Annotated in this window: 81 protein-coding genes (1 of these 81 only partly in view); 28 read left to right on the top strand and 53 right to left on the bottom strand. The window is 45.7% G+C overall.

Going from position 1 to position 115,343, the window contains the following annotated elements; all coding sequences use genetic code 11:
• Window positions 1-491, bottom strand: the 5' portion of a protein-coding gene (locus K6T99_06295; protein MCL6519425.1) for a PrsW family intramembrane metalloprotease. The gene continues 385 nt to the left of window position 1, outside the view; the window shows 491 of its 876 coding nt (coding positions 1-491); its start codon is at window positions 489-491; its stop codon lies beyond the left edge, outside the window.
• Window positions 492-703: 212 nt separating this feature from the next.
• Between K6T99_06295 and K6T99_06290 the strand changes: the two genes are divergently transcribed.
• A complete protein-coding gene (locus tag K6T99_06290) occupies window positions 704-1,024 on the top strand; it encodes a DUF5665 domain-containing protein (GenBank protein MCL6519424.1) in 321 nt (106 codons plus the stop codon).
• Window positions 1,025-1,049: 25 nt separating this feature from the next.
• Here the strand turns inward: K6T99_06290 and K6T99_06285 are convergent, their stop codons facing one another.
• The 12 genes from K6T99_06285 to lysA all read right to left on the bottom strand — a co-directional run bounded on the left by K6T99_06285 (window position 1,050) and on the right by lysA (window position 13,968).
• On the bottom strand, window positions 1,050-3,533 hold the full coding sequence (locus K6T99_06285) for an ABC transporter permease (GenBank protein MCL6519423.1): 2,484 nt from the start codon (window positions 3,531-3,533) through the stop codon (window positions 1,050-1,052).
• Window positions 3,527-4,186: an ABC transporter ATP-binding protein gene (locus K6T99_06280; GenBank protein ID MCL6519422.1), complete on the bottom strand. Its 660-nt coding sequence runs from the start codon at window positions 4,184-4,186 to the stop codon at window positions 3,527-3,529. The genes K6T99_06285 and K6T99_06280 overlap by 7 nt, the downstream gene beginning before the upstream one ends.
• A gap of 43 nt (window positions 4,187-4,229) precedes the next feature.
• A complete protein-coding gene (locus tag K6T99_06275; protein MCL6519421.1) occupies window positions 4,230-5,672 on the bottom strand; it encodes an efflux RND transporter periplasmic adaptor subunit in 1,443 nt (480 codons plus the stop codon).
• Between the two features lie 104 nt (window positions 5,673-5,776).
• A complete protein-coding gene (locus K6T99_06270; GenBank protein ID MCL6519420.1) occupies window positions 5,777-6,835 on the bottom strand; it encodes an iron chelate uptake ABC transporter family permease subunit in 1,059 nt (352 codons plus the stop codon).
• An 11-nt stretch (window positions 6,836-6,846) separates the two neighbouring features.
• Window positions 6,847-7,725, bottom strand: a complete 879-nt coding sequence (locus K6T99_06265; protein MCL6519419.1) for a helical backbone metal receptor — start codon at window positions 7,723-7,725, stop codon at window positions 6,847-6,849.
• A complete protein-coding gene (locus tag K6T99_06260) occupies window positions 7,722-8,447 on the bottom strand; it encodes an rRNA pseudouridine synthase (GenBank protein MCL6519418.1) in 726 nt (241 codons plus the stop codon). The genes K6T99_06265 and K6T99_06260 overlap by 4 nt, the downstream gene beginning before the upstream one ends.
• Window positions 8,386-9,600 (bottom strand): D-alanyl-D-alanine carboxypeptidase, encoded by a 1,215-nt coding sequence (locus tag K6T99_06255; GenBank protein ID MCL6519417.1) that lies wholly within the window; start codon window positions 9,598-9,600, stop codon window positions 8,386-8,388. The genes K6T99_06260 and K6T99_06255 overlap by 62 nt, the downstream gene beginning before the upstream one ends.
• The gene (scpB, locus tag K6T99_06250; GenBank protein ID MCL6519416.1) at window positions 9,587-10,150 is read right to left on the bottom strand and encodes an SMC-Scp complex subunit ScpB; all 564 of its coding nucleotides are present in this window, start codon (window positions 10,148-10,150) and stop codon (window positions 9,587-9,589) included. The genes K6T99_06255 and scpB overlap by 14 nt, the downstream gene beginning before the upstream one ends.
• 4 nt (window positions 10,151-10,154) lie before the next feature.
• On the bottom strand, window positions 10,155-10,910 hold the full coding sequence (locus tag K6T99_06245) for a segregation/condensation protein A (protein ID MCL6519415.1): 756 nt from the start codon (window positions 10,908-10,910) through the stop codon (window positions 10,155-10,157).
• 62 nt (window positions 10,911-10,972) lie between these two features.
• Window positions 10,973-11,986 carry a tryptophan--tRNA ligase gene (trpS, locus tag K6T99_06240; GenBank protein MCL6519414.1) on the bottom strand — a complete coding sequence of 338 codons (1,014 nt, stop codon included), beginning with the start codon at window positions 11,984-11,986 and terminating at the stop codon, window positions 10,973-10,975.
• A gap of 29 nt (window positions 11,987-12,015) precedes the next feature.
• The gene (locus K6T99_06235) at window positions 12,016-12,630 is read right to left on the bottom strand and encodes a site-2 protease family protein (GenBank protein MCL6519413.1); all 615 of its coding nucleotides are present in this window, start codon (window positions 12,628-12,630) and stop codon (window positions 12,016-12,018) included.
• 15 nt (window positions 12,631-12,645) lie between these two features.
• A complete protein-coding gene (gene lysA / locus K6T99_06230) occupies window positions 12,646-13,968 on the bottom strand; it encodes a diaminopimelate decarboxylase (GenBank protein MCL6519412.1) in 1,323 nt (440 codons plus the stop codon).
• Between the two features lie 85 nt (window positions 13,969-14,053).
• Between lysA and K6T99_06225 the strand changes: the two genes are divergently transcribed.
• Window positions 14,054-15,514 carry a sialate O-acetylesterase gene (locus K6T99_06225; protein ID MCL6519411.1) on the top strand — a complete coding sequence of 487 codons (1,461 nt, stop codon included), beginning with the start codon at window positions 14,054-14,056 and terminating at the stop codon, window positions 15,512-15,514.
• 100 nt (window positions 15,515-15,614) lie between these two features.
• Here the strand turns inward: K6T99_06225 and K6T99_06220 are convergent, their stop codons facing one another.
• The 5 genes from K6T99_06220 to greA all read right to left on the bottom strand — a co-directional run bounded on the left by K6T99_06220 (window position 15,615) and on the right by greA (window position 22,977).
• The gene (locus tag K6T99_06220; GenBank protein MCL6519410.1) at window positions 15,615-16,715 is read right to left on the bottom strand and encodes an amidohydrolase; all 1,101 of its coding nucleotides are present in this window, start codon (window positions 16,713-16,715) and stop codon (window positions 15,615-15,617) included.
• Entirely contained in the window at window positions 16,708-18,627 is a 1,920-nt protein-coding gene (locus K6T99_06215; GenBank protein ID MCL6519409.1) for a PQQ-like beta-propeller repeat protein, read from the bottom strand. The genes K6T99_06220 and K6T99_06215 overlap by 8 nt, the downstream gene beginning before the upstream one ends.
• A 9-nt stretch (window positions 18,628-18,636) precedes the next feature.
• Entirely contained in the window at window positions 18,637-20,649 is a 2,013-nt protein-coding gene (locus K6T99_06210) for a DUF2961 domain-containing protein (GenBank protein ID MCL6519408.1), read from the bottom strand.
• 242 nt (window positions 20,650-20,891) lie between these two features.
• Entirely contained in the window at window positions 20,892-22,376 is a 1,485-nt protein-coding gene (gene lysS / locus K6T99_06205) for a lysine--tRNA ligase (protein ID MCL6519407.1), read from the bottom strand.
• Between the two features lie 121 nt (window positions 22,377-22,497).
• Window positions 22,498-22,977 (bottom strand): transcription elongation factor GreA, encoded by a 480-nt coding sequence (gene greA / locus K6T99_06200; protein ID MCL6519406.1) that lies wholly within the window; start codon window positions 22,975-22,977, stop codon window positions 22,498-22,500.
• 292 nt (window positions 22,978-23,269) lie between these two features.
• Between greA and K6T99_06195 the strand changes: the two genes are divergently transcribed.
• A complete protein-coding gene (locus K6T99_06195) occupies window positions 23,270-24,547 on the top strand; it encodes an endo-1,4-beta-xylanase (GenBank protein MCL6519405.1) in 1,278 nt (425 codons plus the stop codon).
• A 395-nt stretch (window positions 24,548-24,942) separates the two neighbouring features.
• Here K6T99_06195 and K6T99_06190 read toward each other — a convergent pair whose 3' ends face one another.
• Together K6T99_06190 and K6T99_06185 are read right to left on the bottom strand one after the other, a co-directional pair.
• Window positions 24,943-28,410, bottom strand: a complete 3,468-nt coding sequence (locus K6T99_06190) for a hypothetical protein (GenBank protein MCL6519404.1) — start codon at window positions 28,408-28,410, stop codon at window positions 24,943-24,945.
• A 140-nt stretch (window positions 28,411-28,550) separates the two neighbouring features.
• A complete protein-coding gene (locus K6T99_06185) occupies window positions 28,551-29,852 on the bottom strand; it encodes a TrpB-like pyridoxal phosphate-dependent enzyme (GenBank protein MCL6519403.1) in 1,302 nt (433 codons plus the stop codon).
• Between the two features lie 208 nt (window positions 29,853-30,060).
• On the opposite strand from K6T99_06185, the gene K6T99_06180 reads away from it, so the two are divergent.
• Complete coding sequence (locus K6T99_06180; protein MCL6519402.1) at window positions 30,061-31,182, top strand: hypothetical protein; 1,122 nt, start codon at window positions 30,061-30,063, stop codon at window positions 31,180-31,182.
• 43 nt (window positions 31,183-31,225) lie between these two features.
• Window positions 31,226-34,345: a heparinase II/III family protein gene (locus K6T99_06175; protein ID MCL6519401.1), complete on the top strand. Its 3,120-nt coding sequence runs from the start codon at window positions 31,226-31,228 to the stop codon at window positions 34,343-34,345.
• 58 nt (window positions 34,346-34,403) lie between these two features.
• Here K6T99_06175 and K6T99_06170 read toward each other — a convergent pair whose 3' ends face one another.
• The 16 genes from K6T99_06170 to K6T99_06095 all read right to left on the bottom strand — a co-directional run bounded on the left by K6T99_06170 (window position 34,404) and on the right by K6T99_06095 (window position 55,917).
• Complete coding sequence (locus tag K6T99_06170; protein ID MCL6519400.1) at window positions 34,404-36,281, bottom strand: hypothetical protein; 1,878 nt, start codon at window positions 36,279-36,281, stop codon at window positions 34,404-34,406.
• Between the two features lie 191 nt (window positions 36,282-36,472).
• Window positions 36,473-37,153 (bottom strand): phosphoribosylglycinamide formyltransferase, encoded by a 681-nt coding sequence (gene purN / locus K6T99_06165; GenBank protein ID MCL6519399.1) that lies wholly within the window; start codon window positions 37,151-37,153, stop codon window positions 36,473-36,475.
• A gap of 50 nt (window positions 37,154-37,203) precedes the next feature.
• Window positions 37,204-38,238 (bottom strand): phosphoribosylformylglycinamidine cyclo-ligase, encoded by a 1,035-nt coding sequence (purM, locus tag K6T99_06160; GenBank protein MCL6519398.1) that lies wholly within the window; start codon window positions 38,236-38,238, stop codon window positions 37,204-37,206.
• Window positions 38,235-39,701: an amidophosphoribosyltransferase gene (gene purF / locus K6T99_06155; protein MCL6519397.1), complete on the bottom strand. Its 1,467-nt coding sequence runs from the start codon at window positions 39,699-39,701 to the stop codon at window positions 38,235-38,237. The genes purM and purF overlap by 4 nt, the downstream gene beginning before the upstream one ends.
• A 102-nt stretch (window positions 39,702-39,803) precedes the next feature.
• Window positions 39,804-41,093: an adenylosuccinate lyase gene (gene purB / locus K6T99_06150; GenBank protein ID MCL6519396.1), complete on the bottom strand. Its 1,290-nt coding sequence runs from the start codon at window positions 41,091-41,093 to the stop codon at window positions 39,804-39,806.
• 65 nt (window positions 41,094-41,158) lie between these two features.
• Window positions 41,159-41,614 (bottom strand): 5-(carboxyamino)imidazole ribonucleotide mutase, encoded by a 456-nt coding sequence (gene purE, locus K6T99_06145; GenBank protein ID MCL6519395.1) that lies wholly within the window; start codon window positions 41,612-41,614, stop codon window positions 41,159-41,161.
• Window positions 41,615-41,684: 70 nt separating this feature from the next.
• Entirely contained in the window at window positions 41,685-42,980 is a 1,296-nt protein-coding gene (gene purD / locus K6T99_06140) for a phosphoribosylamine--glycine ligase (protein ID MCL6519394.1), read from the bottom strand.
• Complete coding sequence (dnaB, locus tag K6T99_06135) at window positions 42,980-44,386, bottom strand: replicative DNA helicase (protein MCL6519393.1); 1,407 nt, start codon at window positions 44,384-44,386, stop codon at window positions 42,980-42,982. Before dnaB ends, purD begins: the two co-directional genes overlap by 1 nt.
• A gap of 42 nt (window positions 44,387-44,428) precedes the next feature.
• Window positions 44,429-44,884: a 50S ribosomal protein L9 gene (gene rplI / locus K6T99_06130; GenBank protein ID MCL6519392.1), complete on the bottom strand. Its 456-nt coding sequence runs from the start codon at window positions 44,882-44,884 to the stop codon at window positions 44,429-44,431.
• Between the two features lie 14 nt (window positions 44,885-44,898).
• Window positions 44,899-46,215 carry an MlaD family protein gene (locus K6T99_06125; GenBank protein MCL6519391.1) on the bottom strand — a complete coding sequence of 439 codons (1,317 nt, stop codon included), beginning with the start codon at window positions 46,213-46,215 and terminating at the stop codon, window positions 44,899-44,901.
• Window positions 46,216-46,249: 34 nt separating this feature from the next.
• Window positions 46,250-47,005, bottom strand: a complete 756-nt coding sequence (locus K6T99_06120) for an ABC transporter ATP-binding protein (protein MCL6519390.1) — start codon at window positions 47,003-47,005, stop codon at window positions 46,250-46,252.
• 7 nt (window positions 47,006-47,012) lie between these two features.
• A complete protein-coding gene (locus tag K6T99_06115; protein MCL6519389.1) occupies window positions 47,013-47,825 on the bottom strand; it encodes an ABC transporter permease in 813 nt (270 codons plus the stop codon).
• Window positions 47,826-48,391: 566 nt separating this feature from the next.
• On the bottom strand, window positions 48,392-49,894 hold the full coding sequence (locus K6T99_06110; protein MCL6519388.1) for a glutamine synthetase family protein: 1,503 nt from the start codon (window positions 49,892-49,894) through the stop codon (window positions 48,392-48,394).
• Window positions 49,895-50,043: 149 nt separating this feature from the next.
• Window positions 50,044-51,918, bottom strand: coding sequence for a family 20 glycosylhydrolase (locus K6T99_06105; GenBank protein MCL6519387.1), 1,875 nt, complete (start codon window positions 51,916-51,918; stop codon window positions 50,044-50,046).
• A gap of 139 nt (window positions 51,919-52,057) precedes the next feature.
• Entirely contained in the window at window positions 52,058-54,727 is a 2,670-nt protein-coding gene (locus K6T99_06100; protein ID MCL6519386.1) for a family 10 glycosylhydrolase, read from the bottom strand.
• Window positions 54,728-54,822: 95 nt separating this feature from the next.
• Window positions 54,823-55,917 carry an alcohol dehydrogenase catalytic domain-containing protein gene (locus tag K6T99_06095; protein MCL6519385.1) on the bottom strand — a complete coding sequence of 365 codons (1,095 nt, stop codon included), beginning with the start codon at window positions 55,915-55,917 and terminating at the stop codon, window positions 54,823-54,825.
• 269 nt (window positions 55,918-56,186) lie between these two features.
• On the opposite strand from K6T99_06095, the gene K6T99_06090 reads away from it, so the two are divergent.
• The 6 genes from K6T99_06090 (at window position 56,187) to K6T99_06065 (ending at window position 68,542) form a co-directional block, all read left to right on the top strand.
• Window positions 56,187-58,355, top strand: a complete 2,169-nt coding sequence (locus K6T99_06090) for a hypothetical protein (protein ID MCL6519384.1) — start codon at window positions 56,187-56,189, stop codon at window positions 58,353-58,355.
• Between the two features lie 1,177 nt (window positions 58,356-59,532).
• Window positions 59,533-61,326, top strand: coding sequence for a hypothetical protein (locus tag K6T99_06085; GenBank protein MCL6519383.1), 1,794 nt, complete (start codon window positions 59,533-59,535; stop codon window positions 61,324-61,326).
• 58 nt (window positions 61,327-61,384) lie between these two features.
• The gene (locus K6T99_06080; GenBank protein MCL6519382.1) at window positions 61,385-63,112 is read left to right on the top strand and encodes a hypothetical protein; all 1,728 of its coding nucleotides are present in this window, start codon (window positions 61,385-61,387) and stop codon (window positions 63,110-63,112) included.
• Window positions 63,113-63,155: 43 nt separating this feature from the next.
• Complete coding sequence (locus K6T99_06075; GenBank protein MCL6519381.1) at window positions 63,156-65,042, top strand: hypothetical protein; 1,887 nt, start codon at window positions 63,156-63,158, stop codon at window positions 65,040-65,042.
• A 36-nt stretch (window positions 65,043-65,078) separates the two neighbouring features.
• Window positions 65,079-67,178 carry a hypothetical protein gene (locus K6T99_06070; GenBank protein ID MCL6519380.1) on the top strand — a complete coding sequence of 700 codons (2,100 nt, stop codon included), beginning with the start codon at window positions 65,079-65,081 and terminating at the stop codon, window positions 67,176-67,178.
• Complete coding sequence (locus tag K6T99_06065) at window positions 67,175-68,542, top strand: hypothetical protein (protein ID MCL6519379.1); 1,368 nt, start codon at window positions 67,175-67,177, stop codon at window positions 68,540-68,542. The genes K6T99_06070 and K6T99_06065 overlap by 4 nt, the downstream gene beginning before the upstream one ends.
• Window positions 68,543-68,664: 122 nt before the next feature.
• Here K6T99_06065 and hypE read toward each other — a convergent pair whose 3' ends face one another.
• The 4 genes from hypE to hypF are packed head-to-tail and all read right to left on the bottom strand — an operon-like array spanning window position 68,665 to window position 73,233.
• Complete coding sequence (hypE, locus tag K6T99_06060) at window positions 68,665-69,678, bottom strand: hydrogenase expression/formation protein HypE (GenBank protein MCL6519378.1); 1,014 nt, start codon at window positions 69,676-69,678, stop codon at window positions 68,665-68,667.
• Entirely contained in the window at window positions 69,675-70,760 is a 1,086-nt protein-coding gene (gene hypD, locus K6T99_06055) for a hydrogenase formation protein HypD (GenBank protein ID MCL6519377.1), read from the bottom strand. The genes hypE and hypD overlap by 4 nt, the downstream gene beginning before the upstream one ends.
• On the bottom strand, window positions 70,757-70,969 hold the full coding sequence (locus K6T99_06050) for a HypC/HybG/HupF family hydrogenase formation chaperone (GenBank protein MCL6519376.1): 213 nt from the start codon (window positions 70,967-70,969) through the stop codon (window positions 70,757-70,759). Before K6T99_06050 ends, hypD begins: the two co-directional genes overlap by 4 nt.
• On the bottom strand, window positions 70,960-73,233 hold the full coding sequence (gene hypF / locus K6T99_06045; protein ID MCL6519375.1) for a carbamoyltransferase HypF: 2,274 nt from the start codon (window positions 73,231-73,233) through the stop codon (window positions 70,960-70,962). Before hypF ends, K6T99_06050 begins: the two co-directional genes overlap by 10 nt.
• A 194-nt stretch (window positions 73,234-73,427) precedes the next feature.
• Here hypF and K6T99_06040 point away from each other — a divergent pair, with 194 nt between their 5' ends.
• From K6T99_06040 to K6T99_06030, 3 genes are all read left to right on the top strand, one after another.
• Window positions 73,428-75,725 (top strand): PAS domain S-box protein, encoded by a 2,298-nt coding sequence (locus K6T99_06040; protein MCL6519374.1) that lies wholly within the window; start codon window positions 73,428-73,430, stop codon window positions 75,723-75,725.
• 144 nt (window positions 75,726-75,869) lie between these two features.
• Complete coding sequence (locus K6T99_06035; protein MCL6519373.1) at window positions 75,870-76,991, top strand: glycosyltransferase family 4 protein; 1,122 nt, start codon at window positions 75,870-75,872, stop codon at window positions 76,989-76,991.
• A complete protein-coding gene (locus tag K6T99_06030) occupies window positions 76,988-79,207 on the top strand; it encodes a hypothetical protein (protein ID MCL6519372.1) in 2,220 nt (739 codons plus the stop codon). Before K6T99_06035 ends, K6T99_06030 begins: the two co-directional genes overlap by 4 nt.
• Before the next feature lie 113 nt (window positions 79,208-79,320).
• Here the strand turns inward: K6T99_06030 and K6T99_06025 are convergent, their stop codons facing one another.
• Window positions 79,321-81,348: a heavy metal translocating P-type ATPase gene (locus tag K6T99_06025; protein MCL6519371.1), complete on the bottom strand. Its 2,028-nt coding sequence runs from the start codon at window positions 81,346-81,348 to the stop codon at window positions 79,321-79,323.
• A gap of 97 nt (window positions 81,349-81,445) precedes the next feature.
• Here K6T99_06025 and K6T99_06020 point away from each other — a divergent pair, with 97 nt between their 5' ends.
• Complete coding sequence (locus K6T99_06020) at window positions 81,446-82,972, top strand: endo-1,4-beta-xylanase (protein ID MCL6519370.1); 1,527 nt, start codon at window positions 81,446-81,448, stop codon at window positions 82,970-82,972.
• A gap of 342 nt (window positions 82,973-83,314) precedes the next feature.
• On the top strand, window positions 83,315-86,938 hold the full coding sequence (locus K6T99_06015) for a M6 family metalloprotease domain-containing protein (protein ID MCL6519369.1): 3,624 nt from the start codon (window positions 83,315-83,317) through the stop codon (window positions 86,936-86,938).
• A 135-nt stretch (window positions 86,939-87,073) separates the two neighbouring features.
• On the opposite strand, the gene ruvB is transcribed toward K6T99_06015, so the two are convergent.
• The 4 genes from ruvB to K6T99_05995 all read right to left on the bottom strand — a co-directional run bounded on the left by ruvB (window position 87,074) and on the right by K6T99_05995 (window position 90,241).
• Complete coding sequence (ruvB, locus tag K6T99_06010) at window positions 87,074-88,138, bottom strand: Holliday junction branch migration DNA helicase RuvB (protein MCL6519368.1); 1,065 nt, start codon at window positions 88,136-88,138, stop codon at window positions 87,074-87,076.
• An 8-nt stretch (window positions 88,139-88,146) separates the two neighbouring features.
• Entirely contained in the window at window positions 88,147-88,779 is a 633-nt protein-coding gene (locus tag K6T99_06005; GenBank protein MCL6519367.1) for a Holliday junction branch migration protein RuvA, read from the bottom strand.
• Window positions 88,780-88,792: 13 nt separating this feature from the next.
• A complete protein-coding gene (gene ruvC / locus K6T99_06000) occupies window positions 88,793-89,284 on the bottom strand; it encodes a crossover junction endodeoxyribonuclease RuvC (GenBank protein MCL6519366.1) in 492 nt (163 codons plus the stop codon).
• Window positions 89,285-89,428: 144 nt separating this feature from the next.
• The gene (locus tag K6T99_05995) at window positions 89,429-90,241 is read right to left on the bottom strand and encodes a hypothetical protein (GenBank protein ID MCL6519365.1); all 813 of its coding nucleotides are present in this window, start codon (window positions 90,239-90,241) and stop codon (window positions 89,429-89,431) included.
• Between the two features lie 398 nt (window positions 90,242-90,639).
• Between K6T99_05995 and K6T99_05990 the strand changes: the two genes are divergently transcribed.
• Window positions 90,640-94,104 carry a DNA polymerase III subunit alpha gene (locus K6T99_05990; protein MCL6519364.1) on the top strand — a complete coding sequence of 1,155 codons (3,465 nt, stop codon included), beginning with the start codon at window positions 90,640-90,642 and terminating at the stop codon, window positions 94,102-94,104.
• A 56-nt stretch (window positions 94,105-94,160) separates the two neighbouring features.
• Window positions 94,161-94,856: a 7-cyano-7-deazaguanine synthase QueC gene (gene queC, locus K6T99_05985; protein ID MCL6519363.1), complete on the top strand. Its 696-nt coding sequence runs from the start codon at window positions 94,161-94,163 to the stop codon at window positions 94,854-94,856.
• Here queC and K6T99_05980 read toward each other — a convergent pair.
• Window positions 94,853-96,244 (bottom strand): sodium:alanine symporter family protein, encoded by a 1,392-nt coding sequence (locus tag K6T99_05980; GenBank protein ID MCL6519362.1) that lies wholly within the window; start codon window positions 96,242-96,244, stop codon window positions 94,853-94,855. The genes queC and K6T99_05980 overlap by 4 nt on opposite strands.
• 256 nt (window positions 96,245-96,500) lie before the next feature.
• Between K6T99_05980 and K6T99_05975 the strand changes: the two genes are divergently transcribed.
• Window positions 96,501-97,193: a tetratricopeptide repeat protein gene (locus K6T99_05975; protein ID MCL6519361.1), complete on the top strand. Its 693-nt coding sequence runs from the start codon at window positions 96,501-96,503 to the stop codon at window positions 97,191-97,193.
• A gap of 56 nt (window positions 97,194-97,249) precedes the next feature.
• On the opposite strand, the gene K6T99_05970 is transcribed toward K6T99_05975, so the two are convergent.
• On the bottom strand, window positions 97,250-98,365 hold the full coding sequence (locus K6T99_05970; protein ID MCL6519360.1) for an alkaline phosphatase: 1,116 nt from the start codon (window positions 98,363-98,365) through the stop codon (window positions 97,250-97,252).
• Between the two features lie 122 nt (window positions 98,366-98,487).
• Here K6T99_05970 and K6T99_05965 point away from each other — a divergent pair, with 122 nt between their 5' ends.
• From K6T99_05965 to K6T99_05955, 3 genes are all read left to right on the top strand, one after another.
• Window positions 98,488-99,561, top strand: coding sequence for a hypothetical protein (locus K6T99_05965; GenBank protein ID MCL6519359.1), 1,074 nt, complete (start codon window positions 98,488-98,490; stop codon window positions 99,559-99,561).
• 185 nt (window positions 99,562-99,746) lie between these two features.
• Window positions 99,747-99,929, top strand: coding sequence for an Em GEA1 (EM1) (locus K6T99_05960; protein ID MCL6519358.1), 183 nt, complete (start codon window positions 99,747-99,749; stop codon window positions 99,927-99,929).
• Between the two features lie 117 nt (window positions 99,930-100,046).
• Window positions 100,047-100,223, top strand: coding sequence for an Em GEA1 (EM1) (locus K6T99_05955; protein ID MCL6519357.1), 177 nt, complete (start codon window positions 100,047-100,049; stop codon window positions 100,221-100,223).
• Window positions 100,224-100,345: 122 nt separating this feature from the next.
• Here K6T99_05955 and K6T99_05950 read toward each other — a convergent pair whose 3' ends face one another.
• Window positions 100,346-103,207, bottom strand: coding sequence for a DUF4981 domain-containing protein (locus tag K6T99_05950; protein ID MCL6519356.1), 2,862 nt, complete (start codon window positions 103,205-103,207; stop codon window positions 100,346-100,348).
• A gap of 227 nt (window positions 103,208-103,434) precedes the next feature.
• Between K6T99_05950 and rimI the strand changes: the two genes are divergently transcribed.
• The 6 genes from rimI to K6T99_05920 all read left to right on the top strand — a co-directional run bounded on the left by rimI (window position 103,435) and on the right by K6T99_05920 (window position 108,071).
• A complete protein-coding gene (rimI, locus tag K6T99_05945; protein MCL6519355.1) occupies window positions 103,435-103,968 on the top strand; it encodes a ribosomal protein S18-alanine N-acetyltransferase in 534 nt (177 codons plus the stop codon).
• Complete coding sequence (gene tsaD / locus K6T99_05940) at window positions 103,965-104,969, top strand: tRNA (adenosine(37)-N6)-threonylcarbamoyltransferase complex transferase subunit TsaD (GenBank protein MCL6519354.1); 1,005 nt, start codon at window positions 103,965-103,967, stop codon at window positions 104,967-104,969. The genes rimI and tsaD overlap by 4 nt, the downstream gene beginning before the upstream one ends.
• Window positions 104,965-105,654, top strand: a complete 690-nt coding sequence (gene nfi / locus K6T99_05935) for a deoxyribonuclease V (protein ID MCL6519353.1) — start codon at window positions 104,965-104,967, stop codon at window positions 105,652-105,654. Before tsaD ends, nfi begins: the two co-directional genes overlap by 5 nt.
• Window positions 105,655-105,700: 46 nt before the next feature.
• Complete coding sequence (locus K6T99_05930) at window positions 105,701-106,711, top strand: potassium channel protein (protein MCL6519352.1); 1,011 nt, start codon at window positions 105,701-105,703, stop codon at window positions 106,709-106,711.
• A 169-nt stretch (window positions 106,712-106,880) separates the two neighbouring features.
• Window positions 106,881-107,018: a DUF5679 domain-containing protein gene (locus K6T99_05925; GenBank protein MCL6519351.1), complete on the top strand. Its 138-nt coding sequence runs from the start codon at window positions 106,881-106,883 to the stop codon at window positions 107,016-107,018.
• Between the two features lie 114 nt (window positions 107,019-107,132).
• On the top strand, window positions 107,133-108,071 hold the full coding sequence (locus K6T99_05920; GenBank protein ID MCL6519350.1) for an NAD-dependent epimerase/dehydratase family protein: 939 nt from the start codon (window positions 107,133-107,135) through the stop codon (window positions 108,069-108,071).
• 123 nt (window positions 108,072-108,194) lie between these two features.
• Here K6T99_05920 and K6T99_05915 read toward each other — a convergent pair whose 3' ends face one another.
• The 5 genes from K6T99_05915 to topA form a co-directional block, all read right to left on the bottom strand.
• On the bottom strand, window positions 108,195-108,947 hold the full coding sequence (locus K6T99_05915; protein MCL6519349.1) for a PEP-CTERM sorting domain-containing protein: 753 nt from the start codon (window positions 108,945-108,947) through the stop codon (window positions 108,195-108,197).
• Window positions 108,948-109,355: 408 nt separating this feature from the next.
• Window positions 109,356-110,111: a ribonuclease H-like domain-containing protein gene (locus tag K6T99_05910; GenBank protein ID MCL6519348.1), complete on the bottom strand. Its 756-nt coding sequence runs from the start codon at window positions 110,109-110,111 to the stop codon at window positions 109,356-109,358.
• Between the two features lie 197 nt (window positions 110,112-110,308).
• Window positions 110,309-111,679 carry an FADH(2)-oxidizing methylenetetrahydrofolate--tRNA-(uracil(54)-C(5))-methyltransferase TrmFO gene (gene trmFO / locus K6T99_05905; GenBank protein ID MCL6519347.1) on the bottom strand — a complete coding sequence of 457 codons (1,371 nt, stop codon included), beginning with the start codon at window positions 111,677-111,679 and terminating at the stop codon, window positions 110,309-110,311.
• 54 nt (window positions 111,680-111,733) lie between these two features.
• Entirely contained in the window at window positions 111,734-112,747 is a 1,014-nt protein-coding gene (locus tag K6T99_05900; GenBank protein ID MCL6519346.1) for a Gfo/Idh/MocA family oxidoreductase, read from the bottom strand.
• A gap of 103 nt (window positions 112,748-112,850) precedes the next feature.
• Complete coding sequence (topA, locus tag K6T99_05895) at window positions 112,851-115,241, bottom strand: type I DNA topoisomerase (protein ID MCL6519345.1); 2,391 nt, start codon at window positions 115,239-115,241, stop codon at window positions 112,851-112,853.
• Window positions 115,242-115,343 lie beyond the last annotated feature (102 nt).

Below are 115,343 nucleotides of genomic sequence, written 5' to 3'. Positions count from 1 at the left end.
AAGGCATATCCTGCGCTTTCAAGTGAAGCAAAGCCCATTCCTGCTGCTGCACCAAGAATCAATCCGTCCATTTCTGAATCATGGCGCCGATGGCGAGCAATAGCCAGTACTCCAAGTATTTTTGCAAATTCTTCAATTAGACCAACTTTAAACGAAGAATAGAAATTGAGTTGCCGAATAAATAAAGGTTCCAATAGGGCAGCAGCAAAAATGCCAAGAATTCCGCCATAGAAGAAAGTAAGGCCCAGTGTTAGTATTGTTATCTGGCTTAACACGCGATGATTATAGAAGAAGGTAACATACGTAACAGGCATAATGAAGGTTCCAAGAAGCACAACGGCTGGCAAAAGTTTGAAATTTTTGGTTAGCGCAAGTATTGTAATGCCAACTCCGTATAGCGCCAGCCCTATGAGCATTACTTTCCACCATGGACTTGTACGCCAGTGTTGATACTCAGGTAGATAGACGAGTCGTCCTTGTTCTTCTTCCATTTTCTCCCAGTTCCTTTAATTACTGCTAATTACTGCGCTTTAATTTTTTAGCCACAGAATTGCTAGATTGGCTAACCTCGAGATTGTTTTGATGCACATGAGTCGAATGCTACAGATATCCTTTTGGAATTTTACCTTTAAATTGGGAATACTAAGTCAAGTCCCGACATAAAAAGCAAGATGAAATTGATACCTACAAGGGAAATCGGGTAATGTCTGGGCAAGATTTCAGAGACCTTTTGGATGAGATTAAACGGTTAGATGACAAAATTAGCTTGCTAATACGAGAGATTAACCGCCTAACTAATTTGATAGAGAAGCTTAAGTTACAGCAATACATTCAGTTTCTTCTAAACCCTCGAAGGATGGCGATGCTTAGTTTTGTTAATGGAGTACTCGGAGGCCTTGGTGGAGCCATAGGAGCGACATTGATATTAGCGTTAATTCTATGGATTCTCAGCCGCCTCGAAGTAGTTCCTTATATCGGCAAGTTTGTAGCGGATATTGTCCGAATAGTCCGCAAGCATCCATAGAAATAGGTTTTTTAATTAAATTATTTTAGCCGCTGACCTCTTTGGTTGCAGAGGCGAGGTCGAGAGTCATGAGGTAGCGTATTCCAGGGATTTGTGAAATTAAGACAGCGGCGAGAATCCCGACTAGGGTCCATGCATAGGTTCTGCTAAAGATTACAGTTTGCATATGGAAGGCTTCGCTAGTATATAATTTTACAAAGTAATCTGCCAATTGGCGACCAATTGGCAGGCCAATGATTGTTCCTGCAACCCATGTGCTTAAATTTTCAATTGTTACCATAGCCGCAATTTTCCAGCTCCCTACGCCTAGTGCCCTCATAGAAGCAAATTCCCTAGTACGTTCCAGGATGTTCATCGTTGTGGCGTTGAATATAATAATTGACGCAAGGGCAATTGCAAACATGAGCATTACATCTGTGAATATGTTTAGAGTTTTCATCATTTCATTAATCTCATACCTCATGTCCTTGAGGTTGGCAACAGAGGCTGCGTTTGGTAGGTCATAAAGCCGTCGTTGTATTGCAGAAACATATCGGTCGTCTGCCTTTATGAGTATTGCATTTATTGCGTGCAGAGGAAGCTCGAGTTCTTTTCCAAAAATGTGGCGGGTTTCGAAAATTGACATTATCGCGATGTTGCCAATCGGTTGGAACGATCGATTGACAACGGGAACTAATGTTTTAAAAGTTATCTCTTGCAACCCCCGGCTCCGGGAAAATACATCATTGCGAAATCTTGATACTTGCACCCCACCTTCTTCTGAAATTGGCAACTGGGGGGTGGTCTTCTTTGGAAGTGTAATGGTTACGTATTGGCCGGGTGTTAAATTTAATTTTATTGCAAGCAAGTCCCCGACGAGTATGCCTTTCTTTGGCACAGATATTCGCTTGCCTTCAAAAGATATGGGATTCAGCAGGCGGGTATTTGGATCAACCCCAAAGATGAGTCCGAACTTGTGATTGCCATTGTGTATGAATTTAACCGGTACTTGCAGAAATGGTTCTGCTCGCTCAACACCTTTCCACGTTCGAACTAAGCCCAGCGGAGACTCATTTTGTATAGTGACAAAACCGACTAGCAAGTTGTACTTTAGCAAGCGGTCAAAGTAGAAGCTTACCAGCGCTTTTGAAGAATCTATTAATCCCAAAGTCACAAGGATAAGTGTAATTGATGAAGCAACACCTAGAATCGTTGATATTGTGCGCTTTGGTCTTCTTAGGAGATTGCGTAATGGGAGGCGCCAGGTATAAGAAAGCTGCTTGAGGGCTGGTAGGAGGTTTTCAAAAATAGGTACTCTGCCCGCCATTGGAATTTCAGGGCGGATGGCCTCTGCAGGTGTCATTTGCGATGCCGTGAGGGCTGGAACTAGCCCAGCAAGCAAACTTACTATGATAGATATCAAAAATCCAATCATCATTACTTCGAAGCGCGGTTGGATATCAACATATGGTACGCTAAGCTGTGACACATCAAGGTTTGTAATATATTCGCCCATACGGTAGCCTAATAAGCTGCCAAATAATGAACCAAGAATGCCTATTAATAGCGAAAAAGCAACGTAATGCCTAAGCACAGCCTTTCTTGAGTATCCTGTTGCTCGCATAAACCCAATTTGTGGCCTTTGCGCGTAAACCATCCGGCTGAGCAGATTGTATATGCTAAGGCTTGCCATCCCAAGAAAGAGCACTGGGAAAAATATGGCTAGGTTGCGGAGAGCACGAAGGTCAAGGTTAAGCATTTCGTAGCTTGGTTGATTTTCCTTAGGAAGCGGTTCCTCGGCTCCATAAGGTCGGAGAACCTGCTCAACTTGCCGCATGATTTTGGACCTATTGGCACCTGGAAAAATTTTGACAGCCACTTGGTTTATAGTTCCAGAGCTTCCAAACAGACGGTCAACAATCTCCTTTCGTATAAACATTACTCCAAATTGTTCGGGCATCGGTATTGGATTGTCCCTGCTTCGAACGACGACAATATATTCAGGGCTCATAGCAATTCCAGATATGCGGAACTTTACTTTATCGTCATCCACAATCGGATAAATTACATCGCCAGGCTTGTACCCATGATATTTTGCAAACCCTGCTTCGAGCAGTAGTTCCCTCTTATTGCCAAGCGCGGGCATGTGGCCTCTGATGATTTTGAGAGTATTGACCGCTGGTTGACCTTTGTCTGGAATTGACACGATTCGCCCGATTACGCGCTTCGCAGATAGCTTTTGTTCTATTCCCAATTCTTCGATAAAACGTCCCTCTATGCGCATCACACCTGGAATGCGTTTAATTTGGTTAGTAATTTCTTGGGGCGCAGATTGAACATCAACAGTGAAGTCAGCCAGGTTTAGCTTTTCGTAGGAGAGATTATACGAGCGACCTAGGTTGTAGTACGAAAGGTATGTTGCATCGTAGAGGGCAATTCCTGAAGCGACCATAACCATAATTCCCAGAAAAAGCCACGGAGAGAAGCGTATGTCGCGAATTAGTTTTAAGGTGAGCTTGCTAATTACCATTTCAGTTCTTCTGGGTCCAAGGGATGTTCATTCACTTTGGTTTTGACTATCTCGCCACTTCTAAGAAATACCGCACGGTCGGCTATTTCAGCTACTGCTGAATTGTGTGTAACAATCACTACAGTAATTCCCCTAGATTGGTTAATCTTGCGCATCAATGACAGTATGTGTTTGCCTGTTTCGTAGTCAAGATTTCCTGTGGGTTCGTCTGCTAAAAGAAGAGGGGGGTTTTTTACGAGCGCCCTGGCAATCGCAACTCTCTGCTGCTCGCCGCCCGATAGCTCGCTAGGAAAATGGTCGGCACGGTCAGCAAGACCAACTTCACTCAGTACTTCCATTACGTCGGCTGGGTTTTCTACTAATTCGGCTACAAACTCAACATTCTCTCTTGCAGTCAAAGTTGGTATAAGATTGAAAAATTGAAAGACAAAACCAACGCATTTGCGTCTGTATTCAGTAATTTCGTCTTCGGTCATTTCGGTTAGGTCCCGGCCTTCAAACAGTACGCGGCCTTCAGTAGGTCTGTCAATTCCGCCAATCAAGTTCAGCACAGTGGTTTTTCCAGACCCGCTTGGCCCAAGTATCACAACAAACTTGCCGCGTTCGATTTTCAGCCACGTTGGCTTGAGCGCTTGGACGATTACTTTACCCATTGTGTAGGTCTTTGCAGCACCGTCTAGTTCGACCAGGGGACCGTCATCTTGTTGCACTGGTTTGCCTCCGTACTCGAACAAGCCAACCAGGTTTAAGTTGCTCCGGCCGCGATACAATGACAAGCTCGCCAGGCCTAAGGCCCCTCGAGATTGCAGTATATTCATAGTTTGACAAGCCAGGGGTCACTGTTTTTGGATATGCCCGACCGCCCTTTATAACGAAGACTTGGTATTCCTTCCCGACTTGAAGAAGTGCGTCGTTTGGAACAAGTAGTTGATTACGCCCAATTAGAACGCTGCCGCTTATATCCACTTCCATCCCAGGTTTAAGCAGGAATTCTGAGTAGTTGACGATTATTTTTGCACGCACAATCTTTGCTCTTACTCGGCCAACTGCTTTTGGCTCGGCTATTGGTGAAATGCGAACGACGGTTCCTCGAGCTACCTTTCCTGGGAAAGCATCGGTGCTTATGACTACCCGCTGTCCGAGTGCAATGGAAGCCATGTCCTCTTCGTCTACTTCTGCGGTGACCCATATTTTGCGAATGTCAGCTATGGTATAGATTGGTATTTGAGGTCCTGCTATTTCGCCCTTCTCAAGATGCTTTCGGGCAACAATTCCGTCGAATGGACAGCGAATAACAGCGTAGCCTAGTTGAGCCTGAGCTGCTTGAAGAGCTGCTTTGGCACGCTCGACATTCGAACGGACGATTGCGGCTTCGCTTTTGCGAATGGCAACTGTTTCTGCAGATGCTTTTGCTTCCAAAAGTCCTGCTCGGGCGGCCGACACCTGCGCCCTGGCTGCGCGAACTTCATCTGGCCTTGAACCCTGCTTGAGCAATTCAAGTTGTGCCTCAGCAGCTGCGAGCCTGGCATTTGCTACCTTGGCGGCAGTTTGCGCGGCATCGAGTTGCTGGGGAGCAATTGCGCCTCGCTTTACCAGCTTTTCTGCTCGCTCAAGATCTGCTTTTGCCCTTTCGGCTTCGGCACGGGTTTGGTTGACATTGTTCTGGGCTTGTTCGATTTCTTGCGGACGAGGTCCTTTTGCTATGTCGGCGAGTTGCGCCTCGGCTGCATGCAGGGCCGCCTTTGCTCTTGCAATAGAAGCTGAGGATTGTTGCAACTGCAGGTGGACTGCTTTTTCAGAGCGTGAGAGATCTTCCAGGGCTGCTGAAAGTGCCGAGCGAGCTTCCCTAACTTGAGCTTCTAGTTCCGACCTATCAAGAACAGCAAGCACTTGTCCACGCCGTACAAGTTGGTCTTCTTGAACAAGAAGCTCGGATACGCGTGCAATGATTTTGGGAGCGATGTCGGACATTTCCGATTCTACCACTCCAGTGGTAGAAAGCTCGGCCATTAAATCACCTCGCCGAACCCTGACAGCATCGACTAAGGTGGGTCGAGGAATTGCAAGATAGATTATCACGCCTAAAATGATTAGTATGATTACGATGCTTAAAGGTCGGATTGTTTTCTTTTTATTCATAGTATTATTTGCGACTTGTTTTCAGATAAGCTAACAAGAGATTGGCAATCAGATAATTTGATGTTTTATGGTTTTGTTTGATGCAACCATAGAAAGTTGCTGGCCTATCCTGTTTTCCTTAGTAAATATAAGAAAAACGGCGCTCCGAACAACGCAGTAATCGCGCCCACTGGTATTTCCGTTGGCGCCATGATTGACCGAGCTGCTGCATCTGCCATTATCATAAACACAGCCCCAATCAGGGCTGAACAAGGTATGAGTATACGGTGGTCGGCTCCAACAAGCCTTCTAGTGATGTGTGGTATCATCAGCCCTACAAACCCAATTGTTCCACTAACTGATACTGCAGCTGCTGTAACAAGGGCAACAATCGCAATCAATATGCGCTTGAGTGATTCAACCTCCACTCCTAAATATCTGGCTGATTCTTCGCCAAGCGCGAAGAGGTTTAAATCTCGGGCAAATACATAGAGACCAAAGAAGCCAAGAAAGGCAAATGGCGTCAGCACAATTACCCTTGCCCATGGATCTGACCCCGCAAGGCTACCCATTGTCCAAAATATTATGCGTTCAAGGCCCTGATTTGGTGCGGCGACCAAAATTAATGTCAGCATAGCCCACATGAATGAACCTACCACAATGCCGGCCAATATAAACGAAAGGATGGAAACCTTACCGCCTTTGTGTGCAAGCATGTAGACTGTTATGACCGCCGAAAGTGCGAAGAGAAATGCCAGCAGGGGCACCCCAAAGCCAAGGAGTAATTCCGAAAGACCAGATAACATGGCGAGTCCCGCGCCAACTGCTGCTCCGGCTGATACCCCGATTATATAGGGGTCGGCAAGTGGGTTCAGCAGGAGCCCTTGAAGCACCGCGCCTGCCATGGCAAGTGACATCCCTATTAGTGCTCCAAGAATCATCCGAGGAATGTGAATCTGCCAGATTATCTGGTCAGTTTCCCTTGGGACGTCGAAATAGGTTTCTCCCATGAAATGGTTGGCGACTACTTTTGCCACCTGTCCTGGTGGTACATAGACTGCTCCTAGGCTAGAACTTAGGATAGCTGCTGCCGTCAGCAATGCAAGCAGGATTACTGTTAAACCTGCTAGCCTGAACGGAAGATTTAGGCGAATATTTTCCTTGTCAGATGTGGACATCGGCATGGCGAATATTATCATCTGTTTGTTTTGGCGTGTATTATCTTTGCAATGGCTAGGATGCCTTGCGCAAGCCTTGGCCCGGGTCGGAAAAGAAGGTCTGGGTCAATTTCAAATATGCGTTGCTTTCGTATCGCACTTGTAGTCTTCCATACTCCGCGCGAAAATATCTCTTTGTCACCTTTTGTGGTTCCTATGACTATTTCAGGGTCTCTGCTCACCGCTAGCTCGATGGAGAATTGATTGAAGCCAGGCTTGGCATCGTGTGCAATATTGACCCCGCCTGCAATGGCAATCATCTCGTCAACAAAGGTCTTTGGCCCTGCCACCCAAAGTGGGTCGGCTTGCACAGCGACAAGCACTCTAGGTTTTGATTTTATACTTGCAGTTTGTCTTGCAACCAACCGCTTTGCACTGCTTATTTTGTTTGTGACTTTTTTTGCTTCTCGCTCACGATTGGTAATTAGACCAACAAGCCGAATATCCCTTACTACTTCGCCAATAGTTTTTGGGTCAAGTGCAAAAACCTTTATGTTGTGCCGTTCAATCGAGCGAATTGCTTCATCGTTAAGGAATCCATGTGCTAATACAAGGTCGGGTTTGAGGGCTATAACTTTCTCAACGCTTGTGATTCGGTCGCCAACTTTGGGCTTTTTTCGGGCAGCGGGCGGATAATTGCAGTATTTAGTTACGCCAACTACACGATTGCCTAAGCCAAGAGCGAATAGTATCTCAGTGTTGTTAGGAGCAAGGGAAACTATGCGCTTTGGTTCTCTTGTGATGGTGACTGTCTTTCCTCTGGAGTCTTTTACCCTAAGTGGGTAGTGTGTTGAATAGGCAAGTCCAGAGGCAAAGTAGAAAAGTGCAAAAATTATTGCAAGTCTGTGCATAATCATGATGCCACGGCGAGAAGGTTGCCGACCTCCTCTGGGGTGAGAAATCGCCATTCGCCAGGACGGAGACCGCGAATTTCAAGCCCTCCTATTTTTGTGCGAGTTAGCTTAATCACAGGATAGCCTATTGCGTCGAACATTCGACGTATCTGTCGTTTTCTTCCTTCATGGATGACTATATCAACGCTACTGGTGTACCTAGCAGTATTCAATGCTACTTTTTTTATCAAAGCAGGTTGGGTGATTCCATCGTCGAGTCTAACGCCATGTCTAAGCTGACGAATAGCATCTTGGGTTATTAGCCCTTTGACCTCTGCATGATATGTTTTTGGCACTTTAAACTTTGGATGGGTGATTTTGTAGGCAAAGTCGCCGTCATTTGTTAGAATTATAAGGCCTTCGGTCTCAACATCAAGTCTGCCAACTGGGTATAACGGCACGCCAACGCCCTTTACCAAGTCGGTGATGACCTTTGCCGCATGTGGATCTCGCCGAGTGCAAGTATATCCTCGGGGCTTATTTAGAAGAACATAGACTTTTTGAGGATGCAGGTCTACTAGCTTTTCGTCAACAGTAATTTTATCTTTATCTGGATCGGCTTTTGCGCCAAGTTGGGTAATTACTTTGCCGTTGACTGCTACACGCCCGGCCAGTATCAAATTTTCAGCTTCGCGCCGCGAGGCGACGCCTGCGGCGGCGAGCAATTTTTGCAACCGCTGTTCCATATGCTATAATTCCCAATGAGAAGATTAATGTACTTGTTATAAGTGTCTTTATCCATAGCCACGCTGTTGCCCATAGGGTTCGTTCTACCTCTGTGGCGGCACACAAATCCACAGAGCCTAATTTCTTGCCGTTGACCCAAGCAGTTATTGTGCCTATTTTCTCGCCTTTCTTGACTGGTGCAGAAACTTTCTTTGGTGCATCCAAGTCAACCTTTGACTCTACCTTGTCTGACTTTTTTACCACCACGGCAAGTGGGGCGCTGGCAACGAGGTCAACCTTCTCTTGTTTTCCACCTGATACGGCAATAGTAGTAACAACTTCATTTTCTTTGGCAAAAGCGATCTGTCGGAAGTATTTAAACCCATAGTTTAGCAACACTGCTGTGTCTGTCCAGGTGTCCTTGCTTTTTAACACGACGGCGATTAGCCGCCAATCGTTTCTTGTGGCTGACCCTACAAAGCAGTGGCCAGCTTCTTTTGTATAGCCAGTCTTAATTCCGTCCGCCCCTTCAAATTTTGATAGAAACTTTGCTGTGTTTTTAAGGGTGACATCTAAAGAGTTTATTGACCTTTCGATTCTAGCTTGCTTCTTTTGGACAATAGCATTAAATTCCGGATAACGGATTGCATGCCTCGCGATTAGCGCAATGTCGTATGCAGTAGAATAATGGCTTGGGTCATGAAGGCCGTGAGGGTTGGCAAAGTGTGTGCTTATTGCTCCAATCTCTTTGGCTTTCTTGTTCATCATTGCAACGAATTTTCTCTCCGAACCTGCGATATGTTCGGCTGCACAAACTGCCCCGTCGTTTGCTGACCTCATGAGAATTGCCCGGAGTAGGTCGCGGAGGGTGAGCTTCTCGCCGGGCTTAAGATGTAGTGACCCATAGGGTGTATTACAAGCATGCTTCGAAGCGGTTACAACGTCGTCCAGGTTGCCGTGCTCGAGTATTAGTATGGCAGTCATTATCTTTGTCAAGCTTGCAGGCGGCCGGCGAACGCGGCAACGCTTTTCATAGAGTACCTTGCCAGATGTTGCGTCTACAAGCAGGGCTGATTCAGCTGTTACTTTGGGAGGCATTGGCGCTCCCATTGTAGCCACCTGAAGCGAAGTTATTATTAGCAAACATAGTATTGCTGTCTTATGATTCTTCATTTGACTTCTCTAGGTTAGACTCGGGCAACTCGACTTCCTCAAGCTCTGGTAGTTCCGATAAATCGTTCAATCCAAAGTGGTTCAGAAACTCCTCCGTAGTAGCGTAAAGAATGGGTCGTCCGACCGTTTCCTTTCGCCCAACCTGCTTTATAAGTCCGCGTTCTAAAAGCGTGTGAAGCACGCCATCGGAATTTACGCCGCGAATTGCCTCAATTTCAGGTGCTGTAATTGGCTGTCGGTAAGCAATAATTGCAACGGTTTCGAGAGCTGCCCTGGAAAGCCTGACGCGCTCGGGTTTTAACAGCTTTGCAATGTCGTCGGCGTACTCTGGACGGGTGCACATCTGATACCCGCCAGCTATGCGGACAATCTGCAGTCCCCGTCCATTGTAATCTAACCTTAATTCGTGAATAGCCCTCTCGACCTCTCCCTCGTCGATTTCAAGAGATTGGGCTACTTGCCTAACAATTAGAGGTTGAGGCGAGACAAAAAGCATGCATTCTAGTATATTTTTTATCTTTCCGTTTGGAATTATGCTTTCATGATCCATCGTTTTATGACACTTGTTCATCAAGTGCGCAAATGGTAATATCCCCAAGCACTTGCTTTTGGTGAATTTTTGCCTTTCCTAATCTAAGTAATTCCAGCAATGCCAGAAATGTAATAATAATCTCCACTCGCGTCGGTCTGGAAATAAACAGTTCACGAAAGTTTATGCCTTCTGGGTTGCTTCGAACTCTCCTTAGGACTTCACTCATCTTCATCCGAAGTGTAATTTTCTGCCGTTCGAGACTGGTAACCTCCTCAGAACCCTCTCCTATTTCGGCGAGCATTTGCTTGAGTGCAAGGATGAGGTCCATGGCCTCGAGGTTGAGCGGAATCAGCGGAGCATCATAGCTTTCAAGTTCGTCCGTGAGCCTCCAAAAAACTTTCTGACGATTGTCTTCAAAGATACGAAGAGACTCTGCTGCTTTCTTATATCTTTCGTATTCCAGAAGGCGCTCGACCAGCTCAGCGCGTGGGTCAATTTCGTCTTTGCCTTCTTCCTCTTTGACTGGGCTGGGAAGTAGCATTCGGGACTTAATCTCGAGTAATGTAGCTGCCATCACAAAAAACTCGCCTGCGATATTTAGGTCAAGCGACTCCATCAACCAAAGATAACGCAAATACTGTTCAGTCACTTCCACGATTGGAATATCATAAATGTTGAGTTTGTGTTCTCTAATGAGGTGAAGGAGTAAGTCAAGTGGTCCTTCAAATATCGGCAACTTGATTGTACAACCGGTTTGGGTTGTTGACTCAACTGACATTAAACTTCTCCGTCGTTCGTCAAAGCTGTTTTTGTGGCAGCCAATGCTTGCCAAAGCTGCTATTATTTCATTATATTATAGCTTACCAGAGTTTGGTTGTTAAATGCCATTGATTCCCGCACTTTTTCCATCGTTTCTTGCGCGACGACTCTGGCGCGTCTGGCGCCATCTGCGAGTATTTGGTCGATTAGCTCTGGCTGTTGCTCCAATTCTCGTCTTCGTTTTCTGATTGGTTCGAGCCTTTGGTTGATTGCCTTTGCCAGCTCTTGTTTGTCTTGCACGCAGCCAATTTCACCAGCTTTACATTTGCGTTCGACTTGAGCCGCTTCCTCCTTAGCATAGATGAGGCGAAGCTGAAAAACAGGACAGGTCTCTGGATGGCCGATATCTGTTCTATATATCTTAAGAGGGTCGGTGTACATAGTTCGTATCTTTTCCTCAACAACTTCTGGGGAGTCGGAAATCAGGATGGTGTTCTCATGTGATTTGCTCATTTTTCTCCCATCCAGGCCAATGACTACGGGTGTCTCGGTTAATATGGCATGCGGTTCTTTAAAAATAAGCCCATAAAGTGAGTTGAACCTTCGAGCAATCTCCCTTGTAACCTCAAGATGTGGCAGTTGATCGCGCCCAACCGGAACACCTTCCGCATTGTAAATCAAGATGTCTGCCGCTTGGAGAACGGGATAGCCGAGAAGCCCATATGATGGGCTTTCAGGTCGTAGCTCTTGGCGTTTTTCTTTATACGTAGGCACGCGCTCAAGCCATGATACTGGTGTGATCATAGATAAAAGAAGATGAAGTTCTGCGTGGTTTTTTACATCAGATTGTCTGAAAATGGTGGTTTTTTCGGGGTTAAGGCCTGAGGCTACATAGTCTATTACTAGTTCCTTTGTATACTTTGCAATTAGTTTTGGTTCGGCATAAAGCGTTGTTAGAGCATGCCAATCTGCAACGAATGCAAAAAGGTCGTATTCATCTTGAAGACGCACCCAGTTGCACAAGGCGCCTTCCAAGTTTCCTAAGTGAAGCATTCCTGTTGGCTGCATTCCACTTACTGCTCGAGGTTTCGCCATGCGCGTCTCCAATTTTGCTATTCTTGTTTTTATGTTCCCAAGAATAAGCGGATGAATAGATTGGTTGGCACATTAGTAATCATACCCGCGATCCCTGTGAAGATGAGTAGGATTAGTAGGAGGATGCCATAACGGGCCACCAACAGGTCGTAAGTTCGTGCTTGGTTGATTGGGAGTAGGCTTGAAAGTATATGTGAACCATCTAGCGGCGGAACCGGAATTAGGTTGAAGAAAGCAATTCTCAAGTTGAACAATATCAGGATGAAGAAAAGTTTTTGGAAAGCCCCTGAAATGGGAACGAGGTTGAATCGATAAATCATTGATAATACAAATGCCACAATGATATTTGATACGGGCCCCCATATTGAAACTTTTAGCTGGTCCCAGCGAGGGCTTCGAAAATTATACGGATTGACAGGTACAGGTTTCCCCCACGCAATGCCGAATCCATATAAAAGTGTAAACGCGAACATTAGCGTGCCGACTGGGTCAAGATGGTCAATTGGGTTAAGAGAAACTCTACCGTTTAGTTTTGGTGTCTCATCGCCGGCGGATACAGCGGCGCGTGCATGGGCATACTCATGCACCGTTACGGCAATCAGAAATGCCACCACATACATGGCAATTTCTTGTATGTTAAGCATTTGAAGATTCCTTTGCTACCTAAGACGGGGTGGGATTATTTCTCGTCTGATAAGATCTTCGAGGCTCTCACGCTCGACAATCACGTCGGCTTGTCCGTCCAGGACGAGTACGACCGCAGGTCTGCAAAAACGGTTGTAGTTGCTAGCCATATCAAAAGTGTATGCACCGGTGCAGAACACGGCAAGCACATCGCCAGGTTGAGTTTCAGCAATCCTTGCCTCCGGTATGAGTGTGTCAGTCTCACAATGCTTGCCTGATATAGTTGCTATTTGAGTAGCAGGTTCGTTTGCCCGGTTTGCTATAATTGCTTCGTAAAGTGCTCCATAAAGCAGTGGCCGCGGATTGTCACTCATCCCGCCATCCACAATTATGTAAGTCTTATACCCTGGCTTTTGGGGTATTGGAACTTTTTTTACGGCTCCAACATGGTAGAGTGTTATGCCTGCCGTCCCAACGATTGAGCGCCCAGGCTCTTGAATTAGACGGGGTTTTGGAAAACAATGCTTGTCCAATGAGCGCTTTAGTGCACTAACTACAGCATTGGCAAATTGGTCAATCGTCGGTGGGTTTTGGCCCTCGACGTATCTAATACCTAGTCCGCCACCAGTGTCAATATCTTCAATTAGAAAGCCGGTTTCGTCGAGGATTTCTTTGGCGAATTCCACCATCACATCTATGGCTGCGGTATGCGCTTCTGTGTCGAGCAATTGCGAACCCACATGACAATGTATTCCTCGCAATTCAATGCCTGGATAATCGAGGGCTTTTCGAACAGCATCCATTGCTGCCCCGCTTTTTATGTTGAATCCAAACTTAGTGTCTTCTTGGCCAGTACTTATTAGACGGTGGGTATGTGGATCAACTCCTGGTGTAACGCGAAAAAGGATTTGTGCTTTTTGTTTTCGTTCGACCGCTAGGGTGTTAAGCTTCTCTAGTTCTGTAAGGTTGTCGACGACTATCCGTCCAACGCCGTTGTCAAGCGCCATTTGTAGCTCATCCGCAGTCTTGCAATTGCCGTGAAGCAAAATTCGTTCGGGCGGGAAGCCAGCTTTAAGTGCTGTGTAGAGTTCGCCTCCAGACGCAACATCGAGATAAAGGCCTTCTTGGTCAACTATACGGCACATTGCCATTGGCAAAAATGCTTTGCCAGCAAACGCAATCTCGGTGTTTGGATAGCGCGTTCGGAAGCTGTTTAAATAAGCTTGACAGTTCTGCCGCAGGTGTGCTTCGTCCATCACATAAAGCGGCGTTCCAAATTTCTCAGCCAGTTCTACGGTATCGCAGCCACCGATTTCTAGGTGGCCTTTTGAATTTATTTTTTGTGTTCCAAAAAGCATATCTTCTTAATCCCTCAAAAGGCATTGATTGAAGTATAAAACGAACCAGTTTCTATTGGCGCACACTGGTTCGCTACAATCTAACATGAAAAAACGCCAATGTCAAACCCGCGGAGCTTTGAGCAAGCAATCGTTCTTGACATATCGCCAAGCCTGCTTGTACACTTTTCGCAGTAATGTTTGGAGGTGCGGTTTGAAGAGAGGAATTATTCTTGTTTGCTTATGTTCGGTTTTGATTCTTGGTCTTGTCTCTTTGGCAGTATTTGCAGAGGTTAAGCCTAATGGTCTAATTTCCGATAATGCGGTCCTTCAGCAGGGGGTGCGTGTTCCAGTTTGGGGTACTGCAGATTCTGGTGAGAAAGTGACTGTAAAGTTTCAGAATCAACAAGTCACTACAACTGCTCATAATGGTAATTGGATTGTATGGTTGAATCCACTTAAGCCTGGCGGTCCTTTTACCATGCGGATTAATGACATCGAAATCAAGAATATTCTCGTCGGCGAGGTCTGGTTATGCAGCGGCCAATCGAACATGGCTTGGCCAATGAGCCGCGTTGAGAACGCCGAAACAGAAATCAAAACTGCGAAAGATCCAATGCTTAGGCTTTATCTTGTGCCGAAGACGAAAGATCCCGCGCCGCTTCCACAAGCCTGGAAGGAGTGTACTCCAGAGAGTGTTGCCAATTTCTCGGCCGTTGGTTATTATTTCGGTCAGCATCTTCGCAAAGCCCTAAAGGTACCGGTAGGGTTGATTGATTCATCAGTCGGGGGCACACCTGCCGAATCGTGGACAAGCATTAGGGCACTGCTTGTCGTGCCAGAATTGCGTGATTTGGTTGGAAAAGATGGCGGGCGGCCAGTAGCTTATCTCTATCATGCCATGATACAGCCGCTTGTGCCATATGCAATTAAGGGCGTTATTTGGTATCAAGGCGAATCAAATGCTTCGCGTGCGCAGGAATATCGCATTCTCCTTCCAACAATGATTAAATGTTGGAGAGACACATGGGCTCAAGGTGATTTCCCATTTCTGATTGTTCAACTTGCTCCGTATGGAAGGACAAGCAAGCCTGATACATGGCCTGAGCTCAGAGAGGCGCAACTTTTCACTGCACAGACCGTTCCAAACACTGGCATTGTTGTAATAACCGACTATGGGGACTGTGAAGACATCCATCCAAAGCAAAAGAAACCGGTTGGAGAACGCTTAGGCCTTCTTGCCCGAGGAATCGCCTATGGCGAGAATATCGTCTACTCAGGCCCAATTTACAAGTCGATGATAGTTGAAGGCAACAAAGCAATTCTTAGCTTTGATTGGGCTAAAGGACTTCATTCAAAGGGTGGCGACCTTAAAGGATTCACGGTTGCTGGGGAAGACCATAATTTTGTGCCAGCCAAGGCGGAAATTGTTGGAGAAAACGTAGTTGTCTATATCCCTGAAGTTCAGAAACCTTTTGCGGTTAGGTACGGCTGGTCCGACTGTCCGGATGTTAATCTTTTCAATGGTGCCGACCTGCCTGCCTCACCATTTAGGACTGATAATTAATTGTTCTAATTTCAGAATCCCTTCTCTCATTCGCTAGCTTGCGGATGGGAGAAGGGATTACTTGCCGAGCATTTTTGAGCCACTAGACAGTTATTTGAGCTTAATAATTATCATCTGGTTTTCTTGGCCATCTTTTTAGAATCTCTGCAGTACGGCTTGCAATGGTTTCATTGGTGGGGATGTCATTTAGGAATGAAATCTCATACGCCAAGCGTTCGCATTCCTCAGCGGCAAGGTCCCAATCAAGTGGACGTGGTTTGGGCCCTGCAAGGCGTTCAAAGTTAAGGTTGTAAATCCTTTGGAGTACATTCTCTGGAAGCTTGAGTCCTCTGATAATACCGTCTTCAGGCGGGCCAAGAAGGAAATCGGCTCCTTCTGGCACGCGATATACATCTTCGGTCTCCAACCAGCGTATAACTATGCCGGCGCGTATTCGATTTTCCTCAGGAGTTTGGTGGTTTGAGATGTCGGTACCAAAGAGAATACGGTCGGAATATTGGATAAAGAAGTTGCGTGTTGTTTCAGGGTCCTTTGACAAATTATACAGCAACTCAATTCCAGGGGCGAGGTCAACATGAACTCCCTCGAAGCGGTCGAAGAGCGATGATAGTCTGGGCAGGTTGGCAGATAGAAAATAAAAGTGCGCAAAGATAATCTTCAGCCGCGGATGGCGGTGGAGAATATTTTCCACTTCTGTGTAGAGATGTTCCTTGGGGGCAAATGTTCTGTCATAGCCCCATCCGCGGCTCTTTGCCCATTGTGGTGTGAGCGCCGGGTCCCAGAATTCCTCTGGGTCGGCTACATGCCAGAGTATTGGTATGCCAATTTCTTCAACGCGGGCAAAGTAATCATGAAAGTATTCGCCATCTACTGGTTTATCTACTAGTTTTCTATGCGTTGGTTTATTCTCAAGCATTTTAATGCCATCTGCCCCAATAGCGACAAGACGGTCAACCTGCTCAGCGAGGGATGGAGTGGAAAGCTTCCCACCCGAAAAGTAGTTGGCGTGGTCAAGGCAGGGGAAAATATAAAAGTTCTGAGGGAATTTTATTTTCGCAAGGAATGCCTGAGGGTTGGCATTGACATTCTCGCGGTTAATGCCACACACAATGTTCATACGGTCTAAGCCGACATATTTGCGCGTATGTTCTAGCTCCTCTTCCCCGCCAATGTTATTAAGGTGGACGTGGCAATCAATCATTGCCATCCTCCTTGACCGCGTAAACATCTGTTCCACATGCGAAGTAGATTCTTCCTTCGGAGTCGGCTGTGACGCAGGAGATGTTTGAGGGAGCCTCAACGATGCGATTGACTTTGCCGGTTCGTAGGTTTAATGCAATTACTGCATTCTCACTGCCGTAATATACAATGCCGTTTATCACCGCTGAGGTAGAGTTGCTATTAAGCGGCGGGATGTCTTCTCCATCGGTGATAAACTCACGCTTTGTTGTATCGAAGAGCTGAACTTTTCCACCGACAGAGACAGCGAGACGGCGGCTTTCAGAGTCATAGGCAAATGGGCGAATATAGCCAACGCCATCAATGTCTTTTGACCATACAACTTTCTTTGTCGATAGTGCAATTATCCCGAGCTTTGGCGGTTCACCTTTTTTATTCGGCAGGCCGTTTCCAGCCAGAGAAGTGCCAACATATAGGTACCGCTCTGTAGGGACGACAGCTTGGATAGCCTGCTCGCCGAGCGGGTTTTCGATGAGTTCGGTCTGCTCTGTCTTTGGGTCTGTAATAGCGATGGCGCCTCCGTAGGCACCATATTTTGCCATCCAGCCTGAATAGAGTTTGTTGTCTGGACCTAGGGTAATGCCACCAATAGGACGAATGTAGCCCTTCGGGTTGAGTGCCGCAATTGTCCGTGGATTCTTGTGGTTCCATTGGTCCCAGGGCTTGTCAGGATCGAATTTTATTATTTCGCCCCAAACATAGGAAACAGCATAAACGCTATTCTCATAGAAAGCAACATCGTAAACTTCGCCTCCGTGGTCGCTTACATTGCTTGTGTTTACTACATGTTTTGTTTTTGTATCTAGGTAGAACAATGTTTGGCCAAAGTGAGGGCCACCCCATAACCTCCTGCAGGTGTCTGCTTCAAGGAAAAGGGTGGGGCGGGGTTGTGATTCAGTGGGTATTGGTTTAGGACGTATTGTGGCGTCGCCAGGCTTGATGACAAAATAATCTTGTCCCTTAATACCTATTAGGAGGCCTTTCTTGCTTGCAGCAACGATGCCCCCACCGTGAAGGTAAACATCAGTCACGAGAGAAAGCGCGTTTTCCCCCTTGGTGTACCGGTAGATAGCACGCCCCTGGCGTATGTATAACACATCGTCCCTAGTCAAGCGGAGGTCAACATACCAAGTGCCTCTCTCAGCGGGCGGTGTAGGGAAGGGTGGTTTGATAGGTTGTAGCGAGCTGTCGAATGCAGAGCTGCCCGATATAAAGTATCCGTTCCAGCAAATTCCTTGCGTTATGCCTTCAAGCTGCTTAGGAGCCGGCTCCCACTTTTTAGCTTTGGGGTCGTAAACCATTGTTGTTGGTTTCTCTTGTCCAAAGCTGCAGAGAATTCGCCCGTCAGGTAAAGAAGATACATTTCGAAGGTAGAGGTTTGGTTGGGCGGGAGCACCGCAATCCTCGACTTCGTATGTTTCAAGGTCAAATGCTCCAAGTTTCCCGCCAGGATAAGTGCCGCCATAGACACGCCCATCACTGCCAATTGCAAAGTTCCAAATATAGCTTTCTCCTGGAAACTTGATGGTCTTCACGAATTCCTTCTTTTTAAGATCAAAGACCATAAACATTCCATCGTAATGCGTGCCAACTATCAGTCTATCGCCAGGAACTTCGATTAGTGCCCAAGCACCAGACCCGGCAGGAGCAGTATATGCCTTTGCTGTGCCGTTCTCGAAGTCAAGGAATATCAACTCCATATGCATGGCTTCATTTGTATTGCCGAGAACAAGTGTTTCTCGCCCTGTTTCGCGGTCGGTAATCATTAAGGTTGAAAGGATGTTCTTGGCACGACATGGCTGGCCAAGAGGCTCAATTTTCGCAGCTGTAAACGTTAGGAGAATGACTAATGGCGCGATGTATAGCGAAGACATGATTTTGTGTTACCTCTTTGCTTTCTTTAGTTTTATGTAATCTAGGCCAAACATAAATGACTTGATTGCTTTTTCATTTGCACCAATGATCTCTACTGTTAATTTGTGCGAGCCTTTTGACAGATTGAATGTTCCTAAGGAAATCTCGCCAGTTGGCACAACACCGTTGTTATATAGGTCAATCGGGTTGCCAATTTTTTGCCCATCAAGGTAGAATTGCACAATACCGTAGTCAATAGCTTTGGTCAATGCTGCAACCAGCTCGTACTTGCCGGTTCCTTTTATGGGCAACTCTAAGTCTAGCTTGTCCCCAGGCTTTGCGTTTATCCACCAGAGGTGGGCTTCGCCACTCCATCTTTCTCCAAGTTGCTGTATCTGTGGGTTGCCTCCTGTTTTGCTAAGTATTTTCATATTTTCGCCTTCGATGGCTCCTGGCACCCGCGGGGGCTCAGCGGTAATGTAAAAAATCCTCTCTTTTGGCGGCACTGGCTTGTATGGGTCAACTCCGCCTGGCGCAAGATACCAATATACCGTTGATGCGTATAGTGTTGGCCGGTCGTTTAAAAAATACTTTTCAATACATCCTTCAAACGATGTCTGGAATGGCACGCTGTCTGCGATATGCCACCGATTTACAGCTACATGACCAATGTTTTGGAATACCTTTGTTTGATTGTGATAAGCGTTTTGAAATAATTCAGGCGTGCACCAGGCATAGCCAAAGTAATCCTCTGAACCTGTGCCAATGGTTGATGGGAACTTCTCGCCGTCAACAAAAAATTTTTCGTCACCTTCGCCCCACCAGCCTCCGCGCGGATTCCAAACTTCCAATGCTACTCCGCAGTAGCGTCCCTTGCCTTGGGTTACTAGCATTGGCCAGTCAATCCACCGTTCGGGGTCCTTTGGTAGAAAGGCGTCTCGGTGCCACTTTGCGTGGAATCGTGCGAGTTCTTGAATAGGTTTTGTAATCGGAGAATGAGTGATTGTGAATTCGCCTGAGAATGGTTTCCTGCCTTCATTGATAATTTCTATCTCGGCGCTTTTCGAGAACGGCATGTACCAATAGCAGTACATCCCATCATCAGTCACGCCCAGAGGCAGGGATTTGTATTTATTCATCCCAGGCCCTGTACCAAAAAAGTCGCCTATTGGTGCCCATACGCTAGGGCTTTTTTCGCCGTCCCACTTGATTTGCAGGATTGTATTGCGTAATGTGCGGTCTGGGTCGTCGGGATTGGATAGGCTTACCTTCATCCATATTCCTGTGATTGCTCGCGCCCCCATGAGTTTTAAGACGGTTTCCTTTTGTCCGGGTGGTATGCTGATTCTTTTAATAACTGTTTCTTCGCCCTCCCTGTGTCCGGCTGGATCAGTTCCAAGACGCTTGCGTAGAAATCTATCTGCTTCGGCGAGTGCTTCTTTCTCTTCAAGTGAGAGGTTGCGACTAAATGTCGGTATCTGGGTATCTTTAGGGAAAGTTGAGTATGTGAAATGGTAATACGCGCCCCAGTCTTTTTCCATTGTGATTTTGCAGGACTTTTGGAAAGGAATTGGTACATAGCAATTAAATCCCTTTGCAACCTGGTGTACAAGCGCTGGGTAAACAAAAGGCTCATTTTTTAGGTCAAAGAAGCCGATAAATGGTAGGTCTACTGTTGGGTCGGTGGCTCCATCGAGGTATATCTTCACATGACCTTGACCTGCAAGGGCTGACCATATGCGCCAGATGCACCCAGGGCCTTCAATTTCTGCTACAACAAAGTGGTCGTCCTCAACGCGGATAACGCCATTACCATCGCCATTTGCGTCCCAACCAACGTATTTACCGGTTTTTTCATCGTAATAACTTGCACGGTCATAGCTCGACCATTGGGCGCACTTCTCGCCAGGTGGAGGTAAGGTTGCAAGGTGTTCAAGGTCAGTTAGTCTGCTAACGAGATCTAAGTAGGTTAGGGTCTGGCCTGTATAAGCCAAATTGCAAGCTACCAAAGCAAAAATGCAGATTAATAAGGTTCGCTTCATTGTTTCTTACTCCTGTTGGCTTGAGAATTTATAAACTTATGACACGCAGAAATGTTAGCCAAACTGAGGAAATATTCCTTTTAACTGAGTTGTTATTAATTGAGGAGAAGCGTCTAATTGGCGTTCTTTTTAATCGGGGAACAAGTTGGCATTGAAAGATTGCTAATTTCAAAATTTGTCATGAGGGGTAACTATTATGTCAACATCCAAAAGATATTGGATGTTGACATAGCACGGTTTGTCTACTTCTGTGGTCTCAGTTGTGGAAATAGAATCACATCTCTTATCGATGGTGAATCTGTGAATAGCATTGTCAAGCGGTCTATTCCGATACCAAGTCCACCCGTTGGCGGCATTCCATATTCCATTGCCAACAGAAAATCCTCGTCCATTGGGTGAGCTTCCTCATCGCCCGCCGCTCGCATCTTTGCTTGATATAGAAATCTCTCACGCTGGTCTAGCGGGTCATTTATCTCGGAAAAGGCATTTCCGCATTCTTGAGTTCCTATGTATGGTTCAAAGCGCCGCGCAAGCCTTGGATTATCTTGTCGTTTCTTGGCCAATGGGGACGTTTCTATGGGATAATCGGTTACAAATGTGGGCTGAATAAGATTTGGTTGCACGAACTTTTCGTGGATTTTTTCGATTATTCCACCAAGATTTTCCTCTTTATCTAATTGAAGTCCAAGCCTTTCTCCAGCTCGTTTGGCGGATTCGAAGCTTTCTAGCTCTTCTGGCTCGATTCCCGCATATTGGCGGATTCCTTCTAGCAGTGGTAGCCGCCTCCATGGGCGTGCCAAATTGATTGTGTTTCCCTGGTAGGTGAAAGTTAAGCCACCGTACAGCTGCTCTGATATATAACAAAACATTCGCTCCACGAGATCCATGATATCTTCTAGGTTCGCATAAGCCTGATAAAGCTCCAAAAGAGTAAATTCAGGATTGTGGCGCGTGGAAAGGCCTTCGTTGCGGAATACACGTCCCATCTCGTAGACTTTTTCAAAGCCGCCAATGATTACGCGCTTTAAGTAGAGTTCCAGCGATATCCTAAGAAAGAAGTCGCAGTCTAGGGCATTGTAGTGGGTCTTAAATGGCCTTGCAGCAGCGCCGCCCGCTATTGCTTGGAGAACGGGAGTCTCTACCTCAATAAACCCCTCATTGCCCAGGAAATCGCGAATTGCTTTGATGATAATGGTGCGCTTGAGCATTACATCTCTAACATCGGGGTTGATGATAAGGTCTAGATACCGTTGGCGATATCTTTGTTCTATATCCTGAAGGGAATACCATTGTTCTTCTCCTTTTTGTTTGCCGATAGGGATTGGGCGAAGCGACTTTGCCAAAATTTGCATTTTGTCGGTAAATACTGTAATTTCGCCCATTCGAGTCTTCCCGACTTTTCCTTTAACGCCGAGAAAGTCGCCTATATCGATGTATTCTATCAAGGAATACTGCTCCTGACCTACAGCATCCAACCTAATGTAAATCTGGATTCTTCCCGATTCATCTTGGATGTGGGCGAATGTTGCCTTCCCCATTATTCGAAGGGAGATAATTCTGCCTGCAACGGATACTTCCTTTTCCTCAAGCTTTTCGAAGTCTGATATTATTTGCTGCGCAGTATGTGTGCGCTCATATCGCTCTATTGCAAATGGATCTATACCTTTTTCACGGAGAGATTGGAGTTTTTTTAGTCTGTGTTCTCTAAGTTCTTGGTCCTCAGCCAACTCTCTGCTCCTCGTTTGAAATATTCTAATACGTGCAAAAGCGTATAGCCCGGGCGCTTTATTCGCCAACAACGCTATACGCTGTTTGCTTAAAGCCGGTTTGAAACTGTGCGGCGAGCTTTTACTTTGTAATCTTTACTATTTCGTATCTTGCCGCGCCGGCCGGTATCTCGACGGTCACAACGTCCCCAACCTTTTTGCCGATAAGTGCTTGGCCAACTGGTGACTCGTCGGAGATGCGGTCCTCACCCGGGTCTGCTTCTACCGACCCAACAATAGTATACACCCACTCTTCATTGCTGTCTAGGTCGCGCACAGTAACCTTGGATCCAATACCAACTTCATCGGTGTGAACTTCATCAGCTTCAATAACGTGGGCATTTTGGAGAATTCGCTTTAGCTCGAGAATTCGGCCCTCAACGAAAGCTTGTTCATTCTTAGCTTCTTCGTATTCGGCGTTCTCAGATAGCTCTCCAAACTGTTTTGATTCTCTTATACGCTCGGCAACAGCTTTCCGATGTACGGTTCGAAGATGCTCGAGCTCTTCTTCTATCTTTTTGAGCCCTTCTGGGGTGAGGATTAATTCTTTTTCTACCGTCACGAGCTTTCTCCTTTTAACGTTTAATATAATAAGCACTGATTGTTTCGCATCGAAGCAATCAGTGCTTAGGGCGCAAACATTTTGTTTTAAAGTGATTTTACCACAATGTTTGCCATCTGTCAAACAATTTTTGCATTTCCAAACCAGAATGAATTTTGTATGCGTAAAGATTTAGAGGAAGAAATAGCATATAGCGCCGAATTTTTAATGGGAATTTCGCCAAACGGCTACTATTTTGATTTTATTCGCTATGATTTTGGATCCGAATACTATGTTTTGAAAGGAGATTCTTATGCCGCGGTCAATGTTTTTAGCACTTGTCTTGATTTTTATCGGAGTTGCTGTGTTTGCCAATCAAAGCGAGGGAACAACTATGTTGTCCAGGGAACTTGTTATGCGCATCCAGCGGGACACAGAGAAATACCGTAAGGGAAATGCCAAAATTGTGGTGTTTGATAAGAAGGGTAGACCTATCGAGGGCGTATCAGTGAAAGCCGAACAGGTCAGCCATGATTTCCTTTTTGGTTGCAATATTTATGCACTCGATGCCCTTCCGAATGCGGATTTGAACGAGAAATACAAAGAGCTTTTCAAACGCCTTCTAAACTATGCCACAGTGCCATTTTATTGGCGTGGATTTGAGCCTGAGCAAGGCAAACCTGGTTATGCACGCACTGACCACATTGTCAAATGGTGCAAGGAGAATAACATCACGACAAAGGGACATCCGCTCGTTTGGACTCATCAAGCAGGTGTTCCAGCCTGGCTTGATGAAAGCAATCCAACTGAGGTTAGGCAACTTCTTGAACATCGAGTGGCCGCCATTGTCTCGCGCTACAAAGGGCAGATTGATATTTGGGATGTCGTAAACGAATCTACGCATACGCGCATCTTTGCGGGGCTCTCGATGTTTGATTATACTGCTTTGCCTTTCTATTGGGCGAGAAGAGCAAATCCTAGTGCCACTCTTATTGTCAACGAATTTGGAGTGGTAGGCCCAAGGGGCGGCGATGATAAGTTTTATAACTTGTTGCGAGAAATGAAGGAAAAGAAAGTGCCATTTGATGTGATTGGTATTCAAACTCATATGCATCGTGGTCCCTTTTCTCTTGCCGAGATTTTGGAAACGCTTGATAGGTATGCTACACTGGGGAAGCCGATTCATTTTACGGAAACGACCGTTCTTTCTGGTGGCAATGAGACGACACCTGAGGGCGAGAAAAAACAAGCAGAGTATGTGGAACAGTTCTATCGCGTATGCTTTAGTCACCCGGCAGTAAAGGCGATTACCTGGTGGGATTTCTCCGACGCGAAAGCTTGGCAAGGACTAGCTGCTGGATTGGTAAGAAAGGATATGAGCCCAAAGCCTGTATATTTGGTGCTCGACCGCCTGATTAACAAAGAATGGCACACCATAGCAAAAGGTGAGACTTTTAAAGATGGCTCCTTCAGCTTTCGCGGATTCTATGGGAAATACACTGTATCTTTGACAAATGCTAAAGGAGAATCAAAATTAGTCAGTTTTCACCTCCGTGAAGGGAGCGACAACGTTTTGGAGATACGCCTATAATGTAGTAGATGCAAGAAAGCTTTCTTATTATGAGCAAAACTAGTAAAATTACCTAATTGACACGGCAGTCGTTTAATGGTAATTTAATCGTAATCCGAAATAGCTGTGCGGCTTGCAACGAAAGTTGCACTTTTTAGACGTGTTTTCAAATTTGGTACCGAAAATGCACAAAAGGGGCTTTAAAGGTTACCAGGTGAGAACGCGTTTTTCTTTGCGTTTAAGTTTGGCAATTTAGGAACAGAATTTTGGTAAATATTTAGCAAGTTCAAGCTAAATTGGGCATAAAAGAATTTGCAGTGATGCATTCCAAAGTAGATAAGCCGCAGTAAATATCAAAATTGAAAAGCCTGCATGCCGCTTTCTGCATGCAGGCTCTAGTTTATAAGAAGAAAACCTTACTGTTTCTGATTTTCTTGCTGTTCTTTTTGTCTCATTTCTTCCATAAGTTGTTTATCATATCCTAGGACTTGTGAAAGCAAATCCACAGCAACAATGTTTTCACGCTGCGTTTTTGTTTTGATTATTGCTATTTTGGTGTCCAGGTTGTACTGCCATCCTTGTTCTACTGCGTCTACATCTTTAACCCTCTCTATCCCAACTCTATTAATGGTAATCGAGTCTGGGAAGGTTCCGCCCAATACAATGTGAACTGTGTTCAAAGAAGCAAAGCTAAATTTGCCTCTTAGAAAATCTTCGCCAAAGCCGAAGCTACCTATTTGCGCTGGTAATGTAACAGCAATGCGGGCGTTTTTTGGTCCTTTGCAAGTGATGGTATACGGCATGCAATCCAAGTTTGAGATTCTAACCATCCCCATTGCAATCAACCCGGGATTCAAGTTCCAGTGATATGCCTCTTCGCCTGTAACAACGCTAAAGGCGTCCGGATACATGCCAGCTTCGTTGGGATACTTTTGGGTTGCGTACTCCTGTTGTTGGGCTCCGCAGAAGAATATACCCTTTGCAATCTCTTGCCAAGGTAGCGTCTGGTCAAAGTCTGACAGCCGTGCAAGTGAATAAGCGTAAACCATGCCACACCATTGGACGCAGTTGCCAAACCATGGCATTCCATCAAACCATGTGGCTCCGAAAACTGGAATGGTGCCATAGCGCATAATAGGTCTGTCAGGTGCATTCCACAGGTAAACAAACGGGAGGCCAGTTTTGGCCCAGTAGACTGCTCTTTCCAAATGCTTTTTATCATTTGTTATTTGATATGCCATGGTATATGCTCGCACAAGGTGCGCCGCTGCTAAAATGTCGGGCACATGAAGCTGAAGTTCCCAGGTCTGAGCTCCCTCTGGCCGCTTCTGTGTATCTAGGTATTTAATAGCCTTAAGTCCGGCCTCCGTAGCTTTGGTATCGCATGTAATAAGCGCATACTCGAGAAGTTGGACTGCATTAGCGGCTGAATACCCAGATGAGGTGTCGCCAGCCTTACCCAAAACACTATGCTTTTCATCCGGTTCGAATGGCCAAGATCCATCGTGCCGTTGCTTTGACATCAGAAAGTTTGCACGCTCAGCCATTCTTTTGAGGGCAGAATCAACCTCACCTGCTAGCAGGGCTACTTCCAAATCCATATTCTCCCTGCCTGCTTTTTCAATTGCAGCTTGGACTACGTCTGAGTAGGCTTTTTTCCTTTGAGGGTCCATAACGTACATGGTTTTTCGAAGCAGGTAGTTGGCAATTCGAGCATCAAACGAAGGTGGGCTTGTATTAGTGTGCTTCCACCCCTTTGCCTCGGGGTCCCAGATAGTTTCTAGAAAAGCCTTATCGCAAAGCAGCATAACGTCGCTGGGCTTCTTTTCTATTGGAGTAATGGATGGAATGCCGTGCCTGCTAATCCACTCATCCACTGCGTCTATAATTGAAGTGCTGTTGGTTCGCACGATAATGTCTGCGCTTAATGTAAGTGAATTTCCCGCGGTTAGTTTATAAGGTTTATCAGCAGTGAGTTTGTTTTCTTGGGTCCATTCTGGAACAGATGGAACGAAAAGGCCAATTTTATGGTTTTCTTGCCCATCTATAAAGTTTGGTGAGGCAAACACAGCTGCTGGGCGATTTGAAGCGCCGTCCCATTTTTGTAAAGGATCCCACTCGAGGCTTACAAGTACGCTACCATATCGTATTGCCATAAAGGGAATCGTAATTTTATTAGGGTGTGGAACTATACGCAGATTTGCCGGTGGACTTACATTTTCTGTACCTGATGAGGCTTCGGTGAGAAGATACTCTAGGCCAGGGAATAACCCGTCGCTTTTCTTGCTACCGAAACCGCCATCCCCGACATAAACCGTTGGCCCAAAGAAGCATACAATATCAATGTTTTTTTCTGCTGTCATGGAATGCGAGGCGTTTATAATCGGTTTGAGGGTATCAAGTGTGAAACTCCATCGGAACTTGCAAGGGGATGTACCTAGATTCTGAGTCGTTGTGAATATCACAGCTGGCTTGCCATTTTGCATCTCGATTTGCGCATTCTTTGGATATAGTGCTACGCCATTTGACGACGGCACATCTGGCAAATGCACAAAGCCTAATGGTGCGCCAGATGCCACCTGAGACCATCCTTTTTCCCGAGGAATGCTAAGCATCCATCCCGTGTACCCAGCATTATTCTTTACAAAAGTCATGCGGACGAATGGGTTTTGGAGTACTATTGTTCCGTCTTGCAATTTTTTGCTCTCGGCTTTCTTTGGTTCAGGGATTGAGATGGTAGGGCGAACTGAAATAGCTCGTTCGATTGTCTTATCTGCTATAGGATTACCATTCTCAAGTATTTTGACTGTAGCTGCGATAATGTCCGCCTTGGGTACGCTTATGTTACGCCAAATGATGGTTTTTTGTTCTCCAGGATAAAGGGGGCCGATGGATTGAACTGCGTAAGCTTTTGAAATGCCTTTAGTCTTTGCGCTTGCTGAGGCGGAAATACTTCTTATTGTTAGTTGAGCTTTGACGCTGGCACTTTGGCCCAACAGTCCTTTACCAGCGTTTTTCACCACACATCGCATTTCCAGTGGCTTATCGCCGAAGATAAGAGCATTTGGGGGACCAAAAGATAGTATTTGGAGTTGGGGTTCAAAAGCGAAGATTCCAATTTGTTCTGCTTTCCCGCCAACGGTTTTTACTTGCACTGCTGAGGGCCTCGAGGAACATAGGTCAAATTCAACGGCGGTTAGGCTTTTTGGCGTTAATGGAATTTTTATACCCTTACCGCTGGGCGAACCAGATTTGGAGATAGGTGTTAGCTCCAGTGAAACTCCCTCCTGAGATGCTTTGGCAGTGACAATGCCTGCACATGCGGTAGAAAGGCCATTTTTGCCTAACTGGTTTGCTCTTAGGCGCAAGATTTGCGGTTCTCCCCATGCTGCCCAGTCATAGTTGGAGTTTGATTTTGCATCTGTGACGAAGACGATGTTAACTTTCTTGCCAGCTTTTTCTGTCAGGTCAGCTGCTCCGTAAGACCAACCTGTTGTGGCTAGGTCTCTAGTGAAAACTTCACGGCCGTCGATGCGGAGTATGAACTTTACACCGTCCGAGGGATGGTCTGGGTCATTAGTTACGAAGCCATCTGCCATTCCGGCGCTGAATATAATTACTAGGCGCTCGCCTTTTCCAATCACCGGTAATGTAATGTTATAAGTGGCTGTCGCTTCCCCCGAGGTAGGATGAAGGGCTATTGAATACTTCCTTACTTTGCCTGAAGTAAATGCCTTTGCTCCTGTGCCTGCAGATAAAGCATTGGATATTTTTGCATCTTCAAAGTGCTTTGCAAAATCATAGACAACAATAGCGCCGCTTGCGCATATCTGCGCTGGCATTGTAAGCAGGATTGCAATTAATATGGGGTAAATGGTTTTCATATTACCAACTCCTTAACCATTATGGGCTATGAGATTATAAAATTGCACGGGTTAGAGTGTCAAACTATCCAAGGGCTTTAAATAAAAACGCCGGCTATGGAAATGAAGCCGGCGTTTTTCTAAGCTAGATTTAGCATGGTTTACACGTTTTGAAGCTTGCCTGCAAAGAATTGATCGTATGCACCAAGATCTAGGAGACCATGGCCGCTTAGATTGAATAGGATTACTTTTTCCTTACCTTCTTGCTTGGCGCTTATTGCTTCGTCGAGAGCAGCTTTGATAGCATGTGCACTTTCAGGGGCTGGTATGATTCCCTCGCTTCGAGCGAATCCTGCAGCAGCCTCAAACACGGATAGCTGTGGATAGGCTCTTGGTTCGATATGGCCTTTTTTAACCAGGAAGCTCACAAGGGGAGCCATTCCATGGTAGCGCAATCCGCCAGCATGAATGCTTGGTGGGATGAAATCGCTGCCAAGCGTGTGCATCATTAGAAGTGGAGTCATTTTTGCTGTATCACCGAAGTCGTACATGTACTGGCCTGTGGTGAGTGTTGGGCATGCTGTAGGCTCGATTGCAAGAAACTTAATGTTTTTGCCGTTGAATTTATCGGGCATGAATGGGAATGCAAGGCCCGCAAAGTTGCTTCCGCCACCAACGCAACCAATGATAACGTCTGGATTGCACCCAGCCATCTCCATTTGTTTCTTTGCTTCGAGACCAATCACTGTTTGGTGCATAAGCACGTGGTTTAGAACACTGCCTAGGGAATATTTCACGCCCTCGTTTGTGACGGTGTCCTCGAGGGCTTCACTAATCGCTATTCCAAGGCTACCTGTGCAGTTAGGGTCTTGTTCGAGGATTTTCCTACCAAACTGGGTTTGTGTGCTTGGACTTGGATATATTTTTGCACCGTACATTTGCATTAAAGACTTTCGGTAGGGCTTTTGTTCGAAGCTTACTTTAACCATATAGACGGTGCATTCAAGGCCAAAAAAGCAGCATGCCATCGAAAGGGCACTTCCCCATTGGCCAGCGCCTGTTTCAGTGGCGATTCTCTTTGTGCCTTCTTTCTTGTTAAAATATGCCTGAGCCACCGCAGTGTTGGGTTTGTGACTTCCGACTGGGCTAACTCCTTCCCATTTGTAAAAAATCTTGGCAGGGGTGCCGAGTGCCTTTTCCCATCGGGTTGCTCTGATTAGTGGGGTGGGTCGCCATATGCTCAAGACGTCAAGAATTTCCTCAGGGATGTCTACCCATCGCTGCTGGCTGACTTCTTGTTCAATTAGCGACATCGGAAAGATTGGCGCCAGGTCCTGCGGGCCGGCAGGCTGTTTTGTTCCTGGGTGGAGAGGTGGTGGTGCTGGTTCGTCGAGGTCAGCTTGGATGTTATACCACTGTCTTGGTAGATCCTTGGGATTTAATAAAAATTGCCTTTCATCCATATTTTTGCTCCTTAAATTTGTTTTCTTTTTGTTGCCCCTTGATTCTAAAACTAGAACTGTCTTGCTCGCCTTTATTAGGACAATTCGAAAGGAAACCTCAACAATAGTATTACTCACTGATAAAAAAGTCAATATGTTCCGTTGACACTTGCTTTCCAAGGGTGTAATCTACTCTTGTTACAGCGAAAATTATTTAGTGAGGGCAGGGATGCGCATAATTTTAATAGTGGCAGTGCTACCTCTAGTTCTTTGCGCAATCATTTCCTCAGCAGCAGCTCTAGAAGCGCCAGAAGAAAGTACAAGCAATGCTTCTGCAGAGTTGGCAACGAGTGGAATGGTAATAGATGGTATCCCCGAACTTCACTTTGGAAAAGGGAGAGACTGCACCTTTTTTGGTGCACTAAGTACTTGCCTATGCCAGTTGGGAGAGCAAGTGACTTATGAGTACCTAATGGGCATTTCTGGGGTTGCATTCGCAACCAGGTTCCGAAAAGATTGGTCTGTCTTATCTGCTGATCCAACGGTCGTGCCAGACCATACAAAAGCTGCTTTACAAGCTGTTGGTTATTCATATGAATGGATAGGTTCAGGGATGCAGACTGCACAGCAGTTGGTAATAGACAGTATTGATAGAGGCGTCCCTGTGGTTGCTATGCAATTGGCTAACTATTTGGATTGGGGGCTGATTGTAGGATACTCTAGGGGTGGCGATATTTGGGTTTGCCGCACCTACCATGACAAAGGAGCGGATTACTCCAAGACGACGAAACTTCCACCGACTATGCTAATTCTTGGTCAAAAAAGCGAGCCTCCAAATACCGATGAATTGCTCAAGCGCTCAATCAAATTGGCTGTTCAATTTGCCAAAGGCGAGAAAAGACCATCAGATTCAAGGTTTGAGTCCGGGTTGAAAGCATTTGATGCTTGGGCGGATGCGCTTCAGTCCTCCGAACTTTCACAGACTACAGGTAGGCAACTTGAGACCCTTCAACACATCAACGCATGGCTCTATAGCTGTTTGGTGGATGCTCGGACTGCTGGTGTGGTGTATCTTAGGTGGGCCGCCAAACTACTGAAGGGTGATGTAGCAAAACACCTCAGCGAAGCTGCCAATATATATGATGAAGAGGTTAAGCTCCTTAAAGATGGACGGGAAGCTGTACCTTATCCTTCTAAAGATGAATCCGAGGTGAGATGGACTGCAGAGATGCGTGCAAGACAAATTGAGGTGTTGAGGGCGGCACTCGAAAAGGAGAAAGAGGCGATTGCAAATCTTGAAAGGGCAATATCTAGTTTCGATGCAAACGAGGCAATGGGGTCAGAAAAGTAAGGCTTTACTAATATTATTGCTAGTAATCGCTGGGCTCTTAGACATGGTTGATAAATTATGCGCAGAATCAGATATTCCAGGTAAGACTAGTCGGTCGCTAACCTCGGAAGCAGAAATTCGACAAATTCGTGAAAACATAGCGAAATACCAAAAAGCTAGGGAAATTGCAAGCCAAATTTTAAAGGCAGCTGACGAATGGGTTGCATTGTCAGACCGCTATGTTTGGGAGATGATTCCACCTTCCGATATTCCACGTGCTTTCAACTCTTCTTTTGAAGGATGCCCTGTCCATGGAAAAGAGTATTTCAAATTTGGCAACTACTCTTGGAAAATGGATCCATTTAACAAACCTTGGAAGCTTGTTTGTCCTGTCGGTGGTGAGGAGTATCCATCAAATGATTTTTGGGCTTATTACAAAACAAAAGATAGGAATTTGCTTACCGGAGATTACCCGGATGATGGTTGGGGCTGGCGAAAACCAGGCGATAAATATAAACATTGGTTTGTAGGCTATTACTGCCATTGGCTCTGGTATAAATATATAATTCCCGCGGTTCAGAACCTTAGTTTTGCTTATCAAATAACTGGCGATGCAAAGTATGCTCGCAAAGCAATCTTAATGCTTGACAGGATTGCTGAACTCTACCCTTCTATGGACCATAACAAGCAGTCCAGGTATGCTACGGAGTTTAACCCTAAATACCAAGGAAAAATTCTTAATAGCATATGGGAGACTGGGGTTGTGTCGCAGCTAGCTATAGCCTATGACAATGTTTTCGATATCCTTGCTGCTGAAGGGCAATTTGTTGTTAACGATTCCGATTCCCCACTAATCGGAAAAACCAACGCTAAAATTCGTCAGAATATCGAAAGAAACCTACTCAGAGAGGCAGTCCAAGCTGTATTTGCTGGTAAGATTCAGGGTAATTATGGAATGCACCAGCGCACCCTCCTTATTCTAGCACTTGTACTTCAGGATGAAAAACTAAAACAGCGTGTGGCTGATTACATCATGAACAACAATGACGGTCGTTTGGCTCACGAAGGGTACAGCTATGCGCTGGATAATTTCATACTTCGTGAAGGGATAGCATTCGAATCAGCCCCAGGTTACTGTCTAGGTTGGTGCAGTAATTTGCATTGGGTGGCGGAGTATTTGGATAGGCTTGGTGTGAATATCTATTCCCATTCCAAACTCAAGCGTATGTTTGCCGCCTACAACGAACTCAAGGTACTTAGTATGTTTACGCCGGCAATTGGTGATTCGGGCAACGTCAGTTCTGGCGCTATCGAGATGCCTACACAAATAGCTAGGAAAGGATTACAGCTTTTTGGCAGTCCAGAGTTCGCTCGAAGTCTTCTGGAAAGAGGAGTTTTCGGAGAAAAGTCATTCGGGAGCTACTTTGACCTGCGATATCCTCCTTTGGAAGAGAACGAGCTAAGAAAAATTGCTGAGAAAGCAGGAGAGAGGCATTCTGGCAGTCGGAATCTAGGCGGATATGGCCTTGCAATATTAGAGGCGGGCAAGAAAAAAGAGGGTGTGGGTGCGGCAATATATTACGGTCCTGCATGCGCCGGTCACGCTCATTTTGACAGACTGTTTATGGAAGTTTACGGCTATGGGAAAAAGCTAATTCCAGACTTTGGCTATCCACAATTCGCCGCAGAATCAAAGGACCCACCTGCTTGGGAGCGAAATACCCTCAGCCACTACACTGTGACTGTTGACGCATCCCGCCAAGCAACTCAAAAGAAAGGGATTTTAAACAAATTTGCTGTTACGCCCGAAATTCGCATGAGCGATATTTCTGCACCTGATGCTTACCCGCATTTGGACGAATACCGCCGCGTAACACTTTTAATTGGGAATGAAGATGAAAATCCATATTTCGTTGATTTCTTTATCGTCAAGGGAGGAAAGTTGCATGATTACAGCATTCATGGCTTTACATACTCAATGGCAACTGAAGGCATAGAGCTTTCCGTTCCACAAGTTAAGGGTACACTTGCAGGAGAAAATGTACCTTATGGATTTCTTTATGACGATTTGGAATTGGAAGGGCCAGAGAAAACCAGGTCCTACCATTCTTATAAAGGCAGCGGCTATTCCTACCTATATAATGTCCAGCGAGGAGTCCCATCGCGTACATGGTCGGCGACGTGGGCTGATAATGAAGTTGGTATTCGGGCTATTTTTCCGTTGCAAAACGTTGCTGAAGTCGTTGTGGCTGATGGCAATCCTCCAAAACGACCAGGTAGTCCGGAGTCGCTCAAATATGTTCTTATTCGGAACTCAGGTAATGAGTGCCTTCATAGTCGCTTTATTTGTGTGCTTCAGCCATTCAAAGCACAACAAAAGCTCCCCAAACCGCTTGAAGTGCGCCGGATTAATACTGAAGGAGGCGACGTCATAAGAGTAAAAAGCGAGCATGGTGTTGATTATGTTTACCTTGCGGAGGATCCTTTAAAAGAAGTCAAGGTTGGTGGGCTTTTAGTTAGCGGTTCATGTGTTGTGCTTAGAATGGATGCTCAGCATAAGCTAAAGTCAATTTTTATAGCAGGCGGCGGCAAAATTCGTCAAGGTTTGCTCTCCGTTGAAACCGGTCCGTCGCAGAGGGGTCGTGTCTTGTCGGTTGATTTTATAAAGAACGAGATTACTATTGAGGCTGCTTTGGAGGCTAACAGTCTTATTGGTAAAACAATCCTTTTTGGACGCTCGAATTATAACATTGAGTACGCACATAGGAAAGCTAAAAAGTTGATACTTGGGTTTGGCGAGTATAGTCCTCGGACTGGCAAAGTTGTGATAGATTCGTTTGATGAGAAAGGCGGATTTTTTACAACGAGGAATCTCTTATACTTTTCGGCTTCGGGGTGCTATAAGGATTCTTGGCTTGTTAATGAGGATTTCTCTTCATGGCCTCGCGTTGCGGACGTTGAAGGTGGAAAGGTAATTCTCAAGGATGCGGCCAGTCTCAAGTCGGGGTTTATGGATAAGAACGGCGATGGAAGAATAACAGCTTATTTTTATGATGTTGCCCCAGGTCAGGAATATGAAATACCGGCGCTATGTTTTATTGGACGCAACACGAATGGCTGGTGTGTTGATTCCAACACCCCGGTGAGGGCTGAACTGCCAGATGGTTCAAAGCTTTACCAATGAGCAAAAAAAAACATGTTAGTTAAGCGGCATTTTGCTTCAGGTCTTCGTTTTTAGTTTGCTATCCCAGTGCCTCCAAATCTACCACACATGCTCCACGGCTAAAGGTGACGACACGGCGCTGGTCTTTTATGGATGCTAGGGCGTTCTCTAGGTTTTCCAATTGCTCGATGGCCGATGCGCGTTCGAATGAGTCCGGCTCGTAGTATCGGAGGACATCTTGAAGAATCTGGCGATATTCCTCAAAGTTCTCGCGTTTGCCGTAGTACTCTACATCAAGGTATTCGCACATTGCCTGGGATTGGTTCTCACGCACGAGAATTGAAACGCATCCGCCTTTGCCTGCGCCTGTGAGTTTGCTTCCAAGGTATCCAGGCCCGCGCCTTGCAACGTTTATCAGTCGGTCGAGTTGGGAGTTCGAAACTCGGAAATCAAATGCAAGGATATGCTGAAGTTGCTCCACGAGCTCGCCCACCATCACGCGGTATCGGTCGTATTCAGGCGAATCTGCAGTGAGCTCACCTCGTTTCAACCGATTCTCAGCTTCGAGGAATATTTTCTCCAATTTTCTGCCAATTATATTTTCCTTATAAAAAAACCTTGCCGTTGTGCGCGTGTGATACCCACCAATGGACCTTTTGGGCTTCGTATAAAGTTGTTCAATAGTTTCTCTATCCTTTCCAAGGATACGTGCTGCCTCATCAGGGGTGATTTTTACTGGTAGAAGGAGAATTAGCTCCTCGATAGCTGCATTGGGGATGCCCAAGATGTTTTCATCTAGGCTGCCGAATTTGTGATAATTTGCCTCGATTTTATCCCAATATTCAGAATGTGTTTCCAAAAGATGAAGTTCATTCTCAACCTCGAAGCCAAAGCGCTTTTTAATTAGGTTGGACAGCCAGCCTGAACCATGAGCTTTGCCCTGGTTGCGTGCGTCCTTTACCTCGGCTATAATCAGCTTCATTAATTCATCGCCTAGCTCCATCCAACCTTTTCTCATATTAAAGCTTTGGTTGCCTGTTAGCGACTTATTTACCTCCCACAGCGAGTTTGCCAACACCACGTGGACTCCCCTTAAGAAGGGCAGGGGAGTGGATTCGAGCGGTGTCCGTGAGTGCCGGTTGTAAAGTACGCAATTTGGCATATTCCGTAAAATCGTTGTCTGGTCGTTTGCGCCGCCGTGTGTGCCAACATACCACTCTGCCTCGCCAAGCATTTTGCATATTTCTGGCACTTCCCATGATGGCAAGCGGTCACGGTTTGAGAGATAAAGTGCTAGGAATGAGAGTACAACGACTGCCGATGATGAGCTTGTTCCCGCGCGGAATGGTGCGGTTGCACGCCCGAAGGATATGTCAGCGCCTTTTAGTTCCAAAGAAGGTGAGTCCCACATTACTCGGAGGTAGGGACTAATGACGTAGTTCGTCCATTTGCCTTGTGGTCTGCCGAAGTGTGGAATTACCAGTGTTCTGTTGTCCCAATTATCAGCCATTCTTGCATGTCGGCATAGCGGCTCATCTGCAAAGCGTCTAAACTCCGCCGAGATGGATAGTTCTTCTGGAGGAAAAAGAGGATTAATGTTTGCAAGGTTTAGTATGTTATCTTCTCTTGGTGAAACACAGGCAGGCACATCACCGTCAATTGTAGTTGACATGTGGTCTCCAGCACACATATCAAGATACTCAAGGAACGCATTTAGTCGTCCAGGCGCACGGATTAGGAAAGTAGGTTGGTTTCCAACTCGCTCTGCATGAAACTTTGCAACTTCTGCCAGCCGCTTCCTTTGCGCTGCAATGTAGTCAGGCTGTGAGTTTGCGTAAATTTCTTCGCCTAGATATCGGTCAATTGCAGGTCCTCCAGCCTCAAGCATGCGCACAATTTCCAGCGCTGGCATAGGTTTTGCGGATATTGTAAATGTCTTTAAATCTTCAATAGACATAGCCATACCCAAAAAGATTAACGCAACGCTTTAAGTGGAGTCAATAGACCTCCAAGCACAAAACGAGAAATTGTTTAATATTTCTTTGAACGAGGAAAGAGAGCTCTCTAGTTGAATGCCATATTGATAATGCCAAGGAATAAAAATAATTATTTTGGAAGTGCAATAAGCGGGCAAATTTTAGCAATTGGCTATTCTCGGATAGTTTCATCATTTTGCAGTTCTTGTGCAGGACGGATATGCACGACACGGCCTTCAATTGAGAGGCGGCCCTCCGCGAAAAGCTGGATTGCCTCGGGATATGCTTTGTGTTCCTGGACTAGCACTCGCGCTGCCAGCGTTTCTGGTGTGTCTCCTTCCTCGACGGGTACGACTTTCTGGAGTATTATTGGCCCGGTATCGTATTCCTCATCAACGAAGTGGACTGTGCAACCGGAGTATTTGACTCCATATTCGAGTGCAGCACGGTGAACGTGCTCGCCAAACATCCCTTCCCCGCAGAACATCGGGATGAGCGCAGGATGAATGTTCATTATCCGCCAGCGGTAGGCGCTTACAACATTGGCGGGAAGTATTCTCATATAGCCGGCAAGGCAGAGGAGGTCTATTTTGTGTTCAGCTAAGACATCAAGAATGGCTTTGCCATATGCTTCGTCGCTTTCATATGCTTTTGGTTTAATCTCAACCGCCAAAATGCCTTGACTTCTAGCACGCTCCATGGCAGGTGCATCATCTTTTACACCGATTACTACGGCGACTCTGCCAGTTATTCTGCCTTCCTTGCAGGCATCAATTATTGCCTGCATATTGCTTCCCCGGCCGTGACCAGAAACCATTACCGCGATGTTGATGCTTTTGGGGTTGTTTGTCATTTGATTATTGCTCGCAATTCCTCATGAGGATAATCTACAGTTGTTAGAGCTTAGATAACCTGGACTTCGCGACTGCCTTTTCGCACTTCACCAATCGCATACGCATTTTCTCCTAGTTCTTTAAGTCTGGCAACAATTTTCATCGCCTGTTCGCGTGGGACGATTAGGATGTAGCCAATGCCCATGTTAAATGTGCGATACATCTCAGGTTCGGCAATGTTCCCCATTTCCTGAATTAGCCTAAATATCGGTGGTGCTTCCCATGCCTGCCGATATACAATGGCCTGGCAGTCCTCAGGAAGGGCTCGTGGGATATTGTCGTAGAATCCGCCTCCTGTGATATGTGCCATCCCGTGTATATCAAATTCTGAAAGCAAAACTTGCACAGGTTTTAGATAGATTTTATGAGGAATGAGGAGAGCCTCACCCAGTGTTGTTCCTAGCTCTGGGATATCTTGGTCAACTCGTATTTTTGCCATATCAAAGAAGATGTGGCGGACAAGGGAATATCCGTTGGTATGTAATCCGCTCGAAGCTATTCCGACCAATACATCGCCGGGGAGTACTTTTGAGCCATCGACAATTTTGTTTCGATCTACCAAGCCAATAATACAGCCCACTAGGTCGTATTCGTCAGGAAGGTAGAATCCGGGGAGTTCGGCCGTCTCGCCGCCAATCAATGCACACCCGGCGTTCTTGCACGCTTCTGCAATGCCTTTTACGACTTCGACAACTACTTCGGGGTTGAGTTGGCTTGTGCCAAAGTAATCGAGGAAAAATAGAGGGCGCGCACCTTGGACAAGGATATCATTAACGCAGTGGTTAACAATATCATGGCCAACCGTATCATGTTTTTTTAGCATGAAGGCAATTTTAAGTTTAGTGCCAACGCTGTCAATGCTAGAAACAAGCACAGGCTGTTGTGTGTCTTTTAAGTCTAGTTGGTACATGCTTCCAAACGCACCCACATCAGTCAGAACGCCTGGTGTAAAGGTTGACCTTATATATTCCTTCATTCGGAGAACCGCTTCGTTAGCGGCATTGATGTCCACTCCTGCGGCTTTATAGGTTGTTCTTTCCTTCATCGCGCGCTCCTTCCTGCGAATATCTCATGCTCGCGCTTCTTTTCCTCTTCTGGTTCGAACGCAAACTTGGAGACCTTGATATGATGAGGAATTTCGATTGGATATTTGCCATCAAAGCAGGCTAGGCAGAACTTATCACGCCGAAGCCCGATTGCTTGAACAAGCCCTTTGATGCTCAAGTAACCTAGGCTATCTGCACCGATATGCTGGCGAATCTCTTCAACTGACATGTTTGCTGCGATTAATTCGGATTGTTTTGCCATATCGATTCCATAAAAACATGGGTATTTAATCGGCGGTGAGCTAATTCGAACGTGAACCGCTATTGCTCCAGCGTCACGAAGCATCTTGACAGTTGGCCTTGTGGTTGTTGCTCGAACAATGCTGTCTTCAACCATTACCACTCTCTTGCCCGCTAATGTTTCTTTTACAGGGTTGAATTTCATTCGCACGCCTAGGTCGCGCATCCTTTGATTGGGTTCAATAAACGTTCGATGAATGTACCGATTCTTGATTACGCCCTCGCCATATTGAATTCGCGATGCTGCTGCATATCCAATTGCTGCAGGTGTGCCGGTATCGGGAATTGGGATAACTACTTGAGCATCAGGTGCAGGGTGCTCTTGGGCAAGCTCGTGGCCCATCCTCTGGCGTACAAGATGCAGTGTCTTGTGGTACATCATGCTATCCGGTCTGGCAAAGTAAATAAATTCAAACACGCATAGGGCGTGTTTGCGCGTTGGTATAGCTTGAACTTCATGCAAACCCGACTTGTCGATAATTGCTATCTCTCCGGGTTCAATTTCGCTGACAAACTTTGCTCCCACAAGGCTTAAGGCACATGTTTCGGATGAAAGGATGTAATTCTGGTGGTTGAATCTTCCAATACAGAGTGGGCGTATCCCGTATGGGTCCCGAACACCCAACAGTTTATCACGCGTGAGAACAACTAGTGAGTATGCACCACTAATCTTATGCATGGTTTCGGTGATTGCGTCTTCGATTGAGGACGCATCACTCCGGGCGATTAGCTTGGCGATTATTTCGGTGTCGCTTGTTGAAGCGAAAGTTTCGCCATCGGCTTCAAGTTCTAAGCGGAGTTCAGCAGCGTTGATTAAATTTCCATTGTGCCCAATTGCGATTGTTCCGAACTTTGATTCGCAAACTATAGGCTGAGCATTTTGTACGATGGATGACCCAGTAGTAGAATATCGATTGTGGCCAATAGCAATGTGACCACGCAGTTCTGCAAGGATTGATTCGGTAAAAATTTGGTTCACAAGGCCCATATCTTTGTGAACACGAATGACTGAGCCATTCGAGACTGCAATTCCAGCGCTTTCTTGGCCGCGGTGCTGTAGGCCAAATAGGCCGAAGTACGTTAGCCTTGCAACGTCTTCACCTTCAGCATAGACGCCAAATACGCCGCATTCTTCGTGTGGACGGTCAAAATTTTGGTGCATAGTACAAATCCGTTTTACAGCTTGAAGTTATTATTGGTGACTTTATATAGGGGACATTATTATTGCCCGTAAATCGTTTAGCCTCTTTAAAATACATTGAAGTTAAATTCCCAATCTCTCGAATATAACATCCACGTTGCGCACGTGGTGGTGGTAGTCAAAAATTTCCTCAAGTTCGTCCCTGCTTAAGAAAGCCGTAACTCGTGGGTCTGATTCAAGCGCTTCTTTAAAGTTTTCACCTTCCCATGCCTTCGCAGAGTTTTCCTGCACTATGACATATGCGTCTTCGCGTGAGAGACCCTTCTCTATGAGCTTTAACATTATTCGCTCGGAGAACACAAGGCCGCCCATTTTTTCTAAGTTGCGCATCATGTTTTCAGGATAAATCACTAACCGCTCTACAACGCGGGTAAATGTGTTAAGCAGGTAATCAATTAATATGCAATTATCTGGAATGATGATTCTCTCAACCGAAGAGTTGGTTAGGTCGCGCTCATGCCATGTAACGATATTCTCTAGTGCTGGAAAGGTGTTCGAGCGAACTACTCTGGCTAAGCCGGCAACTTGCTCTGAAAGCCTTGGGTTGCGCTTGTGTGGCATCGCTGACGACCCTTTCTGGCCCTTGGCGAAGTATTCCTGGACCTCCAAAATCTCGGTGCGCTGAAGGTTCCTGAGCTCAGTTGCAAAGTTTTCTAGTGACCCGGCGATGATGGCAAGCGTTGTTTGAAATTGGGCATGGCGGTCGCGGGCAATGATTTGAGTAGAATGTTCGGCAGGTTTCAATCCCAGAACGTTGCAAACATATTGTTCAACTCGTGGGTCGGTATTTGCATAAATACCGACAGCTCCAGATATCTTCCCGTAGCTTATCGCTTCGCGAGCATTCGACATGCGTTCGATGTCTCGAAGGATTTGAGCATACCAACCAGCGAGCTTAAAACCAAATGTAATTGGCTCAGCATGTATACCGTGCGTTCTGCCAATCATGAGTGTGTACTTATGTTCGCGTGCCCTGGCTCGCACGACCTCCGCCAGCCTTTTGAGGTCTTCAAGAATCAAATCTGCCGACTCGCGCATGAGGAGAGCCAAAGCTGTGTCAACAACATCGTACGAGGTAATTCCGTAGTGAACGTACTTGCCTTCTTCGCCTATATTCTCCGCAACACATTTGACGAAAGCCATTACATCATGCTGAGTAGTTTCTTCGATTTCAAGACACCGCTCAACTGTAAAGCGTGCCTTGGCTTTGATCTTTGAAGGTGCATCCTTGGGAATATAGCCATATTCGGCTAACGCTTCGGCCACAGCGATCTCAACTTCAAGCCATTTTTGGTACTTGTTTTCTAGTTCCCAAATGGCCTTCATTTTTGGGAGGGAATATCTGTCTATCATTTCGTCCTCTGTTTCCTATTATTGTTTTGTAAAGTGGCTCTAAAATACAGCAGGCACAGTGAATTTTACGGTTCGATGTTCTTTGCCTCGATTTCGGCGGCAAGCTTTGCCTTGTATTCCTTGACCTTCTCTCTAATCTCTGGGTATTTGACCGAAAGAATCTGGGCTGCCAATATTCCAGCGTTTTTTGCACCATTTATTGAGACTGTTGCAACCGGTACGCCTGAGGGCATTTGCACAATCGAAAGTAGAGAATCCAAGCCATTAAGGCTTGCTGATTTAATTGGCACGCCTATCACAGGAATGGGAGTAAGTGCGGCGAGCACCCCGGGAAGGTGTGCTGCTCCTCCAGCACCGGCAATTATGACCTCGATTCCCATGTCCTCTGCGCTTTCTGCGTATTTGATTGCCAGCCTAGGACTGCGGTGCGCTGAGATAACTTTGACCTCGTGTTCTATGCCGAGGTCATCCAATATCTTTGCTGCCTCTTGCATAACTTGAAGGTCGGATTCACTTCCCATGAGAATGCCAACTTTTGTGGCCACGTTAACCTCCTTTGCAAAAAGTTAGAAACCGAAAAACTTGTAATAATCAAATCTTATTGTTCGTTATTGCTCTAGCACCAATGTCTTTTCGGTAGTGCATTCCATCAAAGTAAATCTTTTCTACCGCGGAGTATGCCCTTTCGACTGCGTCCTTGAAGGTTTTGCCGAGAGCAGTTATTCCTAGCACCCGACCGCCGCTGGTAACGACTTTTCCATTCTGAAGTTTTGTCCCTGCATGGAAGATTATCACATTTTCCATCTTGCTAGCAGCCTCTAGACCGAAGATTGGTTTACCAGTCTCGTAGTTGCCAGGATAACCTTCCGATGCGATGACCACACAAACCGCACACCCATTATAGCATTTTAACTCCAGAGAGTCGAGGGAGCCAGCTAGCGAGGCTTGAATTACTTCTATAAGGTCATTTTCTAGAAGCGGCAGGACTACTTGAGTTTCTGGGTCTCCAAACCGCGCATTAAATTCCAAAATCTTAGGTCCATTTTTAGTAAGGATTATCCCGGCATAGAGCAAACCCATATAAAGCCTGCCCTCTGCCTTCATTGCCTTGATTGTAGGCCGAATTGCTGTTTCTAATACTTCATTATAGATTTCTGGAGTTACAACCGGAACAGGAGAATAGCATCCCATGCCGCCGGTGTTCGGCCCCTGGTCATTATCGTTAATACGTTTATAATCCTGGGCTGGTGGTAGCGCAATGATGTCCTCACCATTTGTAATAACCATAAGAGAGGCTTCCTGACCTTCAAGGCGCTCTTCTATTACGATTTTGTCGCCGGACGCACCAAATGCTTTTTCGTCCATAATAGTTTCTATTGCTTTGATTGCCTGTGTCTTCGTGTCGCATACAAAGACACCTTTTCCAGCGGCTTCTCCATCTGCTTTTATGACAATTGGAAGCTCTTCTTGTCCTTTGGAAATTTGGTCTATGAATGCTTTAGCTTCTTTAGAGCTAGAGAAAGTGCGGTATTCTCCAGTGGGAATGCCATACTTGGAAAGAAGATCTTTTGTAAAAACTTTGCTTCCCTCAATGGTTGCGGCAGTTTTGCTTGGGCCGAAAGTTGGAATTCCTTCCCCACGGAAGACATCAGCTATTCCGGCGATAAGAGGTGATTCAGGCCCAATTATGGCAAGGTCAATTTTCTTTTCTTTAGCAAATCCCAGCAAACCTTGAATGTCAGTGGCCCTTATGTTAAAGCATTCTCCCAACATAGCCATGCCCGCATTTCCAGGGGCACAATAAAGTTTTGTAACCAAAGGGCTTTGGGCTACTTTCCATGCCAGAGCATGTTCTCTGCCTCCTGAGCCAACGATTAGTACTCTCATTAGATCTCTGTTCTTTCCTCCTCCAAGTCTTCAAAGCTTGCAAATTTTGGCAGGAATGCAAGGTGGATAGTACCCGTTGGGCCATTTCGCTGTTTTGCAACTATAATTTCTGTTTTATGCACTAATGTTTCACCTGATTGAACCATTGGGTTTGCGCCATCATCTATGTCGTCCACCGATTCAATTGCCGATGTGTGTTTGTAGTAGTCGGGCCGGTAGAGGAAAGCAACTAAGTCGGCTTCTGCTTCAATCGAACCGCTTTCACGTAGGTCTGAAAGAATTGGCCGTTTATCTTGCCTTTGTTCGACCGCACGGCTCAGCTGAGATAGAGCGACTACCGGGACGTCTAGCTCTCGTGCGAGACTTTTGAGCATTCTGGCAATCTCTGCAATCTCTTGGTTTCGGTTATCTCCTCGTCTATGCGCCTGCATGAGCTGTAGGTAGTCAATGATTACAAGTGAAAGTCCATGCTCTGCCTTGAGTCTGCGACATTTGGTGCGCATCTGAAGCGGTGTCATATCTGTGCTGTCGTCTATAAAGATTGGTGCGTTATAAAGCATCCCGACTCCCTCGGCGAGCTTTGGCCATTCGTTTGCTTGGATATAGCCAGTTCGCAAACGATGGGAGTCTACTCTTGATTGTGAGCAGATTAGCCTGAGGGTGAGCTGTTCTTTTGACATTTCAAGGCTGAATATTGCAACGGGTTTCTTTTCATGGATGGCGACGTGCCTTGCGATATCAAGGCAAAAAGCAGTTTTCCCCATTGATGGCCTGCCTGCCACTATGATAAGGTCGCCAGCTTGGAGGCCCGAGGTTATTATATCGAGGTCTCGAAATCCAGTAGGCAACCCTGATACCAGCGCCTTCTCTTTATACTGGTTTTCAATTCGCTCGAATGCTTGATGCGCAAGCTCCTTAAGTGGTACAAAGAAGCGTCCCATTCGCCGCTGAGATACTGTAAAAAGCAATCTTTCTGCGTCATCTACTAGTGAGTCTATATCTTCCCCAGATTCGTTAGTCCAGCTGATTATCTGCATGCAAGCATCTATTAGACGGCGGAGAATCGCCTTGTCCTCGACGATTCTGGCATAGTACTCGATGTTTGCTGCTGTTGGCACGCTGTCTATGAGTGCCATTAGATATTCTGTACCGCCAACTGCTTCAAGCTTTCCTTTGCTTCGGAGTTCTTCTTGGACCGTAACTATATCTACCGGTTCGTTTTGGATTGCAAGGGATACCAATGCTTCAAAGATGATTTGGTGGGCTTCACGATAAAAGTCTTCTGGTTTGAGTATATCTATTGCCTTTTCAAGAGCCCCGCGGTCAATCATCATTGAGCCTAGAGTTGACTGCTCAGCCTCAAGATTTTGTGGAGGAGCCTTGCTAAGTAATGAGAGATTATCCATATAAGTCTCCGCCGCTATACATGAAATGTTCGTTCATCACTTTTATTGCTGCTGTTCGCCTATGACTTCCACCTTTACATGGGCAACAGCATCCTTATGAAGGCGTATAGGGACGTCATATGTGCCCAGAGACTTGATTGGTTCTTCAAGCTCTATCTTGCGTTTATCAATCTTAATTCCAGTTTGTTTCTCAAGTGCGTCGGCGATATCTGCATGGGTAATTGAGCCATATAGCTTCGTTCCGCTGCCAACTTTTCCTGTCACAGTTATCTGGATTTCACTTAGCCGTTGTGCTATGTCTTTTGCTTCTTCGCGAAGCTTCTCGCTTCTTATTTCCTCGACTTTCTTGCGTTTTTCAAGCTCAGCAAGATGTGCTTTATCAGCAGGGACGGCCAGCTTTCTGGGGAAAAGATAGTTGCGCGCGTAACCCTCTGCTACGTTGACTATGTCGTTCGGCTTCCCGAGACTCTTTACCTCCCGAGTAAGAATTACTTTCATTTGCTGGTATCCTCCTACTTGTTTAATTTCACTCCCAAAACTGTTTGGTTTTCACCAAAAAGGTTGTCTATTCCTAACAAGACTGCCCAATCGCTAGTTACTCTGTAGCCTGCTCGAATATTTAACTTGGGTTCATATGGATCAAACAAATCAAGTTTCCCAAAAGCCTTGGATGAAAAAGCATGGTCTAAACCCAAGCCCAGGCGTGACGCATATAATCCATATCTTAATCTTGTTTGTGGATTCAGTTCCTGTCCAGGTTGAAGGATAAGCTTACTACCTGCACCTGCGTCGTACATGCCAAGCTCTAGGAACTTTTCTGTCCCTGTGGGTATTGTGGCGGTTAGCTCGGCACGGAAATGGTCACCCTTGGGATTATATAGCATATCTAAATTTAAGGCTTGTGTTGAAATCTTGCTTTTTAATCTCGAGGCGCCGCCAAATATCCTGCCTACTTTGTCGATGACTTGTCTTGCTTCTTCAACTGCTTGGCGAGCTCCAGAAACTGTTTTCCTAATGTCTTCTTGGAATTCAGGCGCGGTCACTAGTTCTTCCAGGCTTGCAACGGTGCGATCTAGGCTCTCTACGGTCTCCCTTGCAGCGTGAACGGTTGCTGTTATGTCTCCTTTAAGTTCGTTACTCTTGGCAAGGTTGTTTAGCTCTGCTGTTATCTCCTTGACGTTCTCTGTTGCGTCGCTGATGTTTTTTGTTATGGCATCTATGTCGTCTTGATTTCTTACAACAGTGTTTTGAAGAGTAGCCATTGTTGCTTCAAGCTTCTGGGCAGACTTGTTAATGTTCGCTACTGTTTCCTTGATGTTTGATTGGAGCGTTTTGTCACCGAGCAATGCTTTCAAGCTTTGGGAGGTTTCAGATAGATTGCTTAAAAGAGCCTGGGCGTCGGGAAGTAGATCTTCGATTCTTGGTGGAACTTCACCGATAATTGTGGGGTATGGGGGCGACAGCGTCTGAGCTAAATAGTATTTTGCTTTCCGATTTGGTACGATCTCAATGTACCTTTCGCCGATAAGCAGGCCAACCCGAATAATGAACTGCGATCTTTTAGGAATGCGATACTTTCGATTTATGCCAAGGAGCACGCTAGCTTTCGTATCCTTGGTGAGGCTCAAGCTACGAACACTGCCGATGGGAACGCCTGCCATCCGCACTGGGTCGCCTTCCATTATACCAAGGGAATTTGTGAATACAACACTTATGTAGTACATTTCTCGGTGAAGTTGATAGTATTCGAGAAACCAAAAAACTAGGACGAAAGCCAGAACTGCGAGAAAAACCAAAATTCCTACTTTTAAGGCTGGACTATACGTCATATTGTAACTCCAGGCGCACTTTTTATTTAGATGTTTATTCGCTTATGCCAGGTTGAATAGGGCCCTCGGCTTTACCTTCAATGAATTGCCTTACTCTAGGGTCGTCTGATTGTCGAATTTCATCGACGGTACCATATGCGATAATTGTATGGTCATGAATCATAGCCACACGATTGGATATTCGAAATATGCTGTCAATGTCATGCGAGACAACCACAGAAGTTACCCCTAAGCGGTTTCGCATTTCAGTAATAAGATTATTTATGACATTAGCCATTATCGGGTCTAAACCGCTTGTTGGTTCGTCATAAAAGAGAATTTCTGGGTTCATAGCTATGGCTCGTGCAAGGCTGACTCTTTTTTGCATGCCGCCGCTCAATTGGGCGGGCATTAGGTTTTGAGTCCCTGGCAAGCCAACAAGAGCTAATTTTTCTTCTACTATATTTTCTATTTCTTTGCGGGTTAGACCAGTATGCCTTATAAGCGCGAATGCGACGTTTTCGAAAACGGTCAGCGAGTCAAATAGCGCTCCATATTGAAATACTACGCCTATTTTATGCCGGATACGGTTTAGCTCATCTTCGGAAAGGTTCGTGATGTCTGTACCGTTAATGAATACTTGGCCCGATGACGGCCGAATCAATCCTGCCAAAATTTTTAGCAAAGTTGTTTTGCCAGAACCCGACACACCCATGATAGAAACCGTGTCTCCCTGGGGGATGTGAAAATTCACATCCCGTAGGATATTTTTGTTCCCGATCTTGTAGTTAACCTGCCGCGCGGTTATCACGTCAGTATCAGAATCCTGGTGTTCGGCCACCGAAAAGGATAGCTGCCAAAAAATAATTCGAAATGTAGATAAGTATCATCGAAATGACAACTGCATTCATAGTGCTACGGCCAACGCCGGCTGCTCCGCCGGTTGTTGACAATCCTTGTTGGACGCCCACAATGGCAATAAAAGCACCAAAAAAGACTGTTTTTAAGAGCCCCTTGGTAATATCTTCAATGGTAAGCCATGTCCGTGCCGAGTTCAGATACGATGCTGATGAAACCCCATTTGCCATTGCTACGACATAGCCACCGAAGCTTCCAACAATATCACCTAGCATGGTGAGTACCGGTAGCATGAGCACCAGTGCAAGGAATCTAGGTACAGCCAAGTATTGGATTGGGCTTGTTCCTAATGAACGTAGTGCATCCACTTGCTCAGTGACTTTCATAGTGCCAATTTCGGCGGCAATGGCTGACCCTGCACGGGCGGCAACCACGATTGCGGTTAGAACAGGGGCAAGTTCGCGTACGACAGAAATTGAAACTCCGCCGCCAACTAGACTCCCAACGCCCCACTGAACCATCAATTGCGAAGTGTATAGTGCGAGAACGGCGCCTGAAAAAGCAGTAGTTACTATAACAATAGGAAGGGAATTGAAACCAATTAGAGCCATCTGATTGATTGTATCGCTGATGTTGATGTCTCCCGCAATAATGCGGCGAATAGAAGAAAGGCCAATTATGGTTGCCTCGCCAATAAAGTTGAAGAAGCCGGTGAGCTGTTTCAGGGTCACCCACCGTGAAGCTTGTGTGGCTGATTCAAGCCCGTTGGTCACGTTTGCCTCCTCAACAATACGACGGCAATGAGGGTGTGTGAACTTTCTGCGTCGTTTGATGGTATTATAACCGAACCGAAAGTAGGTTTTCAACTGGCTGAAGCGCGAGTCTTATTTGATGTGATAATAGGCAAGCCCTTAGGTATAATCCGAATATTGCCATGTTGGGGAATTAGGTGCTTTGTTCATCGGCGCATGTAGTCATTTTGAAGAGGTTTTAAATCGCTATACGAAATTACCCAAAGTCCGAATTCGCCAAAGCGCTTTTAGTCTGGTTGTTTTGTGTGGCAGCCGTGCTTACACTTTAAAGTTCTATGATTAGCAAAGAGTTTCTTAAAAGCCACTTCAATAGCGTTATTTCTCATTCCTATAATTTTATAGGAGATACGGGTATGTTACTCATCAGTCAATGAAAAAACCCAGTGCATCTTAAAGGTATCCTAGGCATTCAGGTTTCACTTGCGGCAGAGATTCTCCAGCCAGGAGAATCTCTGCCAATGATTAATTTTGCCTACGTTAGCTAGCCAAAATTATTGAACGCCGGAGTGCATTATTTTTACCTACTCTCAGCAATACAGGTATTTTTCTACGAGTTTCCTAATTTCTTCGTCTTTGCCATAGAGACGCTCGCTTAGATCCTTATCGTCATAGGATTTGAGGGTCTTAGCAATACCATCGATCACTAATGGCGAGAAGACGCCATCTTTTTCGTAGATGGCTCTATCTTCTATTAGGCAGTTGGCTGATTCCCAGCAAGAAGCTGGAAGCTGGGGAAGCTTCTCTTGAATCTTTTTGTGTTCCTCCGCAAATATGTTTACATCTATGTAAAGTTTATTGGCAAGCTCCAAGGCGTCTTTCATTTCAAAGCCATGTCGCACGGCTACTGCTAAGCCAGCTAGCAAATGATGAATGTTTGCCGACCCATCGCCGGCTCTGAACTCTATGGTTTGTGCATCAACACATTTGGTTTCGCAAGATTCGTCTTGCGGATTGGCGTCCCTAATCATATTTTTTACATTAAGCCATCCAAGAGGTACGCGGATTAAGACCGACCGGTTTCGGTCGCCCCAGCATATGTTCGTTGGTGCTTCTTGGTGTGGGACAAGCCTTAGATAGGACGTAGGTACAGTATTGCCAAATGCTGTTAGTGAGCGTGCCATCTTAAGGCAACCAGCAATAGCTTTACGGCAGGCATCGCTTAGTTTGTTACCTTGGACCATCGCATTCTTACCATTATCTAATAATCGCATGTGAACGTGGAGTCCGCTGCCCGCATGGCCAACCATGATTTTTGGTGCAAACGTAACTGTTACTCCATATTTGTAGCCTATCATTCGGAGAATCCATTTAGCTATTACGAGTTGGTCAGCTGCATCTTCGATGGGAGCTGGCGTCATCTCAATCTCGGCTTGTTCCATTTCTAAGTCTTCATCATGGATGTTGCCAACCTCCGAGTGCCCATACTTGATTTTGCCGCCGGCCTGAGCTATTGCTTGCATTGCCTCAACTCGCAGGTTTTCCCATTTCGTGAATGGAGGTGATTCGTGGTAGCCTCTTTGTGGTTGGGTTTGATAGAGGGGTTGCTTTTCGAAAAGGACGTAATATTCCAGCTCACCTAATGCATCGAGGCTTAGTCCAGTGGCGCGCTTAAGCGATTCGTGTGCCTTTCGGACAATGTTTTCTGGAGCAATAGGAAGAGGTTCGCCTTCGCTTGTATAGTAGGAGCAGAGGATGTCTACGGTTGGAATGGGTGCGAATGGGTTTACATAGGCAGTTTTATATTTGGGCACCACGTAGAGATCGCTTGACCCCGAATCGATATATGAAAACAAACTTGAGCCATCAACCCTTTCTCCAACTGAAAGCAATTGATCGAGGTGTTCTTGGCTACTGATTACGAAATTAAGTGTCTTGAGGCGCCCATCCCCGCCAACATAACGGAAATTTACCATCTCGATGTTGTTGGATTCTATAAAGGCTATGAGGTCTTGCTTTGTAAACTCTGCGGGGGGTTTGTTAAGAAAACGAGCAATCTTGTTGGGCGTCAACGCTAGACGTGTTTCGTCCATGAACTGTTCTCCTCCTTTGGAGTAATTTCTTCAGCTCACCATCGAGCCTTTTGTTATTTTGTTTTATAAGCGGAATCCACCGTGAGCGTGATTATTGGATGTCATTGCTAGGATAAATCCAACTAACGCTCAATAAATACGGTGGTTTCTTATCCTATTTTAATCTTAGATAAACTATCTTGCAATCCTCCCGGCCGATTTCGAAGAAGCCAAACTCGCTCTTGTTTCCTTTTGAGCTCGGCCACGCGTGAGGCAAGGTTTCTTGGTTTTGGTGTACCGAGCCTGATTCTTCCAACATCGGCAGCTAGTTGGAGCATCTTTATAACCTGAGCAAACTCTTCGCGTACAATCTCCGCATCTACAGCATGCATATCATCTCCTCTTGCGGTGTCTGCTATTTCCTTTAGTCGCCGCTCCATTTCTGCGAATTCTTCGAGCGAGAGATTCTCTGCGAATTTGGGATCGTTCATATCTCTGAATAGCATCTGCCAAGGTACGGTTGAGTTGAACGTTCTCTTTTTGAAACGGCGGTAGATGTCGCCAAGGTCATAGAATGCCCGTCCCATTTTCCCAGTGCGGTCTCCGAAGGCATGAATAGAAAGGTTTTCTACTATTGTTTTCTTTGGGTCAACCGTTGAGTTCCATGAAACCATCGCCCCCGCTAGAAAACCAAGATACGACACTGAAAGCGGTTGCCAGTGGCCGTTGTCGCCCCAATCTGTGTTTAGAAGTCCAATCGCTTCTAATCTCTTGCCATTCGTTGCCGCGTTTACAATATTTTCGATTGCATTTGTTGTGCGGCCCGCCAGAGCGTTCCAGCTTGATGTTCCGGGACATACATAAAATGGGATCCCTGAATCGCGGAATTTTGCTCCATGCTCCGCAAATGGATGGTCGGCTTCATAGCCCCATTCAAGTGCGATTATGTCCTTCGGTAGTTCACAGATAAGTTCAGGGTATTTAAGGATTATGTCCCCCCAGAACTGCATTGTTCGGCCGTGTTCCTTGACCAGCCGGTATATTTCCAAGACGAAGTCTAGATATACTCGCCCCGTTCCACGCTCCTGACATAAGGTTTTACTTCTGCCACAGCCAAGGTCTATGGTTTCGTCTAAGCCGACATTGAACATTTGACTAGTAAAGTGCGGTAAGAGTTCCTCATAGAGTCCTTTAATGAATGGAATAGTTCGTTTATCACTTGGACAGAGGCTAAACGGGTAATCAAAATGTCCCCATTCGGTATCGCATCCCCGTGGAGCTTCGGCCATTGGCCGATATTTTGCATGTTTTAACCACCTCTCCATATGTCCGAATGAATTTTGGTTTGGCACCAGTTCAATGAATCGCTCGCGGCAGTATGCGTCAAGAGCCATGATTTCTTCGCCAGTCACTGGGCTTGCTTTTTCCCAGACTGTGGGATGCGCAGGATATGCGAATGTATGCTCGGTGTAGAGTTGCAGCTGGTTAATCTTCCATTCAGACAGCAAATCCACAATATGATATAGGGTTTCCATTGTCGGCACTTTGTCACGGCTTATGTCGATCATTACGCCGCGGGCGGGAAAGTCGGGCCAGTCTGAAATAGAAAGGCATCGAAGAATTACATTTCTGGGTTTTGATTTTTGATTATGAGACCCGGAATTTTCACTCTGAGATTGACGAAGAATTTGAGCTAGTGTGCAAGCGCCGTAGAATGCGCCTGCTGGTGTGCGTGCTGTAATTTCTATTCCTTTTGGGCTTATGGTTAGCTTATATCCTTCGGGGGCGGTTTTGCTTGCGTGAGTAACTATCTTTGCCAGTGATATGTCGTCTAAGCGAATAACTGCTCCTATGAGTTGTTTTGGGACTCTTGGGCTAGCCGTGATCTCCAGGTCAAGTCCTGTCATCTTCGCAGCAGGAATCAGCGACTGCGGGTTTTTGGCGTCTAAGACAATGTAACGTTTTCCTTCTATATTAAAGACGCCGCTGCTGCGGCTTATCTTTTTCGGCATAGGTGCAAGATACAGGTCTTTTCCGTCGATCATCGTTTTACTCCTAAAGAATATCATTTTAGTCGAATAGATAATATTCCATTGAGGGCTTTTGAGTCAACATAGCACAACCTGGGTAAGGTGCTTTTTGCAGGAAGAGGAAAAAGTAGATTTTGTGGAATCTCTTCCAGGACTACGGCTTAATAATATCTGAGTCGCGCCTGGGCTTTATGAGTGGAAGTATTTTGTCTTCAGTTTGTTTTGTTCTGCTTATCCCAGTAACTAGGACGAAGCTTCCCTCATCCGGGAAACTTGTTAGGTTTGAGCAATCAACTTCGAGTGGAGTGCCTGAACCATCATCAACTTTGAAACTGTCCGCCAATCGAATAACTCGGCCTGCAATGGTGATAAGTAAGCCTATGTTATTTGTGCCAATGCCCCCACTTACGCCTGGGGTGTATTGGTTCAATCTCGCACCTCCTGCACATCTGGTCAGCATTAACAAGGGGTTTGGTGTTCCTGGGCCCGGATATGAGTTTATGCTCCATGGCGTAATTACGCGCTCGCCATCCATCGTATCCAAGGTACCCGAAACGTTCACATAGCTTCCTTCTGCAGGCGAAGCGCCGTTTACGCGAATACCTGAGACCTGCTCCTCTTTGCTCTCGCATATGTAGAAATGGTCGCCAAACCCAGCACTTACAACTTTGCCAGCGAGTACAACCGGCATGCCGTCAGGGCGGTTCTTTGCGTCTGCTATTGTAATAGCAGATGGCACGAACTTCACAGCGTCTGCTATGATTACCATCGTAGAAGTTTCGCCAGTGTCGCTGTAAGTTGCAACGTAGCCGGAGTTTCCCCTAGCAAATGGCTTGCCGGCAACTAGAAGATTCCATTTTCCACCGTTAATCTGCTCATTAACTCTGAATTCCTCCATTCCGCCGTCGTAATAAACGCGCCATTTAGCTTGTGTACTACGATTTGTTCCTGTGGTGTACCAAATATAGATATCATACAAGCCGGGAATCAAAATCTCGGGCCTAAAAATAGCAAATCTTCGAGGGTCGGCGGTTGTGGTATAGAAGTAATTGGCGCCATATTTTTGGCTTGCAATTGTTCCTGTCCACCAATCTCCATAAGCAGAGCATCCAGCATCAAGGTTATCGATAATTATTTCATATGGTTCGTCGTTGGCGGTAGTGGTGAAAATATAATCTGAGGAATAAGCCATGTTTCTTGCCGCATCCCATGATTTCACGCGAAAATGATATGTAGTGAGCGGCTTAAGGCCGGAAAGCTGAACGGTATGGGACGTTACTAACGCCATGTCTTCCATAGAAGAATTTTCATAGTTTGGGCTAATGCCGTATTCCACCATGCTAGTAGCGGGCTCATTTGTGTCCCATTTGATTTGTACATGCGTGGCATGGACATTTTCGACACGGACATTGGATATTGTAGGGGGGCTTGTCTCGTGTTGAAGAGTGAAATCTAGGCAGGCGACCTGACCGGCCAATATTGTGGTTGTTTTTTGGATGGCAGTGTATCCAGGTGCTTCTACGCAGATGGTATATGTTCCAGGCGTGATTTCAGAAAAGCCATAGAACCCTGTGCCAGAGTTCTTATCACTCAGCCCGAGCTCCAGGATTTTTGCAGTCGCCGGATAGACAGCATTGCCTGCCTCGTTGCGAATGAATCCCTTGAGGTAGCCTTTAGTTGGATTATTAAGCCACGGCATGGCAGGCACTGTTGCTGGCGTTGGGTAGGGACCTGCAAGTAGGGCCGCTTTGAAACCATCTTGGTCAGGTACACCAGCGTTTGGGTGAGCATAGCTATATAAATGCATTCCTGGAAAACCTGCGTTGCGTGCATTCTCTATCTGCCAAATGCTGTTTGAGATGCTATTCATTTCTCCGTCTATGCCCATGTAGATGTGATGGCCGTAACTGCGGCTCAAACTGTCAAGGGCATTAGTATAAAACGTTTGGTTGTCTGTTGTGTAATTCATAGGGGATGCATAATCCAACCAGTGACTTGCCATCCATTTGTCCCAATCCTGGAGAACTTCCGCGCGTCCGGAAGCCGCTGTGCGCCAGACAAGAGCTCCTACTTTAACATGGGGCTTTATCGCTTTAATTTCAAGGTATGTGCGCTTGACAAGGTTAGATACCTGATTGCGCCGCCACTCTTGCCATAGGGGATCCATGCTTGAGGGTAGCCCCGTACGCCCGTATTCAGAATTGAACCTCCCAACCGCTGCTGGGTTGTAGCCCCATCCAATATCGTAATAGCGAATGTAGTCCAATAGGAAACCGTCTATGTCATACCTGCTTACTATGTCTAAAAATACCTGAATTAGGTAGTTCTCCACTTCCGGTAGTCCTGGGTCGAGGCTTGTGTAACGGCCATCCCAAAGCTTGTCGCCGTTTGCATATTGGCTGAACCACTCGGGGTGCAGGTAGTAGATATGCTCTGGCATGGTGTGGGGTGGAGGGGTAGGCAAGGTCCACACCCGATATGGCACAACCCACGTGTGAACCTCTAAGCCGGCTTGATGAGCTTTGCTCACCATATCAGCCAATGGGTCGAATCCAGGGTTTGGCGAGGGGTCTGTACCTAATGGTTCTATTGAAGAGCTGTAATATGCATCGCATCTTTTTCGGACCTGAATTAGTATAGCATTGCAATTCCACGACTTGATGCGATTTACGGTTTCTTGGATTGCTTCTGGGCTTATGATTGCATATCCAGAGCCCCAGTACCAAGCGTCTACTAATATCGAACGAAAATCATCGGGCTGGGCGAACGAAATGGTAGAAAAAAGAACGATTATGAGAAGACACGCAATTAGCCCGCGGAGCATTGGAGACACCTTCTTAATACGATTCCATTTTAGCGTCAGGGATATAGATTGTCAACTTTAAATGAGAAAAACTGGCAAGAATACCTGATGCCAAACTACGGCTTCAGGAGAACTTTGATAGATTCCTTTGCCTCTCGAACCATATGCAGGGCCTTTTTAAAATCTTCCAACGGTAGCTCATGAGTGACTATTGGTGAGACGTCAACTAATCCGCGGTTTATGTAGTCAATTGCAAGAGGAAAAGTATACGGAGCAAGGTGAGCTCCGAGGACGTTTAGGTTTTTCTTGTCGCCTATAATCGTCCAGTCAATTGTTGCAGGCGCTAGAAAAACGCCATACTCTACAAAAGTACCAAGCTTTCTGAGCATCATCAAGCCGGGGAGAATAGATTCAGGATATCCTGTTGCATTAATGTAAACATCGCATCCATAGCCGTCAGTGAGATCCAATACACGAGCGACAACATCCTCTTTATTGGGGTTCATTGTGAGATCAGCCCCAAGCTCTTTTGCTACTTTGAGGCGGTAATCCCTAGGGTCAATTGAAATTAGAAGCGATGGATTTAGTAGACGTGCAACCCCAACCATGCCTAAGCCAAGGGGACCTGCGCCTGCAATGACAACTACGTCGCCAAGTTGGATTTGTGCTCGCTTGACAGCATGAATAGAGCACGCGAGCGGTTCGACAACCGCTGCGTGGTTTCTAGGCATGTCTTTGGGAAGTTTGTAGTTGCGTGAATTTGCTGGGAGTTTCATGTATTCTGCCCATGCGCCAGGCATCCATCTCCTAAAGCCGTAGATGTCATGCACGGCGCAAAGCCAGTAACGACCCGTTGTACAATAGCGACACTTTCCGCAAGGGACGATTTGCTCGGAAACAACCATATCTCCAATATCAAGCCCATGTTGTTCAGCCGCTCCTTCGCCTAGTTGGACTACTGTGCCGGCAAATTCATGACCGGCAATGCAAGGAGGCTTACAGTAACCTTCAACCTTCCCATCGCCCCAGAAATGGATAGCGCCGAAGTAACATTTGGTATCGCTTGCGCAAACTCCAGCGTGGTCAATTTTTATGATTATTTCGCCAGGGCCTGCTTGAGGAACCGGAAGCTCTTCTAGACGATAGTCCTCTGGGCCGTAAGTAACAACAGCCTTCATTGTTTTAGGCAATTCTTGCCCATATACTGGCATCTATGAATCCTCCCTAAAAGCAATTGGATAACCAATCCTAACATAGTCTGCTTGTTGAGTCTAGGGTCTTGTTGATAGATAAACAGGTTGCTTATTCAAAAATTAATTGACATTTATTTTTCACAAACCTATAATTATTCTTACAAGGTAAAATCCTCTCTCGGCGGTGTTGGGACTTGCCATTATTAGATTAGCGTTCATAGACTACACTAGGGTGAGTGAGCCGCTACCGTTGAGAGTATGGCATGCTAGCAAGGAGGTATAGCCCAATGCCGTCGTATTTCCGCTCCCCAGCTCCCTGTGCTTTCCTAGGAATTATTTTTGCGCTTTTGGGTGCCAGGGTTTCTTGTGCTACCCCTGACAACTTCAGTGGGTTGAAAGGGGTGACTCTCAAGGAAAGCACAGCGCTTCCGGATCTTGCGCGTGAACTTCTTTCAACAAAGAAAGCACAGATTGAGGGCGTCCAAGTTATTGAGGACCGAGCAGATTCCTTAGTAGTTAGGGTAGCTTACAAAGAGTTAGAAACCACTGAGGCTATGTTTCTAATAGTAAGTGCTGAGGATGGTAAACGAAGGACTTTAAAAGAAGTAGGCACGTCGAAAACAGTTCTAACCGCAACCGAAGGGGAAATTACAATAAAGCTGCAAATAGGGGCAAATGTCGCCCGCGGAACACAATTTGACCAATCGTTTCTCGTGGTCTCGATAGGCAAGGAAGGTGATTTTAAAAAAGCTGCTATCAAGGTCTTCCAGTGCAATAAAAAATGGGAGAAGAGCCTTGCACCCGAAGAGATGATAATTAAGGTAGTTGCAGAGCCTATTGGGAAAAGCAAATCGCTTACTGCCGGAAGCGGACCGAGCCTTGTACTCAATCCAAAGGTTTTTGTAACAGCGAATCCGGTGCTCAGACCGGTTGGTGATGGGCGCTCGTCAGGTCCCAAAATTGCAGTCGACAAGCTTCAACCTGTAGTACAAACAATCTCTAAAGATGTGACTCCGCGTCCGCCATCAAATATTGGTGGTACTGAGAGCACCACATCAGTAATAAAGATAACCCCATCCCTTGCTGGATTGAAAGCAGCAAACTTGGTTATGGGATTGCCGAAAGACGTGAAAGACAACAATGGGCAAGGTCCAAGCACCAATGCAATACGGCTTTTCGATACTTTATCTTCTGATATTGGATTGACCGCTGAGGATATAATGGACCTACACTCCAATATTTACGAGGATGCGAACCCCGACTCGGGTTATTTCTATTATCTTCCGCGTGGTTACTATCTATATTGGGATGAAGATACAGGATACGCACTCTGCATGCTTTACGGAGTATCAACCGGTGAGTCTAATGCAAATGTTGTGTCAATAGCCGCGCGCCTAACGTCAGGCGTGGACCCATCGGATATTGCTCTTATTCGAAAGTTGCTTCAGAAGTATTGCGAAAGCACTTCACGAAAGTTTAGAGATCTTAAACCATTCCCCTTCAGCAGTATGTGGGTCTCGCTGAAAGGCGATTTGGGGCAGTATAATATTCCACCAGAGCGAATAAGCGTGACTGGGATTAGTGATATTGCTGGTATGATTGATATCTCTCTGACCACAGACCCAGTTACAAAAGAAAACTTGCAAATGGTTTTAACCCAAGGCCTTGGGGTAAGCGGAACGGTAACATATCAATCTGCTTCAAGCTCAGGTAGTGGTTCACTTGAGGTTACCATTCCAATTCTCATAAAGTTTGCAGATAAACATTCTTTTGGAACCAGGCAGTTTGCTCGTGGTGTGAAGTTCAGGAATGCGTCTTTCTTCCCTGCAAAAATAAAGTATCTCAACGTTCTTGTGCCTGGGGAGTCACCTGTTGTCTATAGTTATGAACTAGCTGACACAATTGTTCCCAGCGGGGCAAGCGCTACTATTGAAGCTCACAAAGTGCCATCGTGGCTGGATACAACAGCGCTCAAAATGTGGGTAGATTATTCCTTGATTGCAGACGACCAGGATGCTACCGCAAAAGCAATCGAAGCTGTAACTGGCGGCGTGACTTCCATTACTCAGTCTGAGATTACTTTCCGCACTTTGACTCCGTTGGCTGACACTGGGGTAGCGCTAGTGCTTGTGAGCGTATCTTCTAAGTATTTTGACCCGAATGCGTCGGGAGAAATAGTGAAGACTCTTGAATTGACCCAAGATGGAACAAGCTTCAAAGTTGGCCCAGTTTACCTAGTAAATCGACAACCTGGCGAAGAAAAACCAGGAGATCCTTTGTTTAAATACAAGCTGACGGTTGTCAATCCCGATGGCACCACAAAGGAAGGTACAACGTGGACGGAATCGAACAACCTAACGATTTATGTGGGTTCGGCACAGCTTCGTTCAATTATAGGAGTACCAACGATGCCCGAATCGCCCGCGCCTGCCGAGCAACCAGCTACCCAAGGATAATAAAACGCCTAAGTGCATTCTTGACCATTCTTCTTTTGCTGATCTCGGATGCCTGGTCGGTGGCAGTTCCACTTCTTGGGAGGCCACAAGAAATTGATGGAGTTCGAATCTACCCCGACAGTGTGAATCCCTCAATCTTTTATTATGCGCCGGGGAAGTTGTTAATACCCGTTGATGCTAGTGGGGCACCTGAGATTAGCTTCTTGCAAATGCGGTATATGGGCACTAGTGTTTCAGGCGACAAAGGGGAGTTCCGCACCCAAAGCATTCTCAGCTTTCGAGTCAAGATGGCGTCAATCGAAGCAAAAAGAATTGCGTTGGTGAAGGCAAAGCTCGGAACTCAAGGCGTATCTGTGCCAAATCTTCGACCACTGCCGATTCGCAAAGTAGAAACCCTGCTAAACTATACTCGTTTAGTTGACCAACCTCGCGAGGAGCTTGCTTCAGATTCTAAGTCCTCAGTTATCGGAGCTGGTTCGTTGGAAAATGTCGAAGGCACGGCTCCTGGAGAGGGTTATTGGAGCGAGCGCATTTTTACAATAGCTCCTGATGATTTGACTAGCCAAGCCCTTTGGGATGCATTGCAGGCGGGAAGAGTGATACTGAGCCTGTCTTATGCTTTTTATGCTGAAGGCATCGCTTCGGAACAAGAAACCCCACAGGTTGAGGGAAATATTGACATTAATCACGATGAAGAATCAAGCGAGGCTGAGAAGCCAAAACCCGACCCCTATATAGTTTTAGCAGATGCGGTGTCCGTAACTGTTGATGCCGCGAAATACCCGAACATATTCAAGCAGATTGATATTAATGAAAGCGTGCCAGCTAATTATGCAGCACTCTCTGTTTATTGCTATGATTTCAATAATTCGCTTCGCCCTGACCTATTTGAGAAAGTAGTTGAAATCCAAGCGAAATCTATCACGGGAAAGCCGTTAACCGCTATGGTAACTTTCTCAAAATCAACGCCAGATATATATTCTGCCACAGTTCGCTTTAAATTTGCCGTTTCTCTAAAGGAACCTTATGTATACAGGATTCGCGAGATTACAGCGAGTGGCGAAGAGAAAATCAAACCTTGGCAACTTGGCAAGCCATGGTCACAGATGTTAGACGTTACAACGCCTTCGGAAGAACTACCAAAGCCTTCCGAAAGTTCAAATTTAGGAGACGAACAATGACAAAAATCCATATACTTTGCCTGGTGGTAGTTGTATTAGTGATTTTTTGTAGTTCTGGTTATGCCTTGGTAAAAATGGACGAAGGCAGAATGATGATTAATGGGGTTCAATTACTTCAGGACTATGCCGATCCAAAGTCATACTATTATGTGCCTACTTATCCCCGAATTGCCGTGAATGAGGATGGGACGCTAGCCTTTCTGTGCCTAAAGTATGTTGACCCGGCAGGCAAGACAGGGGGCGGCCTTTTTCATGCATTGGTCGAGTTTACCCTGCCGGCCGAAGTAGTCGCCGAACTCGATAAAGAGCTAAAGAAAAACATTCCGGACGCGAAAATTGTGGGTCCTGTTCCGCTAATGCAGGCAGAACCTGCTGAGGGAGAGGATGAACCAGGTAGCTTCGAAGTAGTATCGGCGGTGTTGAGCGATGTAGGCGGGTTTACGCGAAAGGTAGTTACAAGTGGAAGAGCTCCCATCACGCCCGGCAGCCGTGCGGCTGTGGCGGCAGTTCTAAATCAGCAAGGTGCTACCCTTTTATGGGATTCTTTATCCGGCCCCACATCTGATGTTTCGATTGGCATTAATGCATACTACGAGGCGGCAGTAGTGGGCTTTGATGCTCGGATTACAGCTGACGTTACTACTGTCTATAACCACTTTTCTAAGGTAATCAACGTCCAACAAGATTACACCAGGCGGCAAGTTCGCGACATTGTTGATGAACTTCGACGGAACGGCACCATCAAAGTAGAGGTGCTTGATAGGACAAAGGCTTTGGACCTTAAGGTTGGGGATCTTCAGTCGTTAGTCGATACGATTACAAACAAGATTATTGAACTAATGTTTGATGCAAAAACTGGCTTCTCGGCAGATCCGCCGCGTGAAGTTGCTGTAGAGCAGAGTCAAATTGCAGGTCGTCAATCGAAGGGGTGGCTTGCAAGGCTTTTCACAGGAACTGGTGACCAGAAATATTATACGGACAATCAATACGTGATGAAGAAACGTGAGGATATTCGTCAAAATACCTTTTCAGTAATCCTTACAAAGAACTCCACTGTGAAAGTGCCCGTCAATACAGCCGGCAATATTAGAGGGCTCTATGATGCATTGAAAGACGACCCCCGGTATTTCCGCGTTATAAACCTTGGAGACCCAGCTTTCGAGTTCCGAACAATTTACTTTCAGGTCGATGGCGACTTTGCAAGTAGTTTCAGTGACGCTATCAATTTTGTTGCGGTGAATGTAAGAAAGAAAATAGGTGACAATCCTGAGTTTACAAGCACTTTGCGTTTTAGCCATGAAAACGTTAAGGATGGAAAGCTGGTGCAAGAGGTAACATATCCTCGACTAGGCGAAAAAGATGCAGGCTGGCTTGATTACGAATATCAAGTTATGTGGAGTGTGCGAAATCGCGATACCATAAGCATTCCATCTGACCCAACTAAGTGGTTAAAAGCCAACGACCCGGCAATTAGCTTGGTACCACCATTCGACAAGCAGGTTATTGAAGTAGATGCCGACCGCGGTTTATTCAACGATAAGGGCGTTATTAGCGCGAATCTGGTTTTCGAATATCCTGTTCTTGGCGAGCCAAAGAGAACGAGGGTTACTCTTAGAGCAAGAGATACCGAGAGTACTTCGCAAGTCACACTGTATTTGGATAAGGGGTCAAAAGTCAAGGCCAAAGTAACCTGGTACTTCAAAGATGGTGGGAAGATTGTGCAGGATCTCGGCGAAACAAAAGAAACCTACTTTGTGCTTATTCCGCCTTCGCAGGAGGCCCAAAGTTGAGTATGGGAAAAGCTAAAGTTTTCAGCGCTTCCGATTATGTTTTTGGACGCCTTTTTTATTGCTTTATCTAGTCATTGTTTTTGCAATTACTACAATCGCATGCCATGCCCAGCAAATACTGATTGATAGGGCAGTTCGAGTAGCTGGATTGTGGTGCTTTCCACTCGTTACGAATCCAAAGGAATATCTTTATATCCCAGCCGATGGTCACTTAAGCATTGACATGAATGGTGGACCTGAATTTAGCTTCATGCGCTATGTCGAAAACATAAAGTCGAGTTCTGAGGACTCCACCACAATCACAGAGGCGGCAGGAGGCGGTGTTCTTCATTTCCTTGCAGAATACGGAACTCCAAAAGAACAAGTTTCGAAAGCGGAGGCTGAGCTTAGGAAGCTTCTCGATGATGAAGAAGTCAGGCTGAGAGGACCAGTAATATTCACCTCCGGACGATACGCAATAATTTCTTCTTTGGCAACGATTGATGCACTGAATGGCGAAAATAACGCGAAGCGGAAAATGATTGCAACAGGAAATGCCCCAGTTCTTGAGGGGAATAAAATAGCTGTCTCGTTCAACCTTGATAAACAAAGTGCTCAAATACTTTACAACAGTTTTCAAATGGCTAATCCCGATGTCTCAGTCGTTTTTGAAATGCAATTTGAGGGTCTCAGCGACGCATATGACGCTACAGTTGACATTGATTGGAGCGAGGTGCAGAAGGATCAGCAATTTAAAGCAGGAGCGAAAGTCTATTGTATTGGCGCGGAGGTAGACCTCGCTTTCCAGCGTCTGATGCGAAACAATGCAATTAAGTTGATTAGCAGAGGAGAACATGCCCCGACTGAGGCACTACTGAATACTGTTTATAGCAAGTTGCTTGATCTACTTTTTACAAGAGTCGAAGAGCCGCCACCGCCTTCTCAACAAGAAAATGCTCTTGATTCGTTGATGAAGTTAGTCACACGTGGGTCAAGCAGTGGTTCTTCTTATTTCTCGCTAACAGGTTCATACAGGCTGAAAGAGATATCTTCAAGCGGTCATACTGTGCTTAATTTCAGCCACCAAGCAGTGTCAAAGCGAATAGCGCTGATTAGTTTTAACATAGGTGACCTCTACAAGAAATACGGCGGCAATGAAAAATACTTCAAAGCAGTCAATCTAGCCGACCCAATGTTTTCCCAGAGAGAGGTGTTTGTTAGTGTTGATGGTAGCCTCCTTGAGGACTTTGACAAGTATATTAACAGCGTTACTGTGACAATCGAGAAACAACATGAAAATGGCAATTCTACGGTAGGGGAGGTAGTAGTAGATAGGGATACATTCGCACAGAAAGCAAACAAATTCTCGGTTGTATACGGCTGGAATGGCGACAATGATAGAGCTAAATGGCTTGAATACCAGTATCGCGTAAAGTGGAGTTTTCGTGATGGCGCAATGCTGGAAGAAGCATGGCGCAAAACAAGTTCTCCTATGATAAATGTCGTGCCTCCCTATGAAAGGCGTGAGATATTAATCGAAGGCGATGTACAAGCAATGAAGAACACAGGGGTTAAGTACTGCGTAGTTAAGTTGGTATACGACTTTTTTGGCAAACCGAAGAGTAGGCAACTGTTAATTAGGGTTAAGAACGAGCCAATTGAGGAAAGGATTGCTGTAATCCAACCTAAAGGAGAATATCGCTATGATTATGAGGTTAGGTGGGGGTTAAACGATGGAAGTGAAGTAACAAAGCCACTGACAGCCGATACTAGTGGCATTATATTTGTAGACGAGTTGCCGAGATAGAGCGATTGTTATGATATAGTCCAAAAGGAAAGGATGGAAAGCAATGAGCAAAACGAAGATTCTGTTTGCAGGGATTATTACAATTTTGGTTATTTTGATTGTTGCATTTCAGTGCTCCGCAGGGATGATGTATGAAGGGCGGAAAACTGTAACCCTGTCGGATGGGACAGCGGTAACATTGTTGCAATCGGAGTCCTCAACCCAGATGAAACCGCAGTATTATTACTTGCCAACGAACTTGCATCTTGCAACAAAGGAGGATGGCACGCCCCAATTTCTATTTCTAAAATTTACAACAGAGCAGAGGGAGGAAGCTGGAGGAATAAAAGGGGGGCTTCTCCACTTCCTGATGGAATTTGGTCTCACGAAAGACCAGGAAGCAGAGCTCTTGAGGCTTGTTAGGGAGAAAGAACCAAAGGCGGAAATACTTGGTGCGGCGCCTGTTGTGCCTGATGGCGAAACAAGTACTTTTCAGATTACATCTGCAACACTGACAGACCAAGGGTTGACGAAATCTCTTATAACATCGGGCAAAGCGCCACTTATGCCTGGGCAGCGAGTAGCTGCTGCGGCAAGGCTCACCGCGAACGGCGCGCAATTGCTAGATGCAACATTCCAAAAATCTCGGAGTATAACCGACATATCGCTTTCATTCAACTTAGCATACTATACCATGATGCCTGCTGTTGAGGGGACAATCTATTTCCATTGGTCAAAGCTACAGCAACAAGCAGACAGTCTCGCCGTTGAATATGAGCACAAATACAATAGAAAGTGTTTCCTATTTTGGTGTAGTAATAGCAACCACAAATATACTTACAATGAAACCCGCCAAATGTTTGATTTCTTATGCGAAAAAGAAATTATAGTCATGAATTTCAAGGAAAAGATCTCCGACGAGCGTACAGCAAAAATTCGCGACGCATTCTTCCAATTCTTTCTCAACAGCTTTGCAGAAAGTGAGCAAGTAAGCCCTGAAGAAATGCTGAATGAAGAGGATAGAGACAAGTCGGGCGACAGTGACCCGAAAGCACCAGCGGTACGCGGTGACAGCTATAAGATGAGTCATTACAAGTTTGCAAAATCGGAACAAATGAAGGACCGCTTTTGGTACCTTAAATACAGCCTTCCTTATCGTGAAACTTTGCAGCTGACGGCAAATCTTGCTGAGTGGTATGACGGCGTCAGGAATAATCCGAAGTGTGTAGCTGCAGTAAACCTGAATGATCCTTTCTTCACTCATAGAGACATAAAATTCATTCTCGACCTTGATGCCAAAGAGATTTTTGATGAGGCTGTTAATTATGTGACTGTTAATGTTCGGAAAAAGAGAACAAGCGGTCGGGACTTTGAAGACCATGTAACGATTGATGCAAATTATCTTAAAAATAATGGTGTAACAGCTTCTGTTACATACGCTCGTGGAGATGATTCCAATCCCGATGTATACGAATACCAAGCGCAATGGAGCCTCAAGGGCGGCAACATCTATCCTGCAAACCCACAATGGATGCAAGGAAGCTGGGAAGGTGTTACTCTCACGCCGCCTGTTCGTCCTATAACTATTGAGTTCGAGGGCGATTTGGATGCAATGAAGGAGAAAGATATCACCAGGTGTACGGCTCAATTGCATTATTATCAATTTGGTAAGGAAGTTGAAACCAACATCCATTTATCGCCGACAAAGAAAGAACCACTGGTTTCTGCGAAGATATTCATGGACCGCGATAAGAAAAACTACGCTTATAGGCTTATCTACAACCACAAGACAGCTGGAAAGCTAGTGGGTCCGTGGGTGGCAAACGTCAGTGATGAGTATATTTATGCGACAATACCAGATGACCTGTTGATCACGGAGCTTTACAAAAAGAGAGCAGAAAGTCTTGTTACAGGGGCAATTGAGCGAGTTTTAGAGAAGCTTGGAATGTAAGAATGTCACCCAAGAACCTGGAAGGAGTTGAGGTATATGAGAGTAATATTTCGTATTGTTCCAATTCTCGTTGGCGTATTTGGAGCTTTTGGGTTTGGCTGTGGGCAAGAGATTCTCCTAGATAAGAGCGTGAAAGCAGGTCAATTGACCTTATTTCAGGATTTCGACGATCCTAAAACCTATTACTATGTACCGGACAAAGCGCGTTTGGCTGTGGGTGACGATGGCAAGCCGCAGTTTAGCTTTATTAAGTTTGTAAAAAACGTTGCAGGCACTCCCGGTGGAACGGAATCAGAAGAAGGTGAGGGCGGTGGAATTCTTCACTGCTTGGTACAGCTTGGAGCAACCGAGGAGCAGCTTGCAGAGGCCAAAGCTGAGCTAAGGCGGAAAATCCCAGGTGCCAATATAGCAGGACCAGTCATATTCAAGTCCGGAAAGTTTGGTATAGTCTCAAGCTTTCAACAAGAAAATGGGGATTGGACAACCAAGGTACTTGGGCTAGGCAACGCACCCATTCTCGATGGTGAAAAAGCGGCAATCAGTATTAGGCTTACCAAGCTGGGGGCAACATTGCTCTGGGAAAGTTTCAAAACGGCTACTCCAGACATTAGCTTTACCTTTGAGATGGAGTTGGCAGGCTACCGGAATCCTTACGATGCAACGCTGGAGGCTGAATGGGAGAAAATATATAGCCACAGAGATTTCTCAACAGCCTTCGCTAGCAGTTACCTAGGCTTTCAAATCCGCGATGCCTTTGACGAATTAAGGGATACTGGTGCTATCAAACTTGTGGTCAAAGGCGAAGATGCCAGGATGGATACGCTAATCGGAATGGCTTACGGTAAGATTTGTGAGGCAATGTTCGATAAGATTCAAGAAAGCGCGTCGGAGCAGGGAAGTGCAACCAGATTGCTTGACAAGGCTTCAGAATTTCTCAGAACCCAACGGCAACAGTCTCGGAGTTTGGGTGCAAGTCTGGTTCCCAATCAGTTTGATTGGATTCAAACAATGATTGCTGCTAGGGCGGACAAGCGGAACGGCGTTGGAGATGAAGGTGGTCAGCGTTTGGAACAAGGCCAGTCGTCTCACGTGAGTGAACAAGTGTCTTCGGAAACGTCTGAAACAGATTCTGCAGGTGAGCAAACTACTTCTCCTGCAACTTCTTCCGATGAGCAAGAACCCGCTCGTCCTCCAGGGCCGTTTAGGCGACACCAAAGCCAAGACTTAAGGGGAAAGCGACCTGTGCCAGTATCAGATAGGGAGACGCAAGACGGTCAGTCAGTGCGAAGCTCACAACAAAGTGAGCCTTCTTTCTCGTTGATTGCCTCCTATACTATGAAGAAGGTTCGCAGAACTGGCAAGTTCCAAATGAGTTTTAAAAAATATATGTCCGATACCCTACAGCTTAGATTTGACGAAAACATTGGAAACCTTTCCAAACTTATGAGTGATCGCAGACATTTCTTTGAAGTAAACCTTGACGATCCTGTCTTCAAGCAACGTGAGATAAGCGTCTATTTGGATGGCCAGAACGCCTCCGATTTCGCAAATTATGTTAATTATGTTGCTGTGAGGTTGCGAAAAATCCACGAAGGAGGCGCTCAGACTAACGACGAGATTCGCATTGACCGCATAAATTTCAACCAGAATGGCAATTACTTTAGGCTTATGTATGGTTGGAAGGACGACAAGGACCGCGACAAGTGGATGGATTATGAGTATAAGACGGTTTGGAGTTTCCACGGGGGCAAGGAGGTAGAAATGGGGTGGCAAAAGTCCAGTAATTTTGCCATTACGGTTACACCGCCTTATCTTAAGAGGACAATACATTTGGAAGCAGACCCAAATATAATTCAACAAACAGGGGTCAGGCTAATCACAGTGAAGTTATTCTATAAGCTTGGCGATGTCGAACAAGTAAAGCAAGCAGCGCTTAATCCGGCGAGTGGCCAGCTTTCGCAAACCCTCGAATACATTCACCCCGCGGACCAGCTTCAGTATAGCTATGAGATAACTTGGCGGCTTAGAGGTGGCCAAACGATAACTTCAGGCCGCAAGAGCGCTACCGACGACTTTATATTCTGTGATGAATTGCCCACCCAAGCATCTGCACAAGGGAATGGAGGCATATCATGAAAAAACACATGCCAACAATTTTAAAGGTTCTTTTCGCCGTCTGCTTAATTATGATATTTGCGAATGTTATGCAGGCTGCTGATGTGCAATATATAAAGAGCAAACTCGATTTCCGTTTTGTTGCAAACCCGAATTCCACTACAGGGACTGCCCAGCGTATCAACGTTCAGCAGGTGTTGGATGGGAGCGGGTCGGGCGCACCTTATACTGGTCAATCTTGTGACAAGTTTAGGAAAATAATAAAAGCGGCTTGTGGAGGCACAGTGTCAGGGGCAGATTGCAATCATTTTAGGAATATTATCGAGAGACTTCTGCGTATTACGGAAAAGTCTGTTACCATATATTTCATTGACGATTTGAATACTTCAATCACAAACACAAACCCCACTTGGTACGATGCTTGCCTGGATAGTGGTCATGCTTGGCCTTGTTCGTACGCAGGTACGGATACCGCCCCGCCCAGTATAACTTTTGGTTCATATTGGTTAAATGACACCTCGCAATTTCCGGACTTTAGCTCAATTCTTGCGACTTTTTGCCATGAATTGATGCATGCTCAGGATTTGTCGGAAGACCGCACACATATGTATGGCAACTATTATTATGGTGCGGATGAAAACCATTACTTCATCGAAGCTATTCCCGACATGTCAATGACCTATAAAGAAGGCATAGCAAATATGGTTAGCTTCTATTTTTATGGTAGGTGGGCTGAGCAAGCGCTTTCATGGTTCACTAGAAATGGGTTTATAATAGTCGAAAAGACAGTCCCACCTGGTTATTCATCCAACCTGTTTTTATATTCTATGTTGAAGCAAGCTGGCGTACCCGAGATAACTAGTGGGTCAGATTTTGAGTACTTTAAAAAGTTATATGGTTCAAGCGTGGCTAGCACATATGGGATATTTAGGATTAGAAGTCTACCTGCAGATATAATAAAGCAAAATGAGAGGATTATTGCTTTAATCCTATACAATCACGGTTGGTATACCAGTTTTGACGATGTGTTTGAGGCAATTCAGCAAGTAAATCCAAGCTTATATCGGACCTGCGACAGCGCATTTGCTCGCCTAGTTGAAGCACTGTGTAGTCAGCGAGCATCTCCCCAGGTTGAATCATCCCCCGATGAGTATCTCTTGACCCTGGCGTTATGTGATTATTTTACTTGTTTTAAGTCGCAGACGCAAAGTGAGTTTGCTAACGTGTTTGAAAACATGTTGGATTCCCGGCTTATCCAGGCATATTGGGAGAAGCGGGACCAGATTAAAGCGGCCGTGGATATCAATCATCCCGCCCCAGGTGATATATTTCATATGTCGGAGGCGTTAGGTATTACAAGTACCCACAGCCGTACTGCACCCTAAGCTTTCTGCTGATGTTGAAAGATATAAGGTAGATTTTCGATAATAGATTGCTGTCTAAGTCAGTAATTCCTCGGCTAATGAATAGCTGATTTTGCTGCGTAGGCTGATATTATTGTTATCTGTCAACAAATTCTTGGCAAGATGTCTCCCGAAGGGATGTCGAGGATGCGTAGCGTTCCCATCGGGGTTCGAAGGTGGACACGCCCGGCGGGGGAAGATTTAACGCAGCCAATGATTTCAGCATGCTTGCCAAGAGGGTGGGCTTTCATCGTTTCTAATACTGCCTCTGCATCATCTTTAGGGACAATAGCAATGATTTTACCTTCATTCGCAACATGTAGGGGATCAATCCCGAGTAGCTCACAAGCCACGCGAACGTCCTCGTTTACCGGAATTGCCGATTCCTCGATTTCGATACAAACACCCGACTGAACAGCAAGTTCATTTAGGGCTGCCGCCAGTCCGCCGCGTGTTGGGTCGCGAAGGCAGTGGATGTCAGACGCTGTTTCCAGCATGGAAGACACCAAGCCCCAGAGTGGCGCACAATCGCTTTCGATGTTTGTAGAAAACTCGATTCCCTCTCTTGCCAGCATTACAGCCATGCCATGCTCGCCGATTGTTCCACTGACTAGAACTATGTCGCCTGGTTTTGCGCGGTTGGGCGCTGGAGGTTTTTGGTTTTCTGACAGGTAACCGATGCCCGACGTGGTTATAAACATCTTGTCTGCCGAGCCATGAGGCACAACTTTTGTGTCGCCTGCAACTATTGAGATGCCGAGTTCGCCTGTCACTGTTCCCATCGAGGCCACAACTTGCTCCAGAGTTTCCAACTTCAGACCTTCCTCAAGAATGAAGGCGGTGCTCAATGCTATGGGGCGCGCTCCTACTGCCGCAAGGTCATTTACGGTACCGCAAACGGCTAGCTTCCCAATGTCACCGCCAGGAAAGAAAAGTGGGTCAACTACAAAAGAATCGGTTGTAAACGCAAGTTGGCCTGGCCTTGCATTTAAGATTGCCGAGTCGCCTAGGTTATTGAGCACCGGGTTATCAAAGTATTGGAGAAACAAACTGTGAATAAGTTCTGCGCTTTTTTTGCCACCTGCCCCGTGGGCTAAAAGAATTACGTTGTCGTTCATCTTGTTGCGTACCTATATTCTGCTGAGCATGCGCCCTCAGTTGAGACCATGCAAGGGCCTAAAGGGTGCTCTGGTGTACATTTGTTGCCGAATGCTTGGCATTTGGAAGGGGTTTTCAATCCTTTAAGTATTGAGCCGCACTCGCAGGCTTTGTTTTCTATAGGTCGCAGGATTTGATTATTGACAAACCTTGATGCATCGAACTCTGCAAACTCATGTCGGAGTCGAAGGCCGCTTCCTGTAATAATCCCTAATCCTCGCCATTCAGAATCGTCCGGCTCGAAAACTTGTCTAAGACACTTAATCGCCGCTGGGTTGCCCTCTCGTGTTACTACTCTTGAGTATTGAACCTCCACCTTAGCTTGTCCCTCAATTATTTGCCTGGTCAATATGAAAATTGACTGAAGGATATCGAGCGGTTCGAAGCCAGAGATTACGCATGGAATGCCATATTTGCTGGTGATGGGTTCGTAGGCTGCACTTCCGATGATTGCACTCACATGGCCCGGACAAATGAATCCATCGATGGCAACTTCTGGGTCGCATGCGAGAGCCATCATTGCTGGTGGTATCAGCTTATGCGCTGATAGAATGCTAAAGTTGTTCAGCCTAAGTTCCCTAGCTTCCAGAACAGCAAGTGCTACTGCAGGGATTGTCGTCTCAAAGCCAACACCAAAAAATACCACTTGCTTTTCGGGATTCTCGCGGGCAATTATGACAGAATCGAGCGGAGAATATACTACTCGAACATCAATTCCACGTGCGCGCTCAGCTTCGAGCGTTGTTCGACTACCTGGAACTTTAATCATATCCCCAAAGGTTGCCAAGATAACATTGGGGGCACGACCTAGCTCGATGAAGCAGTCGATTATTGCCTGGGGAGTAACGCACACGGGGCATCCAGGACCGGAAATCAATCTAATATTCGGAGGCAAGAGATTTCTAATTCCAAACCTAGCGATTGCCATTGTATGGGTGCCGCAGACTTCCATAAGCGTTAGAGGCCTTGCGGCAATCCTGTTGATGTTCTCTACTATGGTGCGAGCTAACGTAAAATCCCGAAATTCGTCTACGTATCTCATTTGTTCAACGTCCTAATTACCTTGAGTGTTTCTTCGGCTTCTTCTGCTTTTAGTCGCTCTATCGCAATTCCAGCGTGTATTAGGACGTAGTCGCCTACTTGAAGATTAGGTATAAAGTCAATTCTTACTCTGCGAGATACTCCTTCCTGCTCGACCACTGCTATATTTCCGCTTATCTCAGTAATTCTCATTGGCACTGCTAAGCACATTGGCAATTCCACCTTTCGGCTGCTATAACAGCCTGTCCAAGCGAGATGCTTCCATCATTGGGTGGGACAAGCGCGTGGCAGAATACCTCGAATCCTCGTTTTTCGAGTTTCTTTGTTGAAAGTCCAAGGAGCACCATATTTTGGAAGACCCCGCCACTTAAAACAACGCGGTTCAGATTTGTGCAGTCACGCAGTTTTGCGCAGACTATGCTTATGATTTCAGCGATAGTTGCATGAAAACGACTAGATATTATGCTAGATGGCGTTCCTTTTTCTATTTCGAATACTATCTGTTTAAGCATTTGCCGAACATCAATTTCAATGGTGTCCTCTTTACCAATTATAAGCTCAAAGTTATACGGTTCGCCATTAGGGCTAGCCGCTGCCTCAAGCTCAATTGCCGCTTGGCCTTCGTAAGTAACCTCCGTGCATATTCCTAGAAGGGCCGAGACTGCATCGAAAAGCCTTCCCATGCTTGAGGTAAGCGGTGCGTTGAGATTTCTATCTATTTGCATTTTAACAACTTGTGTTTCTTTAGGTGTGAATGACGGCATTATCATGGTAGCCACTCTTTCGCCGCTATCACCAAAGGTTTTTAAAAGGTATGCAGCTGCTATCCTGCACGGTTTTTTGATTGCTACCTCGCCGCCCGGAATAGGTATATACGCCAAATGAGCCGCCCGCTGAAAATCTTTGAAATCTGCAATTAGGAATTCGCCCCCCCATATCTGGCCATCCGTTCCATATCCTGTGCCGTCGAAAGCGACTCCAATTACTTTGCCAGATATATTATTTTCAGCCATACAACTTGCAATGTGAGCGTGGTGATGCTGAACCGCTATCTTTTTTTTGCATCGAAGCGACTCAGCAAATCTTGTAGAGTGATAGTCAGGATGTAAATCGTGAGCTATTATCTCTGGTTTGACATCAAAAAACTCACAAAAGTGCTTGACGACTGAATTATAGTGTTCGATTGTCTGCGCGTTTTCCAAATCGCCAAGGTGCTGGCTTAGAATTGCAAGTTCCCCTTTTGTGAGACAAAATGCGCTTTTGAGGTCACCCCCACATGCTAATATCATTGGCGTTTTAAAGTCAATTTTAATAGGTTGAGGAACGTAACCTCTTGCACGGCGGAGCAGCATAGGTTTATCACAAAATGCTCGCGCCACCGAATCATCGCAAGCCATGTGTATGGAACGGTTATGCATTAGGATATGGTCGGCGATATGACCCAGCCGGAGGTTGGCATCCTCATCCTTGTAAGTTATTGGTTCCTCGCTTAAGTTTCCACTAGTCATTACTAGCGTTGGGGGGCTTTGTGCAAGTAGGAGATGGTGGAGGGGAGTGTATGGAAGCATCACACCAAGCGTATTATTTCCTGGTGCAACTTCAGGGGATATCCCGTTATTTGTGCGCGCTTGCATGATTACAATTGGCCGTTCAAATGACAAAAGTAGCTTTTCGGAAATTGGATCTACTTCGCAAATTCGGCGGGCTTCATTGATATCAACGCACATTACTGCAAAGGGTTTCTTTGCTCTTCCCTTGCGTTTTCTCAGTGTGCCTACCGCTTTGGTATTTCTGGCATCGCAAGCCAGATGAAATCCTCCAAGACCCTTGATTGCAAGGATTTCTCCACGGCGGAGTATCTCGGCTGCTTTGGAGATGGCTTCAGAGTCATTGGTATATTTCTGACTGTCTATGATAAGGTGGGGCCCGCACACAGGACAGGCATTTGGCTGGGCGTGAAATCGCCGGTCGCTGGGGTTCTCATACTCAGCCAAGCAGTCTGGGCACATGTCGAAGGCCGCCATTGTTGTATTTTGCCGATCGTAGGGTATTCGTTCTATTATTGTGAATCGAGGGCCGCAGTTTGTGCAATTTGTAAAAGGGTAGTGATATCTTCGGTTGGCAGGGTTTGAGATGTCTGCAAGGCAATCTGCGCATGTAGCAACGTCTGGGGGGATGGTTGTCTGGGGTTCGAAGTTGCTTAGGCTGTGGCGAATAATGAATTCGCATTCGCCAATGGGTTGCAGAGGTTCGGCAGAAACATCTGTAATTACGGCAAGCGGTGGGGCATCGGTTTTGACCGATTCCATAAATCCTTGGAGGTTATCTTCGTTGCCTTCTGCTTCAATTAAAACGCCGTCATTCGTATTGCAAACCCAACCGGCTAAGCTATGCTTGCACGCAAGGTGATATATAAATGGTCGGAATCCAACCCCTTGGACGATTCCCTTTACAGTAATTCTGAGCCTCTGCATTTGCGGATTTGTACTCTGGATGTTCATTTGAGCTTTCTTAGCTACCCATAAATTATAGCAAATATTAGTCATGTTGTCCTTAGGGCTTTAGGTTCATCTCAGCAGACAAATCAAGCGTTTATGTTGTCAAAATTGGGTATACTTAAATATCAACTCCCGCCCGCACAAACATCCCGAAATCGAGTTGTTTCCTTATGAGCGAAAAAAGTAACAAGTGCAAGCTAGCCAATGTAGGTGACGTCATTAAGAATATTTGTTCTGCCGTTTTAAGCCACAGCCCGATATGCATATGGATCCTGGACAAAGAAGGTATGCTAATTTTTGAAAATGAGGCTTGCAGGCGACTTTTGGGCATTGAAAGCGATGAAGAAATTGTTGGAAAATACAACATTTTCAAAGACAATGAGATCATTCGACAGGGCTTTGCATCTAAAATCAGGCAGGTCTTCGAAGATGGTGGGTCTATTGAGTTTATAATGGAATACGACCTTGCTAGGGTTCGGCACATTTCTCCTGTTCACCCAAGCCGCAAAATTCTCCGAATGTTTGTTTTTGCCATTAAGGATGCTGAAGATAAGGTTTGCAATGTTGTAGTCCAACATGAAGATTACACTTCAACCTGGCGGGCAACAAAGTCTCTTGAAGTTTCTGAAGCGCAATATCGCGAAGTCGTCGAAGGTGTTTCAGATTGGGTATGGGAAATCGACGTCGACGGACGAATCAAGTTTACCAATCCAGCTGTGGAACAAATATTGGGTTACAAGCCAAATGAAACAATAGGGCGCAATGGTTTTGACTTTGTTATTCCTACTGACCGGGAACATGTTGAGCAAATTTTTTTATCAGCGATTCGAGAAAATAGAGAAATTACAAGCATTCAAACAAGATTTCTTCATAAAGATGGGTCGATTCGCTTTCTTGAGACGAATGCTAGGCCGATGTTTGATGAAAATGGCAAAATAATTGGGTTGCGTGGAATTTCCCGAGATATGACGGAGCGGAAGAACGTTGAAGAGCAACTGAAATATAGGATGGAGCTTGAACGTGTCATTGTAGAGTTATCCACGAAGTTCATAAACCTTCCGCCCGAGGAGATTGACGCAGGTATCAACCGAGCTTTGGGAGTAATTGGTAGTTTTATTGGTGCTGACCGCAGTTTTGTATTCTTGATAAGCGAGGACGGCAAGACTGTAAGCAATGTGTACGAGTGGTGTGCTGAAGGGGTAGAGCCTACAATTCATCTTTTTCAGAATATGAGAGTTGAGGATTACCCACTTATGAAAAAAGGATTGTCAGGGTACGAGCCGGTCATTATACCACGCGTTAGCGAAATGCCACCGGAGTATGCAAAAGAAAGGGAAGTGTTCGAATCAGAAGATGTCAAGTCATTTATTGCCTTACCCATGATATCTCAGGGCGTAAGCATTGGTTTTCTAGGTTTTGAGACTGTTAAGGAGGAGAAGACATGGTCTGAGGACTCGGTTGTGCTCCTTAAAATTTTAGGCGAAATACTGGCGAATGCGCTCGACCGGAAAAAGACCGAGGAAGCACTTATGGAAGCTGAGTCAAAGTATAGGAGTTTGGTTGAAGAATCGCTAGTTGGAGTTTACATAATCCAAAACGGAAAGTTAATATATGTAAATCCGAGGGCTGCGGAAATATTTGGTTATACCCCTGATGAAATTATTGAAAAGAAAACCGCAATAGACCTAACGGCTCCAGAGAGTAGAGCTCTCGTTGCAGAAAACATAAGCAAGCGAATAAAAGGCGAAGTGAAAAGCATCCACTACACATTTAAGGGCCTAAAAAAAGACGGGAGTATCATAGATGTTGAAGTATATGGGACGCGTACCACATTTAAAGGTAAGCCTGCGATTATCGGCACCTTGCTTGATATTACTGAGCGTGTAAAGGCAGAGGAGCGACGGCTTGAATTGGAGAGGCAGAAGAGGGAGTTCTACCGGAAAACTATTTTGGCAGCAACCCAAGGGAAACTTGTAATCTCGGAAAAGGAAGAGATTGAAAAGATTGCTGGGAAACCAATTGCATCATGGGAAATAAAAAGTGGTAAGGATTTAGGAGTAATTAGACATGAAGTGGCCAAATTGGCAGAGACTGAAGGGATGGACCAATCTCGAATTTATGACTTTGTTCTTTGTGTGGGTGAGTTGACAACTAATGCCCTCAAACATGCAGGTTCAGGTACAGCATCGCTCCATAGGTTAGATGATAGGCTAATGTTTGTGGTCGCTGACCGTGGTCCCGGCATAGAAGCATTAGTTCTCCCTGAAGTAGCGCTGGTCAAAGGATACTCAACTGCTGGGACGTTGGGAATGGGCTATAAAGCTGTTCTAACTGTTGCAGATAAAGTATATTTGGCTACTGGCCACGGCGGGACCACGGTTGCTGTTGAGATGAGCCTCCGACCTTCTGAACATCAACCAGCTATGGCTAATATTCCGAATTATTTGGCAAACTATCACTCTCAATAAGTTCGACTGCTTTATTTATAACTACCTTTCTGCTAAATAAGCTCTAAATTCCTCACAAAACTCCCCCCAGAAAATCAAACTATCTTGAAGGATTAGCTTATTCATGAAAGATAAAAGGTAATACCTGATATAATAGAGAAAGCTATGGGAAACAGAGAGCTCATGGGTGGAAGAAAAATCCGAATAGCCTATCTTGTCAGACCGGCTGAGGGTGGAATCAAAGTACATCTTTTAACACTCCTATCGGGGCTCGATAGGTCGAAGTTTGAACCAATTGTTATTTGTCCACCTAGAATTTCCCTTTTTGCAGAAGTACAAGAGAAAGGAATCCCTGCGATACTATTGGACATGGTTGGAGAGATAAGCATATCGAAGGATTTTTTTGCAATAACAAAACTTAGGCGGATTCTCCAAGAGCTAAAGCCAGATATTCTTCATATGCATAGCTTTAAAGCAGGCCTAATGGGTCGATTGGCTGCGCTTTCTATCGCTCGGCGTCCAAAACTCATTCTAACAGAACATGCTTTCATATTTGACGAGCGTACTACATATCTCAAACGGGCTTTGATTGGTGGCATAGGGTGGTTCCTTTCCCGCTTCACTCATAGAATCATTACCGTTTCTAATGCGCTAAAGAATGAGTTGATTTCTGAACAAAAGATTGAACCTTCCAAAATTGTTACAATTTACAATGGCGTCACATTTGCCCCTATCGAACGCAAAATAAAGAATGGAATGCTTGTGGGCACAGTATCACGGCTTGCGCCTCAAAAAGGTGTGGACTACTTTATCCATGCGGCAGCGTTGATTGCCGAGCAGTTTCCGCAGGCAAGGTTCTGTATCGTAGGGGATGGGCCTCAGCGACAATCTCTCGAATTGCTTGCAGAGTCACTTCGCATACGGGATAAGATTGATTTTCTTGGTTTCCGCAGAGATGCGCTTGATATCGTGCGAACATTCGATGTCTTTGTCTTAGCTTCTACGCGGGAGAGTTTTGGCCTGACCTTGGTCGAGGCACTGTCTCAAGGAATCCCCGTTGTTGCTTCTCGGACGGGTGGCATCGTGGAGATTGTTGATGATGAGATTAGCGGACTTCTTGCCGAGCCAGGGAATCCTTATGAAATTGCAAATCAAGTTTGTCGTTTGCTTGCAGACCCCGACCTAGCACGCCAACTTGCCGAAACAGGGGCAAGACTGGTGCGTGAACGGTTCAGTAGCGAGGTTATGATCAACGAAACGCAGAAATTGTATATGGAAATTCTATGAAAAGGCTAGTTTGGCTATCAATTATATTGCTATTCGCAAGTGTGCACCCAGCACAACCAGAGGGGAAAGCTGTCGTCCTTGTTACATTCGAAGGGCTGTCTTTAAGCGACATGCTCCGATGGGATATTCAAGAGTTTAGGCAGTTGATTCGCATTGGCGCCGTTGGGCTGATGAATAACAAAACAGCGGCATGTCAAAATTTCGAGGATAACGCTGTTACCATTGGAGCTGGCACGCGTGGAATGGGTTTCGAGCGTCCAACGATTGATGCTTTTTCAAGGTACGCAGCAAATGCAAACGAAAAACTAGGTGGCGAGACTGCCGCGACAATCTGGCAAAGGAACACTGGCTTTAGCCTCAAAGAGCCTACAGCAGTACTCCAAACTAAAATAGCTGCTGTTATTGCCGCCAATTCTGGTCTTAATTATGATGTAATCCCCGGCATTCTTGGCGAACTTCTCTATGACGCAGGTGTGAAAACGGCTGTTTACGGCAATTCCGACCGAGGCTCATCTCCGTTCCGCCCAAGCGTAATGATTCCCATGAACAGGCGAGGTGTTGTTTCAACTGGAGACGTCAGCAAAAAAGTAACCAGCCGTGACGGGCATTGGCCGTTTGGCATGCGTACGAACTATGCGTATATTTTAAATCGCATTCGGGAGCTTAGTGGAGATAAGTTCGTAGTTGTCGAAGCTGGTGATGGAGGACGAGTTGAAGCAGCAGGCGCGGACCTCATGCCTAATAGGTTCGAGTACTACAAACGATTGGCAGCGGCTGGATGCGCTCATTTCCTCGTTGATTTAAACAAGTATCTAAAGGCCTCCACTGAGCGTTACCTTCTTGTTTTTATTGTGCCGGCACCTAATACGGACGCGTATGCAAATGGTGAACGTTTGACCCCAATAATTATGGTTGGCACAGACGTGACGCCCGGAGTTGTTACTTCAAGTGTTACAAAAAGAGACGGTTTGATAACGAATCTCGATATAGCTCCTACAGTTCTAAAGTTCTTTGGAATAAAACCGCATCCTAGTATGCTTGGACAGCCAATAGTTTCAAGGCATGTTGCTGATTCCATTGGGCAAGTTAAAAAGCTAAATGAAGAGACAACGCAAGTGTTTAATGGTCGAAGGCCAGTACTTCTTACCTATATAGCTATTGTCATTATCGTGACGGCGATGGGTATACTGGGAGTCATTTGGCAGAATCCTGGGTTGCCGATATTGCGGTCAATCCTTTATCCTTCGCGATTGAGATTCCTCATGCTTGCTTGTCTAATTTCTCCAGCAATTCTGCTGCTTGCGCCTGCATTTCATCTTTTCAAATTTTCAGTTGTTTTAGTCTATTTTGTGGTATCTTCTCTCATTTTGGCATTAGTATTAAGCCAAATTAGAGATTCCTGTACCGTCTTTGGAGTTACTGGGGTAGGGGTGGCCGCAGTTTTCATGTTCGATATGCTGGCAAAGTCACCGTTATCGAAGCATTCGATCTTTGGTTATGACCCTATTATAGGCCTCAGATTCTACGGCATTGGCAATGAATCCGTTGGCGTACTTATGGGTGCGTTTATTTTGGGTATTTTCTCCTTTCTCGACCGCAAAAAGTTTGTGGACTTGAAGCATATAGTGCCAGTAGCATTGCTTTTTATGGCAGTAGTATTGGTGGTGGGTGCACCCAACTTTGGCACGAACTTTGGTGGAATGCTGGCCATGCTTGCTGGCTTTGGCTTTTCGATACTCCGCGCATATAGTTCTCACCCTAAGCTCAGAATGGTTATTTTTGTTGTTGTGGTTGCTGTCATATTGTTTGTGGGTGTCATAATTGCAAACGTAATGGTTGACTCTGAACATAAAACACACATTGGAAGGGCAATAACTCAATCGAAAGTTTTAGGTCCCCATATACTGGCAGAGTTAGCATTAAGGAAATGGGCAATGAACCTAAGATTGATTAAATACTCATTCTGGACCTATATGTTTTTCTGCCTAATTGTGGGAATGGTTATCTTGTTCATTAGACCTGTGGGCATCCTTAAGCGAACACTTCTCAAACACCCAATGATGAATGCTGCATTTGCTGGGATGCTTGCGGGAGCAGTGGTAGGAATGGCTACGAATGATTCGGGAATTGTGATGGCGACGACAACTTTTTTATACATGGCGTTTCCTTTAATTTGGATGGTTAGAATGGAGTTGGAAGCTAGGCAAAATACATAGCGTCATGCGAAAGTTTCTTTAATTAACTAAATATGAGATTCTAAACAAAGCAATACAAGAAAGCTATAGCTTTTTTGGTTTCTCCGGTTGTCTAAGGTTCAGGGTAATTACTTCTATCGTAGACTTCCTAATTTTAATCTTCTTAATAGATGGGCGTTCACAGCTACAATTATTGTGCTAATAGACATAAATAGCGCCCCAAGTGCTGGTGAGAAAATGATTCCTTTATTGGCAAAAACGCCAGCAGCTAGCGGCATAGCAACAACATTGTAGCCAGTTGCCCAAAAGAGGTTCTCAACCATCTTACGATAGCTTGCTTGGCTTAAGCGGATAATTTTAAAGATATCTCTAGGGTCGTTGCGCACGAGTATGATGCCACCAGACTCAATGGTAATGTCTGTGCCTGCGCCAATCGCTATTCCGATGTTTGCCAAAACAAGTGCTGGGGCATCATTAATACCATCGCCTACCATTGCTACGCGTCGTTCTTCTTGGCGTATTTGTTGTATGCGTTTCGCCTTGTCTTCAGGCAACAAATTAGCGTAGTATTCATCAATTCCAAGCTCCTCAGCAACCCATCTGGCGACGTCCCAGCTGTCGCCGGTCATCATGGCAACTTGCAAACCCATCCTTTTGAGCCCCATCACCGCTTCTTTAGACTCGCTGCGTATTACATCCGCTAGGGCAATTGCCGCTTGTATTTCATCTTCATTCAAGACAAACACTAGAGTCTGACCAGCTCTGCGGGATTGGTCAAGTGAGTGCTTGAGTTCTTCTGGGATATTGAGACCGAGTGATTCTAGCAGGCGAGGGCCGCCAACCCGGATGGTTCGTCCCCCTATCTTGGCCTCAACGCCGAGCCCAGGTAGCGCCTTGAAGTCCACGGCATCAGGGATACTAAGATTACGCGCTTGGGCTGACCGCACCACTGCTTGCGCGAGTATATGTTCTGAGTCCTTTTCTACTGCTGCAGCTATTGCTAGAACCTCATTCTCGTCTAAGCCTGCAACGTGATAGATAGCGACAACTCCATACTCGCCCTTGGTAAGCGTGCCGGTTTTGTCAAAAACAACCACATCAAGATTTCTTGCTTGTTCAAGAGCAAGGCGGTCACGAATCAGTAGCCCATTACGAGCCGCAAGTGAGGTTGAAATGGCAATAACAAGTGGAATTGCTAAACCAAGTGCATGTGGGCAGGCAATAACAAGGACAGTTACTGCTCGGACAATCGCGAAGGTACCTCGTGGCTCGTTTGCGAATGGCTGAGGAGGTGACAAGAGGGTCCAGAAGAGCAACGTAAGTACTCCAGCGGTGATAGCGATTATTGTTAACCAGTATGCTGCGCGGTCGGCAAGGTTTTGAGCCATTGAACGTGAGCTTTGAGCTTCTGCAACTAGGCGCATGATTCCCGCAAGCATAGTTTCCTCTCCAACTTTTGTCACCCTTACCCTCAGTGAACCATTGCCATTCACTGTGCCAGCGATGACTTTCGATCCTGGAGATTTACGCACGGGCATGGATTCGCCAGTGATCATTGCCTCGTTAACGCTGGATTCTCCGCTAACAACTTCACCATCTGCTGGGACCTTTGCACCAGGGCGAACTAGTAGCAAATCACCTTTCTGAATATCACCTACTGATATGCGCTCTATTGTGTCATCCTTAATTCGTTCAGCTTCGTCTGGCATGAGTCTTGCTAATTCTTGAAGCGCACCTTTTGCTTTTCCTACTGCCTGCATTTCCATCCAGTGGCCAAGCAACATTACTGTAACCAATGTGGAGAGCTCCCAATAAAGTGCCTTGCCTGGTACAAGACGAAAGGTTGTGAGGGCGCTATACACGAATGCAACCGTGATGGCAATAGAAACAAGCGTCATCATCCCCGGTTGGCGAGTTTTTAGTTCGCCAACTGCTCCATTAAGAAAAAAGATTCCTCCATAGAAGAAAATGACTGTTCCGAAAGAGAACGATATATATTCCGACCAGTGGGATGCTGGTGGGCGGAAGCCAAGTAATTCTTGGACCTCTTTAGAATAAACCAACACAGGAATAGTTAAAATAAGCGCAATCCAAAACTTGCGCCTGAGCAGTTCTATATCATGCGCTGCATGCCTGTCAGACACAGAGCGTACTCCTGGCATGCCATGAACAATATGATTTTGGGTACTATGGTTCATCTTCTATTTCCAAAACATTACGAGTGGTTATATAATTTCTAACAAACCATGAGGGAAAAACATGAGAAAGCTTATAATTTTCTTGCTTTGTGTTATTCTTACCCATATCGATGGCTTGTCAGCTGATGAGGCGCGAAAATTACGTGTGCATTTTCGCAACGTCCAAGGTGAAAGGTTGTCAAAAGATTTTATACAACGCTTCCATTGCAGAGACTTGTCGGACGAGCCATGTCCAACGCGCACTTATGTTCATGATGGATATGCGACTGTGGTGCTTCCAGATAAACCCGTGCAAGTTTGTGCTTTGATTAAAATACCAGGTTTTGGAGAGGTTACTATCTATGCGGATGGCAAGGGGAAGGGATACTCAAAGCCAGGTGACATAGACTTTGTAAAGGAAGCTGCTGCTACTCGATTGATGCGGGTAAGAGAAGCTCTTAAGCGTGCTGAACATGAGGGCATTCGAATGCCAAATGAGTTTTACCGTGAGTTGGCAGACGCAGAGAAAGCACCACCATACAAATCTTTAGCAGTAACGCTTGCTGCTGGTGAGGAACTCACACTTGCCGTTGCTAAGCACAGAATAGAGAAAATGGGTGTTCATAGAAAAGGTTTCTATTTTGGGTGCAACTCATTTGGGCATCCGGCGAGGGGATATGAATATGATAAGAGATTCAAGGAAATTTTCAACTTTGGCATAGCACACCTTTACCTCAGCCATTATGCGCCCACAGAGACTGTACGTAATTTCGATAGGACGGATATGGAGGTCAACTGGTTGCGCTCAATGGGTATGGCAATCAAATTGTGCCCACCTTTTTACCTTGCGGCTAGTGTGACTCCGGAGTGGCTGAAGAATAAGCCATATTCTCATACCCGACGGGCCGCGTACAAACTTGTAAAACAAGTTTGTACAAGATATGCTGGGAAAGTTCAATTTTGCGAGATAATGAATGAGGCACATGATTACTCAAATTCTCTGCGACTCAAGCCAGAGGAACTGACGAATCTGGCTAAGGTGTGTTCCAAAGCCGCACGCGAAGGTGACCCAAATGTCCAGCGGATAATTAATTGTTGTCACCTTTGGGGCGAATATGCGGCAAAGCCACCTAAAATGGGTCCACCTAAGCGATCACCTTATGCCTACCTGCGAGATTGTATTAGATATGGTGTTGATTTTGAAGTAATCGGCTTGCAAATGTATTACCCTGAGTACGACCTTTTTGAAATTGACCGCCTTCTTGACCGTTATGCAAAGTTAGGAAAGCCAATCCATATTACTGAGATGGGTTGTTCTTCATCGCCAGGAATTGATCCAAATGGCCAAAGGAAAAAAGCATCAGCAGGCTGGCATGGAGATTGGACAGAGGAAATGCAAGCAGAATGGGTAGAGGCTATTTATACAATCTGCTATTCGAAACCCTATATAAAGGCCATTTGTTGGTGGGATTTGGCGGATGCTGTCTCATTTTGGCCATATGGTGGATTACTGAGGGGCGACTGCTCTCCAAAACCTGCTTATATTCGATTGAAAGGTTTACTTGAGAAATGGGGTTTTATTAAAAGTTATGCGGCGAATTTGGGGTAAATCTAATAAGGCAAAGTAATTATAAAAACTTCAATGGTTGTACAACGCAATAAGTGCTTGTTGAGCATAGAATAAGCGCTTTTCACATCTTTCTAGTTTGAAAATATGCGGTATTACTCCAAATGGTTGACATCAAATCCTTTGTGGGTTAGAATATTCTAGGTATTATTGAGTTACAAAACTCTGTGGTAGAACCTTTTGAGCTAGTTCAGTTTCAGCGGGAACAAGTGTAGAGTATACTTAGGTCTAACAATGAAATATCCCCCGAACCTTTGACCACCGGCGAATGTTGCATGGGGTCTGCATAATTTATACATTCATCATGCGGAAAGAGGAAAAGTTATGAAAGTTCAAAAAAGGCGCATACCTCTCTGGCTTGCGGCGGTTGCACTATCAATTCCGTTGACAATTTTGATTAGTTCATTTGCTTGCGGAGCTTTTCTGAGAAATGTGCCGCAAACCCTGGTGCAGCCAAATGGAGAAGTGCTAAAATGCTTTTGCAGTGGAGATGAGCGTTACAGGTGGCTACATGATGCGGATGGATACGTCATCGTCCGCGACCCCAAAACCGGCTTCTATACATACGCTTTTGAGACAGGTGGCAAGCTGCTACCTTCACGTTATGTAGCCGGGAAGGTTAACCCGGCTGCCGTAGGATTGAAAAGGGGAGTAATGCCGAACTTGCGGGGCATGCGAAAGCCGTATGCTTTGTTCATGCCAAGCAGAATTCGGCCTGTTCGGCCAGCGCCTAGCACTGGGACTATCAATAATATTGTCATTTTTATCAGATTTTCAGACGAAAACGAATTTACCGACAAGATTTCTACCTATGATAATATGTTCAACCTCACAGCTCCTCTGGCAAATTCGATGAGTAATTACTACACCGAAGTTTCATATAATAAACTGTCGGTAAGCACAACTTTTTATCCACCCGCCGAGGAAACCGTCGTCTCATACCAGGACTACAACCCTAGAGCCTACTATCAGCCCAAGAGTGAATCAAATCCTATTGGCTATACTGACCCTTATGAGGATGATGGTTTGGATATGGCTACCAGAGAGCATATCCTCTTGAAAAGCGCTATAAACACAGTAAAAAGATATATTCCTTCTGACTTGGTTGTTGATTCAGATGGCGATGGATATGTAGATAACGTATGCTTTATTGTCTACGGTTCGCCAGGCGCTTGGAGTGATCTCCTGTGGCCACATATGTGGACGTTTACCCCTGAGTTCGATGGTGTCACTCCGCCTGAAATCAATGGAAAGACCGTGGGAACCTATAATTTCCAATTGCAGAGTTATCTTCTCGAATCAGAAGGAGTCGGCGTGCTTTGCCACGAGATGAATCACTCGCTTGGCATGCCGGACCTCTATCATTATGAATTCGACGGGCTTTATCCTGTATGGCTCTGGGATATTATGGAATATAACACCGACCCACCGCAACACATGGGCGCTTATATGAAATGGCGGTACACCAGGTGGATTGAAGAAATTCCAGAGATCGTTCAAGCTGGAACTTATTCTATTCGACCAATAACTTCTCCAACAAATAACTGCTACAAAATATCTTCGCCTTATTCTGATACGCAGTATTTTGTCGTGGAATACCGCAATAATAACAGACCGACGTTTGAAAGCATGCTACCGGGGTCAGGATTGCTTGTCTATCGAATTAACACCGAATGCGATGGGATGGGGAATGCTTTCGGACCACCTGATGAAGTATATATTTATCGACCTGGAGGCACCATCGAAGAAAATGGAAACCCTGATGATGCTACTTTCTCATTGGAAGAAGGCAGAATTCAAATTGATGATACCACGGACCCTTCAAGTTTTCTAGCAGACGGTAGCCCAGGCGGCTTGAAAATAAGCAACATTGGAAGCGCCGGAAGCACAATCAGTTTTACAGTAAGATTTGGCAAAGTCGAAACCCCGGTAATTATTCCTAACGGGGGCACTTACAGCACGCCGCAGAACGTTACTATTACTTGTGGCACAGCGGGCGCTACGATACGCTATACTACGGATGGAACTGACCCAACGCTGACTAATGGTAAAGTTTACGAAAGTCCAATAGTTGTTGATAGGACATTGACCCTTAAGGCAAAGGCTTGGAAGGGCAATTACGAGCCAAGTGAGATTAGTTCAGCATATTTTGTTATACGTCAGCCGACAATTTTCCGCGTCAAATACAACGCGCCTGGGGAAGTGCATGACGGCACGACTTGGGAAAAGGCATTTCTCACCATCAATGATGCGCTTAGCAAATGCATAGATGGCGATCAAGTTTGGGTTGCTGCTGGAACCTATCAGGAACGTCTTACAATTAGAGCTGGCATCAAATTATATGGTGGATTTGCAGGTACCGAGGTTTCGCTTGCGCAAAGGAAACCCAGCACAAATATAACAATCATAGACGGCGGCAAAGAGGGCAGTGTGGTTACCTTCTTGCCCGGCGTTGGCGAGAGTGGCCGTATAGATGGATTTACCATTAGGAACGGAAGTTCCACAGTTGGCGGCGGCGGAATCTTTTGTTACTATGCTTCGCCAGTGATAGCTAATAATGTCATTACTGGTAACACGTCTTCCTATGGAGGCGGTGGAATCCACTGCCAATATCGATCATCGCCAACCATCACCGGAAACACAATCACCAACAATACTGCACTTCATGGCGGCGGAGGCATTGGTTGCTATTACTCGTCCACACCTACTATTACTGGCAACAAGATTAATGGTAACACAGCTACCAATGGCGGCGGGGCTATTGGCTGCTATTATTCGTCCGCAGCAACAATCAAGGGGAACACGATGGCGGAGAACTCCGCCTATCAAGGAGGAGCAGTCTTTTGCTATACCTCAGATGCAGTGATTTCTAGCAATACGCTAACTGCGAATAAAGCGACATCTACAGATGGTGGCGGTATAAGCTGCTATCGATGTTCGCCAACTATTTCAAACAACACGATCAAGAAGAACATCGCGAAGGTTAGCGGTGGTGGTATTGCATGCGAGGTTGACTCATTACCGAATATTATGAACAATGTTATTGCTGACAATACTGCTTCTAAGTTTGGAGGCAGTATTTATTGCTACTTCGGCTCAAGCCCGATTATCGCAAACAATACCATCGTTGGAAACACTGCGTCCAGCGATGGTGGAGGCATCGGTTGCGTCGAAAGAAGCGGTGCGAGCATTGTGAATAATATTATTGCATTCTGCTCGTCAGGTGTATACTCGTACAATTCATCAGCATATATGCAGACGAACTGTCTCTATTCGAATGGAGCATATGACTACTCGGGGATTACTAACCCTGTGAGGGATATTTTAGCAGATCCAATGCTAGTGGATAGGGTTGGCGGCAACTATCACATAATTCCAACATCACCGTGCATAAACGCTGGTAGCAATGGCGTTGTCGGCGAGGGATGGAAGGATCTAGATAATCAAGCGCGCATCAGCGGAGAAACTGTCGACATTGGAGCTGACGAATACAGGCCGCTTGCTCCAGAGAACCTCAGTTTGGCGCCAAGTAGCGGCGGCATTGCGGTTGGTGTCAAGACTACCTTCACAAGCAAATACTCGGACAATGAGGGATATGCTAATCTTGCTAATTGTTACTTGTTGCTAAACACAACGCTTAGCCAAACAAACGCAGTATTTGTCAGATACGATGCAAATACAAACAAACTATACGTGAAGAATGATGCGAACACCACTTGGGGAGAGGGTGCGGCTCCTGGTTCGTCAGTTGTGCTTGAGAATAGCTATTGCAGGCTTTATTGTTCTGAAACCACTATTGTTCGCAGAGAGACATACCTCGACGTAAATTGGCGAATCGAATTTAAGTCAACAATGGCAAACAAAAGCTGTAAGGCTTGGATGCTTGTATATGATAATGCAAACACACGCGACGGCTGGGACCAAATGGGCGCCTTTACGATACAATAGGAAGATTAAAATATTAAGAGATGTTTTGGGGTGGGGGCATAGCTCCCGCCCCAAACGTTTTTAGAGTAAAAACTCATGCCAGATTAATTGTTTGATGCCATTTATTAATTTTAAGAGCAGAATTTGCCGGCGTACTTAAGGTGTTAGTTTGAGTTGGAGCCCGTTAGTTTCAGGTCCTTTGAATGGGATTCCCAAATGTTCATATGCAAGGTGGGTTGCCTTCCTCCCGCTGGGAGTGCGATTTAGAAAACCTATTTTGAGAAGGTAAGGCTCCACCATATCAACTAGTGTGTCAGTTTCTTCATTTAGGGTTGCCGAAAGCGCTTCGATTCCGACGGGTCCGCCGTTGTAGTACTCGATTATCGTTCGGAGATAGCTTCGGTCGAGTTTATCTAGTCCGATTGCATCGACCATTTCTCTTGTTAGGGCTATGTCAGCGATTTCGCGTGTTATAATGCCATCTCCTTCGACTTCGGCATAATCCCGCACGCGTCGAAGGAGCCTGTTGGCGATTCTAGGAGTGCCCCGCGAACGGCGGGCAATTTCCTCAGCACCATCTGGTTCTACCCTTACACCCAATAGCTTTGCTGACCGCTGAACAACCATAGTCAGTTCCTCAGGCGAGTAGTAATCCATGTGCGCAAATATGCCGAACCTATCTCGCAATGGTGCAGACAACATGCCTGCTCTGGTTGTTGCTCCCACTAGAGTGAACCGCTTTAGCGGAATTTTTATTGTCTTGGCATAAGCGCCTTTGTCTAGAACAAAATCAACTTGAAAGTCTTCCATTGCGGAGTAAAGGAATTCTTCGACTACGCGTGACAAGCGATGGACTTCATCGATGAAAAGTACGTCCCCGACCTCTAGGCTTGAAAGTATACCCATAACATCCTTTGGTTTTTCAAGTGCTGGGCCAGACGTTGCGATAATGCTAGCTCCCATCTCGGCGGCGATTATGTGTGCTAGGGTTGTTTTGCCGAGGCCGGGCGCACCATGAAGAAGTACGTGGTCCAATGGCTCTCGCCTATTCCGTGCAGCAGTAATTGCAATCCTCATATTATCTACCACTGCAGTTTGGCCTATATACTCGTCCAGCGTGCGTGGCCGCAGGTTCCATAAACTGCGGTCCTCTTCCTGCAGATTTGGCATGCTTGATTTTTGTTGCGTATCCTTCGCGCTTATCGTTTTCTGTCGTGCCATGGTAGTTGCTATCTCATCAGCTTCAATTCATAAATTTGCTGAATTAGTTCCTCGCTGGTCTTCGGCTTCGAGGACGATGTCTCAATTGCCTGTTCCACCATTTGCTGTGCTTCAGAGCGTTTGTAGCCTAGTTGAAGAAGCACTTCTACTGCTTCAGCTTGAATGTCTTCCTTTGGCAGCGGTTCAGCAGCAAGGGCTTCGTCTCTTATCAATGCGAATTTGCCGGCTTTTCCTTGAAGGGTTGCGATAATCTGACGTGCTTTTTTTTCACCAATTCCGGGTAGTGTTGCAAGTCCCTTGTGATCGCCATTCTCAATAGCTTCTGCTACTTCATGAAACGAGCGAGATAGTGCTCGGACGGCGGTTTTTGGCCCCATGTTCGTTACCGTGATAAAAAGCTCAAAGAACTCACGCTCTATCTCATTGTTAAAACCCACTAGACGAGGAATGAGCTTTGACTGGTTGTTTTCGAAGTAGTGATAAGTTACAAGCGTGATATCTTTCCGTTCCTCATCGGTCTTTTTGAGCAGTCCCTTCATCACAGGCGAGGGGACCATAACTTCATAGCCTATGCCGTTTGACCATATTATAACTTCTGATTCGCTTTTTGGAATCAGAGTTCCTCGGATATACGAAATCATTTTTTGTTCCTTATCAAAGTTCCTGAATTAGGTTTTGATTTTTGCCTTGCCTAACGAAATGACAAAGCGCTACCGCAAGCGCATCACTTACATCAAGCGGCTCTGGCGGAGTTTTCAGATTAAGTTGGGCTTGAACCATGCGCTGAACTTGTTCTTTGCTTGCTCGCCCATTGCCCGTAAGAGATCCCTTTATGTGAGTCGAGGCATAGCTGAAGACAGGAATCTGGTTCAAAGACGACGCTAAACATATAACACCTCGCGCATGTCCCATCATGACCGCGACTCTAGGTCTATCATAGTGTGTATAAATCTCTTCCAGCGCAAGTGCTTGGGGACTGAAGTCTTTTATTAATTCCTCAATTCCATGGAAGATTGTAGACAGTCGTTTCTCTAAGGGTAGTTTTTGAGATATGCGGATTACGCCCCCTTCAACGAGCGCCGGCTTATCGCCGATGACTTCAATAATTCCATATCCGGTGACATTTAGGCCGGGATCAACTCCCAGTATGCGAAGACTTTCGTTGCTTTGGCCTGCCAATTGGTTTGTCCTTCATTCTGCAATCGTACATTTGTTCTGTGTATGTGTAAAACCATTGTAACACCTGAGCGATGTGATTGTAAAGTATTGCTTACCTTGCACGTTTGAAAGTCACTTTGGAGAACCTATAAGAACCAAAACGCGGGAATGCGAAAGAATACCAGTTTGACGCTTTGCTTCCAGAATACGGGCAGCATCTTCAGTATTAACCATTATGTCGGTTGGTGATTTCTTATTCTTTCCTAATGCTTTTACAACGATTGGATGAGCTCTGTTTTTTTTCGATTTTAAAGCTTGCTTTGCGTCGTTTGAGTAAGCTACTAAGCCAATTTCTGCCGTGTCTAAAATTTTTTGACCTTCAAGATTGAATATGACAGGAAACAGGCATGGCTTCAAATCAATGCTACGTGCGTCAATAACTAATCCTAGCGGCAACTTATTATTTCGGTTAGCCACTCCTTCATTGGGCGTTTTTGAAGATATAATAGCTGTAATGCCGTCTTTGCCGCACAGGGTTGCCTGAATAATTATCTCATAAGAGCGGTCGCAAAGTTGCCTTCCACTTACTATCTGTCCGTTCTTCACAAAGTCTTCGAGTTTTAGGCGTATCTCCTCAGAGTTGCTGGCAAGATCTTTGATGTATGTGTTTCCTGAAACGCGAACAGAATTTGCTACTAGAGCAAGATTTCGATGGGCGCGTGTGGTTGCTGCGGCGCGAGCTATCTCCAATGCCTCAGCTTCACTCTCAACGTCGCCGGGGAGGTTGCAAACGCCAATGGCTTTGATAATTAGGCGTTCCCAGTTGATCCATCCACCAGCGTCTGGGAGATTTTCAATAGCGGGATTTCCTTTTGGAACAAGTAGCGCTGTGGATGTAAGCACCTGTATAAATACAATTGGTAGAAAGAAAATGTTTGCCTTCATTGAACCTTACGTCAAACTAGTGTGAACCTTTCTTTCTTTTCGCTGATTGCAGGACTTACTCCTTCATTTTAAAAGGATAAGCCGGCTTTATGCCTTTCCCTTCCGATTGAAAATTAGGTTTGGGCTGGATCTCGAAATGTTAAGTAATTAATGAATTGTGACAAATGAGGGTATAAGATTTAGAATTTTTTTCTTCGACATTTGATTGGCAGCTAGGGTAGAATTTAATGGCAAAGGGAATGCTCATTATCCTCAACATACTAACGCAACCATCCTGAAAAATTACATCGAGTTTGCTTGCTAAACAGTCATTTGTACGAAAAGTTAGTATTTCTGCAGGTAACATATGGTTCGGTATTGAACTCAAGCATTGAAAGTTTTTTACTTGGAAGCCGGCAATGTCAACTCCTGAGTTTGTGCATCTGCATGTTCATTCTGAGTACAGCCTGCTAGACGGCGCTTGTCGCATCCAAGGGCTAATCGAACGAGCATTAGAAATGAACATGCCGGCTATTGCTATTACCGACCATGGCGTCATGTATGGCAACATAAGCTTCTATTGCGAGGCGAAGGATGCAGGTATCAAGCCTATTTTAGGATGCGAGGTTTACGTTGCAAAGGAATCAAGAACGCGTCGTGACCCAAGGTTGGATAAAGACCAACATCACCTCGTGCTTCTGGCGCAGTCAGAAAAAGGTTATAAGAACCTCATTAAACTAGTAAGCCTCGCCCATTCTGAGGGATTCTACTATAAACCACGCGTGGATAAGGAGCTCTTAAGCCAATACAGCGGCGACCTAATTGCATTGACTGCATGCTTAGCGGGTGAAGTTCCATACCACATACTACAAGGAGATATTGTTCAAGCAGAGAAGTCCCTTGGGGATTACGTAGACATTTTCGGTAGAGAGAATGTTTACCTGGAGCTGATGGAGCATGGTCTTTCCGAGCAGGAGCCTGTCAATCGGACACTAGTTGAGATGGCTACTCGCATGAACCTCAAGATCGTTGCCACGAATGACGTCCATTATATCGCAAAAAAAGATGCAGCGCCGCACGATGTTCTGCTGTGTATCCAAACTGGTTCTACGCTCGACGACCCAAATCGCTTAAGGTTTGGGTCGGAAGAATTTTACTTGAAGAGCCCTGAGGAAATGGTTAGTATTTTCGGTCACCTTCCGGATGCGCTCAAAAATACCCTGGAAATAGCCGAACGGTGCAACTGCAGTTTTGATTTCAGCCAACTTAATCTTCCAGACCCTGGTATTCCCGCGGGGGTTGACCCAGGAGAATACATGGAAGCCGAGGCGCGCGCTGGCTTGCTTGCAAAGTTTGGCGGTAAAGTACCCGAAGACTACGAAAAACGCTTTAGGTATGAGTGTGATGTCATTAAGCAATGCGGCTTTGCGAAGTATATGATGATTGTTCGCGATTTCACCAGCTTTGCACGGGAGCAAGGTATTTACGTTGGAATTCGTGGTTCAGCAGCAGGAAGCTTAGTTTGCTATGCCCTCGGAATTACGGATGTAGACCCTATCGAGTACGGACTAACGTTCGAGCGATTTCTAAATCCTGAGCGGGCTGAGATGCCCGATGTTGACCTTGATATTCAAGATGACCGTCGAGAAGAGTTGATTCAATATGTGATAAATAAGTATGGCAAAGACAGAGTAGGCCAAATAGCCACTTTCGGCAGTCTCAAGGCCCGAGCGGCCGTTCGGGACTGTGGGCGCGTACTCGGTATGGCCCCACATGAGGTTGACCGAATAGCGAAAATGATTCCAGCCGTCCCAGTTGGCATGACCATTGACATGGCGCTCGAGGAAAATCCAGAGCTTGCAGAGGAGTATCAGAATAATCTAGAAGTAGCTCGCTTGTTAGATACTGCGCGCACGCTAGAAGGCATTAACCGCAATGTTGGTATTCATGCAGCTGGAATACTAATTTCTGATGAGCCGCTTACAAATCACGTGCCTGTCCACTATGGCAGTAAGGGTGAAGTGGTCGCTCAGTTGGCAAAGAAAGATATTGCCAAGGTTGGCCTTTTAAAGATGGATTTCCTGGGCTTGGCGAACCTCACAATACTGGCAAATGCCGTAAAGAACGTCAAACGCCATCGGGGTATTGATATAGATATTTTGAATATACCGCTCGACGACCAAAAAACCTTCGAAATGCTGGCCAGGGGCGATACAAATGGAGTCTTCCAGCTTGAAGGAACTGGTATGCGGCGAAATGTTATGGAACTCAAACCAAACTCTGTTAGGGAGCTGGCTGCCATTGTTGCCCTATATCGTCCAGGTCCAATGGGAGAGATACCCAAATTTATTAGGTCGAAGTTTGGCCAACAGCCAATTGAATATCTTCACCCACTTCTTGAGCCAATCTTAAAAGAAACCTATGGCGTCATCTGCTATCAGGAGCAAGTTCTGAATATAGCTCGGGCTATAGCTGGTTTTACTCTTGGTCAAGCTGATGTGCTCAGAAAAGCGATGTCGAGCAAGAATCGCGCAATTCTCGACAAACAACGTGAACGGTTTATTGAGGGCGCCAAGAACAACGGAATTGATGCGGAGATAGCAGCAAAAATTTATGACCAGATTGAGCCATTTGCCGGCTATGCTTTCAACAAAGCCCATGCAGTATGTTATGCCTTTGTCGCGTATAGAACTGCATATATGAAGGCAAACTATCCTGTGGAATACTATGCAGCGCTTATTTCGGCAAACATGGACGACAAGGATAGTCTGGCTGTATATATAGAGGATTGCAAGCGGCTTGGTATCGAAATTTTGCCCCCAGATATTAACGCAAGCGGTGTCGAGTTTGAAGTAGAGAATGGAGCAATCCGTTTTGGTTTGGGAGCTGTAAAAAACGTGGGCCGTGGTGTGATAGACGTAATCATCGCTGAAAGGAAGAGGGGAGGACCATTCGTTTCGCTTCATGAGTTTTGCCGTCGTGTTTGCGATTCTACAGTGACACGAAGCGCTATTGAGTGCCTAATTAAGATTGGTGCTTTTGATTCTATCAACAAGAACAGAGCGCTGTTGCTTTTTATCTTAGAGGATGCCCTTATGGTGGCAGCTAAAGCCCAAAGAGATAAACGAATTGGTCAGGTTTCACTCTTTGGCTCCGATGCAGCACAGGAGGAAACGTCCTTTATGGAGCCGTCTATGCTTCCACAGGTAAAAGAGGCTACCAAGAATGACATACTTGCATGGGAGAAGGAGCTTCTTGGTTTGTATCTGTCCGACCATCCATTGCTCCAATTTCAGGAGAAGCTTAAGAAGCTTGGTGTTGTCAGTAGCGAGCAACTAAAGGAAAAATCCGAGAAAGAAGAAGTAGTTGTCGGCGGAGTTATTACCCGAATTCGAAAAGTTCGAACGAAAAAGAATGAACCAATGGCTTTTGTTACTATAGAAGATTTTGCTGGAGCAATTGATGTTACTGTATTTCCGTCGGCATACGAAGAGTATAAGAAATGGCTAGTAAACGATGGAATTGTTGTGGTGAAAGGTAAGGCAAATCGCAGGGAACGTATTAGGGACGACGAGGAAACTTCTTCAGAGCAAATCGGAGTCATCTGTGATAGCATCACTCCCTTATCTGACGGAATAAATGGTAATAGTAATGGCAAGCTATCTAAATCGGTCATTGTGGAGATAGCCGATTTAGATAAACAGAGCCTAAGAATGCTTCAGGAATTATTGCAAAAGTCTCCAGGCGAGAACCCAGTCTTTTTCCACATCAAGGCAAACGGCGGAATAAAAAAATATTTCCTCAAAAACAAAGTCGAACCTACCCCAAAACTACTCACCGAAATTCGACAGATTGTTGGCAATGACGCAGTTTGGTTGGAATGATTTACCAAAAGCGCGTCTAGATTTGTAAGCGCAATTTCGGCTACAATTAATCTAACATGAACTCAAACAGTATTCATAATCCCAGGGCCGTGGTTCTCATTTCAGGTGGTTTGGATAGCGCAACGGCAGCGGCGATTGCAAAAGCGGAGGGTTATGAACTTTTTGGCATAACTTTCGCATATGGCCAGCGCCACTCGAAGGAGATTATAAGTGCAAAAAAAGTCGGCGAATTGCTTGGTTGTGTTCGCCACATCACAATAGAATTCGACTTGCGCCGATGGGGTGGAAGTGCCCTAACAGATGATATTGAGGTTCCACTCGACCGTCAAAAACCTGAGATATTGTCAGAGATTCCTATTACCTATGTTCCAGCGCGAAATACAATATTTTTGTCTTTCGCTTTGAGTTACGCTGAAGTAGTCGGCGCGGATACTATCGTAATAGGCGTTAATCAGCTAGATTATAGCGGCTATCCCGATTGCAGGGAAGACTATCTGCGGAAGTTCGAAGAGATGGCGAACCTAGCCACGAAAGCGGGCAGAGAGGGCCATCGGTTTCGCATTTATGCTCCCCTTCTTCATATGACGAAGGGCGAAATAATAAGACGTGGAGTTGAGCTTGGGGTTGACTATTCGCTAACTTGGAGTTGCTATCTCGGCCAGGAAAAGCCTTGCGGCAGGTGCGATTCTTGCCTCCTGCGTGCCGAAGGTTTTCGTGAGGCTGGAGTCAATGACCCACTAGTGGCGCCTTAACTATTTGCACTGATTTCGGCTAACGATACTGCAGGTTCGTCCTCAGCAACTAATTCTAGATTTCTCTCCCATAAATACTTTCGTGTCTCACCAACCACCACACCGCTTAAAAGAATAAGAGCAGCAAGATTTGGAATTGCCATTAGGGCATTTGCCGCGTCTGCAAAGCTCCATACAACCTTGAGTGTTGTTACTGATCCTAGCATTACGGCTCCGACCCATAATGTTCTATACGGTAAAATTGCTCGGCTGCCAAAAAGATATTCCACGGCTTTCTCACCGTAGTATGACCACCCAAGAATCGTAGAGAATACGAAAACAAATAGGCCAACAGTCAATACAATTGGTCCTACTATAGGAATGTGATGGAAGGATTGCTTTGTGAGTGCCGCACCCTGGAGCCCGGTTTGCCAAACTCCTGTGTTTACGAGCACCAAGCCTGTCATCAAACATACGACAACCGTGTCCCAAAACGTACCAGTGGAAGAGACAAGAGCCTGACGTACAGGGTTCTTTGTTTGTGCTGTGGCCGCCACTATTGGAGCAGAGCCAAGGCCAGATTCGTTTGAGAAAAGACCCCGTGCGACACCATATCTTGCCGCCATCATTACGGTAGCTCCTGCAAATCCTCCTGCGGCTGCCTTTCCCGTAAATGCCGATTTGATTATTAATGCGACTGAGCTAGGTATATTAGAATAACCTATTCCTAGAATGATTATGCAGCCAAGTACATAAAAGATTACCATGAATGGTACAAGTGCTTCGCATACGCGAGCAATTGATTTTATGCCACCCAAAATTACAGTTCCTGTCAGAATTGTTAGAATCATTCCGGTAATCCAAAATGGTACTCCCGCGACCTCATTTGCCATATGTGATATCGAGTTAGATTGGACCATATTTCCGATTCCAAAGGCTGCGATTGCTGTAAATATGGAAAAGAGCACTGCAGCCCATTTCATTCCCAAACCGCGTTCCAGAGCGTACATTGGGCCGCCAATCATCCTTCCATCAGGGGTCCGAACGCGATATTTAACAGCAAGCAGAGCCTCTGAGTACTTTGTTGCGATGCCGAACACGCCAGTCAACCAGGTCCAAAGAATAGCCCCTGGACCGCCCAAGGCAACTGCTGTTGCGACGCCAACGATATTTCCTGTGCCAATAGTGGCCGCGAGTGCAGTTGTTAGCGCACCAAATTGGCTCACGTCTCCCTCGCCTTCTCGCGACTTGCATAAAGATAGTTTAATTGCTAGCGGAGTGAACCTCTGGATGATTTTAAGGCGGAAAGTTAAGTACAAGTGGGTGCCAATTAGAAGAATCAGCATTGGAGGCCCCCACAAGTAGCTGTTCAGCCAGTCTAGAAACTTTTCAATGCTATAAGCTTCCATAGTTTTTCATACCTCGGATGTGGAGCGCTTCAGTCTTAAATGGTATGCGTAGCTTGCTAATGTGTCAAGACTTACTTCCAGGAGCAATTATATTCTATCTTTTTTCAAAAATTCTCATGTGGCGATATGACATATTACGAACGCCATTCTAGAATTAAACTAGCAAGGGTATACAAAAATTAAGTATTCTCCCCAGAATATAGTTTTAATTCTATTCTTGCCTTTGATTTGGGGGAGACTGAGGAGGTCGGTTTCAATGCGCTGCTTTGCTTGTACAATAGACTTTGACTATGATACGAGGATTTGTGCAATTTGTGGACGGCCACTGGAAACTGATTCGGACCGCTACTTCAAGGCGGGAATGGCGGCCTTGGATGCTGGCAATCTTGAGGAGTCCATCGTGCTGTTCAGTGATTGTCTAAATTTGAATCCAAGTCACCTGACAGCTCGCTTCAACCTTGGGATTGCATATTCCCTCAATAATCAATGTGATACTGCGATGGAGGAACTTTTAGCCGTTGCTGCACAAGACCCAAACTATCCTGGCCTTTTTACTGCACTAGGACAGGCTGCATTTGGAAGCTATCTCCACCACAGGGAGCTGGCTCAGGAAAGAGAACAGCAAATGCTCCAGCTTCTGGAAGAAGCCATTTCACGTGATGATGCTGATGTAGATGCGCTTTTCTCACTTGGCAATGCTTACATTGCCATTGATAACCCATTGCAAGCTCTTCCATACCTAAAGCGTGCAGCAATGATTGATCCAAATGCACCTGCGATATATTTTACACTGGCTAAGACATTCCAAATGCTTGGAAGAAGCCAAGAAGCCTTGATAATGGCGGAAAAATCACTGGCGATATCATCACCAGAGGATGGTTTCAGGGACCTAATTGAAGGATTGTTTAGCGACCTTCAAGATGAATTGCATGCTAAGCCAGAGATATAAGTTGCTGTATTGGTTCATATTTGCTAGTCAATTGCGTAAAGGTAAAAGCTAGCCAACTACCGAGTTATTGCGAATCCTTTAATTCCCCATTGCTTTGCAAGAATCTTTGGAACGTCAGTATTATCTAATAAACCACGGAAGGACTCAGCACCAGGTCCGTCGGCAAGAAGCAAAACGTTTACACCCGTATGGCTTTTTGTCGCCCAATTGGCGGTAAAATCCAAACTGCCTTCTTCTGAGCCGAGGATTGAAAGACCGCCGGTTTCATGGTCGGCGGTGACTACTACCAAGGTGTCTTTGTATTTGCGGGCGAACCCTAGCGCTTTTCCTACCGCGGCGTCGAAGTCGAGCAGTTGTTTTATCATGCCCTGAGTATCGTTCGCATGGCATTTCCAATCAATTTGGCCACCCTCGACCATGAGGAAAAAGCCATCCTTATCTTTCGAGAGGATTTCAATTGCTTTAGCAGTCATCTCAGCAAGGCTTGGCTCTGGTAGTTCCGTAGTTAGAGCCCCCATTTGGAACAAGCCAAGTAGCTTTCCCGCATTTATAGCAAACAAATCTTTTCTATTCTCAGCAATGGCGTACCCTGCGGATTTTGCTTCTGCGATGAGGTTGCGTTCGTCCTTGCGTTTGCTTCCGTCGGCGGACCCTGGGATGAAAACCTGGCGCCCGCCACCAAGGAGAACATCGATGCGGTTCTCAATTAGTTGGGGCGCAATGTCAGCTTCCTCGCCTCTTTTGGCTATATGAGCGCCAAAGCATGCTGGGGTTGCATGAGTGATAGTTGTGGTCGTTACCAATCCCGTGGCTTTGCCTAGTTTTGCTGCTGCCTCACGTATATTTTGCACCACTTTGCCGTTTGGAAGAACTCCAACCATCCCGTTGTTTGTTTTAAAGCCAGTTGCCAATGCGGTGCCTGCGGCAGCAGAGTCGGTTACGGTGGAGTTCGCCGAGTGGGTTTTAACTAGGGCTGTGTATGCCATAGAATCCATTTTCAGTGTTGTATGTTCGCGTTCCAATGTCATTCTAGTTAAAGCTATCTGGGCAATTCCCATTCCATCGCCAATCATGAGAATGATATTCTTCGGCTTTTGAGCCGAACAAGCAGGAATGAGAGTTGTTGCTAGTAAGATGGTGAGCAAAACGAATATTACTGTTCGTTTAATCATTTTCGTACCTCATTACTGGAAGTAATTAGCATCTTAATTAATTCATCTTGAGCCCGGGCACTTCCTCTTTATTTTCGGTTGTTTGCAGGATTTAGCCAAAATTTATAGAAAATTCAATTAGCATGAGGTTAGTCCTACTGTTATTTGTTCTTTTGGGTTTGGTTTCCCAATTTGCCACAGGTGCGCCGAAAGAGCCAATTTATGGGGTTGGCTATGTGCCGGTTTATCCTGAGAACCATCCTCTGGCGAAGGAGGGGGAAGTAGAAGCCGCACTCGAGATAGCAGACCGTTGTAGGAACGCTGGCTTGAATCATGTTAATCTTGTTGGTCCACTCCTCTTTTATGACTCCGACGTAGATTCTCGAATAGAAGCGCTTGTCTCCAAACTGCACGAAAAGGGTTTGACTGTTAGTTATTGCATTAATACGTTCCTAGATAAGCAAAAGCGAAATAAGGAGTTTGCTTGGAGAGACTGCAAAGGAAATCCTTATGGCGAGGAATACTTTTGTATGGCAGCAAGCCGCACAACCCGTGTTCTTCAGATTAAGCGGTGTATTGAGAGAGGAATTCAATTAGGCTTTGATGGCGTCTTGCTGAACTTTTTTGATTGGGGCACCGAAAATGATAAGATTTGCTTTTGCGATACTTGTGTTCGGGAGTTCTGTGATTCAATCGAAAAAAAATTCACTAGAGACGAACTTGCTATTAAGATTCTTTATGACGAAGGCATTGTCTCGGCATGGTGGGACAGAAAAATGAAAATTCGCACCGACATTGCCGCAGAACTCGTCAAATTTGCGCAAGAAGTTGCTTCGAAAAATAAAAGAGATTTCTGGGTTGGGCAGTGCGCTGGGGGAGCTGGCACTGAACCGGAGTATTGTGGTGCAATATTCGATATTCACGCGCCTGTGTTGTTTGGCTCAAGAGTTGCTGGTACACTTGAATCTTATGAGGAGATAACCAGAGCTTGCCAGAGTTGGAAACGCCGTGTTCCAGAAAAGTCTAAAGTAATAGCTTTGCTCAACTGCTGGCTGGGCAGTCCTCCACCACAAGATGTGCCTACCAATGAGCTTATGGAACTTGCCCAGGCGGCTATAAAAGGTGACGCGGATGGGTGGTTATTTGTGCCTGCAGACAAACTCAGCGACAACGATTGGAACACTCTGGCGAAATGTGCATCTGGGAATCTGAAGTAATTTTTACCACCCTTTTGCTATTTCTTTTATTTCAAGTAATACAAATTATCCCCAAAGAAGTGCATAAACCGTATTTCGTATGCCAATAGGTATTGAACGCATAAAAAGATGAAAACCCAGTGGGTTTAAAGGATTCGCCGCCTGGGAATTTCCAAAAAGAGAATCACAAAAGGAGGTGGACTGCCATGCGCAAGCGCGAGGGAAATCCAATGACTGTCAGAGAGGCTGGTCGAAAGGGCGGCCTGCGGACCTCGCAAACTCATGGTCATGAATTCTATCAGAGCATCGGCCATAAGGGAGGCATTAAAGGCGGTCCAAAGGTCAAGCAGCTAATCGAGGCTGGAAAGAAAGCCCTTGGGGAATTATAGTTAAAATCATTTGACTAGGTAGGAAGTGCCTGTCTTCCATTTGCCTTGTAAGGTTGCTTACCTTAGTAGATATATGTTTAATGGGTTTGCTGAGAATGATTGAGAGGAGGTGTCATTGTGACTCCTCAAAAGAAAGGTGAGATGACTGTCAGTGAGGCTGGGAAGAAGGGTGGAGAAAAAGGTGGTGAAGTGACTGCCAGGAAGTATGGCCACAGCTTCTATGAGGAAATCGGTCGTAAGGGCGGTCAAAAGGTAAAAAGGCTAATCGAGGAAGGCAAGAAATCACTGATGTGAGGTCTAGTGCTAGAAACTTCGATACAAGGAAGACAAGCGGCAGGTATTCTACCTGCCGCTTGACATTAATTACTGGCATCCTTGGTATTAAAACAGGTTTTAGAATTTGCACTTAAGTTAGCTTATTTATTAGTTGTCTTTGTTGCGCCCACCCAAAAGTTTCCTTCGATAACGTTGCCTTTCGACAACTCAAGGTAAAAATCTGGCACCACATTTGAGCTAATATCCCTTGGCGGACTGCATTGTTTGTTCACAATGAGTTGGTATTTCCCATTTTCGCCGAAGCCGCCTTTGCAATGATGTCGTTGGTCAGGTGCAAACTCAACTTTTAAGCCATGACCTTGCGAATTCGTAAGCGATGCCCAATCGCAGTTATACTTCGTCGAGTTAAAGTCAAAAGCATCGGGTCTGTTGATATTTGTTAGGTGCATATTTGCGCTATCGGGTAAGGCTGTTCCACTCGGACGACCGATGTGTGTCTCCGGGTAGACCGACCAAAGTGCCTGCCGCTTCCATGAAAACCGATTGTATTCATGAGGCATCTCAAAAGTCCAACCGAGTTCTTGGATATCAGCCTTTTGCCATTTCCATTCTATTCGGTAGCTAAACAGGCCGTTTTCGTATTCTGCATGCAGGTGGCCTACAACCGTCTTTGGTATATGTTCCAATACTATATCAGCATCTACAGATTTTATTTTACTTAGCGGAGTCGAATAAATGTCTGGTACAGCTGGCGACGAGATTATATTTACCAGCTTGCCTCGGTATCTTTTGCACACTTTCCAGCGGTATGGGTTATTCCCTGTGATGTTTCTAATGAGGTTGAGCCTTGGGAATGTAAGTTCATTAGGTGGCTTCACGTTTACCGTAGGCAAATGAGGTTGCTCTTGCTTTGCAATATTAAATTGATAGCTTATTATATTCCAACCGCCAGGATGGTTGAATTCTACACGCAACGTATCAGCACCTTTTTGCAGAGGGATTTCGATTTTGCCCGACGCCATAGGGGCGAGATTGGGCTTGATAGCGCCGGATGCAATCTCTTTGCCTTTTCTAAGGAGATGGTATGTCGTCTTGAGCTCTGAGAGGTCAGTAAATGAGTATCGGTTAGTTACGTTTAGGACGGCAACCCCAGGCTTTGTTTCAAGGTCGGCTTGGGAATCGAGAAGCACCGGCGTTTGAACCATTTTAATATGGTAATACTCGGGTCGAATATTACGCCAGCCATCCACTACCCCTTTTGTCTTAACATAATGTACGCCGGTTATTGGGTCGTATTCATAGTATTTGAGAGGATATTTGTCGGATACAGCTCTGTCTTGCCATTCCCAAAGGAAATTTCCGGCAATAACCTCGGAGTTCCATATTACGTCCCATGTGCGTTTGTGGACAGTGCCCCAGAGGTCAAGGCAACCATAATCTGCGCCATTTCGCACATCCCAGACATTTGGGTTTTCCGTATAGATGAGGGGCCATTTCGCCCTCCGCTCTTTATTGGCCGCATGTGAAGCTATTACTTCTGGCCGTGTGTAGTGGTGGTCGTCGAACTCCACATTATTCTCGTCTGCAGGGCGGCAGGAGTTTAGCCTCGGCCGTGTAGGGTCTAGCTGCTTTACTAGGTCCGCAGTAATCTTCTGGTTCCGTCCCTCCTTGTTTTCATTTCCGATTGCCCAGATTACCACGCACGGATGGTTTTTATCGCGAGCAATGGTTTCTCTAGCCCTCTGAAGCCATGCGGGAGTCATTTCAGGGTCATCAGTTGGGCACCAGCAGTATGGGAGCTCATCGACCACGTAGAAACCCATTTCATCGCAAAGATCGTAAAACTTAGAACCATATGGATAATGTGAAGTACGAATAGCATTAAAATTTGCGGCTTTCATTAGGGTTAAATCTTTGCGCCAGACTTCTTCATCAATTGCAGTACCCTTCGATGGATAGACATCATGTCTGCATATTCCTACAAGTTTTACAGGGACCCCGTTGACCAAGAAAACTCCATCCTTTATTGATATTTCCCTAATGCCAATGCGGCGGACGACCTTTTCAATTGATTTTCCGTTTGTGTCCCTAATCTCTATTGTTAAGTTGTAGAGATTTGGATGTTCGGCTGACCAAAGTTTCGGGTTTGAAACGATTTGCACAAGTTCTGCTTTTCCTCCTGCAACTCGCGATTCTATTTTCTCCTTGAGTTCGCCGAGATGCATGCAGACAATTGCATTGTCGGATTGCTCTCCACCAATGGCGATTAGAACTTTAACTTCCGCTTTTCCTCCGTCAAGGAGTCTCGTTTGTACTGTAATATCTTTAATGTATGTCTGCGGAACAGAGAATAAAGTTACAGGCCGATGGATGCCGCCCAGAAAGAAATAATCACCTGAGTCAAGATCTGCCGATTTTGTGTTCTTGGTCACTCGTAGGGCTAAAAGATTGCGTTCGTCAAACCTAATGTGAGGAGTAAGATCAGCCTGCCAGGCGGTCCAGCCGCTTTCGTGATAGTTTGGACGGTCCCAACTAGGTTCGCTAACGTTAACAGGGTGGCCATTTAGCCATATTTCGGCACCATTCTGCACGCCGTCAAAATTCACAAATACCAACCGACCTTTCCAGGAAGCTGGTACCTCAAACCACTTGCGGTAGAATCCAGATGCATTGTCTGGTTGGTCATAAGTTGCGGGTGAGAAGCCAGTCATTTCCCAGTTGCTGGGCACAGCGAGGTCATGCCAAGCTTTGTCTTCCTTATAGGTAAGTTCGTAAAATGGTTCGAACGTCGCTGGCGTTGTGATTGGGTCCTTTGCGCTGAGTTTCCGCTTTTGTCCTTTGTTTTTAACCGCACCTTGTTCGAGCTTGAAGCGCCATATACCATTGAGCGATTGTACGTATTTGGGCTCAGATGGGATTACTGCAGCAAATGAGCTTTCAGAGAAGTAAAGCGACATCAGGGACGCAAGGACAATTCCAGCGAAAAGCGAATAGTAAAACAAGTTTATCACCTCTCTAAAATTGGATTTCTTTCAAGTTTCGTTGTAGCTCAAACTTTTTCCTTCAATATTCTCTATAATTAGAGAGTTTTTTGGAACCTAGGTTGGTGGAAGTAATCGGTTTGAGGGCACGCGCTAGTTTTCATATTTGGATTCAGAGGGTATGTTTCCTTCGGATTATGTTTGACACTCCAAAAATATTTATGTTAGACTGCCGTGGAGATAACACTATGATTGCTAAGAAATCCGCTGATAGGCAAGTTCAAATTACAATTGAACAGATGAAGCCCGAAGACATAGAGGCAGTTGCAGAGCTAGATACTAAGTGCTTTCCTACGCCTTGGTCAGTCAGCGCCTATTCAACCGAAGTTCACAACCCTAATGCGTACTACATTGTAGCTAGACACAACGGTAAGATAGTGGGATATGCAGGAATGTGGTTGGTGATGGAAGAGGCTCACATAACTACTATAGGTGTGGATCCTGATTTTAGAGGTATGAAGATAGGCGAGCGCATGCTGGTAAATTTGCTCGATGAGGCGATACACCGTGGCGCTAGGCGGGCCACATTGGAAGTTCGTGAGCACAATCTAATAGCCCAGAATCTTTATCGCAGGTACGGTTTCTACGTTGCAGCGATTCGCCGAGGTTACTACACGGACAATAATGAGAACGCGCTGGTTATGTGGATTGATGATTTGTGGGATGAGAATTTTCTTCGCAATCTGCGAATCAACAGGGAGAAATTAAGAGAAGCCGAATGATAATACTTGGTATTGAGACTAGCTGTGACGAAACAGCAGCATCTGTTGTTCGTGATGGACGGGAGATACTCTCCGACATAATAGCTTCTCAGGTCGACTTACATTCAAAGTTTGGTGGAGTAGTGCCAGAGATTGCCTCTCGCAAGCACCTCGAGCTATTAAATCCTGTAATAAAAGAAGCGCTTGATAATGCGCATGTCTGCTTCTCGGATTTAAACGCAGTCGCTGTAACAAACCGCCCAGGACTTCTTGGGGCGCTTCTAATTGGCGTATCTGCCGCAAAAGCTGTTTCTGCCGCTGTGGAAATTCCATTGATGGGCATTCACCATCTCGAAGGACATATTTATGCAAATTTCCTGGTCAATCCCGAGTTAGAGTTTCCGTTCGTGTGCCTTGTAGTCTCTGGCGGACATTCCGATTTAGTGCTGGTGAAGGGGCATGGAGACTACAAAATGCTAGGGCGAACACGGGATGACGCCGCTGGGGAAGCATTCGATAAGTCTGCTCGGGTTCTAGGTTTGGGGTATCCAGGCGGTCCAATTATTGATAGATTGGCAAAAGAAGGCAATCCTGAGGCTATCCACTTCCCGCGTGCCAAGCTTGAGGGGACGCTCGATTTCAGCTTTAGTGGCTTGAAAACCGCGGTAATTCGGTTCTTTAGGGAACATGGCTCGGATTTTCGGATAGAAGATATAGCCGCTAGCTTTCAAGCGGCAGTAGTGGACATGCTTGTTGAGAACACAATGAAAGCCGCTGAACTCACTGGCGTCCGCAATATAGCGCTCGCAGGCGGAGTGGCAGCGAACTCTGGTCTTCAGAGGAGAATGCTCGACGAGGCAGCAAAACGGGGAATTGGGCTAACGTATCCTCCTCCTAGATTGTGCACTGACAACGCCGCTATGATTGCATGTGCAGGTTATTACCATCTGCTGAGAGGCGAAATTGATGGTTTAGATTTGGATACCATCGCCAGCGAGCCGCTTGTTAAGGATGAGTATTAGGTTCTTTGAACTTCACAAATGGGAGGTTTCGGTTGGGGAAGCAGTTGAAATTCAGCACTCCCTCAAAAGCAGAGTGTCGTTGGAGGATGGGTTTCTTGACCTAAATTTAATTGCCGGTGTGGATATGAGTATTTCAAAGGCAAGCCAGCAGGGCCATGCTGCTGTGGTTGTCCTTTCTTTTCCAGATTTAAACTTAGTTGAAGTTCGTCAGGCTACCCGCAAACTGCAGTTTCCTTATGTTCCTGGTTTTCTCTCTTTTCGAGAAAGTCCGGTAATTCTTCAGGCGTTTTTGGCAATTGAGCACGTTCCTGATGTGGTTATAGTGGATGGTCAAGGAATCGCTCACCCACGAGGGTTCGGAATAGCTTCTCATCTTGGTGTTTTGCTTGACATACCAACCATTGGTTGCGCGAAGTCTTACCTTTATGGGGTATATGAGGAACCAGGACTTGAGCGAGGTTCCAGCACGCCCTTGTTTGATTTGGATGGCAGACAGATTGGGAATGTTGTTCGCACGCGCACCGGCGTAAAGCCAGTCTTCGTTTCACCAGGACATAAGATTAGTTTTGATTCCGCAGTAAAGATTGTTTTGGATTGTGCGCCTCAATATAGGCTTCCAGAACCTATTCGGGTGGCCCACAGGTTTGCAGCTGAAAAAGCAGGAGTTAGTACGCTCGCTGTGTAATTAATCCAAAGCACAATTTGTGCAATTATGTTTTTGGAAACATCCTATGGACCCAATTAGACAGCTTAAGTTCGCTGTTTTGGTTGTGTTTGCCCTCATCGCTCTAGGTACGTTTGGCTACTCGTATATAGAGAACATGCCACTATTGGATGCTCTTTACATGACTGTGATAACCATTACAACCGTTGGTTATCGTGAAGTGCATCCCCTTTCGCAAGATGGGAAAATTTTTACCATTGTCTTAATTCTTGCAGGCGTTTCGACTCTTTTTACAGTGGTATTTTGGACAATAGGCAATGCAATAGAGTTTGCTGCAACTGAAAGAATGCAACATCTTTTCTGGAGGAGAAGGATGCAAAAATCGATTAACTCCGTAAAGAATCACTATATAGTGTGCGGATATGGGAGAATGGGTCAAGCCATTGCGTCTGAGTTTCGACGGCGAAATATACCATTTGTGGTTGTTGAAAATAACCCAGAGCAGCTGCCCAAGCTCGTTGCTGAGAGAGCGCTTTTCGTAGAAGGCGACGCCACCGATGAAAAGGTGCTTCTCGCAGCCGGAGTTGAGCGGGCTAGAGGACTCATCTCAGTCGCTCCTACCGATGCCGACAATACCTTCATAGTCTTGACGGCAAAGGGATTGAATCCTAACCTATATACTGTTGCTAGGTCTATTAAGGTTGAAGATGAGCCGAAGCTTCGAAGGGCTGGCGCGGATAGGGTGATGTCGCCCTATATTTTAGGAGGAAAGAGAATGGCTTGGGCCGCTCTTCGCCCAACGGTAGTGGATTTTCTGGAAAATGCTTTATATAGCGAGGAATACGAGCTTGAGATAAGCGAAGTTACTGTTTCGGCTGATTCCGAGTTTGTTGGCAAGACTTTGCGCGAATCAGGCATCCGCGAGAAATCCGGTGCAAACGTAATAGCACTGAAAACTAAAGAAGGTGCTTTAACCCCAAGTCCGTCGCCGGATGTCGAAATCAGAGAGGGCGATATCCTTGTAGTCCTTGGTACTCCAAAGCAGCTTGAGGCTTTGCAAAAACTTGCTAAAGCATGAAAAATTGCTTGTATTTGAAGGATTTTTTCGCTAGGTGGGAGAATATATAGGCTAGAATTGCAAGTTTTTCTGCGCTTGAGGAGCTCTCACGCTAGTGGAGAGCGAATTCTGAGAAGTAGAAAGCAGTCAAATTCAAGCGCCGACGCCAAAGGCAGAGGAGGTGATCTAAATGGAGGCATACTGCGTCAAGTGCAAAGCAAAGAAGGAAATGAAGAACCCAGTTGCAACGACTATGAAGAATAAGAAGCCGGCGACCAAGGGTACTTGCCCTACCTGCGGCACGACGATGTACAGGATTGGAAAGTAAAACTAGTTACGCACAGCAAGTTTTAGGGGGCGGTGTGCGCGAAAAATGACGCACTGCCCCCAGTTTTGTTATGTTTTTCAACAAAGGGTATGACGGAGGAATAAAACAAACGAGATGAATTGCCTCGTAACGGGTTGTGCAGGATTTATAGGCTCAACGCTTTCAGAGAAGCTTCTCTCACTCGGATGCAACGTTGTCGGAATAGATAATTTCAGCGATTATTATTCAAAAGACATCAAGCTTTTAAACCTCAGCATTGTTCTCAGCCACCCAAGGTTTCGATTCGTTGAGGGCGACTTGCTTGCCCTTGATTTAAAGCCCCTTTTATCGGAGGTTGATTGGGTCTTCCACGAAGCTGCCCAGCCGGGTGTGCGCATGAGTTGGGGTGCAAACTTTGGCGTATATGTGCGCAACAACATCCTTGCCACGCAAAGGTTGCTGGAATCAGCGGTAGGTACGAATATTCGGCGCTTGGTTTATGCTTCCTCATCTTCGGTATACGGCAACTCGCCCGAACTTCCACTCAGGGAGTCGGCTAAGCCACAGCCCGTATCGCCCTATGGGGTCACAAAACTTGCTGCGGAGAACCTTTGCCACCTTTATTTTGTAAATTACGGTCTTCCCGTGGTCTCCCTCCGCTATTTCACTGTATATGGACCCCGCCAGCGTCCTGATATGGCTTTCCACCGCTTCATCAGGGCAGCAATCAAGGGCGAAGAGTTGATTATCTACGGCAACGGCAAGCAGACTCGCGATTTTACTTATGTAAGCGATGTATGCGATGCCAACCTTTTGGCTGCACAGGCGAAGGAGGTTGAGGGCGAGGTTTTCAACATTGGCGGCGGGTCGCATGTCGACCTAAATAAAGTCGTTGAAGCTATCGGCGAACTTGTTGGGCACAGCTTGAATGTTCGGCGTGTTGAAGACCAATTGGGGGATATGCGGCATACGCTGTCGGATATCTCTGCGGCAAGGAAAAGGTTAGGTTATAGCCCTAAAGTTTCGCTTCATGATGGCCTTGCAAGTCAGGTTAGCTGGATGCTCTCTTTATAATGTAAGAGGGCCATCCTCATTGCTGCTTTGGATGGCCCTCGATTTGGTGTGCTTTTTGATTAGTACTTTTGCTAATCTGGCGGCTAAATTGCACACCTGTAACGAGTCATTTGCCTTATGTCTTTATGACATTCTTCTCCGAATCACAAATCCAGCAAGTCCGCTCAAGCCAGTAGCCAAAGCCAGTAGGCTGCTAGGCTCAGGTATTGGAGTCAAGGGCTTAATTCCATACTCCATTACATAGCCCTCTGATTCCGCATTTGCCGGGGTGCTTGCGGTTAGTCTTATTATAGGTAGAGTAAGCGTGAAGAACTCAACATTTGTTGCTGACGGAGTGGTTGGAACTGGAATTTGCCACTCTGTGCCATCTGCTGGCGCGCCCGCTACACCGCGGTTATTTATCATCTTGATGTAGTAAATCCAGTCTATACCATACTGCTTTCCGTTGAACACGCTAGGTGGCGCGACAGCCAAACCCAATGGATAGAAGCGCAATCTAATAGTAGTGAACTGAGCAGGAGCATCTCTCAATCCATACACCCGAACATCCCAAGTCTTGGTAAGTGACAAATCATTGGTAGCAAACGGAGCCTTGATATCCTTCATCATTGCCTCAGTTCTGCCTGGGATTATGGTGGTAAGCCAAGCCGCGTACGTTTTGCCAAACGGGTCAGGGAGGAACTGAGCTGAGCCATCCTGAGCGTCATAGCCGTCTACAGACGCCGGGTACATACCCAATTGAGTGGTGCTCATGTATTCATCGGTGCCAAAGTCGGCGGTGATTTTAAACCGCCAGTTGTTTTCGGCTGCCTGTGCGGTTACGGATATAGCGAACACCATCAGGACAGCCACAGAGAGAATCAGAACCTTCTTCATTTTTTTCTTTACTCCTTTCAGAAATTTTCGCGGCTTTGTCGATTGCAGCCGGCCGCCATTCAGCTCCAATCACATCGTCCGCGGATTTTAAATTCCGTTCTTTCTTTGAGAGTGAGAGCTCTTAACCTGCTTTAGAGATTTCTCTCTCTTTCATCAGTGGCGTGCTTTGCTCTTCACTCCAATAGAGGTACTTGCAATTATCATGCCAATCGAACTTTGGATTTTAATTTTTTTGCTCTGGCCATCGATTGGATGGTTTTGCAAGTCCCACTTTACCCCTTAGAGGGTTCAATGGGGGATAATGCAAGAAGAATGCCAAATAAGCTGGGATAAAGCTCTGAAAGGAAAATAATAGGGTTGTTTGGATAATTTTGAGTCGCTTGGGGATTTTTGAATAACTTTCCAGGCTTATAGCCCGATATGGGGCAGGAGTTCTGCCATTGCTATCAAATCGAGGGCATTGTGGCGAAAGATGATCTCGATGGTCTCGGCATTTCCAGTGCGCACAAAAGCATGGTAAAGCTCGGGTATGATTTCTCTGGGAATATCGCCAAATCTCCTACGACCGCAAATGTTCTCTTCCAGGGTCTTAAGTTGGCAGTTTGGGAGTATTCGACGCCACTTTCGTCGCGCATGATGCAGGAGGTCGAGGTGCTCGACGTCAAACTTTGCCTCTAGCTTGTGGTATAGCATACGGTCGCGTATATATGGAATATCATAGGCTTTGCCGTTAAACGTTGCTAACATTTTATGCTTGGCAATAGTGTCGGCGGCATGGGCGAGAATGCTTTTTTCTTCGGCGTAGTTTCTCGCAAAGAACTGTTCTATCCTCAATTCGCCATCACACACTCGCATAATTCCTATTAAGAAAAGAGGACGGCTAGCCATGCCGCAAGTTTCGATGTCTAGGAACAGTGTCTCCTCAGGTGAATAGCCTAAAGTAGTGAGTACGGTCAGTCTACTAATAAGCTCCTCTTGGGGCAGGATGCCGAAATCGCCAGCCGAGCGTTCGACTATGTATAATTCGCCATACTCATGTTCATGAACGCGGCCAGGGATGACGCTTTCAAGTGTCGTTGGAGTGATGTGGTACTCTAAAGTTTCTGTTTTATTGCGCTCTAGATTAAATTTCGATAGCTTGCGTCGCAAATCAGGCGAAAGCATTGTTTACCACCTTGTCCTGCATACTTTCATATTGGCGTTGGATTGATGTGGGGTTTGTGGCCTTATTCGATTACAAGGTTGAGACACTGCACCCTTTGCTTATTCCTCTTTTGCTCCAAGAGAAATAAAAGCCAGCGCTACTTAATTAAAATTAATTGTCCTCTATGGAAAAGGAGCATGACGTTGATAATTCGATTCTAACAAACATGTTGTTGCAGCACAAGGGCCATCTTTCGAATTGACCCAATTGCAATTTCGACTTGGCGGCGTTGACGCTCTTGCTTGTTTCGAATTGGCGGCTCCGGTTTTGGAAGAATGCCAAAGTTTGCGTTCATTGGTTGAAAATTGGTTATTGTGGGCGAAGAGATGTAGTTTGCTAGTGAGCCAATCATGCTCTCCCGGGGAAAGGTAAGAAGTTCCTCGCCTTTTAGGAGTCGTGATGCATTAATACCAGCGACCAACCCCATTGCCGCTGATTCCACATAGCCTTCGACGCCTGTGATTTGCCCGGCAAAAAACAAGTTTGACGCAGAGTGAGTATTCTTTGTCTGAGGCTGGCGGGTAGTTTTTTGGGGGTCAAACTTCATGGTAGGTTGCAAGAGGCGTGGCGAGTCTATATAAGTATTTCGGTGCATTACACCAAACCGAACAAATTCTGCGTGTTCTAGGCAGGGAATCATGCGGAAAACGCGTTCTTGCTCTCCCCACTTTAGCCGGGTCTGGAAGCCCACAAGGCCATATAGTGTGCCTTCTATGTTCTCTTGCCGAAGTTGAACGACAGCAAAGGGGCGCTTGCCTGTTCTGGGATCTATTAGACCTACTGGTTTTAACGGTCCAAAGAGGAGTGTTTGTTTTCCCCTTGATGCCAATTCTTCAATAGGCATACAGCCTTCAAAAAGCTTCAAGGGTTCAAATTCAGCAAGGGGTACCCGCTCAGCAGATATCAAAGCTTCCCAAAAGGCATTGTATTCTTCTTCAATCATCGGACAATTAAGATAAGCTGCTTCTCCTTTGCCGTATCGCGAAGCGCGGAAAGCCTTGTCATAGTTAATGGAATCTGCGGTGACAGTGGGGGCGACTGCGTCATAAAAATAGAGGTGCTCGCGCCCAGTGAGCTTGCTGATTTCCCGAGCTAGGGCATCAGATGTTAGAGGTCCTGAAGCAATAATTGTCGTGCCTTCTTTGGGAATTTTGGTAATCTCTTTTCGAATTAGAGTAACGTTTGATAACGATGATACGCGCTCGGTAACACACTCGGCAAACTTATCACGGTCAACTGCTAGAGCTTCCCCAGCCGGAACGCGATTATCGTCTGCGCAGGCAATGACAACTGAATTTAGGATACGCATTTCTTCCTTAAGGAGTCCAGAGGCTGTTGTGAGGAGGTTTGATTTGAGGGAGTTACTACATACAAGCTCGGCAAGGAGACCCGTCTTATGCGCAGGTGTTTGTTTCTTGGGGCGCATTTCATATAGACAAACCTCTATGCCGCGTTGTGCCGCCTGCCAAGCGGCTTCTGCTCCTGCTAGTCCCCCACCGATTATTGTTAATTCACCATTATTAGGCATATGCTTGATAATTCTTAGAAATTTTATAAAAGCCTCTGTGCCTTTCAAATTAAATCATATCTCTATGCCAAATAACCCTTCGTCGCCTGCGTGCTGTGTCAAAAGTGCTACATAGCTAGCTCGAAGCACATCCTCTGTTGAAAGCCCTTCAGTTTTTCCATGTAAGACCTCTTCTGCAAAGGACCTAAGATATCCACCTGAGTTGTCTTTTGCGGGTGGAAACATCTCGGGTTCTTTATTCCCATCTTTCGCAAGCATTATTGATTTTGCAGTGCTGGACGTTTCAATTATGCCTTCGCGTCCAAAGAAAGTCATTCGCCAATAAAAGTCGAGTGTATAGCCTAGCGAATTCGGCATGAAATATGAAACATCGCCGACTACTCCTCCGTCATTAGACAACTTGAGCATAAACTGACCGGCATCACGGAAATGTGGCGTCTGAGTTGCAAAGGCGTTCCAACTTCTGGCAGCAACAATTTGTGACCACTCGAGCCCGGTTGCCCAGGGAATCAGGTCAAAGGCGTGTATTCCAATGTCGTTGATAGTCCCACCGTGTTTTCCCTCTTCAAAGTACCAGGCTGGTCGTGTGCCGAACAGTAGCGGATGCTGGCCATAAACAACAACGCCGTGAACTTCGCCAATTGCGCCCGCATGGATAAGTTCGTGAGCGCGAATGAATTGCCCTTTATCGCGCAAGTCGAGCATGCAACCTACCTTGAGCTGATTTTCGATGGAGAGCATGTTGATTTTATCGAGTTCATCAAAGCTTGTGCAGATTGGTTTGTCAGAAATAACATGTTTACCACTTTCAAGTGCCCTAATGATTATGCTCCCTCGTTTTCCATAATAGTTGCCCACTGCTATTGCATCGCATTCAACTTCGTCAAGCATTTTATCAAAGTTATCATGGGTAATCCGCGCCCTCATGCTTTCGTTAAGTTGTTGTCTTGTTTCGTCGTCTTCCTCGCATGCCGCGATTACTTCGAAGTCGTTGGACGCATTGGCACGAGAGTAAAGATCAAAGATATGAGAATGGCGGAATCCTATGAACGCAATTCGTATTGCCATATATTCCTCCGATTTTAAAATAATTCCAAAAATAAACAGCCAGCTTGGCATGCTTTAAAAGCATTCTATCCCAAACCGGCTTGTTTGTCATCAGTAAGAGCTTTTAAACTTGAGAGGCAATTACCTCTTCTTTAGGTTCTTCCGTTATGGATTCCTTATAATCGCATTCCTCCGCTATACATTCAATGCCTCGAGGATTACCGTTCCATTGTTTTTCAACAAGCATTGAACCACACTTTGGACATTTGCGACCAATCGGCTTATCCCATGATACAAAAGTGCATTCGGGATACCGATTGCAGCCATAAAATGTTTTTCCCCTTCGAGTTTGTTTCTCTGCGATTTCGCCTGTGCATCCTTCGATTGGGCATGCAACTCCAACAGGTTGTGGGATGTTTTCAATGTATTTGCATTTTGGATATCCAGAACAGCCAAGGAACTTTCCGTACTTGCTTGTGCGCTTTACAAGCGGTTTTCCACACTGCGGACAGTTTTGGTCTGTGACTTCCTCACCACCATTGCCGTTCGTGTTGTTCTCTGCGTGGGAAGCGTATGTGCACTTTGGATAATTACTGCACCTGTATTTTCCACTTCCAGCGCTGGCTTCAACGATTGTCCCACCACATCCTGGTACTGGGCATGGTTCGCCGATTCCTTTGGAAACGACTGTTTTGCATGTAGGGTAGCCTGAGCATCCCAAGAACAATTGTCCAAATTTGCTTTCCCAAATAAAGAGCGGAAGACCGCAATTTGGGCATTTTTCGTTTGTTTCCTTTGGAAAAATCTTTACTTTTTCCATGTTTTTTTCCGCATTTTCTAATGCGCTTTTGAATGGGTTCCAGAACTCATTTAGTACGTCAACCCAGTTGAGCTCGCCCTCTTCGATTTCATCAAGTTTCGATTCAACACCAGCGGTAAACTCCACGTCAATAATATCTGGGAAGTGTTTCACTAAAAGGTCATTTACAACGAATCCTAATTCAGTTGGCACAAACTTCCTGTCCTCTAGTAGAACATATTTCCTTTCCTGAATCGTCGAAATGATTGTCGCATATGTGCTTGGGCGGCCAATTCCTTTTTCCTCAAGCGCTTTTACAAGCGTTGCTTCAGTGTACCTCGGCGGAGGCTCGGTGAAATGTTGTTTTGGAATCATCTTGACTAGGTGCAAAGTTTCGTCTTTCGCTAGTCTTGGCAGAATTTGGTCTTCTTCCTCATCTTTTCCATTATCCTTGCCTTCAATATAAAGTATGGTGAAACCCGGGAATTTTACTGTTGAACCGTTTGCTCTAAACAAATAGTCTTTTGCCGAAATATCGACAGTAGTGATTTTTAGCACGGCAGATTCCATTTGGCTTGCCAGGAAACGCTGCCAGATAAGTTGATAAAGGCGAAATTGGTCTGCGGTCAAATACTTTTTTACATCTTCGGGCCGTCGTGAGACAAGTGTAGGGCGTATAGCCTCATGTGCATCTTGGGCTGTTTTCTTTGATTTGTATTGTCTTGGGTCTGCGGGCAGATACTCCTTGCCAAACTCCGACTCTATAAAATTACGTGCTTGGGCTATTGCCTCAGATGCAACTCGGGTGGAGTCTGTCCGCATGTATGTAATTAAGCCGACGGAGCCTTCCGGCCCAAGCTCTATACCTTCGTAGAGTTCTTGGGCTATAAGCATTGTCTTTTTGCTAGAAAAACCAAGCTTGCGCGATGCATCTTGCTGGAGTGTACTCGTAATAAACGGAGGTGAAGGATGTCGTTTTTGCTCACGTTCCTTGATACTAACAACTATGTATTTTGCGCCTTCAAGGTCGCTGAGGACCTGTTTTGCCTCAGATTCATTCTTTAGTTTGATCTTCTCACCATTTTTTTCGACAAGCTTTGCTGAGAATTGTTTTTCATTATCGAATTTTGTGAGTAATGCAGTTAGAGACCAGTATTCCTCTGGGACAAATGCTTGAATTTCGCGCTCTCGGTCACATATAAGACGCACAGCGACTGATTGTACTCGGCCGGCGCTTAGGTATTTCTTTACCTTTTGCCAAAGGAGTGGACTTAGCTTGTATCCAACAAGCCTATCCAGAACTCTGCGTGCTTGCTGGGCATCTACAAGGCGCTCGTTTACCTCCTGTGGATGAGCTAGGGCATCTCGGACGGCGTTGCGAGTGATTTCGTTGAAGGCAATGCGCTTAGCATTTTTAAGGCCAAGGACCTGAATCAGGTGCCATGCGATTGCCTCGCCCTCACGGTCAGGGTCGGTGGCTAGATAAACTTGCCCTGCTCTTTTTGCTTGCTTCTTTAGGTGAGCAAGAACTTTCTTCCGTTCCGGAATTATAACGTACTTGGGTTTGAACCCATGCTCGATGTCTACTCCGAGTTCCTTCTCGGGAAGGTCGCGGACGTGGCCCATCGAAGCTTCGACGTTAAACTCATCCTCCAGGAAGTTCTTTAAAGTTTTAGTTTTTGCCGGTGATTCAACAATAATAAGTGCTTTTGACATCCTAATTTAAAACCTGCCAATTAGGCGAAAAATTTCTAATTAATCTGACCAAGCGATAATCCTTCCCTATGCTGGCACTTCATTATAGCCGAAGTTTTTTGT

It is taken from the genome of Armatimonadota bacterium (assembly GCA_023511795.1).
Classification (GTDB): Bacteria; Armatimonadota; UBA5829; order DTJY01; family DTJY01; genus JAIMAU01.
This window is presented reverse-complemented; position numbering and strand designations above follow the sequence as displayed.

Excerpts from the sequence above, each read along its gene's own strand:
- K6T99_06005 (MCL6519367.1), bottom strand. The coding sequence starts at position 88,779 with ATGATTTCGTATATCCGAGGAACTCTGATTCCAAAAAGCGAATCAGAA.
- K6T99_06090 (MCL6519384.1), top strand. The coding sequence starts at position 56,187 with ATGCCGTCGTATTTCCGCTCCCCAGCTCCCTGTGCTTTCCTAGGAATT.
- K6T99_06220 (MCL6519410.1), bottom strand. The coding sequence starts at position 16,715 with ATGATTGATTGCCACGTCCACCTTAATAACATTGGCGGGGAAGAGGAG.
- K6T99_06215 (MCL6519409.1), bottom strand. The coding sequence starts at position 18,627 with ATGTCTTCGCTATACATCGCGCCATTAGTCATTCTCCTAACGTTTACA.
- K6T99_06225 (MCL6519411.1), top strand. The coding sequence starts at position 14,054 with ATGAAAAAACGCCAATGTCAAACCCGCGGAGCTTTGAGCAAGCAATCG.
- purE (MCL6519395.1), bottom strand. The coding sequence starts at position 41,614 with ATGGGAAGTGAATCCGACCTTCAAGTTATGCAAGAGGCAGCAAAGATA.
- K6T99_06015 (MCL6519369.1), top strand. The coding sequence starts at position 83,315 with ATGAAAGTTCAAAAAAGGCGCATACCTCTCTGGCTTGCGGCGGTTGCA.
- K6T99_06285 (MCL6519423.1), bottom strand. The coding sequence starts at position 3,533 with ATGGTAATTAGCAAGCTCACCTTAAAACTAATTCGCGACATACGCTTC.
- K6T99_06125 (MCL6519391.1), bottom strand. The coding sequence starts at position 46,215 with ATGACGTATAGTCCAGCCTTAAAAGTAGGAATTTTGGTTTTTCTCGCA.
- K6T99_05990 (MCL6519364.1), top strand. The coding sequence starts at position 90,640 with ATGTCAACTCCTGAGTTTGTGCATCTGCATGTTCATTCTGAGTACAGC.
- K6T99_06195 (MCL6519405.1), top strand. The coding sequence starts at position 23,270 with ATGCCGCGGTCAATGTTTTTAGCACTTGTCTTGATTTTTATCGGAGTT.
- queC (MCL6519363.1), top strand. The coding sequence starts at position 94,161 with ATGAACTCAAACAGTATTCATAATCCCAGGGCCGTGGTTCTCATTTCA.
- topA (MCL6519345.1), bottom strand. The coding sequence starts at position 115,241 with ATGTCAAAAGCACTTATTATTGTTGAATCACCGGCAAAAACTAAAACT.
- K6T99_06265 (MCL6519419.1), bottom strand. The coding sequence starts at position 7,725 with ATGATTATGCACAGACTTGCAATAATTTTTGCACTTTTCTACTTTGCC.
- scpB (MCL6519416.1), bottom strand. The coding sequence starts at position 10,150 with ATGGATCATGAAAGCATAATTCCAAACGGAAAGATAAAAAATATACTA.
- purD (MCL6519394.1), bottom strand. The coding sequence starts at position 42,980 with ATGAGAGTACTAATCGTTGGCTCAGGAGGCAGAGAACATGCTCTGGCA.
- K6T99_05980 (MCL6519362.1), bottom strand. The coding sequence starts at position 96,244 with ATGGAAGCTTATAGCATTGAAAAGTTTCTAGACTGGCTGAACAGCTAC.
- lysA (MCL6519412.1), bottom strand. The coding sequence starts at position 13,968 with ATGCTTTTTGGAACACAAAAAATAAATTCAAAAGGCCACCTAGAAATC.
- K6T99_05975 (MCL6519361.1), top strand. The coding sequence starts at position 96,501 with ATGCGCTGCTTTGCTTGTACAATAGACTTTGACTATGATACGAGGATT.
- K6T99_06235 (MCL6519413.1), bottom strand. The coding sequence starts at position 12,630 with ATGCTTAACATACAAGAAATTGCCATGTATGTGGTGGCATTTCTGATT.
- K6T99_05910 (MCL6519348.1), bottom strand. The coding sequence starts at position 110,111 with ATGCTTTCGCCTGATTTGCGACGCAAGCTATCGAAATTTAATCTAGAG.
- trmFO (MCL6519347.1), bottom strand. The coding sequence starts at position 111,679 with ATGCCTAATAATGGTGAATTAACAATAATCGGTGGGGGACTAGCAGGA.
- K6T99_06050 (MCL6519376.1), bottom strand. The coding sequence starts at position 70,969 with ATGTGCTTAGCAGTGCCAATGAGAATTACTGAGATAAGCGGAAATATA.
- K6T99_06020 (MCL6519370.1), top strand. The coding sequence starts at position 81,446 with ATGAGAAAGCTTATAATTTTCTTGCTTTGTGTTATTCTTACCCATATC.
- K6T99_06255 (MCL6519417.1), bottom strand. The coding sequence starts at position 9,600 with ATGAAGAATCATAAGACAGCAATACTATGTTTGCTAATAATAACTTCG.
- purM (MCL6519398.1), bottom strand. The coding sequence starts at position 38,238 with ATGAAGGAAAGAACAACCTATAAAGCCGCAGGAGTGGACATCAATGCC.
- K6T99_06030 (MCL6519372.1), top strand. The coding sequence starts at position 76,988 with ATGAAAAGGCTAGTTTGGCTATCAATTATATTGCTATTCGCAAGTGTG.
- K6T99_05915 (MCL6519349.1), bottom strand. The coding sequence starts at position 108,947 with ATGAAGAAGGTTCTGATTCTCTCTGTGGCTGTCCTGATGGTGTTCGCT.
- K6T99_06280 (MCL6519422.1), bottom strand. The coding sequence starts at position 4,186 with ATGGGTAAAGTAATCGTCCAAGCGCTCAAGCCAACGTGGCTGAAAATC.
- hypD (MCL6519377.1), bottom strand. The coding sequence starts at position 70,760 with ATGAGATACGTAGACGAATTTCGGGATTTTACGTTAGCTCGCACCATA.
- purF (MCL6519397.1), bottom strand. The coding sequence starts at position 39,701 with ATGCACCAAAATTTTGACCGTCCACACGAAGAATGCGGCGTATTTGGC.
- K6T99_06070 (MCL6519380.1), top strand. The coding sequence starts at position 65,079 with ATGAGAGTAATATTTCGTATTGTTCCAATTCTCGTTGGCGTATTTGGA.
- K6T99_05920 (MCL6519350.1), top strand. The coding sequence starts at position 107,133 with ATGAATTGCCTCGTAACGGGTTGTGCAGGATTTATAGGCTCAACGCTT.
- dnaB (MCL6519393.1), bottom strand. The coding sequence starts at position 44,386 with ATGGATAATCTCTCATTACTTAGCAAGGCTCCTCCACAAAATCTTGAG.
- K6T99_06105 (MCL6519387.1), bottom strand. The coding sequence starts at position 51,918 with ATGATCGACGGAAAAGACCTGTATCTTGCACCTATGCCGAAAAAGATA.
- K6T99_06290 (MCL6519424.1), top strand. The coding sequence starts at position 704 with ATGTCTGGGCAAGATTTCAGAGACCTTTTGGATGAGATTAAACGGTTA.
- K6T99_05965 (MCL6519359.1), top strand. The coding sequence starts at position 98,488 with ATGAGGTTAGTCCTACTGTTATTTGTTCTTTTGGGTTTGGTTTCCCAA.
- K6T99_06260 (MCL6519418.1), bottom strand. The coding sequence starts at position 8,447 with ATGGAACAGCGGTTGCAAAAATTGCTCGCCGCCGCAGGCGTCGCCTCG.
- K6T99_06190 (MCL6519404.1), bottom strand. The coding sequence starts at position 28,410 with ATGAAAACCATTTACCCCATATTAATTGCAATCCTGCTTACAATGCCA.
- tsaD (MCL6519354.1), top strand. The coding sequence starts at position 103,965 with ATGATAATACTTGGTATTGAGACTAGCTGTGACGAAACAGCAGCATCT.
- trpS (MCL6519414.1), bottom strand. The coding sequence starts at position 11,986 with ATGGCGAAACCTCGAGCAGTAAGTGGAATGCAGCCAACAGGAATGCTT.
- rimI (MCL6519355.1), top strand. The coding sequence starts at position 103,435 with ATGATTGCTAAGAAATCCGCTGATAGGCAAGTTCAAATTACAATTGAA.
- hypF (MCL6519375.1), bottom strand. The coding sequence starts at position 73,233 with ATGCAGAGGCTCAGAATTACTGTAAAGGGAATCGTCCAAGGGGTTGGA.
- K6T99_06100 (MCL6519386.1), bottom strand. The coding sequence starts at position 54,727 with ATGCTCCGCGGGCTAATTGCGTGTCTTCTCATAATCGTTCTTTTTTCT.
- K6T99_05930 (MCL6519352.1), top strand. The coding sequence starts at position 105,701 with ATGGACCCAATTAGACAGCTTAAGTTCGCTGTTTTGGTTGTGTTTGCC.
- K6T99_05925 (MCL6519351.1), top strand. The coding sequence starts at position 106,881 with ATGGAGGCATACTGCGTCAAGTGCAAAGCAAAGAAGGAAATGAAGAAC.
- K6T99_06035 (MCL6519373.1), top strand. The coding sequence starts at position 75,870 with ATGGGAAACAGAGAGCTCATGGGTGGAAGAAAAATCCGAATAGCCTAT.
- K6T99_06185 (MCL6519403.1), bottom strand. The coding sequence starts at position 29,852 with ATGGATGAAAGGCAATTTTTATTAAATCCCAAGGATCTACCAAGACAG.
- K6T99_06065 (MCL6519379.1), top strand. The coding sequence starts at position 67,175 with ATGAAAAAACACATGCCAACAATTTTAAAGGTTCTTTTCGCCGTCTGC.
- K6T99_06180 (MCL6519402.1), top strand. The coding sequence starts at position 30,061 with ATGCGCATAATTTTAATAGTGGCAGTGCTACCTCTAGTTCTTTGCGCA.
- purN (MCL6519399.1), bottom strand. The coding sequence starts at position 37,153 with ATGACAAACAACCCCAAAAGCATCAACATCGCGGTAATGGTTTCTGGT.
- K6T99_06170 (MCL6519400.1), bottom strand. The coding sequence starts at position 36,281 with ATGTCTATTGAAGATTTAAAGACATTTACAATATCCGCAAAACCTATG.
- K6T99_06245 (MCL6519415.1), bottom strand. The coding sequence starts at position 10,910 with ATGTCAGTTGAGTCAACAACCCAAACCGGTTGTACAATCAAGTTGCCG.
- K6T99_06025 (MCL6519371.1), bottom strand. The coding sequence starts at position 81,348 with ATGCCAGGAGTACGCTCTGTGTCTGACAGGCATGCAGCGCATGATATA.
- K6T99_06270 (MCL6519420.1), bottom strand. The coding sequence starts at position 6,835 with ATGCCGATGTCCACATCTGACAAGGAAAATATTCGCCTAAATCTTCCG.
- K6T99_06075 (MCL6519381.1), top strand. The coding sequence starts at position 63,156 with ATGAGCAAAACGAAGATTCTGTTTGCAGGGATTATTACAATTTTGGTT.
- K6T99_06175 (MCL6519401.1), top strand. The coding sequence starts at position 31,226 with ATGGTTGATAAATTATGCGCAGAATCAGATATTCCAGGTAAGACTAGT.
- K6T99_06275 (MCL6519421.1), bottom strand. The coding sequence starts at position 5,672 with ATGAATAAAAAGAAAACAATCCGACCTTTAAGCATCGTAATCATACTA.
- K6T99_06210 (MCL6519408.1), bottom strand. The coding sequence starts at position 20,649 with ATGAAGCGAACCTTATTAATCTGCATTTTTGCTTTGGTAGCTTGCAAT.
- purB (MCL6519396.1), bottom strand. The coding sequence starts at position 41,093 with ATGATAGACAGATATTCCCTCCCAAAAATGAAGGCCATTTGGGAACTA.
- K6T99_05960 (MCL6519358.1), top strand. The coding sequence starts at position 99,747 with ATGCGCAAGCGCGAGGGAAATCCAATGACTGTCAGAGAGGCTGGTCGA.
- K6T99_05970 (MCL6519360.1), bottom strand. The coding sequence starts at position 98,365 with ATGATTAAACGAACAGTAATATTCGTTTTGCTCACCATCTTACTAGCA.
- K6T99_06085 (MCL6519383.1), top strand. The coding sequence starts at position 59,533 with ATGACAAAAATCCATATACTTTGCCTGGTGGTAGTTGTATTAGTGATT.
- K6T99_06095 (MCL6519385.1), bottom strand. The coding sequence starts at position 55,917 with ATGCCAGTATATGGGCAAGAATTGCCTAAAACAATGAAGGCTGTTGTT.
- ruvB (MCL6519368.1), bottom strand. The coding sequence starts at position 88,138 with ATGGCACGACAGAAAACGATAAGCGCGAAGGATACGCAACAAAAATCA.
- hypE (MCL6519378.1), bottom strand. The coding sequence starts at position 69,678 with ATGAACGACAACGTAATTCTTTTAGCCCACGGGGCAGGTGGCAAAAAA.
- K6T99_05900 (MCL6519346.1), bottom strand. The coding sequence starts at position 112,747 with ATGGCAATACGAATTGCGTTCATAGGATTCCGCCATTCTCATATCTTT.
- rplI (MCL6519392.1), bottom strand. The coding sequence starts at position 44,884 with ATGAAAGTAATTCTTACTCGGGAGGTAAAGAGTCTCGGGAAGCCGAAC.
- K6T99_05995 (MCL6519365.1), bottom strand. The coding sequence starts at position 90,241 with ATGAAGGCAAACATTTTCTTTCTACCAATTGTATTTATACAGGTGCTT.
- K6T99_06040 (MCL6519374.1), top strand. The coding sequence starts at position 73,428 with ATGAGCGAAAAAAGTAACAAGTGCAAGCTAGCCAATGTAGGTGACGTC.
- K6T99_06110 (MCL6519388.1), bottom strand. The coding sequence starts at position 49,894 with ATGGACGAAACACGTCTAGCGTTGACGCCCAACAAGATTGCTCGTTTT.